General features: G+C 34.0%; 93 protein-coding genes, 2 pseudogenes and 1 riboswitch (2 of these 96 running past the window's edge). Of the genes and pseudogenes, 62 read left to right on the top strand and 33 right to left on the bottom strand.

Annotated elements, in window-relative coordinates; all coding sequences use genetic code 11:
- On the bottom strand, positions 1 to 294 hold the 5' end (the start) of the coding sequence (locus tag JN168_RS00495; RefSeq protein ID WP_279526056.1) for a hydantoinase/carbamoylase family amidase. 948 nt of this gene lie to the left of the window's left edge; the window shows 294 of its 1,242 coding nt (coding positions 1-294); the start codon lies at positions 292 to 294; its stop codon lies off the left edge, out of view.
- 249 nt (positions 295 to 543) lie between these two features.
- Here JN168_RS00495 and JN168_RS00500 point away from each other — a divergent pair, with 249 nt between their 5' ends.
- Complete coding sequence (locus tag JN168_RS00500) at positions 544 to 1,464, top strand: AraC family transcriptional regulator (RefSeq protein WP_229366687.1); 921 nt, start codon at positions 544 to 546, stop codon at positions 1,462 to 1,464.
- Positions 1,465 to 1,656: 192 nt separating this feature from the next.
- On the opposite strand, the gene JN168_RS00505 is transcribed toward JN168_RS00500, so the two are convergent.
- Positions 1,657 to 2,571: a CobW family GTP-binding protein gene (locus JN168_RS00505; RefSeq protein ID WP_279526057.1), complete on the bottom strand. Its 915-nt coding sequence runs from the start codon at positions 2,569 to 2,571 to the stop codon at positions 1,657 to 1,659.
- A 5-nt stretch (positions 2,572 to 2,576) separates the two neighbouring features.
- Positions 2,577 to 3,119 (bottom strand): dCTP deaminase, encoded by a 543-nt coding sequence (gene dcd, locus JN168_RS00510; RefSeq protein WP_042737899.1) that lies wholly within the window; start codon positions 3,117 to 3,119, stop codon positions 2,577 to 2,579.
- A gap of 582 nt (positions 3,120 to 3,701) precedes the next feature.
- On the opposite strand from dcd, the gene lip reads away from it, so the two are divergent.
- A complete protein-coding gene (lip, locus tag JN168_RS00515; protein WP_279526058.1) occupies positions 3,702 to 5,855 on the top strand; it encodes a YSIRK-targeted triacylglycerol lipase in 2,154 nt (717 codons plus the stop codon).
- 177 nt (positions 5,856 to 6,032) lie between these two features.
- Here lip and JN168_RS00520 read toward each other — a convergent pair whose 3' ends face one another.
- The 6 genes from JN168_RS00520 to JN168_RS00545 all read right to left on the bottom strand — a co-directional run bounded on the left by JN168_RS00520 (position 6,033) and on the right by JN168_RS00545 (position 13,822).
- Positions 6,033 to 7,208 (bottom strand): Gfo/Idh/MocA family protein, encoded by a 1,176-nt coding sequence (locus JN168_RS00520; RefSeq protein ID WP_042737901.1) that lies wholly within the window; start codon positions 7,206 to 7,208, stop codon positions 6,033 to 6,035.
- 37 nt (positions 7,209 to 7,245) lie between these two features.
- Positions 7,246 to 8,184, bottom strand: coding sequence for a sugar phosphate isomerase/epimerase family protein (locus tag JN168_RS00525; RefSeq protein WP_107512225.1), 939 nt, complete (start codon positions 8,182 to 8,184; stop codon positions 7,246 to 7,248).
- A 13-nt stretch (positions 8,185 to 8,197) separates the two neighbouring features.
- A complete protein-coding gene (locus JN168_RS00530) occupies positions 8,198 to 9,592 on the bottom strand; it encodes a sugar porter family MFS transporter (RefSeq protein WP_232139001.1) in 1,395 nt (464 codons plus the stop codon).
- A gap of 565 nt (positions 9,593 to 10,157) precedes the next feature.
- On the bottom strand, positions 10,158 to 10,679 hold the full coding sequence (locus JN168_RS00535) for a transcription repressor NadR (protein ID WP_042737903.1): 522 nt from the start codon (positions 10,677 to 10,679) through the stop codon (positions 10,158 to 10,160).
- A 493-nt stretch (positions 10,680 to 11,172) separates the two neighbouring features.
- Entirely contained in the window at positions 11,173 to 12,417 is a 1,245-nt protein-coding gene (locus tag JN168_RS00540) for an aminoacyltransferase (RefSeq protein WP_279526059.1), read from the bottom strand.
- A gap of 352 nt (positions 12,418 to 12,769) precedes the next feature.
- Positions 12,770 to 13,822: an efflux RND transporter periplasmic adaptor subunit gene (locus JN168_RS00545; protein WP_279526060.1), complete on the bottom strand. Its 1,053-nt coding sequence runs from the start codon at positions 13,820 to 13,822 to the stop codon at positions 12,770 to 12,772.
- 310 nt (positions 13,823 to 14,132) lie between these two features.
- Here JN168_RS00545 and JN168_RS00550 point away from each other — a divergent pair, with 310 nt between their 5' ends.
- Both JN168_RS00550 and JN168_RS00555 read left to right on the top strand, forming a co-directional pair.
- Positions 14,133 to 15,182: an ABC transporter permease gene (locus JN168_RS00550; protein WP_279526061.1), complete on the top strand. Its 1,050-nt coding sequence runs from the start codon at positions 14,133 to 14,135 to the stop codon at positions 15,180 to 15,182.
- A 13-nt stretch (positions 15,183 to 15,195) separates the two neighbouring features.
- On the top strand, positions 15,196 to 15,861 hold the full coding sequence (locus JN168_RS00555; RefSeq protein ID WP_107512219.1) for an ABC transporter ATP-binding protein: 666 nt from the start codon (positions 15,196 to 15,198) through the stop codon (positions 15,859 to 15,861).
- A 167-nt stretch (positions 15,862 to 16,028) separates the two neighbouring features.
- On the opposite strand, the gene JN168_RS00560 is transcribed toward JN168_RS00555, so the two are convergent.
- From JN168_RS00560 to JN168_RS00590, 7 genes are all read right to left on the bottom strand, one after another.
- Positions 16,029 to 17,066: a galactitol-1-phosphate 5-dehydrogenase gene (locus tag JN168_RS00560; RefSeq protein ID WP_279526062.1), complete on the bottom strand. Its 1,038-nt coding sequence runs from the start codon at positions 17,064 to 17,066 to the stop codon at positions 16,029 to 16,031.
- Positions 17,067 to 17,090: 24 nt separating this feature from the next.
- A complete protein-coding gene (locus JN168_RS00565; RefSeq protein ID WP_162846349.1) occupies positions 17,091 to 17,240 on the bottom strand; it encodes a hypothetical protein in 150 nt (49 codons plus the stop codon).
- A gap of 106 nt (positions 17,241 to 17,346) precedes the next feature.
- Positions 17,347 to 18,378, bottom strand: a complete 1,032-nt coding sequence (locus tag JN168_RS00570) for a zinc-binding dehydrogenase (protein ID WP_279526063.1) — start codon at positions 18,376 to 18,378, stop codon at positions 17,347 to 17,349.
- Positions 18,379 to 18,401: 23 nt separating this feature from the next.
- Positions 18,402 to 19,661: a galactitol-specific PTS transporter subunit IIC gene (locus JN168_RS00575; protein ID WP_042737910.1), complete on the bottom strand. Its 1,260-nt coding sequence runs from the start codon at positions 19,659 to 19,661 to the stop codon at positions 18,402 to 18,404.
- Between the two features lie 100 nt (positions 19,662 to 19,761).
- Positions 19,762 to 20,040, bottom strand: coding sequence for a PTS sugar transporter subunit IIB (locus JN168_RS00580; protein ID WP_042737911.1), 279 nt, complete (start codon positions 20,038 to 20,040; stop codon positions 19,762 to 19,764).
- Between the two features lie 54 nt (positions 20,041 to 20,094).
- Positions 20,095 to 20,559 carry a PTS sugar transporter subunit IIA gene (locus JN168_RS00585; RefSeq protein WP_042737912.1) on the bottom strand — a complete coding sequence of 155 codons (465 nt, stop codon included), beginning with the start codon at positions 20,557 to 20,559 and terminating at the stop codon, positions 20,095 to 20,097.
- Between the two features lie 19 nt (positions 20,560 to 20,578).
- Positions 20,579 to 22,648: a BglG family transcription antiterminator gene (locus JN168_RS00590; protein ID WP_279526064.1), complete on the bottom strand. Its 2,070-nt coding sequence runs from the start codon at positions 22,646 to 22,648 to the stop codon at positions 20,579 to 20,581.
- 414 nt (positions 22,649 to 23,062) lie between these two features.
- Here JN168_RS00590 and JN168_RS00595 point away from each other — a divergent pair, with 414 nt between their 5' ends.
- The 3 genes from JN168_RS00595 to JN168_RS00610 all read left to right on the top strand — a co-directional run bounded on the left by JN168_RS00595 (position 23,063) and on the right by JN168_RS00610 (position 30,544).
- Positions 23,063 to 28,477, top strand: coding sequence for an Ig-like domain-containing protein (locus JN168_RS00595; protein WP_424141393.1), 5,415 nt, complete (start codon positions 23,063 to 23,065; stop codon positions 28,475 to 28,477).
- A 155-nt stretch (positions 28,478 to 28,632) separates the two neighbouring features.
- Positions 28,633 to 30,261, top strand: a complete 1,629-nt coding sequence (locus tag JN168_RS00605; RefSeq protein ID WP_042739547.1) for a poly(glycerol-phosphate) alpha-glucosyltransferase — start codon at positions 28,633 to 28,635, stop codon at positions 30,259 to 30,261.
- A gap of 34 nt (positions 30,262 to 30,295) precedes the next feature.
- The gene (locus JN168_RS00610) at positions 30,296 to 30,544 is read left to right on the top strand and encodes a hypothetical protein (RefSeq protein ID WP_042739548.1); all 249 of its coding nucleotides are present in this window, start codon (positions 30,296 to 30,298) and stop codon (positions 30,542 to 30,544) included.
- Positions 30,545 to 30,764: 220 nt separating this feature from the next.
- On the opposite strand, the gene JN168_RS00615 is transcribed toward JN168_RS00610, so the two are convergent.
- Both JN168_RS00615 and JN168_RS00620 read right to left on the bottom strand, forming a co-directional pair.
- Complete coding sequence (locus JN168_RS00615; protein WP_042739549.1) at positions 30,765 to 31,715, bottom strand: glycosyltransferase family 2 protein; 951 nt, start codon at positions 31,713 to 31,715, stop codon at positions 30,765 to 30,767.
- Positions 31,716 to 31,727: 12 nt separating this feature from the next.
- On the bottom strand, positions 31,728 to 33,773 hold the full coding sequence (locus JN168_RS00620) for a Mur ligase family protein (RefSeq protein ID WP_042739550.1): 2,046 nt from the start codon (positions 33,771 to 33,773) through the stop codon (positions 31,728 to 31,730).
- Between the two features lie 255 nt (positions 33,774 to 34,028).
- Between JN168_RS00620 and fadH the strand changes: the two genes are divergently transcribed.
- The 3 genes from fadH (at position 34,029) to JN168_RS00635 (ending at position 36,504) form a co-directional block, all read left to right on the top strand.
- The gene (fadH, locus tag JN168_RS00625) at positions 34,029 to 34,793 is read left to right on the top strand and encodes a 2,4-dienoyl-CoA reductase (RefSeq protein WP_107590167.1); all 765 of its coding nucleotides are present in this window, start codon (positions 34,029 to 34,031) and stop codon (positions 34,791 to 34,793) included.
- A 145-nt stretch (positions 34,794 to 34,938) separates the two neighbouring features.
- Positions 34,939 to 35,445, top strand: a complete 507-nt coding sequence (locus JN168_RS00630; protein WP_229366674.1) for a YfiT family bacillithiol transferase — start codon at positions 34,939 to 34,941, stop codon at positions 35,443 to 35,445.
- A gap of 369 nt (positions 35,446 to 35,814) precedes the next feature.
- Positions 35,815 to 36,504: a transglycosylase family protein gene (locus JN168_RS00635; RefSeq protein WP_232139022.1), complete on the top strand. Its 690-nt coding sequence runs from the start codon at positions 35,815 to 35,817 to the stop codon at positions 36,502 to 36,504.
- Between the two features lie 96 nt (positions 36,505 to 36,600).
- On the opposite strand, the gene JN168_RS00640 is transcribed toward JN168_RS00635, so the two are convergent.
- On the bottom strand, positions 36,601 to 37,593 hold the full coding sequence (locus tag JN168_RS00640; RefSeq protein ID WP_042739554.1) for a YeiH family protein: 993 nt from the start codon (positions 37,591 to 37,593) through the stop codon (positions 36,601 to 36,603).
- Between the two features lie 124 nt (positions 37,594 to 37,717).
- Here JN168_RS00640 and JN168_RS00645 point away from each other — a divergent pair, with 124 nt between their 5' ends.
- Entirely contained in the window at positions 37,718 to 38,542 is an 825-nt protein-coding gene (locus JN168_RS00645; RefSeq protein WP_042739555.1) for a LysR substrate-binding domain-containing protein, read from the top strand.
- Positions 38,543 to 38,803: 261 nt separating this feature from the next.
- On the top strand, positions 38,804 to 39,214 hold the full coding sequence (locus JN168_RS00650) for a MerR family transcriptional regulator (RefSeq protein ID WP_042739556.1): 411 nt from the start codon (positions 38,804 to 38,806) through the stop codon (positions 39,212 to 39,214).
- A gap of 101 nt (positions 39,215 to 39,315) precedes the next feature.
- Here JN168_RS00650 and JN168_RS00655 read toward each other — a convergent pair whose 3' ends face one another.
- Together JN168_RS00655 and JN168_RS00660 are read right to left on the bottom strand one after the other, a co-directional pair.
- Positions 39,316 to 40,293: an alpha/beta hydrolase gene (locus JN168_RS00655; protein WP_042739557.1), complete on the bottom strand. Its 978-nt coding sequence runs from the start codon at positions 40,291 to 40,293 to the stop codon at positions 39,316 to 39,318.
- Positions 40,294 to 40,608: 315 nt separating this feature from the next.
- The gene (locus JN168_RS00660; RefSeq protein WP_229366669.1) at positions 40,609 to 41,034 is read right to left on the bottom strand and encodes a MaoC family dehydratase; all 426 of its coding nucleotides are present in this window, start codon (positions 41,032 to 41,034) and stop codon (positions 40,609 to 40,611) included.
- Between the two features lie 223 nt (positions 41,035 to 41,257).
- Between JN168_RS00660 and JN168_RS00665 the strand changes: the two genes are divergently transcribed.
- Positions 41,258 to 42,346, top strand: coding sequence for a flavin monoamine oxidase family protein (locus tag JN168_RS00665; RefSeq protein ID WP_229366668.1), 1,089 nt, complete (start codon positions 41,258 to 41,260; stop codon positions 42,344 to 42,346).
- 218 nt (positions 42,347 to 42,564) lie between these two features.
- Positions 42,565 to 43,404, top strand: coding sequence for a YitT family protein (locus JN168_RS00670; RefSeq protein ID WP_042739560.1), 840 nt, complete (start codon positions 42,565 to 42,567; stop codon positions 43,402 to 43,404).
- Positions 43,405 to 43,726: 322 nt separating this feature from the next.
- Here the strand turns inward: JN168_RS00670 and trhO are convergent, their stop codons facing one another.
- The gene (gene trhO / locus JN168_RS00675) at positions 43,727 to 44,680 is read right to left on the bottom strand and encodes an oxygen-dependent tRNA uridine(34) hydroxylase TrhO (RefSeq protein WP_229366667.1); all 954 of its coding nucleotides are present in this window, start codon (positions 44,678 to 44,680) and stop codon (positions 43,727 to 43,729) included.
- A gap of 400 nt (positions 44,681 to 45,080) precedes the next feature.
- Between trhO and JN168_RS00680 the strand changes: the two genes are divergently transcribed.
- The 3 genes from JN168_RS00680 (at position 45,081) to eutH (ending at position 48,411) form a co-directional block, all read left to right on the top strand.
- Complete coding sequence (locus tag JN168_RS00680) at positions 45,081 to 46,523, top strand: sensor histidine kinase (RefSeq protein WP_229366666.1); 1,443 nt, start codon at positions 45,081 to 45,083, stop codon at positions 46,521 to 46,523.
- On the top strand, positions 46,501 to 47,070 hold the full coding sequence (locus JN168_RS00685) for an ANTAR domain-containing response regulator (RefSeq protein WP_232139026.1): 570 nt from the start codon (positions 46,501 to 46,503) through the stop codon (positions 47,068 to 47,070). The genes JN168_RS00680 and JN168_RS00685 overlap by 23 nt, the downstream gene beginning before the upstream one ends.
- Positions 47,071 to 47,175: 105 nt before the next feature.
- On the top strand, positions 47,176 to 48,411 hold the full coding sequence (gene eutH, locus JN168_RS00690) for an ethanolamine utilization protein EutH (RefSeq protein WP_229366664.1): 1,236 nt from the start codon (positions 47,176 to 47,178) through the stop codon (positions 48,409 to 48,411).
- Between the two features lie 125 nt (positions 48,412 to 48,536).
- Here the strand turns inward: eutH and JN168_RS00695 are convergent, their stop codons facing one another.
- Genes JN168_RS00695 through JN168_RS00705 form a run of 3 tightly spaced genes read right to left on the bottom strand, consistent with a single transcriptional unit; the run spans position 48,537 to position 52,198 of the window.
- On the bottom strand, positions 48,537 to 49,304 hold the full coding sequence (locus JN168_RS00695) for an SDR family NAD(P)-dependent oxidoreductase (RefSeq protein ID WP_107511926.1): 768 nt from the start codon (positions 49,302 to 49,304) through the stop codon (positions 48,537 to 48,539).
- A 21-nt stretch (positions 49,305 to 49,325) separates the two neighbouring features.
- Positions 49,326 to 50,738, bottom strand: coding sequence for a glutamine synthetase family protein (locus JN168_RS00700; protein ID WP_107511927.1), 1,413 nt, complete (start codon positions 50,736 to 50,738; stop codon positions 49,326 to 49,328).
- Between the two features lie 20 nt (positions 50,739 to 50,758).
- Positions 50,759 to 52,198: an NAD-dependent succinate-semialdehyde dehydrogenase gene (locus JN168_RS00705; protein WP_279526065.1), complete on the bottom strand. Its 1,440-nt coding sequence runs from the start codon at positions 52,196 to 52,198 to the stop codon at positions 50,759 to 50,761.
- Between the two features lie 234 nt (positions 52,199 to 52,432).
- Here JN168_RS00705 and JN168_RS00710 point away from each other — a divergent pair, with 234 nt between their 5' ends.
- The 7 genes and pseudogenes from JN168_RS00710 (at position 52,433) to JN168_RS00740 (ending at position 58,861) form a co-directional block, all read left to right on the top strand.
- Positions 52,433 to 53,506, top strand: a complete 1,074-nt coding sequence (locus tag JN168_RS00710) for a M20 family metallopeptidase (protein ID WP_042739568.1) — start codon at positions 52,433 to 52,435, stop codon at positions 53,504 to 53,506.
- A gap of 136 nt (positions 53,507 to 53,642) precedes the next feature.
- Positions 53,643 to 54,113: a peptide-methionine (S)-S-oxide reductase gene (locus JN168_RS00715; protein ID WP_042739569.1), complete on the top strand. Its 471-nt coding sequence runs from the start codon at positions 53,643 to 53,645 to the stop codon at positions 54,111 to 54,113.
- 252 nt (positions 54,114 to 54,365) lie between these two features.
- Positions 54,366 to 55,799: a YhgE/Pip family protein gene (locus JN168_RS00720; protein WP_042739570.1), complete on the top strand. Its 1,434-nt coding sequence runs from the start codon at positions 54,366 to 54,368 to the stop codon at positions 55,797 to 55,799.
- 25 nt (positions 55,800 to 55,824) lie between these two features.
- Positions 55,825 to 56,286, top strand: a complete 462-nt coding sequence (locus tag JN168_RS00725; RefSeq protein ID WP_042739571.1) for a MarR family winged helix-turn-helix transcriptional regulator — start codon at positions 55,825 to 55,827, stop codon at positions 56,284 to 56,286.
- Between the two features lie 388 nt (positions 56,287 to 56,674).
- Positions 56,675 to 57,169 carry a DUF4064 domain-containing protein gene (locus JN168_RS00730; protein WP_052495435.1) on the top strand — a complete coding sequence of 165 codons (495 nt, stop codon included), beginning with the start codon at positions 56,675 to 56,677 and terminating at the stop codon, positions 57,167 to 57,169.
- 242 nt (positions 57,170 to 57,411) lie between these two features.
- Positions 57,412 to 57,498: pseudogene (locus tag JN168_RS00735) on the top strand (hypothetical protein); the annotation flags it as partial.
- 439 nt (positions 57,499 to 57,937) lie between these two features.
- A complete protein-coding gene (locus JN168_RS00740) occupies positions 57,938 to 58,861 on the top strand; it encodes an AEC family transporter (protein ID WP_042739572.1) in 924 nt (307 codons plus the stop codon).
- A 213-nt stretch (positions 58,862 to 59,074) separates the two neighbouring features.
- Here the strand turns inward: JN168_RS00740 and JN168_RS00745 are convergent, their stop codons facing one another.
- On the bottom strand, positions 59,075 to 59,395 hold the full coding sequence (locus JN168_RS00745) for an antibiotic biosynthesis monooxygenase family protein (protein ID WP_042739573.1): 321 nt from the start codon (positions 59,393 to 59,395) through the stop codon (positions 59,075 to 59,077).
- 178 nt (positions 59,396 to 59,573) lie between these two features.
- Between JN168_RS00745 and xylB the strand changes: the two genes are divergently transcribed.
- The 8 genes from xylB to nrdG all read left to right on the top strand — a co-directional run bounded on the left by xylB (position 59,574) and on the right by nrdG (position 67,814).
- Complete coding sequence (gene xylB / locus JN168_RS00750; protein ID WP_279526066.1) at positions 59,574 to 61,064, top strand: xylulokinase; 1,491 nt, start codon at positions 59,574 to 59,576, stop codon at positions 61,062 to 61,064.
- Positions 61,065 to 61,226: 162 nt separating this feature from the next.
- A riboswitch (TPP riboswitch) is annotated at positions 61,227 to 61,336 on the top strand.
- 74 nt (positions 61,337 to 61,410) lie between these two features.
- Positions 61,411 to 61,995, top strand: coding sequence for a thiamine phosphate synthase (locus tag JN168_RS00755; protein ID WP_232162652.1), 585 nt, complete (start codon positions 61,411 to 61,413; stop codon positions 61,993 to 61,995).
- Entirely contained in the window at positions 61,988 to 63,106 is a 1,119-nt protein-coding gene (locus JN168_RS00760) for an NAD(P)/FAD-dependent oxidoreductase (protein ID WP_279526262.1), read from the top strand. Before JN168_RS00755 ends, JN168_RS00760 begins: the two co-directional genes overlap by 8 nt.
- On the top strand, positions 63,090 to 63,290 hold the full coding sequence (thiS, locus tag JN168_RS00765) for a sulfur carrier protein ThiS (protein ID WP_042739576.1): 201 nt from the start codon (positions 63,090 to 63,092) through the stop codon (positions 63,288 to 63,290). The genes JN168_RS00760 and thiS overlap by 17 nt, the downstream gene beginning before the upstream one ends.
- A gap of 1 nt (position 63,291) precedes the next feature.
- Positions 63,292 to 64,059, top strand: a complete 768-nt coding sequence (locus tag JN168_RS00770; RefSeq protein ID WP_279526067.1) for a thiazole synthase — start codon at positions 63,292 to 63,294, stop codon at positions 64,057 to 64,059.
- Positions 64,059 to 65,057, top strand: coding sequence for a ThiF family adenylyltransferase (locus JN168_RS00775; RefSeq protein WP_279526068.1), 999 nt, complete (start codon positions 64,059 to 64,061; stop codon positions 65,055 to 65,057). The genes JN168_RS00770 and JN168_RS00775 overlap by 1 nt, the downstream gene beginning before the upstream one ends.
- Positions 65,058 to 65,430: 373 nt before the next feature.
- Positions 65,431 to 67,281: an anaerobic ribonucleoside-triphosphate reductase gene (gene nrdD, locus JN168_RS00780; protein ID WP_279526069.1), complete on the top strand. Its 1,851-nt coding sequence runs from the start codon at positions 65,431 to 65,433 to the stop codon at positions 67,279 to 67,281.
- Positions 67,278 to 67,814 carry an anaerobic ribonucleoside-triphosphate reductase activating protein gene (nrdG, locus tag JN168_RS00785; protein WP_042739580.1) on the top strand — a complete coding sequence of 179 codons (537 nt, stop codon included), beginning with the start codon at positions 67,278 to 67,280 and terminating at the stop codon, positions 67,812 to 67,814. Before nrdD ends, nrdG begins: the two co-directional genes overlap by 4 nt.
- Before the next feature lie 132 nt (positions 67,815 to 67,946).
- Here nrdG and JN168_RS00790 read toward each other — a convergent pair whose 3' ends face one another.
- From JN168_RS00790 to JN168_RS00800, 3 genes are all read right to left on the bottom strand, one after another.
- Entirely contained in the window at positions 67,947 to 69,008 is a 1,062-nt protein-coding gene (locus tag JN168_RS00790) for an LLM class flavin-dependent oxidoreductase (protein ID WP_042739581.1), read from the bottom strand.
- An 18-nt stretch (positions 69,009 to 69,026) separates the two neighbouring features.
- Complete coding sequence (locus JN168_RS00795; protein WP_042739582.1) at positions 69,027 to 69,962, bottom strand: VOC family protein; 936 nt, start codon at positions 69,960 to 69,962, stop codon at positions 69,027 to 69,029.
- Between the two features lie 198 nt (positions 69,963 to 70,160).
- Entirely contained in the window at positions 70,161 to 70,787 is a 627-nt protein-coding gene (locus JN168_RS00800) for a GntR family transcriptional regulator (protein WP_229366652.1), read from the bottom strand.
- A gap of 108 nt (positions 70,788 to 70,895) precedes the next feature.
- On the opposite strand from JN168_RS00800, the gene JN168_RS00805 reads away from it, so the two are divergent.
- The 4 genes from JN168_RS00805 to JN168_RS00820 all read left to right on the top strand — a co-directional run bounded on the left by JN168_RS00805 (position 70,896) and on the right by JN168_RS00820 (position 75,994).
- Positions 70,896 to 71,771 (top strand): NAD(P)-binding domain-containing protein, encoded by an 876-nt coding sequence (locus JN168_RS00805; RefSeq protein WP_279526070.1) that lies wholly within the window; start codon positions 70,896 to 70,898, stop codon positions 71,769 to 71,771.
- A gap of 8 nt (positions 71,772 to 71,779) precedes the next feature.
- Positions 71,780 to 73,162, top strand: coding sequence for a four-carbon acid sugar kinase family protein (locus JN168_RS00810; protein WP_279526071.1), 1,383 nt, complete (start codon positions 71,780 to 71,782; stop codon positions 73,160 to 73,162).
- A gap of 15 nt (positions 73,163 to 73,177) precedes the next feature.
- Positions 73,178 to 74,539, top strand: a complete 1,362-nt coding sequence (locus tag JN168_RS00815; RefSeq protein ID WP_107511943.1) for a gluconate:H+ symporter — start codon at positions 73,178 to 73,180, stop codon at positions 74,537 to 74,539.
- Positions 74,540 to 74,698: 159 nt separating this feature from the next.
- Complete coding sequence (locus JN168_RS00820; RefSeq protein WP_279526072.1) at positions 74,699 to 75,994, top strand: LLM class flavin-dependent oxidoreductase; 1,296 nt, start codon at positions 74,699 to 74,701, stop codon at positions 75,992 to 75,994.
- 102 nt (positions 75,995 to 76,096) lie between these two features.
- On the opposite strand, the gene JN168_RS00825 is transcribed toward JN168_RS00820, so the two are convergent.
- Positions 76,097 to 76,612: a PadR family transcriptional regulator gene (locus JN168_RS00825; protein WP_279526073.1), complete on the bottom strand. Its 516-nt coding sequence runs from the start codon at positions 76,610 to 76,612 to the stop codon at positions 76,097 to 76,099.
- A 98-nt stretch (positions 76,613 to 76,710) separates the two neighbouring features.
- On the opposite strand from JN168_RS00825, the gene JN168_RS00830 reads away from it, so the two are divergent.
- The 6 genes from JN168_RS00830 (at position 76,711) to gmpC (ending at position 81,059) form a co-directional block, all read left to right on the top strand.
- Positions 76,711 to 77,220, top strand: a complete 510-nt coding sequence (locus JN168_RS00830) for a phenolic acid decarboxylase (RefSeq protein WP_042739589.1) — start codon at positions 76,711 to 76,713, stop codon at positions 77,218 to 77,220.
- A 19-nt stretch (positions 77,221 to 77,239) separates the two neighbouring features.
- Positions 77,240 to 77,686: a DUF3237 domain-containing protein gene (locus JN168_RS00835; protein ID WP_042739590.1), complete on the top strand. Its 447-nt coding sequence runs from the start codon at positions 77,240 to 77,242 to the stop codon at positions 77,684 to 77,686.
- Positions 77,687 to 77,970: 284 nt separating this feature from the next.
- Complete coding sequence (locus JN168_RS00840) at positions 77,971 to 78,264, top strand: antibiotic biosynthesis monooxygenase family protein (RefSeq protein ID WP_107527020.1); 294 nt, start codon at positions 77,971 to 77,973, stop codon at positions 78,262 to 78,264.
- Between the two features lie 249 nt (positions 78,265 to 78,513).
- Positions 78,514 to 79,536, top strand: coding sequence for a methionine ABC transporter ATP-binding protein (locus tag JN168_RS00845; protein ID WP_279526074.1), 1,023 nt, complete (start codon positions 78,514 to 78,516; stop codon positions 79,534 to 79,536).
- Between the two features lie 4 nt (positions 79,537 to 79,540).
- On the top strand, positions 79,541 to 80,200 hold the full coding sequence (locus tag JN168_RS00850) for a methionine ABC transporter permease (RefSeq protein WP_042739599.1): 660 nt from the start codon (positions 79,541 to 79,543) through the stop codon (positions 80,198 to 80,200).
- Positions 80,201 to 80,219: 19 nt separating this feature from the next.
- Positions 80,220 to 81,059 carry a dipeptide ABC transporter glycylmethionine-binding lipoprotein gene (gmpC, locus tag JN168_RS00855; RefSeq protein ID WP_042739600.1) on the top strand — a complete coding sequence of 280 codons (840 nt, stop codon included), beginning with the start codon at positions 80,220 to 80,222 and terminating at the stop codon, positions 81,057 to 81,059.
- Positions 81,060 to 81,484: 425 nt separating this feature from the next.
- On the opposite strand, the gene JN168_RS00860 is transcribed toward gmpC, so the two are convergent.
- The gene (locus JN168_RS00860) at positions 81,485 to 83,077 is read right to left on the bottom strand and encodes a dipeptide ABC transporter ATP-binding protein (protein WP_232155151.1); all 1,593 of its coding nucleotides are present in this window, start codon (positions 83,075 to 83,077) and stop codon (positions 81,485 to 81,487) included.
- 125 nt (positions 83,078 to 83,202) lie between these two features.
- Between JN168_RS00860 and JN168_RS00865 the strand changes: the two genes are divergently transcribed.
- The 4 genes from JN168_RS00865 to ggt all read left to right on the top strand — a co-directional run bounded on the left by JN168_RS00865 (position 83,203) and on the right by ggt (position 89,621).
- A complete protein-coding gene (locus JN168_RS00865; protein WP_232139038.1) occupies positions 83,203 to 84,504 on the top strand; it encodes an ABC transporter permease in 1,302 nt (433 codons plus the stop codon).
- A gap of 4 nt (positions 84,505 to 84,508) precedes the next feature.
- Positions 84,509 to 85,672: an ABC transporter permease gene (locus JN168_RS00870; RefSeq protein WP_042739603.1), complete on the top strand. Its 1,164-nt coding sequence runs from the start codon at positions 84,509 to 84,511 to the stop codon at positions 85,670 to 85,672.
- 16 nt (positions 85,673 to 85,688) lie between these two features.
- The gene (locus JN168_RS00875; protein WP_229366645.1) at positions 85,689 to 87,470 is read left to right on the top strand and encodes an ABC transporter substrate-binding protein; all 1,782 of its coding nucleotides are present in this window, start codon (positions 85,689 to 85,691) and stop codon (positions 87,468 to 87,470) included.
- A 147-nt stretch (positions 87,471 to 87,617) separates the two neighbouring features.
- Positions 87,618 to 89,621 (top strand): gamma-glutamyltransferase, encoded by a 2,004-nt coding sequence (gene ggt, locus JN168_RS00880; protein WP_042739605.1) that lies wholly within the window; start codon positions 87,618 to 87,620, stop codon positions 89,619 to 89,621.
- A 415-nt stretch (positions 89,622 to 90,036) separates the two neighbouring features.
- On the opposite strand, the gene JN168_RS00885 is transcribed toward ggt, so the two are convergent.
- Entirely contained in the window at positions 90,037 to 90,918 is an 882-nt protein-coding gene (locus JN168_RS00885; protein ID WP_279526075.1) for a LysR substrate-binding domain-containing protein, read from the bottom strand.
- Between the two features lie 93 nt (positions 90,919 to 91,011).
- Between JN168_RS00885 and JN168_RS00890 the strand changes: the two genes are divergently transcribed.
- From JN168_RS00890 to JN168_RS00925, 8 genes and pseudogenes are all read left to right on the top strand, one after another.
- Complete coding sequence (locus tag JN168_RS00890; RefSeq protein ID WP_107512383.1) at positions 91,012 to 91,581, top strand: LysE family translocator; 570 nt, start codon at positions 91,012 to 91,014, stop codon at positions 91,579 to 91,581.
- A gap of 242 nt (positions 91,582 to 91,823) precedes the next feature.
- Positions 91,824 to 93,125 carry an LLM class flavin-dependent oxidoreductase gene (locus JN168_RS00895; RefSeq protein WP_042739608.1) on the top strand — a complete coding sequence of 434 codons (1,302 nt, stop codon included), beginning with the start codon at positions 91,824 to 91,826 and terminating at the stop codon, positions 93,123 to 93,125.
- Positions 93,126 to 93,139: 14 nt separating this feature from the next.
- Entirely contained in the window at positions 93,140 to 93,706 is a 567-nt protein-coding gene (locus JN168_RS00900; protein ID WP_042739609.1) for a GNAT family N-acetyltransferase, read from the top strand.
- On the top strand, positions 93,687 to 94,367 hold the full coding sequence (locus JN168_RS00905; RefSeq protein ID WP_042739610.1) for an amino acid ABC transporter permease: 681 nt from the start codon (positions 93,687 to 93,689) through the stop codon (positions 94,365 to 94,367). Before JN168_RS00900 ends, JN168_RS00905 begins: the two co-directional genes overlap by 20 nt.
- 10 nt (positions 94,368 to 94,377) lie before the next feature.
- Positions 94,378 to 95,118 carry an amino acid ABC transporter ATP-binding protein gene (locus JN168_RS00910; RefSeq protein WP_042739611.1) on the top strand — a complete coding sequence of 247 codons (741 nt, stop codon included), beginning with the start codon at positions 94,378 to 94,380 and terminating at the stop codon, positions 95,116 to 95,118.
- A gap of 71 nt (positions 95,119 to 95,189) precedes the next feature.
- Positions 95,190 to 96,476 carry an MmgE/PrpD family protein gene (locus tag JN168_RS00915; RefSeq protein ID WP_279526263.1) on the top strand — a complete coding sequence of 429 codons (1,287 nt, stop codon included), beginning with the start codon at positions 95,190 to 95,192 and terminating at the stop codon, positions 96,474 to 96,476.
- Between the two features lies 1 nt (position 96,477).
- Positions 96,478 to 97,239, top strand: coding sequence for a transporter substrate-binding domain-containing protein (locus tag JN168_RS00920; protein ID WP_042739613.1), 762 nt, complete (start codon positions 96,478 to 96,480; stop codon positions 97,237 to 97,239).
- Positions 97,240 to 97,523: 284 nt separating this feature from the next.
- Positions 97,524 to 97,640, top strand: a pseudogene (locus tag JN168_RS00925) (KxYKxGKxW signal peptide domain-containing protein); the annotation flags it as partial.
- Positions 97,641 to 97,858: 218 nt separating this feature from the next.
- On the opposite strand, the gene JN168_RS00930 reads toward JN168_RS00925, so the two are convergent.
- Positions 97,859 to 98,521 carry a hypothetical protein gene (locus JN168_RS00930; RefSeq protein ID WP_279526076.1) on the bottom strand — a complete coding sequence of 221 codons (663 nt, stop codon included), beginning with the start codon at positions 98,519 to 98,521 and terminating at the stop codon, positions 97,859 to 97,861.
- A gap of 823 nt (positions 98,522 to 99,344) precedes the next feature.
- Between JN168_RS00930 and JN168_RS14040 the strand changes: the two genes are divergently transcribed.
- The 8 genes from JN168_RS14040 to gtfB form a co-directional block, all read left to right on the top strand.
- A complete protein-coding gene (locus tag JN168_RS14040; protein WP_481133370.1) occupies positions 99,345 to 105,506 on the top strand; it encodes an LPXTG cell wall anchor domain-containing protein in 6,162 nt (2,053 codons plus the stop codon).
- A gap of 182 nt (positions 105,507 to 105,688) precedes the next feature.
- Positions 105,689 to 106,891: an accessory Sec system protein translocase subunit SecY2 gene (gene secY2 / locus JN168_RS00945; RefSeq protein ID WP_279526264.1), complete on the top strand. Its 1,203-nt coding sequence runs from the start codon at positions 105,689 to 105,691 to the stop codon at positions 106,889 to 106,891.
- Between the two features lie 10 nt (positions 106,892 to 106,901).
- Positions 106,902 to 108,461, top strand: a complete 1,560-nt coding sequence (gene asp1 / locus JN168_RS00950) for an accessory Sec system protein Asp1 (RefSeq protein ID WP_279526078.1) — start codon at positions 106,902 to 106,904, stop codon at positions 108,459 to 108,461.
- Positions 108,451 to 110,010: an accessory Sec system protein Asp2 gene (asp2, locus tag JN168_RS00955; RefSeq protein WP_279526079.1), complete on the top strand. Its 1,560-nt coding sequence runs from the start codon at positions 108,451 to 108,453 to the stop codon at positions 110,008 to 110,010. Before asp1 ends, asp2 begins: the two co-directional genes overlap by 11 nt.
- A complete protein-coding gene (asp3, locus tag JN168_RS00960; RefSeq protein ID WP_279526080.1) occupies positions 109,997 to 110,968 on the top strand; it encodes an accessory Sec system protein Asp3 in 972 nt (323 codons plus the stop codon). The genes asp2 and asp3 overlap by 14 nt, the downstream gene beginning before the upstream one ends.
- Entirely contained in the window at positions 110,952 to 113,345 is a 2,394-nt protein-coding gene (gene secA2, locus JN168_RS00965) for an accessory Sec system translocase SecA2 (RefSeq protein WP_229366921.1), read from the top strand. The genes asp3 and secA2 overlap by 17 nt, the downstream gene beginning before the upstream one ends.
- A gap of 17 nt (positions 113,346 to 113,362) precedes the next feature.
- Positions 113,363 to 114,871, top strand: a complete 1,509-nt coding sequence (gtfA, locus tag JN168_RS00970) for an accessory Sec system glycosyltransferase GtfA (protein WP_279526081.1) — start codon at positions 113,363 to 113,365, stop codon at positions 114,869 to 114,871.
- On the top strand, positions 114,864 to 115,343 hold the 5' end (the start) of the coding sequence (gtfB, locus tag JN168_RS00975; RefSeq protein ID WP_279526082.1) for an accessory Sec system glycosylation chaperone GtfB. The gene runs 855 nt beyond the window's last position; 480 of the gene's 1,335 nt are visible here — the first part of the coding sequence; its start codon is at positions 114,864 to 114,866; the stop codon falls past the right edge of the window. Before gtfA ends, gtfB begins: the two co-directional genes overlap by 8 nt.

The raw sequence follows: 115,343 nt of genomic DNA on the forward strand, positions 1-115,343 counted from the left end.
AATGACACCTAAAGCACCATCTAACCATCCTCCATTTGGCACACTATCTAGATGACTACCTATAATAATTGACTTGTCAGATTTACCTTGAAGTTTAAACCACATGTTACCAGCGCTATCTTTAAATATGTCAGTAGTATGAGGTTTAATTTTTTCTAAAAACCAATTTCTGGCCTCTTCCCATATGGGTGTCCATGCTACTCTTTGTGCACCATTTTCGTCAGACGTTAAAGTAGCTAATTCTTGTAAATCAGCAATAATTCGTTGACTATTCTTATTTAAATCAAAATTCATTTAAATACCCCCTTTGTTTTTATAAATGAATAATTAATGACTACTTATGTGGCTATCATAAAGCTTTAGACATGATAAAACTATAAGCATCCATTCCATTTTTATCGTTATTGATTTTATAGAAAAGCAAAATTTAAGCGTTGTGTATATATATTTAGGTGAGAATATTGTTATAATAAGCTTTAATTCAAGGTGTAAAAATACTTGTTTTGATTTTGTGTCGAAATTGATTTGAAGGGGGCGAAGGGAATGAATAGAGACTTACCCATCAATATAAATGAGAGTTTAGAAGAGCATGTTGCTTATCATTCTGTTGGTTTTTCTATAATTCCATACATTATTGAATTTGACTTTGAAAGACATGATTTTATGCCGTTGCATTGGCATAATGATTTACAAATAAGCTGGGTTTATGAAGGAGAGTTGGAATTTTTAATTGATGGACAGGTACTAACAGTTGATAGTCGAGATATTGTTTTCATAAATAGAAATAAGTTGCATAGTTCATATTCAACTAAAGAAGATGCCAAAACACTGTGTATCAATTTTGAATTGGAATTTTTAAATGCTCAAATTATCGAAGATTATATTGATCCTATATTAAATAATGAATCATTTACATATTATAAATTACCTATCACGAGCCAATTTTCACGTTATTTTAGTGCCATTTTAAATGAAATACCTACAGATAATGATTTTTTAGTTAAGGAATCGACATCGACGAATTATTTTGATGCGGTAAACTTAATTAACCAAGTAATAGAGGGTATTGTATATGAATTTGAAGGGGCAAATTATTTATCGAATGCTGAAGACTTTAATAACATGAATAGTTTATTAACCTATATACATGAACATTACGGTGAAAAAATCACAATTTCGGATTTAACTGCTCATGCACATATTAGTAAATCATTTTGTAATCAATTATTTAGAAAATACACTAAGCAATCGCCTATGAAATATTTATTATTATATCGATTACAAATCGCACAAGAATTACTTGTTCACACAGACAAATCAATTACTTCAATTAGTGATATTTGTGGATTTGGTACTATAAGTTACTTTATTGAGCGTTTTCGAATACATTATAAAATGTCTCCATTAAAGTTTCGACAAACTTACCAAAAGCAGAAAAATTTTACATTGAGAGAATATGATTAGACGATAAAAAGGTCATACAAGAATTGTCATATTCTCCCTTATCAATTAATTATTATTTCCCAAGCAATAATATAAAAACCGTACGCCATGCAAACTTCAATTAATTGATATAGCAGTGGAAGTACGGTTTTTTATTCGTGAAAGTAAGTATGGGAGAAAGCAATAATATTTGAGTTTATTCATGCGTAACAATCATGTGACATTTAATTTATGATAATGTTGCACAGAATGACTAAGCTGTACTTTATCAATATTATGGCCAATGACTACTATGTAATCATCAATGTTGAGATGGGACGATACAAGATTTAAATGGTTGTTTGTATACTGGATTAAATTTTTTACATTACTGTCATCAAAGGTTAGAAAGCCTTTGACTCTGTAAATATGATCTGGTAAGTTTTGAAGCCAATTTATAAAAGATTGTTTATGCCAGGAGTGTGAAAAATAAAATATTGAGTGACCCAGTGTACTATGGATTATTTTTCCACCGTTAAAGCGTTCGTCTTTTGTTAATTTATTGCTCTTTATATGATCAAGTGTTACCTCACCATGACTTGTAATAAAGTAAGGAATATCTGGATGACGCGTAGTTATAGTTTCAATCACTTTTAATAATTGGTCGGAAGTAATTAAATCACTTTTATTTAGCACAAAGTTTGAGCAATGTGCCATTTGGGCGATAATTAAATTTTGTATATCTTCGGGTAAGTGAGGTAATTTACTATACAACTGCACATCAATGACACTTGTTAGGCTGACTACATTGCTAAATGGTGTTAGTACAGGTGTTAAACATGCGTCTAGAACTTCAAGGGGATGCGCAATACCACTACATTCAATAAAGACAATATCTGGTTGATAATCAATATAAATATCGTGTAGTTGCTTAGTAACATTGGATTTCATTTCACAACAGATACAACCATTAATAATTTCACGCAAGCCGATTGAGTTATCAATAAGGTGACTATCTACACTTTGAGTACCAAATTCATTCATAATTACAGCTGGTGTTTGATTTTGAGATCTTGCACTTTCGATAAATTGATTCAGGGTGGTAGTCTTCCCTCCTCCTAGAAAGCCACTAATAATGACAATATCCATTTGCTTTACACCTCCTTTGCTTCGATATCTTTAAAGCTCATACTGCCTGTTGTTGTGTGTTGACCTTGGTATTTACCATTATACTGTCGGGTGCTAGGTGTTAGTGTTTGGGCGATAACAATTTGGCAGATTCTTATATTCTCTTGAATTATTAAGTCAAAATCATTGGCATTGTACAGCTCTAGAGTGATATTTCCGTGAAATCCTGGATCAACCCATCCAGCATTTTGTATAAATAATCCTGCACGTCCAATAGAACTACGCCCTTCAACAAATGCTGCTAATTCGTTGTTTAATTTTATATATTCATTGGTTGTAGCTAATATGAATGATTTTGCAGGAATTGTTATTTTATGTGCATTAATCTCTTTATAGTAAACGGGTTCCAAAATATTTTGTTTTAAATCTTGAGGTTGTTGTGGAAACAGGTAATGGTTACCTAATGTTAAATCAATAGATGCTGATTCAATATGGTGTGTTTGAAGCGGAGTGATTTCTATTTTTCCTTGTTGTAAGAACTGTTTAATGTCAGTATCTGAAAGTATCATATGTATAACTCCTTTTTATAAATAGTTTATTGCGAAATGTTATAAGAATGCGTGTTTTAGCTAACTAAATATAATGTATGACTTGTTGTTAATGACCTAATTTAGTAGATATATAAAGCAATTGCTATTGAGGCAATAAATGTTAAAGTTGTCGCATTGCTTATTTTGGTTAAACGTATGAATTGGTAATTGGCAGGAAATAAATATAAAATCGTAGACCCGCGTAAAGATCTACGATTTTATTGAACTAAATTATCCCTAGAGGGAAATGTATAAAAATGAATGTAACAACCCTAATTTATAAATAGGAATCATTCCTATTTATATTTTGATTATAGATTTTTAAATGATATAAGTCAATAAATAATTTCTGATAAATTGAAAGAGTTATAAATAAAAGTTGAGTTTTACGTAATAGAATGTACTTATAGTAAAATGATATTTTTTCTATAACTTTCAAACGTCTAAGTTAACCTAATATTTTAAAGAGATTCATTTTTACTTAATAATTATTTTGTACAATATATAGTGAAGGTAGCTTGTAAGTTTGAAAACAGTTATAGAAAGGCTTGAAGATTTCAGATGAGACAAAATAAATATAGTATCCGAAAAGGCACTATGGGTGTATCATCAGTAGTTATATCAACTATAATATTGGCTTTTAGTGGAAGTATTGCTAGTGCAAATGAGAATTTTGATAATAAAAATAGACAAAATAACAACTTGAATATTAAGAGTGCGACACAGAATAAACAACCCTTCATTAAGGACAATGGAAATAAACAGCATCTTAATGCGCAATACGCTGCTATACATAACCATACCAAGTCATTGAATCAACAGAATGAAACGACAACAAAAGACACAACTATGCACTTAAACGATTGTGTAAATAAAGAAAACATACAAAATATCTCTTTAGAACAGAATAAAAACTCAAAAAGTAACAAGGATAATGCATTTTCCAGCGATAAACAGTCTCTGACTACTAATAATAAAGATGCAAATGAATCTGTATCGAAAATTGAAAATAACCAGCAAACTGATAACACAGCGAAGGAAGACAAAGGTAATGAGGAGAGACAATCAACACGAACAACATCCACGACTCAAGATAATATTGCACTCGCGAATCGACTGAAAGCAAATGAGTATATTACAGATTATAACCCGGTGTTTACACATGTAAACAAAAGAAAATATCCCCAAAGGTATAGGCGTATTCAAGATATAGAGGCACAACAGTATAAAAATAATCAGCATAAAGCACAACAATTTATAAGTAATCAAACAAGTAGTGAATTATCAAATAATCAAAATAGAACGAAATACGCTACCGAAAGTTACCATTATATGCAACCAAGAACTCAACAAAACGATTGCAATGATAACTATGAGCAGCATCATTCATCGAGCCAGTTAGAAGATAGTTCGATGAAGATTAATGCGCATGCGACAAATACTAATCATAATAGTCATGACGAACAGGCCAATATACAAAGGGAGATTAGTAATCGACGCAATGAACAGTCACTAATGAACAATACTGCACCCATAGTTGAACAGAGTAACAGTGTAGCTAAACAAACTCGGTACAAGAATACAGATCCTATTATATTAGTACATGGATTCAATGGGTTTACAGGTGACAATAATCCGGATTCGAATGATTTATATTGGGGAGGAAAAAGGTTAGATATTCACCAAGATTTAACAAATAATGGATATGAAAACTATGTTGCAAGTATTAGTGCGTTTGGTAGTAATTATGATCGTGCTGTGGAATTGTATTATTATATTAAAGGCGGTACCGTAGATTATGGCGCTGTACATGCAGCTAAATATGGGCATGCACGATACGGTAAAACATACGAAGGTGTATATAAGGACTGGCAGCCTGGTCAAAAGATACATTTTGTCGGTCATAGTATGGGAGGGCAAACGGTTCGGCAACTAGAATCTTTATTACGAAATGGAAGTCAGGAAGAGATTGATTATCAGCGGCAGCACGGTGGTAAAATTGCGCCCCTTTATCAAGGTGATCACGACAATATGATAACTTCAATTACAACTGTAGCTTCGCCTCATAATGGTACATATGCAGCAGACTTATTAGGAAATGAAGCGCTAATTCGACAATTTGTATATGATTATAGCAAGTTTCAGGGAAATAAATATTCAGATATTGACTTTGGATTAAGTCAATGGGGGCTAAAGCAACGTGAAAATGAAACGTATATCGATTATGTTGAAAGAGTTAAAAATGAAAGTAAAATATGGCAGACAGATGATAATGGATTTTATGATTTAACACGTGCAGGGGCAACTAAGTTAAATCAACAAACGTCACTCAATCCAAATATTATTTATAAATCGTATAGTGGCGAATCAACAAGACCAACGTTTGACGGTAAGCAAAAAGCCGACATCAATATGACATTGAGACATACCGTACCTGGAAATGTAATTGGGAAGGTTGAGGATAAGGCGTGGAGAGAGAATGATGGCCTAGTTTCAGTCATTTCTGCACAATATCCATTTGGACAAAGAAGTATGATGGCAACAGATGAAGTAAAAAGGGGAATTTGGCAAGTTATGCCTGTAAAACATGACTGGGATCATGGTGATTTTGTCGGCACAGATGCTACGGAAACGCAAATAACGACAGATGAAATAAGACAAATGTGGATGGGAATCGCTAATGATTTGGTTAAGAATGAAACAGTCGTTTCTTAGAAATTTAAACGCGAAGTAGCGCTAAAATATAATAATAAATTTTAGCGTAAAATAGACATAATGCATTCATTATGAGGCTTTAGTATTATGCCACAAAGATTAAGCATTATGGGCAACTAATTGAAACAGTAAAATAAGACTCTCCTTAATTAAGGGAGGCTTATTTTTGTGTATTTTTTATTGATAGTCAACCCACTGTGACCCTTTGTCAGCTGAGGCAACACAATTTTCAATCCAGCGTACACCTTCAATCCCGGAATTAATATCTGGGTAGATAATTTGATCAAGAGCTGTTTCATCACCACGATTTTTGGCATCAATTGCTAGCGCAATATTTAAGTAAATATTACCCCAAGCTTCGGTTAAACCTTCTTGGTGTAATATGCCGAGTCTTTCATTTTGTAACGCTGAATCATCTAAGTATTCGGCACCACGATAAAGAATTTGAGTTGGAGCACCTTGTGGTTGATATTGTAATTCATTTGGAGCACTATCCCACCATTCTAGACTTCCCTTAGACCCCACGATGCGAATACGTTGCCCATCCATTTGACCAGCATCAACTGCAGAGGTCCACATACGTCCGACAGCACCATTGTCATAATGCATCATAATATAAGCATTGTCTTCTAAAGGATAACGGCTACCTACAAAGCTTTGGCGATCACACAATAATCTTTTAATATTTAAGTTTGGCATGATTAATTTAGAAATATAGTATGTGTGTATGGATAGATCGCCAATAACAAATGTTGGACCTGCAATCTTAGGGTCAACACGCCATTTTTGGGCTGCATTATCCTTATCTCCTTGTGCGTTTCCTGCATAGCCGTGGGTATATTGCATTTCGACTAAATTTATATCGCCAATTTGACCCTGTTCAATCATGGCTTTCATTTGAAGAATGATTGAATTGCCAGAATATCCATATGTGACTCCGACAATTAGTCCTTGCTTTTCAGCAAAGGCTTTAATATCTTCGGCTTCTTGTGTAGTAAATACAAGTGGTTTCTCGCAAATCACATGTAATCCTGCTTCTAAGGCAGCCATAGTTATTTCATAGTGTGTTCCATTTGGTGTTGCGATTGAGACAACTTCTACACCATCATCACGTTTGGCTTCTTCTGCTAATAAAGTTTGATAATCATCATAACATCGCTCTGGGTCTACACCTAGGTTTATACCGAATGATTTTCCGCGTTCGGTATCGATATCAAATGCACCTGCAACAAGTTCATAAGTTCGATCTCGAAGTGCACCGCTACGGTGTTTATATCCAACTTGGCTTGTTCTTCCTCCACCAATCATACCCCAACGTAAAGCGTTCTCCATTTTCTTTTCACCATTATTCATATACAAGACTCCTCTCATACTCTAATTATTAAATTTGTTATACGACAACTTGTTGTAATGCTTTAATGGAAATATCTACACCGTCTTCTGGAGACATAGTAAAGTCTTCCATTTCTAAGGAGACGAAGTCGTCATAACCACACATCCGAACAACTGAGAAAAATGACTTCCACCATTGCAAATCATGACCATGACCAACAGCAACATAGTTCCAAGCCCTATTTTTTGTATCATAAATGTCTTTAGTTTCTAATATTGTATTTAAAGCAGCAGGTCCCTCTTCAATTCTTAAATCTTTGCCATGCATGTGATGAATTGCACCTGTTAATTTACGTGCAGATTGGATGGGATCTCCGCCCATCCAAAACATATGACTTGGATCCAAATTCATGCCGATGATAGGGTCTACAGCATGTCGTAATTTAAGTAAAGTTTCGGGATTGTATACGAGCTGTGTGCCATGGTTTTCAAGTGCGATTTTCTCAATGCCATGTTGTTTAGCAATTGGAACAAGTTCTCGCCAATAAGGTATCGCGATTTCTTCCCATTGATAGGTAAGTGCTTCTTTCAATTCGGGTGGCCAACTCATCGTAGTGGTAATCCAGTTCGGCATTGTATCTCCGGGTGTAGCAGGAGGTAATCCACTCATCATTACTATTTTTTTAACGCCTAGTATTTCTGCTAACTTAAACGTATTAATAGTGATTTCACGATGTTGTTTACCTATGTCTCTAGGGTCTAACGGATTGCCAGAACAGTTTAATGCCACAATTTCTACTTGGTAAGTGGCTAACAGATTTTGTAATTTTAAGACTGCGGTCTCACTAGTTAGTAATTCAGTGAGATTGAGATGTGGCGCGGGAGACCAACCACCAGTTGCTAATTCAATATGATAGACACCTTGTTGGGTAATTCTTTGCAAGACTTCTTCTAATGAAAGGTGAGCGAGACTGTCAGTGTAATATGAAAGTTTCATTTAACTCCTCCTTTTATAATTTGGGTTCTTTTGCAATTTTTTTAGTACGCTGTGATTTTGTTGTAATCTGAGATTTAAAGTAGTCTTCAATTTCTTCGAGCGACTTGCCTTTAGTTTCTGGTAAGAATATTTTTACGAAAATAATGGACATGATATTTAATAATGCAAAGATGATAAATGTATTAGACAGTCCAAGGTGACCTAGTAATATTGGAAAAACAAGACTGACTGTGAAATTGGCCATCCATAAGAAAAAGACGCTAGCACCCATGCCAAAGCCACGAACCTTTAGTGGGAATATCTCTGATAACATGAGCCAGGTTACTGGTGCTATTGCGCCTTGCATAAAGGCTAAAAATGTTACAGTTAATGATAATACGATAAATGGAAATGCAGGACTGTTCTGTAAAAATATTGGAAATATACCAAGTAAGACTAACGTGACTATTACCCCAGCTTGACCGACGAGTAGCATTGGCTTTCTGCCTACTTTTCCTAATAGCCAAATACCGACGAAAACAGCTAATACTGAGACAATTCCATTAGCGATATTTCCAATAAGTGCTGCCTTTGTTGCTAAACCTGCATTACGTAAAATTTCAGTACCGTAATACATGATTGAATTCACTCCGGTAACTTGTTGTACAATCCCAATACCGATACCAATGTAAAGAATGCGTCGAACCCATGCTTGTTTAAATGATATGTTTGAATCTGATTTTAAGCGACGTTCATTATCGATATGATTTTTGATTTCGCGTACTTCTGATTCAGCTGTTTGCTCATCTCTTAAAGAACGTAAAATGTTATATGCGGGCCAATATTTGTGTTTACTTGCATACCATCTAGGACTTTCTGGGACAGTCAACATACCAAACCAAAGAAAAACAGCCGGTAAAGTTGCAACGAGTAACATAACACGCCAAATACCTGGATTGTCGATTGCATTACCCAAAACGGCATTAATGACATAAGCTGATAGTTGGCCTGTCACTATCATGAGTTCATTTTGAGTAACCATTCTGCCTCGTTGTTCCTTTGCTGCCATTTCTGATAGGAAAGTCGGAACAATGACCGAAGCACCACCCACTGCTAAACCAAGAATGATTCGAAACGTGACCATAGAAAAGACATTGGGAGATAAACCACAACCTAATGTGGCAAAGAAGAAAATAATGGCCAAACACATTATCATTTTCTTTCTACCAAATGTATCTGCCAGCTTTCCTCCTGATATTGCCCCAAAAGCAGCTCCAAAAATTAATGAACTTGAGACTAATCCTTCAGTAGCAGGTGATAAATTTAATTGGCTAGAGAGTGACATATAAGGTAATGCGCCATTGATGACACCTGTATCGAATCCAAATAGCAGACCACCTAATGTAGAAATCACTGTGATTTTGAGCATCTTCCTGTTTTTTCTATCAATATCTGAGTGTTTTATAATAAAAACCTCCATTCTTTATAAGAAAAATCAATAAATAACTAAAAAATAATCAACAGTTGATATTAGAGATAACTATAATTGTAAACGCTTTCTTAGTCAATCGTTTTCTTATAAAGTTAATATTTTTGGGATTATTAACAACCTAGAAATATTGTTAAATCAAGCATAATAGCTAATTAAAAAAATGCTAAAAAGAGTAATATTACTTTTTGAGAGAGACAGGATTTTCTGCAAATGGATAAGTGTTGGTTATTTCTTGATTTTTTGTATAGTTTCATCATTAAAGTCATAGCAATTATTTTTAAATATGATGTGTTATGAGGTAGTGATAAACAAAAAGACTGGACATTAATCATGTCGCAGTCTGTAAATGGTGTTCTGAATTGTGTTGGAGGTTTGCTTGTATACGTAGTTGATTAAAGTAGTTAGTTTATTGTTGTCTTGTTATTTCATTGACGTTAAACTCTATCGGCTTAGAACCTAGAATCTGTTCAGTAATTTTGAATGTTCATGTCGCTGTATATATTTAATCTTTGACGATATAATGATGCTCGTTTAAATCTCTTACAGCATTGTCCAAAATCTTTTCAGTATGGGCAGAAATGGTGTGAAGATGTAGACCATCAGTAAGGTTCGCCAACATCTTTCCCTGATATTTTTCCATTTGTTGTATAAATTGATGTAAATCTTCATGACTTTCGATCATTAAATCTTTCTTGATAGTGCCATATAAGGGATGTTCAATAGAGACGTCATCTACCATAGCACCATTATCAAGAATAATTGTTAATTCTTCTTCCATTTGTTCTTGAGTATGTTGGCACTTGATGATGCGTTTAAAATGTTTACCTTGTGTTTCATATTCTATGACATATCCTCTACTAGTTGAATGAATCGTATGGTTATGTGATTTTAATATTGAGATATCTTTGACGATGATTTGTCTGGAAACATTAAACTTATCACTTAAATGTTTACCACTGATAGGTTGTTTAGATGATTTAAGTAATTGTAGAATTTGTGACCTACGATAATCTGGAGTGTCCATATTTTAATTCCTCCTTAAATTTAAGGCATATTCCATTCCATATCAGCTGTGTATATTGGAAAGTTGATATCAGTTTCTGTAGATGGCTAATGAATTTATTTTAACCTGTAAAGTGCTTGTTAACAATAAATTTGAAAAAAATGATTTATAAATTAGGTTAATATTTCCAAACACAATTCAGTAGCATGGCGTAAATTTCCGTGCATTACATGTGTAAAAGTATAGGTGGAAATGAAATGCTATATAGTGGTGAGAAAGAAATGTAAATAATACACAGTCGATAAACGGCTTGATATAAAGGGTTTTTAATTGTTTACATATGTAAAACTAAGACTTGTAACTATTGGGATGTGTGAGGGGTTTAAAGTACGATATGAATGTTGTTGTATACAGGGGGCTATTAGAAACACATTGATGAGTAGATAAAAAACGTAAATAACTACCTATAATTTAGGAAGTATTTACGTTTTAGTATGGAATCCATATATTAATATTACTTATTTAGCAATTGGTAAATCTTATAGAAGAAAGGGCGAACAGGTTTTACAAAATCACCGATAAATTCTTCGACGTGTGCGTTAAATCCTTTTTTAAATTGCTGCACACCATAGTCTTCTGCATTATCACTGAAATCTCCTGTAATACCATAAAAATTATAACGTGGGATATTGTGTTTTTTAGCATATTCAATCATTTCCCATTGTAGTCGATATGCTCCCATAAATTGATTATATTTAGGATTTGAACCACTTGATAAGTAGTACACTTCGTCTTTTGTACAGATGTAAAGTGCGGCAGCAAGATTAAGCATCTTACCTTCGCTATCGATTAGTGATTGAGTTTCTGTTAATTTTTTCAAATTACTATCTTTTTGTTGATTAAGTTGTGTTAATTTTGATTTGTTTTTCTTAGAATTGGGAGATTCTGCTAGTTTATTTTCTAGTTCTGTCACTTGATTAGACAGTGATACATCTTTATCTGTTAGTTTCTGTAGATATTTTTCAAGGTCTATGTATGCCATTTTTAGCATTGCGTTTTGTGGATACATATTTTGCATATCTCGGAAATAGGTGTTGGGATCTTGCTTAAATGTAAATCCATGTTTTTCTTCAGCCATTTTAAATAGTTCGTAAAATGTATCTGTTTCTGAATAATCAAGAGTGCGAACTTCTACGCCCATTTCAAATGTTTTTTTAATGTTTCTACGTGTTTGGTAGTCCATAGATTTTAATAACTGTTCTGCAGTTTGCTCTTGTAAATCCAATACTGACATCCAGCGAATCTGACTTTTATCGGAATAGCCGATGGAATAGCCTTGATGTTGATAACCTAAGTTGTGTAGTTGTTTTATTAAACCTTGATTATCAAATGCTTCAATGATTTCGCCTTCAGCTGTTCGCTTATTCTCCAAAATGTAAGGGTCAACCATAACGAATAAAGTGTTTTGTTGTTTTAAGTATTTTGTTAATCCTTTGAAAAAGCAATCTACTAGCTTTGAATTGCTATAGTCTAATACAGGACCCTTGTGAGAATAAAAATATTTGAAAAATTTCAGTGCTTTAGCTTCTGTTAGTAAACAAGCAGCTAATACTTTGTTGTTGTCTTTTACTCCTACCAAATGAACATCATTTTTCTTTTGGTGTCTATATTGATATTGTTCGACTGATTGAGTGTAATGTACAAAGTTGTCTTCTATAAAGCTTTTGTACTCAGACTCAGTTAGTTTGGTAAAATTCATGAAAAATTACTCCTGTCCAATTTAAAGTATGTATTATATCCTATTACATATTCGTATTGTATTCAATTTAAAAGAATGAAGTAAAATTACATAATCTTGAATTGTGCAAATCCAAATTACTTTAATATAGGGAAATGTTTCACGAAAAACATTTAATAATTTTAACTAATTGTTAGTCGTGTAAAAGGGGTTTAAATGCTGTTATGATGGTAGATATAGAGAAGCTATATTTATAATATGACAAAATAAAATACACATAATCATATGACACTGAAGATAATCAACATCATTTGTTAACAGTATCAATTTAACTATGTGTATTTTTATTATGACTTATACAATTGCTCACTAACTAAGAATCTGATGGTTCGATTTTTTGTCCTTCTTGTAAATTAGCATTAGGCTTTTTGATGATTTTCTCTCCAACCTTTACACCTTGTTTAACGATGATATTACCTTTTGAATGACCGGTAATAATAGGTCGTTTGTGTACTCTGTTTTGTTGATCAACAATGAATACGCAATTATCCTTTGTCAGTGCACTTTCAGGTAATTGTGCCGTATTTACATGTATTTTGGTTTTAACAGTAAAGCCATCTTTAATTGATGAAGATAAATTTCCAATTGTAACTTCATATTGGGAGGGCTTGTTAGTATTGTTAATTGGAGTGGATTTATCTTTGCTAGATTGATCTACGTTCTTTTGTCCTGCTGTAGATAAATCAGCGATTTGAATTACCTTACCCTTTGTTTTGGTTCCACCATTATTGGCATCAACATCGACTAAATCGCCTTGCTTAATTTTATCAATATCATATTCAGAAACAGTTGTCTTAATCTCAGGTTTGTTAGAAACAAGTTGTAAGATATTGCCGTTTTTATCTACATCTTTGTTAATATAGTTTACCGTACCATCAAAGGTTGCATAAATATCTTTGCTAGACTGATTATCATGTAAATTTAATACATGCTGGGCCTGATTTAACTGTTGCTGATCTTTCGTTAAGCGCTGTTGTATCTTACTATCGTTTGGTTTTTTATTTAACGCAGTATAATCTTTTTCAACGTAATTTTGAAATTTTTTAACATCGCTGACCAGTTTAGGTCTAATACTACTGTTCGTATCGTAGTATATAAGTGGTGTGCCTTTTTTTACAAATTGGTTATCTTGAATTTGAGGACGTATGTATGATCCAATATCACGATTCTCTTGATACACTTTAATCGTTTGAGGAGAGGCTTTTCCTGTTTGATTTAATGCCTTTGCTTTTTTAATTGTATAAGTTTGATATGAGTCGTGCTTGTTGCTATCTATAATGTCCATTTGTCTTAATATAAAATAAGTGATTAATATAATTAAGATAATAAGTACTATAATAGATAGCCATAATTTTTTATTTTTCATTTTATAACACCTGCCAACTTGTCAGTACCCATAGAATGTTTGTCAAAACGTTGTTTGCAACTGGTTTTAGCACTTGTTTTAGCGGAAAAAGGCTTGAATAAGCTTGATGGATAATATAAATGCGGAAAAATATTTTTAAATTTATTATTATAAGTAATATTAATTTCTGGGAAATTAATGATTTAACAGTTAATATTATTAGAGATAGTAGTTATACATAGATGAAATAAATGTAGTGAAAACAAATTTACAAATTGATTTAAAAAGTAGGAGTTTTTAAAGTGAATTGCATTATTTAGGGAGTGGACGTATGTATTTAGCATGGAATGAAATGCGCAGAAATAAATTGAAGTTTGGGCTTATCATAGGTGTGCTTGTTATGATTAGTTATTTATTATTCTTTTTATCTGGGTTAGCCAGTGGCTTGATAAATATGAATAGAGAAGGCATTGATAAGTGGCATGCAGATGCTATTATCTTAAACAAAGATGCTAATAAGACAGTGGCACAATCAGTTATTGATAAGAAAGATATTGAGCATAAATATGCTAAGCAGACACCATTGAAACAGACGGGTATTATTGTATCAAATGGCAAGGAAAAGGAAAACGCATTATTGTTCGGTGTGACCCAAAAATCGTTTTTAATGCCGAAAATAATTTCCGGTCATAAATTCAAGCATGATAATGAAGTTGTAGCAGATGCCACATTAAAAGAAAAAGGGTTTAAATTAGGGGATCGCTTATCATTATCACAATCAGATGAAAAATTAAAAATAGTAGGGTTTAGTGAGAGTGCTAAATATAATGCTTCTCCTGTTGTCTTTGCGAATGAGGCAACTATCGCAAAAATTAATCCAATGTTGAGTAAAGATAAGGTCAATGCATTAGTGGTGAAAGATAGTAAATGGAAACAACAAAAGCTCAATCATAATTTAGAGGCAGTATCTATAGAAAATTTCGTTAAACAATTACCAGGGTATAAGGCGCAGAATTTAACGTTAAACTTCATGATTGTCTTTTTATTTATTATATCAGCTTCTGTAATTGGCATTTTCTTATATGTGATGACATTGCAAAAGCAAAGTTTATTTGGTGTGCTTAAGGCTCAAGGTTTTACAAATGGCTACTTGGCTAAAGTTGTGCTAGCACAAACATTTATTATTTCATTAATAGGCACAGTGTTAGGCCTTGTATTAACGTTGATAACCGGCGCTTGTTTACCATCAGCAGTACCAGTTTCCTTTAACATTATTACATTAGTAATATTTGGCATTGCTTTAATCATTGTTTCAATCGTTGGCAGTCTTTTCTCAATATTAACTGTTCGAAAAGTAGATCCATTAAAGGCTATAGGATAAGGGAGTGACATAAATGTTGGAATTTAAACAAGTAACAAAGTCCTTTAAGGATGGCAATAGGACAATTGAAGCGGTTAAAGATACGACGATAACCTTCAATAAGGGTGAAGTGATTGGCATTGTAGGCCCATCTGGTTCAGGGAAGAGTACGTTTCTAACTATGGCGGGTGCTTTACAAACACCATCATCAGGTGAAATTTCTATAAATGGTAAAAAGATTACACATATGAAGCAACCGGAGTTAGCTAAAGTGCGTATGAATGAAATTGGTTTTGTCTTACAAGCGACCAATCTTGTACCTTTTTTGACAGTGAAGCAACAATTTGCTCTGTTAAAAAAGCAAAAAATCAATGTGCTTGCTGAGCAAGACTTTCAAAATTTATTAGAAAAGCTGGGGCTTACATCGATTGCCAATAAATTACCAAATGAAATTTCTGGTGGTCAAAAGCAGCGTGTAGCAATTGCTAAAGCACTTTATACAAATCCGAGTATCATATTAGCAGATGAACCTACTGCTTCATTAGATACAGATAATGCATTAGAAGTAATGAATATTTTACAACAACAGACACAAGCATTAAATAAGGTTTGTATTGTAGTAACACATGATGAACGATTGAAAGCATATTGCGATAAAGTATATTATATGCATGACGGCATACTTAAACTTGATAAATAATACGAAAAACCACCATTTTGCTCATTTTTGTACTGAATCCCAAAGGTTGGATTAAAAATCTAACTTTTTGGGTCAGACATTATTTAGAGGGCAAGATGGTGGTTTTTGTATATAGTTAAAATTGCTTAACGGTGCATGCGTCAATATAGGTGAGTCTAAGGTTAGTCTTAAGGGGTGAAGATTACTTTGTCGAAAGCGCGTTTTTTATTTACTAAAGCATCAAATGTCTCTGGTCCTTGTTCTAAAGATAATACATCGGATATGATAGGTTCGATTTTCAGCTCACCTGTAGACATATAATGTAAAGTTGATGACCATTCTTTACCTGGGAATGGTGCGGAAAGTCCATTCCATGATCCTATGACGTTAAGTTCGTTACGTAATATTTTTTCGAATTGTTTGCGGGATAGTTGAATATCGGCGTAGGGAATACCTAGCAGTAGTACCTCTCCGCCTTTCTTAGGCAGTGTTAATACTGGTCCGATTGTAGCCAATGCGCCGGCTGATTCGACTGCTACATCAATATGATGTGGAATGGTGTCTAAGGTGGTTGCTATATCATCAGTTTGGCTATTAATACAAAAATCTGCGCCTAAGTTTTGAGCAATATCTAATTTATGATTGTCGATATCGATTGCTATGACGTGGCTTGCACCAAAGATTCGTGCCCATTGGATAGCTAACAGACCTATGCTGCCACATCCCATAATTGCCACTGTAGCACCTGGTTTCATGTTGGTCTTGTAGAAACCATGTGCAACTACTGCTGAAGGTTCGACCATTGCTGCAGTAGTGAAATCGACATTGTCTGGTAATTTTAAAACGTTACTGATTGGTAGTTTAACAAATTCTGCAAAGCAACCAGGTTCTAGTGAGCCTATGACATAAAGTGATTCACATCTAGAATAGTTGCCTTGTTCGCATTGTGCGCATTGATGACATACGATAGCAGGACAGCCGGTTACGCGGTCTCCTACTGTTAATGACGTGACTTGTGAACCGATATTTTCTACGATACCTGAAAATTCATGACCGAATGTCATACCTTTTTGATAAGGTCCTAATTTTTTATAACGAGAAGTATCTGACCCGCAAATACCTGTTGCTTTCACTTTAATAATAACGTCTGTAGGCGATGTAATCACTGGTTTGTCAATTTCTTCAAAACGTAAATCTTCGATGTCATATAAATTAAGTGATTTCAATTGTCACATCTCCATTTCATATAATTATTCGGCAGTAGCTTTGCGTTTTTTAAATAATCTAGCTATGAAATACAAGGACAGTACAATGACGTTATTTACTAATAAATGTTCCATATAAAAATCGGTGATACCTCGCATTGGTCCAAGCATGAAATCTAAGAGTGTTTCAGTCATTTTCTCAACTCCTTTATACTGGATGAGCAATATTTTAGTATGTTATCTTGTTAAAAACTTCCTTATTATATAGCTAAATTGTTGTGATAGCTTTAACTAGTAGTTACTAATCTATAGGACGTAGTAAGACTTTAATGCCGTCTCCACCTTTAATATGCTGGTAGCCTTCCTCCCATTGGCTAATATCGAGTTCTGTTGTAACTAGTGTTTCGGCATTGACTGCGCCAGAACTTAATAATTGCAATGAAGGTTCCCAGTCTGCTGGTTTTTGACTTCTGCTACCTACAACACGGATTTCTTTTTGAATAATTTTATCTAAATCGAATGGTATTTCAGGGTCTTTAAATATACCGACCTGAACATAAGCGCCTTTCTTCCGAAGTATGTCTAAACCTTGTTTTGCTGCTGGTACAGCACCTGAACATTCTAAAACGATATTTGCGCCATACCCATTTGTAATGTTGTCTACATATTGCTTTAAATCATTATGCTGGATGTTCACGACATGATCGAGGTGAAGTGCTTTGGCTTTATCTAATCTTTCTTGATCATTATCTAATCCAGTTATAACGACAGTTGCACCTTTACTTTTAACGACTTGGGCTACTAATAGTCCGATAGGGCCAGGTCCCATGACGACTGCAATATCTCCTTTAGATACTTCGATTTTTGAAACTGCATGGTAGGCACACGCCAATGGTTCAGTCATGGCAGCGGCTCGATAGCTGACATTGTCAGGTAATGTGTGAACGCTATCTGCTCTCGCAACTAGGTACTTGGTGAATCCGCCATTTTGTTGAGTACCTAATCCTTTTCTATGTTTGCAAAGGTTATAATCTTTAGTTTGACAATATTCACATTCTCCACAGATATAGAATGTCGTTTCAGATGTAACGCGGTCACCGATTTTGAAGTTTTGTACATTATCGCCAATTTCTACGATTTCACCTGAAAATTCATGGCCTAATGTGACTGGAAAGTTTACTTTATAATGGCCTTCATATGTGTGGACGTCTGTACCACAAATACCAGCATAGTGGACCTTTATTTTTACTTCATTTGAGTTAGGGCTAGGGATAGGTCGATCTAACAATTCTAAGTTACCAAATCCAGGTTTTGTTTTAACGAGTGCTTTCATAGTTATATCAACTCCGAATTTATTTAATTAAATAAGCTAAAGAACTTGAATATTATATAGTTTAGGATGTTCCCACCTTGGTCTAAACTTGAAATTTGTGAAGAGCCAGATGGCATTTTCACGTTAGTACCATCTGCCATACTTGTGAAAATAGGAGCTATGTCTGTAGCAATATAGAGTGAAATAGCAATCATGATAGCACCGACAATGACAGAGTGAATGATGTTACCTTTTGCAGCACCAACAATAAACGCAACGATAAACGGAATGGTCGCTAAGTCGCCAAATGGTAATACTTTATTGCCTGGTAATATAACAGCCAATAATACAGTGACTGGTACTAGAATTAATGCAGTAGCGATCACTGCTGGATGACCTAGTGCAACAGCAGCATCAAGACCAATGTGTATTTCTCTATCTCCAAAGCGTTTGTTTAACCAATTTCGAGCAGATTCAGATACTGGCATAAGCCCTTCCATTAGAATTTTTACCATTCTAGGCATTAACACCATAACCGCTGCCATAGACATACCTAAGTTAATAACTTTACCTGCATCATAACCGGCTAATATACCGATAAGTAATCCGAGTACTAGGCCGACAAATATTGATTCACCAAAGGCTCCGAAACGTTTTTGAATGGTATCTGGATCGGCATGTAATTTATTTAAGCCGGGAATCTTTTGTATACCTTTTACTAAAAAGATACCTGGCACATATGAGATCGTACTACCAGTTGCTATCGAAACACCTGGTAAGTCATAAAATTCACTCATCATTGGTGCTGTCCAGTCTGCTACCTTTAAGCAAACAATTTGGAATATTGCGGCTGCTACTAATGCTTGCCAAATACTACCAGAAACGGCATAAACCATCGCACCACAGAATGTATAATGCCAGAAATTCCAAATATCTACGTTCATTGTTTTCGTCGTTTTAGTAACTAACATGACTATGTTGATAATAATGCCTAAAGGAATGATAAATGCTGCAATCACTGAAGCCCATGCGATAGACGATGTTGCTGGCCAACCTACATCAATAACATGAAGACTTACTCCTAAGTTTTTCACCATAGCTTGAGCTGCAGGACCCAAATTCTTAACGAGTAGGTCGATAACTAAGAATATTCCTACAAATGCAACACCAATCGTTAAGCCGGATCTAAATGCGGCTCCAATTTTTTGTCTGAAAAATAAGCCCAATAAAAATATGACGATTGGGAGTATAACTGTCGCTCCTAAATCGAGAAATGCTTTTATAAAATCTACAAATCCACTCATCTTTACACCATCCTCTTTGGTTTGAAATGACGTGAAGATAAAGACTATAGTAATGCAGTAGATTTTATCTTCACGGATTATTTAAATCGTATTGATCTTGTTAGCTCTTTAAAGCAGCTAAAATTTCTTGCTTAGTATCTTCAACACCAATGCCAGTTAAAAAGTTTCTTGCATTGATAACTGGGAAATCGTATTCTTTTTGAGTCATTGCAGTCGTTACTAATAAATCTGCTGTGTCAACATATGCACCGACTTCAGAAATTTTAATTTGCTTTAGATCTACTTTAATGTTGTGTTCCTTTGCCATTTCCTCAATTGCGTTATTGACTACAGTTGACGTTGCAATACCTGCACCACATGCTACTAATACTTGTTTCATAATAAATTCCTCCTGATTTGCGTATATCATACGCTATTTTAATTTTTGATATATTTAGTCACTTAATTCTGATTTGATTAATGTCACAATATCTTGCTCGTTTTTTGCGTTGACTAGTGTGGTTAACGTTTGTTGATTTTGAAAAATACCCATTAATTTTTGTAATAAGGATAACTGCGCTGCCTCTTTATCCATAGCAAGCATGAAAATTAACTTTACCTCGGTTGTTTCCTCTAACTCTCCCATGATGACAAATGGCACGGTATCCTTCAGTACAGCTATGCCAATCGATTTATCATTTACATGTTGAATGTCTGTATGTGGTATTGCTACAGCATAGGGTACAGTTGGTAAACCAGTAGCAAAGGATTTTTCTCTTTCTATAATGGCGTTTGGATAAGATGACTTTACGTCACCGTTGTCATACATTAAATTAGATAACTTCTTTAATGCTTCTTCACTTTGACTGGCTTCTAAATCAATGATGATATTAGCGGCATCAATCTTTATATCTTGCATCATAGTCATCACCTCTCTATCAATCTATATTTGAAAAACTGTGTATTATTTCAGTCACAGCTTTTTTAGTACTAGAATTTAAAATTTGTTCAATACTTGTCTGATCTTGTGCCAAATCACGAAGTTGTAATAATGGACGTAAATGCTTGAATTTATCAGTTGCTGCAATCACAACAAAGATATGAACCTCATGATTCGTGCTGAGTTTGATAGGCTCTTCTAATATCAACATGCTCATACAGGTTCGATGAACATTACTTTTGTTTTCAGCATGAGGAATAGCAATGCTTTGATTAATGACCATATAAGTATCATCAAAGCTTTCTATCATCTGTTTGATATAACTTGGATCTACATAACCGTATTCAATTAATGGAGAAGCGGTTAACTGTATTGCTTCGTTAACATCGTCGACATGTGGCATAAATTGGATATGCTTATGTGTGATTAAATCTTCTAAATTTATCAAGTTATTTATTGAAACAGATGAGGCATTAATTGATGAATAGGTATTCATTTCGTTAAATTGCGCCTTCATATCATCGATAAGTGCAGATTCATCATGAATCTCAGTGTGTTTTCTAATAGTAGATAACAATCGATCGATTTGAACGTCGGTCTCAAATGAATTATTGAGTTGCCCTAAAACATGTTGCCGTAGTTCTTGCTTTTCTCGAGTTGTTAACATGGCTTTTGTAATATGCAATTTTTTATCAGTGTCGATATGCATTGGAGAAAATACAATGTCAAAATCTAATGCATAATGGTTAAATTCACGTAAAGATAAAGCATCAAGGAAAATAAATTCAGGAAATACATTACGCAACTCTTGTAACATCAATTGGGAGATTGAAGTACCTTGAGTACAAACTACAACCGCCTTTACTTTGCTATCAATATCTTCATCTTGGTTTCTAAGTGTCCCACCAATCAATATGGTCAGATAGGCAATTTCATTATCCGGAATAGGTTGCTTTAATATCGCTTCCATAGGTTTTGATGAAATTTTTACAAGATGAAACAATTCTTTATAATCCTCTTTCAGACTATTCTGTAAACTATCGATATCAGAAAGTGAATATTTGATTCTGTAAAATGCTGGCTTCATATGCAACATTAGACGATTAATGAGACCTTGTTTGTCTTCGAAAGTGATAAATGTAAGTTTTTCAAATTGAGCTATCATTTCTTGTAATGCATTTTTTAAATCTGGCAAATAGGCTGCATCATTTACATCCGACCACTGTACGCTTGTAGACAATAATTGTAAGGTGATAAATAACTTTTCTTGCCTTGGAATATCATGTTGTTCTGAAATGAGAATTTCTGTAGCTTGATATTCTTCTGTATCCGAAAGTGCCTCATATTCTATAGAGAATGGGTGAACCACTTTGTTATGTTGGATTCGATTAATGATCAAGAACAGTTTGTAACGCAATGTTGCAGTACTTTGATCGATAAATTTATTTTCCAAATATTGTTCAATCTTACTTATTTGCTCATCAATTGTTACCAAATCGTTTTCAGATAAATTAAGGCACTTTAGAATCATTTCTTTAGAAATATTTAATTGAAACACTTTGTCAATAAGTGCAGTAAGTAAATTCCTAAGTTCGAATTCCTGCCCTTTTAAGTAATAACCATCCTGCCTAGTATATTTCAGTTCAATATTATAGGAAGTGAGTAGTTGCTTTGTTCGTTTCAAATCATTGAGAACTGTGTTTTTGCTAACTTGTAAATCTATTGAAAAATGATTTAACGAAAGTAATTCATCTTCTCTAAATAGTATTAATAAAATGAGATAAGCACGTTGTTCAGAAGTGTAAAAGTGGTCCTCGTTTGTAGACTTAATTGTTGTGGGGACATTAATCCACTGTTTTACCTTTTCATCTACGATAAAAAAACCTTGGCTCGTACGTTCAATTTCAGGATAATCTTGTTCAATTAACCAATCGTTTATCTTTTGTATGCGATAACCAAGTTGTCTCCGAGAAATATTAAATTTTTGTTCTAATTCTTTGCCTTTAACATTCGGATTATTGGCCATTTCAGTTATAAGGCTTAAATTTTCGGATTGAATATTCGACACCTCCTACGTTGTGATTGGTTTAAATTTAGCACAGGTCATCCAAGAGTTGTACAAGTGTTAGGCACAAAAGAATGCGGAGTTAATGTACATTATTGTGATGAATGTAATTAGAAGTTGGTATATAAAGGTTTAGGTAATAAATATTGTAATTATAAAATATCTAATATTCGCTATAATTTTTTAAGTTTAATATTGAAATTATTTATTTCATCCAAAATATAAGATGTGGAATTGTATACAATTACAATTAATTTTAAAGAGAATGTTAAACTAATGTAAATAAATGTTAGTTACTATTTTAATTTTTTTCTATTATTCTAAATTTAGATTGCGCAAACTTTAGTTTGATGATATCTTATTCTCAAAGGGTAATTATTCTTTTTAAAACAAGTGATTAGGGAGGATTTTTGATAAGTGAGAAAGTCGAAAAGATATGATTTTTTGCCGAACATCAATAACAAATACTCAATTCGAAAATTTACAGTAGGGACAGCATCAATTTTAGTTGGTGCAACACTAATCTTTGGCGCAGCGCATGATGAAGCGAAAGCAGCTGAAGATGCTAAAACAGAAGAAGGAGCTACAAGTAGCTCAAACGAATCTGATCAGCCTTCTTCTGAAACAGCAAACACAGGGGTAGAAACTACAGAACAAGCAACAGCTGAACAACCAACAACAGAAGAGTCAAGTACTGAAGAAAGTACAAAAGAAGAAGCAACGACAGAAGCACCAAGTACTGAAGAAAGCGCAAAAGAAGAAGTAACAACAGAAACACCAAGTACTGAAGAAAGTACAAAAGAAGAAGCAACAACAGAAGCACCAAGTACTGAAGAAAGCACAAAAGAAGAAACAACAACAGAAGCACCAAGTACTGAAGAAAGCACAAAAGAAGAAACAACAACAGAAGCACCAAGTACTGAAGAAAGCACAAAAGAAGAAACAACAACAGAAGCACCAAGTACTGAAGAAAGTACAAAAGAAGAAACAACAACAGAAGCACCAAGTACTGAAGAAAGTACAAAAGAAGAAGTAACAACAGAAGCACCAAAAGCTGAAGAAAGTACAAAAGAAGAAGTAACAACAGAAGCACCAGCTTCACAAAAAACTACTGCAGACAGTGTAAATGTAACTTCAAATGATGCTGATATCACAAAGGTTACTGACGAAAAATCAGCAGTAGAATATTATGCACAAGCTGCTAATGTATCAGAAAGTGATGCAGAACAAGCAGTTAGCAATTTGAACTTAGATTCAGACAACTTAACTTCACAAGAATTACAATTTGCATTGATTAATCAATTAGCTAACGCGCAAGATGCAAATACTACATTAGCAACTGCTGCTAGAGTTGCTCCTCAAAATGAAGAAGCAATTACATTAGCTGCAAATGACCAAATGACAACATTAGCTACAACTAATAATTCACAAATTATTGAAGCAGATGCAATAGCGAATGGTTACATTAATTCAGCAACTGACGCTACAAATGCTGCAAATACTTTGTCAGGTCGTGCATGGATTGTAGATAAAGGGACACCTTCTACAATGTCTAACGGTTTAACAGCAGTGCCAGAAGGTACTAATGTTTACTTACAATGGATTGATAAAGACGGTGCAGTATCACCAACTTATGTAGCTAAAACGACTAACCAATTAAGTGATTTAGACGGTTCTCAAGTAGGCCCAGGTGCATATGCATTTGACTTAAGAGATGGATGGACAGATGCTTACGGTACACATCATTTATATACTGCTAATGATGGACAATATTACCGTTTATGGATTGAAGATTTCCAAACAGCAAATGGTAATACGGCGACTATGATTCGTCAAGCTGGTGGATTCTTCCCAGGTTCATATGTTAACTCTGTGACAAGCTCAAACTTAGGACAATTCCCATTAATTGGTGTCAACATGCAACGTACAGGTATCTATATGGGTATTGAACCTGAAGGTGGATACATGACGACTGACCGTTCAGAGTGGATTCATGATACAGAAGGTCCATTAAGCGCGCCATCAGTATCATTAAGTGCGAAAAACAGTATTTCAGGTCAAGTTTGGTTCGAGACAGGTGCTGGGGATAGAGCAAACTCAGGTACTGGACCAAATAATAATATCGATGATCCAGAAGCAGCTGGTTATACAGTTGTAATGTCATCATTAACTGCAGAAGGTGCGCAAGCATATAAAGATCAAGTTGAGAGCTTACCAGAATCAGAAAGAGCAGATGCTGCAAAAACATTATTAACTGATCATCCGGAATATATTTCAGCTACAGTTTATGGTGAAACTGATGAAGATGGTAGATATACATTACGTTTCCCATCAGGTACTTTGGATGACGATTACATCTATGGTTATGTTATGAATCCAGATGGTGAAGTAGTAAGTTCATACTCATCATATACTAGTCCTGAATTTAGAAAACCAAATAGTAATTTATCATGGACACCACAAACAGCTCCAGCGCAAAACTTAGTTCAAAATCCAATGTGGTATAACGTGAACTTTGCATTAGTACCTACAACTGATTTAGGTATTGAAATTATAGATTTCAATAATACTGATAAACCAGCAATTGCTGGCGACGAAGTTCATATTGATTTAACAGGTACAAAATTATCACCATTACCAACACACATTGAGTGGAGAGATAAAGATGGTAATGTTGTTCAACAAACTGGCGATATCACATCACTTGAAGATGGGGAACAACAAGCTACATTTGTAGTACCAGATACTGCTCAAGAAGGTGACATTTACACTGCCGTTATCGTTTCAGGTGGTAATGATGTTGCAGCAGATTCTTTCGTAGTAAAAGTATTAGAAACACGTAACTACGATCCAACAACAACAGGTGTAGAAAAACCATATGGTGAAGCAACAACTTCAGACGATGTAACAGGTGCAGTAACAGTTCCTGGATATCCAACAGATGGACAACAACCAACAATCACAGTGGATGATCCAACACAATTACCAGATGGCACAACACCAGGTACATCACAAGTAGATGTAACAGTAACATATCCAGATGGCTCAACAGATCACATCCAAGTACCAGTAACAGTGGGTGAACAAGCAGATAATGATGCTTATGAACCAACATCACCAGGTGTAGAAAAACCATACGGTGAAGCTACTACTTCAGAAGATGTGACAGGATCAGTAACAGTTCCTGGATACCCAGCGGATGAAGAACAACCAACAATCACAGTGGATGATCCAACACAATTACCAGATGGCACAACACCAGGTACATCACAAGTAGATGTAACGGTAACATATCCAGATGGCACAACAGATCATATCCAAGTACCAGTAACAGTGGGTGAACAAGCAGATAATGATGCTTATGAACCAACATCACCAGGTGTAGAAAAACCATACGGTGAAGCAACAACTTCAGACGATGTGACAGGATCAGTAACAGTTCCTGGATACCCAGCGGATGAAGAACAACCAACAATTACAGTGGATGATCCAACACAATTACCAGATGGCACAACACCAGGTACATCACAAGTAGATGTAACGGTAACATATCCAGATGGCACAACAGATCACATCCAAGTGCCAGTAACAGTGGGAGCAGATACAGTAGCACCAGATGCACCAACAGTGAATGTTCCAGAAGCAGGAGCAGATACAGTAACTGGAACAGGAGATGAACCAGGAAATACAATCACTGTAACATTCCCAGATGGCACAACAGGAACAGGAACAGTAGGTGAAGATGGAAGCTGGAGTGTAGAGGTACCAGAAGGTACAGAATTAAATAACGGTGATGAAGTCACAGCAGTTGAAACAGACGACGCAGGCAATGTATCAAACGAAGGTACAGCAACAGTTGTGGATACAACAGCACCAGATGCACCAACAGTGAATGTCCCAGAAGCAGGAGCAGATACAGTAACTGGAACAGGAGATGAACCAGGAAATACAATCACTGTAACATTCCCAGATGGCACAACAGGAACAGGAACAGTAGGTGAAGATGGAAGCTGGAGCGTAGACGTACCAGAAGGTACAGAATTAAATAATGGTGATGAAGTCACAGCAGTTGAAACAGACGACGCAGGTAATGTATCAGACGAAGGTACAGCAACGGTTGTAGACACAACAGCACCAGAAGCACCAACAGTAAACGTCCCAGAAGCAGGATCAGATACAGTAACTGGAACTGGAAGTGAACCTGGAAATACAATTACTGTAACATTCCCAGATGGCACAACAGGAACAGGTACAGTCGGTGAAGATGGAAGCTGGAGCGTAGACGTACCAGAAGGTACAGAATTAAATAATGGTGATGAAGTCACAGCAGTTGAAACAGATGACGCAGGTAATGTATCAGACGAAGGATCAGCAATAGTTGTTGATGATAGTGACGCAGATGCCGATGCTGATGCAGACTCTGACTCAGACGCAGACAGTGACTCAGATGCAGACTCTGACTCAGACGCAGACAGTGACTCAGATGCAGACTCTGACTCAGACGCAGACAGTGACTCAGATGCGGACTCTGATTCAGATGCGGACAGCGACTCAGATGCAGACTCTGACTCAGATGCAGACAGTGACTCAGATGCGGACTCAGATTCAGATGCGGACAGTGACTCAGATGCGGACGCTGATTCAGATGCGGACTCAGATTCAGATGCGGACAGTGACTCAGATGCGGACTCTGACTCAGACGCAGACAGTGACTCAGATGCAGACTCAGATTCAGATGCGGACTCTGACTCAGATGCGGACAGCGACTCAGATGCAGACTCAGATTCAGATGCAGACTCAGATTCAGACGCAGACAGTGACTCAGATGCAGACTCAGATTCAGATGCGGACGCTGATGCAGATTCAGACGCAGATAGTGACTCAGATGCGGATGCTGATGCAGATTCAGACGCAGATAGTGACTCAGACGCGGACGCTGATGCAGATTCAGACGCAGATAGTGACTCAGACGCGGATGCTGATGCAGATTCAGACGCAGATAGTGACTCAGACGCGGATGCTGATGCAGATTCAGACGCAGATAGTGACTCAGACGCGGATGCTGATGCAGATTCAGACGCAGATAGCGACTCAGATGCGGATGCTGATGCAGATTCAGACGCAGATAGTGACTCAGACGCGGATGCTGATGCAGATTCAGACGCAGACAGTGACTCAGATGCAGACTCAGATTCAGATGCGGACGCTGATGCAGATTCAGACGCAGATAGTGACTCAGATGCGGATGCGGATGCAGATTCAGACGCAGATAGTGACTCAGACGCGGACGCTGATGCAGATTCAGACGCAGATAGCGACTCAGATGCGGACGCTGATGCAGATTCAGACGCAGATAGTGACTCAGACGCGGATGCTGATGCAGATTCAGACGCAGATAGTGACTCAGATGCTGATGCAGATTCAGACGCAGATAGCGACTCAGATGCGGATGCTGATGCAGATTCAGACGCAGATAGTGACTCAGACGCGGATGCTGATGCAGATTCAGACGCAGATAGTGACTCAGACGCGGATGCTGATGCAGATTCAGACGCAGACAACGGATCAAATGCAAATACAGGTAGCGATGTAGATGCAAATAGTGGTTCAAATACAGACATGAATTCTAATAATAATTCAAATAGCGATACTACTTCTAATGACAATAGCCAAAATAATGATCAACAAGATAATGGAAAACAAGATAGCAAATCTTTACCTGATACAGGTGAAACGACTAACCAAAACGGTACTATCTTCGGTTCATTATTCGCAGCACTTGGTTCATTATTATTGTTCAGAAGACGTAATAAAAAGAATGAAGACAAATAATAATTATTATTAATGTTAGGCCGGGCCTTAAGGTCCGGCTTATTTTTTGAAATAAGCAAATAAATTTGTGTTATATTATATACATAATAAATTGTTTGAAACTTAAAAGGTTAATTCATAAATAGATTATACATTTAATTGTGGGAGGTTAATAAATGAATATTGAAAGTAGGATAAAAAAACTTGTAAATCACATTGAGAAGTCTCAAATCTCATTTCAATATGCTTTTTTAAGTTTAGGAAAGCCAAACATTAAAGCGAATGTAAAGTTGCTTAAAAATCCAAGGTATTTAGAACGAGATATCTTAAAACAATGTCAAAAATTCTATAAAAAATCTGGAGAACAAGCAAAATGGGTCAAAGTAGATTTAGTAACTGAAACTGAAAATATATTATTTGATCAAGTCGTTCATCATCTCATTGAGCGACGTAGAAATTATATTGATTATGGTATTGCGCTCGATAAATTTTGGAATCTGACATTTTTACCGGAAGAAATTAATGTTAATGCTTTTGTTCGTCCATCGAAAAAAGTAAAAGGTGAATTTATTTTGTCAGAGGATAATATCAACAATTATTTAAGAAAATATACAAATCAAAAGAAAGCATTCACAATAGACTCTTATCAAGGTAAAGAGATAACAAAGTTTTATACTCAAGGCTTTATTCTAGATGAAAATGACGTTTTTGAACTAGGTGATAGAGGACTAACTAGGGGCTTAAGAAAAGTTGATAATCTACATACAGAAATTGATAAATTGATTGATCGCAGCGTAGATTTTTTAAATGGTATGATGCAAGAAAATGGTAAGTACATCTATGGTTATTTCCCGCATTTTGACAAAAATATAAATTTCTACAATAACTTACGTCACTCTTCATCTACTTATGCATTAATTGAAGGTTTAACTTATTTAAATAAGGATGTTAAAACAGCGGAAAAGGCAATAGAGTATTTAATGCGTCATTATCTATATGAGAAGGATAATGCAGGATATATTTTTGATGATACTAATGATATGAATGAGATAAAATTAGGCCAAAATGCAGCCTTTATCTTTGCTATATGTGAATATCTAAAAGTTAACCCGGGAAATAAATCATATTTAAGTGCTGCACAAAGTGTCGCAAAAGGTATATTTAATATGATTAATCAAAATACTGGTGAAACGGTGCACGTATTAAACTATCCTGAGTTAACAGTTAAAGAAGCAAACCGTATTGTATACTATGACGGGGAAGCAGCATTGGCATTATTACGTTTGTATCAAATTGACCAAAATCCACAATGGTTAGAAACAGTGAAATTATTATTTGAACATTTTATCGCAAATGACTACTGGAAATATCATGATCACTGGTTAGGCTATTGTACAAATGAATTAGTTCAAATTGAACCTGCAGAGAAATATTACCGTTTTGGTATACAAAACGTAAGTGGTTATTTAGATTATATGCAACAGCGTGAGACGACATATCCTACATTCTTGGAAATGCTTATGGCAACATACCATTTAGTTAAAAAGGCAAAAGAAACTGGGTATAATCATATTGTAGAAGAATTACTAGATGAAGAAAAATTTATGAAAACAATTCACATTCGAGCTGATTATGAAAGAACTGGTTTCTTCTATCCAGAAATTGGCATGTACTTTAAAAATCCTGCTAGAATATTAAATAGTTTCTTCATCAAACACCATGGATATCGTGTGCGTATTGATGATATAGAGCACTATGTATCTGGTTATGTACAATATCAAAAGGCATTTAAACCTTCTAATTAAAATTAAGTAATAATTCGATTTTGAGGATGATAGTATGACTGAAAACAATAAACATACAGATGAGCTAAAACAATCAAATCATGAAAAAAGTGAAACAAATGAGCCTGAAAAAAGCGCAATAGACAAAGAGATTGAAGCAGAATTACTCCAGTATTTAGAGGATAGAAAGCAAGGCAAAGCAGAAGAAAAGCCAGAAAAAAAGAAGTATAAGACATTAATGTTTATAGCTCCGCTTGTGATTGCGGCAATTTATATTTACAAATATATTGGTCATCTTTTTTAATGAAAATGTATTATGCATTTGTTAAAGTTTAATACTTATTATGACTGAAAGTAATAAAAATAATTTTTTTTAGAATAAAGCAATATACCTTAATTATAAGATTTATTAATAAAAAGAGAGTTCATCCGTAAATATTGTGGATGAACTCTTTTTTTGAAATCGGATATAATTTTTTAAGTAATATGACTTTAGGTTATTTGGTAATGTGAAAATGGTATTGTTAATTAGCAATGTCATATTTACCTAAGAATAAGTCTTCAATAAACTCGATTGTATTATCATCTACATATTGATTTCTAAGCACTTTTAATAGTGTTGGTTTAGTGTGATTGAAAAAGCGTACGGGTGCGTGTTTCCCTCTTTTTATCATATTTGTATAGCGATTTAAAAATATTGTTAAGTAATTGATTTTTTGTTCATTTGATAATTGTGTTCGACTTTTTACGAAATCATAAACAGCAATATATATTTTGACTGCATCTCTTGGAGGCGTCTTTGTATTTGTTAATGCGACTTCGTCTTGTTGTTCATAAAAGTAATAATTTTTTTCATAACCTAATATAGAAATAGAATTAACTACACTATAAACCTGCATTAAGAACCAATTATCTTCTCTAACGCGAATGTTTTCAGGAAATCTTATACGATGTTGTTCTATAATATCGCGTTTAATTAATTTACCAATAACGTTCAAACTATTATATAATTTTGTATCTTCAAATTTAAGATTACTTATTGTAGAGGGAGAGTAGAATGCCGACCGACTTAATGGTCTGTTACTATTTTTAGCTCTAAAGTATGGTAAGCAAACCATATCATCTTGAGATTTATTTGCTGTGGCTATGGCATCGGCCAATGAATACTCTGTAATATAATCATCTGAGTCAATGAAGAGTATCCATTTACCTTTAGCAATATCAAGGGCCTTATTTCTCGGAACTGATGCGCCGCCAGAATTAACATCGCTTTCTAGAATAATTAAATTAGGAATCTGATTAACAAAGGTTTTCGCAACGTCTAATGAATTATCTGTAGATTTATCATCTGAAATGATAACCTCAACACGATTCATATCAAAAGATTGTAAAGAAAGATTATGTAACAACCGTTGTATACCATTTGCCCTATTATACAACGGTATAATAATAGAAATTTCTATAGTGCTAGTCATTGTTAAACCTCCTTAAAATTTAATTTTTGCTTTTAGTTCTTCTAAATCTGTATATGAAGTAAAGATAATTGTTTGTTCAGCACCTCTAATAAAGCCACTTTTATAATTTAAACCAAGAATGAACATATTGTTAAATTTAAACAAATCATATTTATAGGCCTTGTATAATTTAAATAAATCTAAAACAGAGTAACATTGACGTTCTTTCACTCGGAATCTACCGGTTAAATTGATCGCGATAGAATTAGAAAGGTCAAATTTTGAAATCAATGCTTCAGTATAACGTTTACGATTAGCAAAGTTTTTAAATAAGTAATCTACCAGTTCATATGTTTCAGAAGGGTGTGGTGATAAGGTCATGCTTTCTAGTAATGTAAACAAATCAGTTTGTTTGCCAGTATAATGTTTATCATTATTTGTAACCCATTCTTGCATTGTAATCGTCTCATTATCTAATTTATCGTCCATGGCCTTGAAGTAATATAATAATGGTCCCATACCTTCGATAGTTTGCGACTGTTCCACGTTGTGTGAACTTATGATGTCGTTAGTTTTATTATCTATAATCATATAGCTCTGACCAAGATGGCTCATTTCTTCAAAAATATCACCAAAATTATCGGCAAGTTCAAAATGCGTTAAACGTTGTGGCAATGCCTTAGCTATTTCTGGGAATTCAGTACCACCACTTGAAGATTTCAGTAATGCAAGTGAATCTTCATTACAAAGATGCATTAAATCATTCATTAATAAGTCTTTATTTGGATACCATGTGATATGTTTATTTCGAATTTTGTTTACAACTGGGCGTAAGTCATTATCTAAACAAAGTATGTAATCTGCATTAGAATGAGTTAAAACATCTACTAATTCTGCGTGAACTTCGGCAGATTTGTGCCCCAAGTCATTTATTTTACCTAAGGCGATAATTTTATTGCCCGTAAAAAATTGAGTTTGACTATTAAATGCATGTATTGCATTAATCATGGCAGGTAATGATGCATTGTGAGTATCATCAATTAGTGTGACATTATGAGATAATGTTTTGATTGGTTTCATAGCTAAGATTTTTGAAAATGGCTTAAATGATTCTACATATTCAGAATTAATAGGTAAATGTAATTCTTTAAGTGTTAAAAAGGCAGCTAATGCATTTGAAACCATTCCCTCACTGATCGTGTTCAATTTATATTTCTCTATACCTTGTATTTCATCTAATCCTAGTTCAATGTACCCTTTATGGTATTGAATGAATTCAGGAGAAAAATCTGAATCCGCAGTATGTTCTTTATGGTAAGTAAGTACATTTTGCGTGGATTCTAATGCTTTATCCTTTAAATAATCTGCAAACATTGTTTCACCATTAATAATAGCGATACCGTTGTGATTTAATCCTTTGAAAATACGCGCTTTTAATTCAGCAATTTGTTCTAACGATTGGAAAGTAGAGAAATGAGCAGCTCCAATACCCGTTACGATTGCAATATCTGGTCGTAAATAAATTGCAGTATTTTCTTTATTATTAATTGCATTCAAAGAAGTTTCAATAACTGCATAATCTGGGTTTTTAATTAGCTTTAACATATTAGCGTAAATTGCGGCTCTTATATTATTGTTTCCTCGATTTTCTAATACATGATAATCCTGTAGTAATGAACTAATTAACATTCTGGTTGAACTTTTGCCCATAGATCCAGTTATTGCAATGACTGGGTTATGGAATTGATTTCGAATATGAATAGCTAAAGTTTTGAGCGCTTTAACAGAATCGTCCACAATTAATTGTGGCACGTTATGTTCCATGCCTTCTACATAATTTTCAGTAATAATTAATCCAATATTTCCATTAGACTTATCGATTAAGTCATTACCTTCAGGGGCATTCTTGCTTCGTCCTAATTCCTTAGCCCATGTCACTTTATTAGGTGAAAAATAGGCTGTATTTTTACTTTTCACAAAACCATATATAGTTTCAAAATCATTGATGATATGATTTTCTTGACCAACTGCATCCATCAATCTACCTTTTACTATTTCTGCGATTTCCTTTACATACATTGAATAATTGAACCTCCATTTGTATATTACTTAGATTATACAATAAAACATTGTAGTAAGTATAAAAAATATTTAAAACAAACGCACACAATTTATTTATGTATTTCTTTACCTGATTATGAGTAAATGTTTTTATTTTTCAAACGATTTAATACCTTTAAAAAGGGTACGTGAGTACCAAAATAGTAGTAAGTCACATATTTTTGTAAGCGTTTACTTAAGTGGCGTGATTTATGAGAGATGGGGGAATATCTTATGGAAGATAAGGTAATGATTGTAACAGGTGGCAGCAGTGGTATGGGGAAAGCAATGGCGAAGAAATTTGCGGAAGAAGGAGCGAAAGTAGTTATTACCGGACGTTCGCTTGAAAAGCTAGAGCAAACTAAATTAGAAATAGAAAAATTTGATGGCCAAATATTATGTATTGATATGGATGTAAGAGATCCTGAACGTGTTCAATATACTGTTGATAAAACATTAAAACAATTTGGTCAAATAGATGGTTTGGTAAATAATGCAGCAGGAAACTTTATTTGTCCGGCAGAAGATTTATCTAAAAATGCATGGAACTCAGTAGTAGATATAGTATTAAATGGAACTTGGTATTGCACACAAGCCGTGGGAAAAGTATGGATAGAAAATAATTATCCTGGAAGAATACTGAACATGGTAGCTACATATGCATGGGGTGCAGGACCAGGTGTTGTGCATTCTGCTAGTGCAAAAGCAGGTGTATTAGCTATGACGAGAACATTAGCTGTTGAATGGGGATCAAAATATGGTATTTGTGTCAATGCAATTGCACCAGGGCCAATAGAAAATACAGGTGGTGCTGAAAGGCTAACACTTTCAGAAGATGCTAGACAACAAACGTTAGAAAGCGTACCAATTGGACGGATGGGCCAAGTAGATGAAATAGCCAATTTAGCATACTTTTTATTCTCAGAACATGCGAGTTATATTAATGGTGAGTGTATTACAATGGACGGTGGTCAATGGTTAAACAAAAATCCATTTTAAATAGTAATATGATTAAATAAAAAAATTATAATAGAGCCATTTTCTTTTTATTGAAAATGGCTTTTTTTATGTTACATAAAATGTATATAATTATGTATGTAGGGAAGACAATAATAACAGCGAATAAGTGTGAGGGGTGTTTATAATGGATGTCAGATTTCCAATAGGTGCATTAGAATTACCAGATAAAATTACATTACGCCATATAGATGAATGGTTAAATGAAATAGAACATTATATAGAAGATTTACGAGCAACCGTAATAGATTTAGATGAAGATGCTTTACAGAAAAAGTATCGTGAAGGAAGTTGGAATGTAAGAGAACTAGTGCATCACATAGCTGATTCACAATTAAATATGTATCAAAGATTAAAGCTGGCATTAACAGATGATAATCCTAAAGTAGTACCATTTAATCAAGATGAATGGATACAAACTAAAGATAATGACTTGCCGGTTCAAATATCTGTGCAGTTATTAGATGGTTTAAATAAAAGAATTGTAGCAGTTGGTAGAACGTTAAAAGAACAACAAATTAATAGAACTTTTTCATTAATTGGAGAAGGACCAATATCAGTTGGTGAAACAATTGCGAAATTATCATGGCATCAATCTCATCATTTAGCACATATCAAAATTGCATTATCATAGATAAATTAAGATACCATTTCTAAAAAGAGATGGTATTTTTAATTATTCATTTTTATATAGTGGAATATTATTTCTATTGAAAATTCCGTACCTTCATATTAGTTTTTTAAAAAAGTAAAAGAAGGATATTTTATTTACATATTACACAAATATTACAATGCACTATCCTAGAATGTAAGCAATTAGAGTTGGCATGAAAGTATTTTGAACTTTATTTGCTGTGTAGTTGAGGAAATTTTATGTAATTAGGATGTAAACTTGTGCCTGTTTTTTTCACCTCACTGTAACCTACGACCCTTTTATAGATGTTAGAGTGTAACTAGCAAATTAATCAAATAACTAATTACCTTATAGGAGGAATTTTTGAAAATGAAAAAAACATTAATCGCATCAACATTAGCAGTAGGTCTTGGAGTAACAGGAGTAGCAGCAGGAAACTCAGCGGACGCTGCTGAACAAGGAATTAATAAAGCAGAATTAGCACAATTAGCTCAATCAAATCCACAACAATTAAATGAATCTCCAATTCAAGAAGGTTCATATAACTATAACTTTACGCAAGACGGTGTAAACTATAACTTTAAATCAGACGGTGAAAACTTTACATGGAGTTACGGGGAAGGTTCAGGAGATAGCTCAAATACATCAGATCAAGCAGCACAAACTCAACAACCACAACAAGAAGCAGCTCCACAAACTGAACAAACTCAACAACCACAACAAGAAGCAACTACACAACAATCATCAACTCAACAAGAAACAACTACACAACAACAATCAACAAATAATTCAAGTAGTGAAGAATCAACTGGTTCATCAGTAAACGTAAATTCTCATTTACAACAAATTGCTCAACGTGAATCAGGTGGAGACTTAAAAGCTGTTAACCCATCAACAGGTGCAGCAGGTAAGTATCAATTCTTACAAAGTACTTGGGATTCAGTAGCACCTGCACAATATCAAGGTGTATCTCCAACAGAAGCACCTGAATCAGTACAAGATGCAGCAGCAGTTAAATTATATAACACAGCTGGTGCTTCACAATGGGTAACTGCATAATAATATAAAATATTTTAATATAAATCCCCTTGAACTCAATTAGAGTCAAGGGGAATTTTTTGGAAATTGTGATTTAAGAGGGAAGGGATAGTGCGTTTAATAAATAATGTTAACAAGTAAAAATGTAAATACTGATAAACAAATAGATGTAATAATGATAGCAATCAAAGGTTTGAATGCCCGGTGTCTTAAATCTTTTAAAGAAACATTAAGGCCTAATGCTACCATTGCCATAAGTAAACAAATAGTAGTTAGAAAGTTAACAACGTTCATGATTTCAGTTGGTATATTTATATAGGTGTTTATGATTGCCATTAGTATAAAACCGATTAAAAAATACGGTGTGTCAATACGCTGAGCATGATTAGTAGATTTATCTTTCACTTTCATTATAATAATCAAGATAATACTCACAGGAACTAGTAAGAATACGCGGCCTAATTTTCCTAATAAACCTATTTTTAAAGCAGTTTCACCAGAAAAATCAGCTGCTAAAATCACATGTGCAATTTCATGTAGACTTACACCAGACCACGCACCATAGATTTGTGGGGATATTGAAAATAGAGAATATATTAAGGTGTAACCTAATGAAAAAACAGTACCAATTAAGGCTATAATACCAATGCTGATTGCAGTGTCTTCTTCTTTGGATTTAAGAATTGGTGCAACTGCTGCGATTGCTGCTGCACCACATATTCCAGTTCCAATACCTAAAAGTAAAGTAAGACTCCGGTCACCTTTGATAAGGCGATTAATTAATAGAATAAATACAATACTAAATATAATCACACCACAATCTATGATTAATAAATGACTGCCGTTGCCAATTATGTCATTTATATTTAGCTTTAAACCATATAAAATAATCGCTAATTTTAATAATCGTTTGGAAGAAAAGGTAATGCCAGAACGGTATGTTTCTGGATAACCTTTAAAATGTCGATAGGCGATAGCGATTAAAATGGCAATTGATAAAGCACCAACATTATTCAGTAATGGTAACTGAGCACACAATAAACTAATAACTGTGATAATCAATGTGAATAGTAGTCCTAAATAAAATGATTTATTGTTAATAGATTTCATTTGAATGCGCCTCCTTAATAAAAAGTCTAGCACCATATATCTATAACGTTAAATATATATTATGTATGTTGGTTATAACAAAACTGTTATAATATATCTGGAATATAGCGATAGAGGTGAGACTATGGATCCATATAAAGTTTTAACAGAAGTAGTGAAAGCACAGAGTTTCACTAAAGCAGCAGAAAATTTATATACTTCACAACCATCAATTAGTAGAGATATCAAACGTTTAGAAAAAAGATATGATATAAAAATATTTGAGTTTAATCATAGTAAGATGAATCTGACTAATGATGGTAGAAAAATTTTTCGATATGCATTAAATCGTGAACAACTGGAAGCGGAACTTTGGCATGATTTAAAGGACCAACCGAATAAAGTGGCAGGAGAATTAACTGTTGGTAGTAGTTATACCTATGGTGAATATAAGCTGTCGCAGCATTTAACAGATTTAGCTTCACAATATCCTGATTTACATATACATGTAAGGCTAGATAATTCTGAAACGATGATTGAAAATATAAAAAATAATACAATTGATTTGGGTATAGTAGAAAAAGAGATTCAAGATCATATGATAAATAGTACTCGTATTGCCAAGGATGAAATGGTACTTATACGTAATCAATCTAAACCATCAAATCGTAATACATGCTTTATTAGAGAAAGAGGTTCAGGTACAAGAGTGTACCAAGAAATTGGTTTGTCTGAGTTGGGATTAAAACCATATTTAGTAGAAATTAATAATACGACATTGATCAAGCACATGGTTCATGCGGGGAATGGTTTTGCAATAGTTTCAAAATCCACGTTAACCCCTACAGATTATCAAGTATTAGATATAACACCGCTCAATATAGAACGTTATTTTTATTTGTTAACTCATAAAAATAAATATATCGACATGAATTTAGAAATTTTAATTGATAATTTACAGCATGGTTAGTATCTATGAAATATCATAAATGATTTTAAAAGTTACGTATAAAAGTTTGAAATAAAGAGATTATTAGTTCCTAATATAGAGATAATAACTAGTTGTTATCTTGTATAAATTCATTAGGAATCAAAAGTCATAATGATTGACTTGGAGTGTACTCTAAGGAGTATGATAACGATAAATAAAAACAATTTATAATTTGAAGCATGTATAGATGGTAAGATTGATGAAATCTTTAGGTTACATGAATAAAGAGGTAATAAAAATATGATGATATCAGAAGTTAGTAAAAGAATGAATATTAGTGTTGATACGTTACGTTATTACGAAAAAATTGGAATTATACCTAAAATTAGACGCAATGCTAATGGTATTCGGAATTATAGCCAAGATGATTTAAATTGGGTTAAATTAGCAAAATGTATGAGACAGTCCGGATTATCAATAGATGCATTATCTAAGTATATTGAATTATATCATCAAGGTGAGGAAACAAAGGATACACGGAGAGATATATTATATAAAGAAAGAGAAATTTTATTGGAAAATATAGAAGAAATGCAAGAAACTTTAACATTATTAAATACAAAAATAGCTATGTATGATAATGAAAATGTTCGTTTTATTAAAACATCTAAAAATAATAACAAGAACATAAATAAAGTGAATGGACGATAATAACATATAAGTAGTTTATAATAGAATTGACAATACTTTAGCATTCATATACAAAAAAGGTAGACGCTACATTAATTTGTGGCATCTACCTTTTCTTATATTTATAAATATTTATTGAGGAATGATTCTATACTGTTAAATGGTATTTTATCTAAATTATCATATAAATCGGTGTGAACGGCATCAGGAACAATCATCAATGATTTGTTGTCACCTGTTAAGTTACTATATGCAGTTTCACTGAAATATCTTGAGTGAGCATTATCACCGTGAACTAACAAAACAGCACTATTAATTTCATTACTATAGTCTAGTAAGTGAGAATTTAAGAATGATAAAGGCATGGTAATGTTCCAACCATTATTAGAGTTTAGTGAACGAGAATGGTAACCACGATCTGTCTTATAATAATCATGATAGCCACTTACAAATTCTGGTGCATCATTTGGTAAAAGATCTACAACACCACCATCTACGGCATATGAACTATTAACAAAATCAGTGATACGTTGTTGATTTAAAGAATGACGTTTCTTGTCTCGTTGTGCTGCACTATCTTCCTCATCAAAGTAACCATTTGCATTTACACGTGTCATATCATACATAGTTGAAGTGACAGTAGCTTTAATACGTGTATCAATAGCAGCAGCACTCAATGCCATACCGCCCCAACCACAAATGCCGATAATACCAATTCTGTTTGGATCGACTTTATCGTGAACGGATAAGAAATCTACAGCAGCTTGGAAATCTTCAGTATTGATATCTGGAGAAGCTACATTGCGTGGCGAACCAGTGCTTTCTCCAGTGTAAGAGGGATCGAAAGCTATAGAAAGAAATCCTCTTTCAGCCATAGTTTGTGCATATAGACCTGAAGCTTGTTCTTTTACAGCACCAAATGGACCACTAACTGCAAGCGCTGGTAATTTCTCCCCAGTTATATGCTGCGGTTCATATAAATCGGCAACAATCGTAATACCAAATCGATTTATAAATGTAACTTTTGTATGATTTACTTTCGTACTTTTTGGAAAAATTTTATCCCAATCCTGTGTTAATTCTGTATTTTCATTTTTCATATCTATAAACATCCTTTCTTAAATGTCCATGTAAATAGAGTTATTGAATATCCTACAATTTATACTTGTAATAATAAGGGAAGAGAATTGATATGTTAAATGCTTATATTGTAATTGCAGATATGCTTAAAAGGCATTGGCAAACGAATTATAAACGCTGTTTATAACAAATAATCAATGATAGTTTAATTATAAAAATGTATCAGTGGATTGTAATGAAATGTAGTATTATCCAGAAATAAGTTTGAAAGTAAATAAAAGACCTAACCATACATTATTTTACATGGCTAAGTCTATAATTTATTGAGTGAAATATTAATTACTTACAAGTGCTGTTAATTCAGCTTTAAAAACGATTATATCATGTTGATTAAATGTAGTTAACAGTACGGTTAACAGACCGTTTTCTTTCTTTATAGAATGTTTGTGTGTAACTTCAGCAACGACGCGTAAAGTATCATTCGGATATACTGGCTTGGAGAATTTAACATGATTCATCTGTGTCCCAGCTACTACCTCTTCGCCATATTTACCAGTTTCTACCCATAATTTAAAGGATAAGGACATCGTATGCATACCCGATGCGATAATTCCATTAAATCGTCCCTCAGATGCTTTGTTTTTATCAATATGCATATATTGTGGATCAAATTCATGTGCAAATTTTATAATTTCTTCTTCACTAAGTTGATAACTTTTAGTATTAAAGGTATCACCAATTGAAAAATCATCGAATTTCATATGTATACTCTCTTTCTAATATATTTCTGTAACCTAACGTACTATCTATAGTTATACACTTAAAATGAACGACCTTTCAATTTATACGATTGATAGTGCAAACTGATAGATTAAAAATAGATATCTTTAGTAATTATCAAAGTTTTATATTCATAAAGAAGAATAAGTAGTAGAATATAAAACAAGTAATTATTAGAATTTTCAAAAAAAGAGAGGTTTATATATGCATGTATTGATTGTAGGTAGTGGTATCAGTGGTTTGAGATTAGCGCATTTATTATCCGATACTGATGTGACATTTAATATAATTGAAGCACGAGATAGAATTGGTGGTCGGGTATTAACAGAAACACCTTCTAACGAAAATTATTTTGATTTAGGACCAACATGGTTTTGGCCTGAAAAGGAACCTAAAATTGTTGATTTGATAGAAGAATTACAATTATCGACGATAGAGCAATATAATAATGGGCAAAGTTTGTTAGAGTTGAGTGACAATAATCCTGTAAAGTTTATTAAAGCAACTGAGGTTAACAGTTATTGTAAACGAATTGAAGGTGGCGTGAATGCTTTGGTACAAGCAATTTACCAGCGCATACCAACAATCAATATTGACCTTAATACGCGTGCTACTGCTATAAAACGAAATGAGGATCAGACATTTACTGTAACAGCAGTAAACAATCGCACAGAAGACGAGCGAACTTATGATGCTGATGCGGTCGTATTTACTTTACCGCCAAGATTACTATTTGAGAATATTGACTTTACACCTGAGTTACCAGAAACAGTTAAGGTTGATTTATTAAATAAGCCAACATGGATGGGGGCTCAGGCGAAAGCGGTTGTTACATATAATCAACCATTTTGGAGAAAGGACGAACTATCTGGTAATGTTATAAGTTGGCAAGGTCCACTGCGTGAAATTTATGACGTAACCACACCTAATGGAGATAGTGCCTTATTTGGATTTTTTGGTTTAGCACCAGCTGATCGAAAGAGAGAAACATTAGCAAGCATTGAGGATAAAGTAGTCAATCAATTAGTGAGATTGTTCGGTGAAGAAGCGCGAGACTATAAAGCATTTTATTATAAAGATTGGTCGCAGGATGACTATACGGTAACGCCAGGTGACACATTAAATATTGAAAGCTTTCCTACTTATGGGCAGCCACCTGCATACATAGATAATGTATACTTTGCTGGTACAGAATATGATGCAAAAAATGGAGGTCATCTTGAAGGTGCACTCGCCTCAGCTGAACAGACATTTAACAATTTAACACATCAAAGTATGACAAAAGAAAGATAATTTTAAACGACCTATATGAAGTTATGGTGAGTTGAACTTTTACAATTGAAATGTCTACGCAATTATATTACTATGTGTATTTGTGTTGAAAAATTTAATAAGTAAATATCTATTAGAACTTTTTAGTTGTTAGCTAAGAAGTTCTTTTTATGTTAAATAACATAATCATGAATAGACATATGTAACTTTAAACTATAAAGAAAGTGAGGCTTGTGAAGATGGTGTATAGAATACATTTGAAGAATATCTGTTTCTGTATTTTGGGGACATTTCTTATAGCGATTGGCATTAATACATTTGTTATTGCATCTAATTTAGGAGAAGGCGGCACAGTTGGCATATCATTAAATTTAAAGTATACGCTTGGTTGGTCACCAGCTATTACTTCGTTTATTATCAACGTCATTTTAATTATAATAGGGTGGAAATTTTTAAGTAAAACAACGGCAGTATATACATTGATCACTGTAATTTCTAGTTCGTTGTTTATTGGCTTGACTGAGAATCTAACACTTAATATAGATTCAGACTTTATCAATACAGTGTTTTCAGGCGTGTTGATTGGTATTGGTTCTGGTTTTGTAATTTCTGCACGTAGTACGCTTGGTGGTACATCGGTTATTGCCAAAATAATTAATAAATATTCAGAGATTAAGACTTCTCAAGCCTTATTCATTTTAGATACTTTAATCGTTGTATCATTTTTATTAGTGTTACCTGTACAAAACGTACTTTATACAATCGTGATGCTATTTATTGTAGAAAAAAGTATGTCCTTTGTAATAGAAGGATTTAATCCGAAGAAGGCAATTACGATTATGTCAGCTTATAATGCTAAAATAAGTCGTCAAATCAATCAAGAAACAGGTCGTGGCTCTACATTATTAAATGGAGAAGGCGGTTATGGTCAAAAAGAAAGCAAAATTTTATACGTAGTTGTACCTCAAAATCAATTATCACAAATTAAAAAAATCGTTAATATATATGACGAGAATGCATTTTTGGTTATTCATGATGTAAGAGATGTCTTAGGCAATGGCTTTATGAAGGTTCAATAATAAATTTATTAAAATATTGTCTAAGAGATGTCTTCAATAGTAACTGTGACTAACCGTTTTTAAAATTCAGTGAAATCATCTGTAGTAATAAAAAGCTATGAAGAAAGTAAAGATGGTAGACTTTGTTCATAGCTATTTTTATAGATCAAATAATCTAGTCCATAAAATGCTATTTTCAAATACGATAATGAGATCATTTTATGCAAGTGCGTCTAAATTAAGCAATATTATAAATAAAACAGCCAGTAAATAAGTATAGAAGCTTATTTACTGGCTGTTTATTTGATTTTTTAATAGTGATACAAATTATAAAAGTTAGCGATTATTGATTAACTAACGTGTTAAAGTTTTCTAAACGTTTTGCTTTTTCTGCATCGCTAATATTGTGTTTTTTTACATAGCGATTTCTTTCATGAGCAGCACATTCATGTGAACAAGCACCTAAATAGCGTGCTTCGTTTTCTTCAGAAACTAGAATTTGTTTGTTACATTCTGGGTTACTACAGTTGATGTAGCGTTCACAAGGTGTACCGTCAAACCATTCTTTACCGACAACTGTCTTTTCAACATGGTTTACGTCTACACTGATTCTTTCGTCAAATACATACATTTTACCGTCCCATAATTCACCTTGAACCTCTGGGTCTTTACCATAAGTTGCGATGCCACCTTCAAGTTGCGCCACATCTTCAAAGCCTTCTTTTAATAAGAAACCTGAGAATTTTTCACAACGGATACCACCAGTACAGTAAGTAACGATTTTCTTATCCATAAATTGCTCTTTATTCTCTTTAATCCAGTCAGGTAAATCTCTAAAGCGAGTAATGTTTGGTCTCACCGCACCACGGAAATGACCTAAATCAAATTCATAATCATTTCTAGCATCAATAACGATAGTATCATCATCTAATAATGCTTGTTTAAATTCTTTTGGAGATAAATATTTTCCTGTTAATTCATTTGGATTAACATCATCTTCTAGGTCTAATGCAACAATTTCATTTCTTGGGCGCACATGCATTTTCTTGAATGCGTGACCTTCAGCTTCATCAACTTTAAAGGTAATACCTTCAAAACGAGGATCGGCTTTTAAAGTTTTCATATATTTGTCAGTTGCTGCTACAGTTCCTGACACTGTACCGTTAATCCCTTCACCAGATACTAAAATACGGCCTTTTAATTCTAAATCTTTACAAAAATCTAAGTGCTCAGTTGCAAATGTTTCGGGGTCTTCAATTGTTGTATATTTATAATATAACAATACTCTGTAATCCATTTTACATGCTCCTTCTATTTAATTTTTTTATCAATTTATATTAAGATCAGCGTGAATTGAAATTAATTTGATTTATGAAGTTTTATAACTACTTTTTCTATGGAAAAAGTATGCCAACGTTGCAAGTTTGTGTAAAAACACAAAATTCTCCTCAATATATTGTAACAAAAAAGGTGTATTATTCAATTCAAAAATTTTGAAATAGGTAAAGTATCCTTTATATCATATTTTTATTGAGTATTATTTTTTAATAAATAAATATATAAAGCGCTTTAAATATATTGTGGGGTAGTTATTTTCACTTTGGTTTCTCGTTGACATTTTTTTGGCAAAATTACATAATAGATAAAGAATATAATTATCCGAATATTCAAAACATTATAGTTTGGGATGATGTATTGTGCAGAGTACAAGAGAAATATGCAATACGTATACAAATTTAACAGAAATTGAAATTTACAAAGTTGAACAGTTAGCTAAACATTTACCAGAAATAGCGAGCTTAAATAATGCATTTGTATTTATAGATTGTCCGGCTATCGAACCTGATCATTTTATTGTGGTTGCGGAAGCATGGCCTAATAGTAACAATTTGTTATATCAAACATCAGTGTTAGCTCAGAATGTATATAAAAAATTTGAACCAGCCGTTTTTAAGACGTTAGATACTGGAGAATCAGTTTATCAGCATCGAGCGGTATCACAAGAAGGCAGAGTTGTTGAACAAAATGTAACGCCGATTGCTGTGAATGAGCGAATTATTGGTGCACTTATAATGGAGAAAGATGTTAGTAATAAAGTATTAGAAGAAGACAAGTTAAAGGCACTCACAGAAGCAACGGATACATTAAGTAAAATAGTGTCCCAATCAAGTGAAAGTCGAATAGGCTTTCCTGATATGATTGAAGAAAGCATATTTAATATTGATCAAGATTTATATATACGTTATTACAATTTAACAGCAGATGAACTTGTGAAAAAGATATTACGTGTAAATTGTGAAACAGACATGTCATTTATAGAATTATTTCCAAGTATTGAAGATATGCTTACCGATGGTCAAATTATTACTATAGAAGAAAGAGAATTTGAAGGGTGCTATTTTCGTGTGAAGTGTATTAGATTATTTGAACATAATGAAGTAACTGGGCATTTAATTTTGATGCAAGATATTACCGATTTAAAGGAAAAGGAAAAAGAACTAATTTCTAAGTCTGTGGCAATTAGAGAAGTACATCATCGAGTTAAGAATAATCTACAGACAGTAGCTAGTTTGCTAAGATTGCAAATGAGGAGAGGCTTGCCTGACGACAGTAAAATATATTTTCAAGAAAGTTTAAATCGAATATTAAGTATTGCATCAGTGTATGAAGTAATTCTTGATGAATCCCATACAGATAAAGTGAATATAGGAAAATTAATTAAAAAAATAGGCAATATGCTAGTATATAACGATAATTCAGAAGCATGTAGAATACATATCTCGTATCATATTAATCAAACGATTCTTTTACCGTCAAATACAGCTGTTTCTTTAGCATTAATTGCAAATGAATTAATATCTAATTGTATTAAACATGCATTTGATAATAAAGATGTTGGTAACATAGATGTAAAGTTAATTTATACAGATAGTGACAATGAAATGATATTGGTGGTACAAGATGATGGCGGGGATAGTTTGGACTTTGAAGAATCGTTTGGTCTCAATATTATTAATACGATAACTGAAAATGATTTGGGGGGATCATTTAAATTGACGAAAAATCGTATTGGCACAATGGGGAAAGTTAATTTTCAACACAAGGGGAGCAATGGTTATGAAGAAAATTATGGTGGTTGAAGACGAATCAATCGTGAGACTCGACATTGTAGAAATGTTGAAAACAGCAAAATACCATGTGGTTTCAGCAGTGAGCAATGGTGAAAAAGCCATTGAAGCTACAGCAGAGACACAGCCAGATTTAATCATTATGGATATTAAAATGCCAAAATTAAATGGTTTAAAAGCAAGTAAGATTATTAGCAAGAAATACGATATTCCTATATTGATATTGACGGCTTATAGTCAAAATGAATTTGTTAATGAAGCAAAACAGTCCAACATAGTTGGTTACATCGTTAAACCTATATCTGAATCACAATTACTACCAGCAGTAGAAATAGCTTTAACTCAGTCATTTCGCTTAAGTAATTTAAAGCAAGAGGTCGCACAATCATATAAACAAATTGAAAATAGAAAACGTATTGAACGTGCTAAAGGACTTATAATGAGACGATTGAATATCACAGAAGATGACGCATATCAAAAATTGAGGAAATTGAGTATGGATCATCAAGTTGAAATTGAAAAAGTTGCGGCTAAAGTAATCAAACAATTAGATTCGTAAATAATAATACTTAGAAGTGAATATATTAGAGCAAAGGTGCTTATTTGTGTGACAAATAGGCATCTTTTTGTGTTTTTATAGTATGAAAACAATGGGGTGGAGTAAATGGAACATATTGGTACAGTGATTATTTATATCATTATGATTTGTGCGGTGCTTGGTGCTATTGGAGCGATTAAGGATGCCCAAAGGGGCATTGGTAAAGAGTTTATGGAAGGTATTTACACAATTGGTCCTATATTTGCAAATTCAGCAGGTATAATGGCATCTATACCGTTTATTTCCAAATTTATTGAACATGTATTTGGACCAATGTTCGACAAAATAGGTGCGGATCCAGCAATTGCAGCGACATCAATATTGGCTACAGATATGGGTGGATATCAATTAGCAGATGTTTTAAAAGAGAGCTATGAGGGTTGGATAATGGCAATGATTGTCGGTTTTATGGCAGGGGCAACAATTGTTTTTACAATTCCTTTAGGCTTACCAATGCTTGAAAAGCGTGATCATAAGTATATGGCACTAGGAATACTGTCTGGTTTATTAGCAATACCTTTTGGGGCATTTGTTTCTACTACTATTATGCTGTTCAGTCATATGAAAGTGCGTACTTTCATTGGTACAACAGGTGCAGCGACACACGTATTCTCTATTAGCTTTACGTCAGTATTGTTAAATTTGTTACCGTTAATTATCTTTGTAGTTATAACTGCAATAGGTTTATATTTCTTCTCAGATTTGATGATTAAATTGTTTATTATTTTTGGTAAGATATTGGATACTTGTATCAAACTTGTCTTTGTTTGTTCTGTAGTAGAGATTTTTACAGGATTTTTCACACACGTTTTTGGAGTGTGGGGATTTGATCCAATCATGGCGGATAAAGAGGATAATTTTAGAGCTTTAGAAAATGCTGGTAACATTGCAATTATGTTATCTGGTGCCTTTCCAATGGTTTACTTGATTAGAAAGTACTTTTCAAATGGATTAACACGTGTGGGAGGGAAAATTGGTTTGAGTGAAGCTGGTAGTGCAGGTATAATTGCGACAATTGCTAATATATTAGCAATGTTTAAATTGGTAAAGGATATGCCACCAAAAGATAAGGTGATTAATATATCCTTTGGTGTGAGTTCAGCATTTTTATTAGGAGATCATTTATCGTATACAGCCAACTTCCAACCGACATTGATTCCAGCTGTTCTTATAGGAAAATTAAGTGCAGGTATCCTATCAATAATATTTGCCTACATTTTATGTTTACCAAAAGCGAGAAAATTAGAGAGGATTGATCGACAAGCAGGTATTATTGGATTAGATGAATATAAAAATGAATAATAAATGGCTGCACATCATTGTAATTGATAAATATTATAAAAAACGAATGTTAAAATATAAAAACCTGTCCAACAAACGTTGAACAGGTTAACTTTTGTGTTGTGCTATACTATAGTACATCTCAATTAGAAATAGTTTGCAGTTATACCGCCGTCTACATTGATGTTAGCTCCGTTTGTCCAATCAGATTCATCTGAAGCTAAATATAAGGCACAGTTAACAATATCTTCAGGTTTGCCAAAGCGTCCAGAAGGTTGTCTACCTAAACGCACATTCTTAGCATCTTCATCTGAAACGAGCCACTCCATGAGTAAAGGTGTTTCTATAGGACCAGGGCTTATCGCATTTGTGCGAATACCTTTAGGTCTGAATTGAATTGCTAATGATTTTGTCAGAGAGACTACTGCACCTTTAGACGCTGTGTAAGCATCTTGAGGCACTGAACAACCCATTTCTGCGACAAATGATGCAATGTTAATAATTGACCCAGTATTATGCTTCTCCATTTCTGGAATGACGTATTTAGTCATAAAGAAAATGCCTTTTACATTAATATTCATTACTAAATCCCAAACATCTTCACTTGTGTTAACTACTGAATTGTCTGCCTCTGGCATCACACCTGCATTATTGTACAATACATCTATTTTGCCATATGTTTCGACGGTATCTTGAACGGCTTGTTTTACATCATTTTCATTGGCAATATCTACTTTAAAGAACGAAGCCTGGCCACCGTCTTGAATAATTTCATCAACGGTTTCTTTGCCTGCTGTGCTATCTCTTTCAAAGACTGCGACCTTTGCACCTTCTTTAGCAAATCGTTTTGCAGCTTCTTTACCCATGCCACCACCGGCACCTGTGATGATACAAACTTTATTTTCTAGTCTCATTGTTATTCCTCCATTCATGTTTTAGCTTTGTTCGAAATATCTTGAACGTTCCCAAGTTGTGACATAAGAGTCAAAGTCATTTTGTTCAGATTGAGCAGCGTGTAAATAGTGTTTAGCTACATCTTCGCCCAATACTTCTTTAACTACATCGCTTTCTTTCCAAGTTAAGATTGCTTCATGTAATGATGACGGTATACGTTCGATAGCGTCTTGATTATAAGCATTACCTTTTAGTTCATCAGGTAAAGGGATTTTATGTTCAATACCATATAGTCCAGCACCAATCAACGCAGAATATGCTAAATATGGATTCATATCTGCTCCGGAAATTCGAGATTCGAAACGTAATGAGTTACCACAACCGACCATACGATATCCTGCAGAACGGTTATCTCTACTCCATGCAATACTTACCGGTGCCCATGAGTTTGGAGCAAATCGTTTATATGAATTTATATATGGAGCAAACATAAGTGCGAAATCACGTGTATATTTGATAATTCCGGCTAAGAAATGCTTTAATGTATCAGAAATAGGATTTTCAGCATTGTCACCTGCATAAAAGGCGTTATTGTGTGTTCCTTTTTCCATCATACTAAGATGAATATGACCACTAGAACCGGTCCACTCAGCATAAGGTTTAGCCATAAATGTGACCGATTTATCATTTTGGATACATATTTCTTTCATTCCGTGTTTAAACATGAGATGTTGATCTGCAGCCTTGAGGGCATCTGCGTACTTTAAGTTAATTTCGTGTTGTCCTTTGTATGCTTCACCCTTAGATGATTCAATCGTAATCCCCATTAAATGCATTTGTTTACGTATTTCTTGGTAAATAGGCTCGTTTTTAGTGCCTTGTAATAAGTTATAATCTTCATTTAAGTGACCAGCAGGTTCTAATTTACTATAGCCTTTTTTATTTATATCTGAAAATGAATCATTAAACAGGTAAAATTCTAATTCACTTGCCATATGTGGTGACAATCCATAGCTTTCGGCTTTTTTAATCTGTTCTTTTAGTATGTTCCTTGGAGCAATCTTAATTTGTTCTTCTCCATCAACAGTATACACATCACAGAACACAAGAGCTGTTTTTTCTAACCAAGGTACTACTTTTAAAGTATCCCAATCTGGTTTGGCTAGATAATCGCCGTATCCTTTATCCCAATTCATGTATTCATAACCATCATCGGTATCCATTTCAAAGTTAGTACCTAAGAGATAGTTACAAAAATGAGTTCCTTCTGAAATGTCATTTTCTAAGATGAAATCACCAGTAATACGCTTGCCCATTAAACGTCCTTGCATATCGCAAAAACCAAGCACAACTGTATCTATTGATTCGTTTTTTACAAGTTCTAATAATTTTTCTTTCGAAATACTGCCAGTTACATTATTATCATCATGTGTATCGTGAATTTCATTAATCATAATATCTACCCCTTTAGCATTTATTCTTGTAACGATAGTGAGATATATTTTAACTCTAAGAAACCATCTAATCCGTGGTGACCACCTTCGCGACCCATACCACTTTCTTTGATACCTCCAAATGGTGCTTGAGGTACACTAAGTTGTGTACCATTTACACCAATCATTCCAAATTCTAATTGCTCAGATATTTTGTAAATTGTATTAATATTATTTGAGAAGAAGTATGCTGCAAGACCAAACTGTGAGGCATTCGCAATTTCTATTGCTTCATCAATACTCTTAAATGTAATGATAGGTGCAACTGGCCCGAAAATTTCATCTTGAGCAATAGCCATCGAAGGATTGACGTTTGTTATAACTGTTGGTTGATAGAATAATCCATTACTTGAAATTGGAAGTTTGTGGCCACCTACTTTGATATTGGCACCATTTTGAGTAGCATCTGCAACGAGATGTTCAACTTTATCAACAGCAGCTTTATTTATCAAAGGCCCCACCTGTACGCCGTCGTCTGTACCAATACCAACTTTTAATTGTTGAACTCGAGTTGCTATTTTTTCTGTGATTTCATCTTGTATATCTTCATGAACAAGCACTGTATTTATGCCGTTACACATTTGACCTGTGTTTTCGAATTTATTTTCTACGATGGCGTCAGCTGCAATGTCTAAATTGGCATCTGGTAAGACAATAGTTGGCGCATTGCCACCTAATTCAAGTGAAATTCGTTTAACTTGATCAGCAGCTTGCTTCATTAACTGCTTACCTATTGTAGTTGAACCGGTAAATGAAATCTTTCGAATTTTAGGGTTACTAAATAGTGCATTAGAAATCATTGAAGAGCTACCTGTTACAATATTTGCTACACCATTATCGATATCAGTACGCATTAACTCATCAAAAATGGCAATCGCAATTCGTGGCGTTTCACTTGAAGGCTTAACAATAACTGTACAGCCAGCAGCTAAAGCAGGCGCTACTTTACGTGCAATCATCGCACCTGGGAAATTCCAAGGTGTAATGAGTCCACATACACCCACAGGTTGTTTAATTACTGAAATACGTTGTTGTGGTGAAGAAGGTGGAATGATTTCTCCGTAGATTCTTTTTCCTTCTTCAGCATTCCATCGAATAAATTTAGCACAAACACCAATCTCCCCATAAGCTTCTGCATATGGTTTACCTTGTTCTTCACTCATAATATGTGCTAGTTCATCTTGTTTAGAAATTAAATTCTGAGCCCATTGCTCTAAGATGTCAGCCCGATATTCGGCAGTATAGTTTGACCATGATTTAAATGCAGTGTGTGCTGCGACAATTGCATCATTGACTTCATGTTCAGAAATTTTCGGGACTTCTCCTATTACATCACCTGTAGCAGGATTGATGACTTTAATACCATCACTAGTTGTAATTTTATTTCCATTAATCCAGTTGTGATTGTAGTTATAACTCATTTAAACTTCCCCCTTTGAATATAAAAAAAGAGCTCACACAATACGACACGAAATGTCTATTGTATAAGCTCCATTGCTTTATATATATATATTTACTTTTAAAGAACAATAATTAATTTATGGGTGAAATATCTCCCAAGTTGATTAAATGTTACTAAATTTTCAAAACCTTGTCAATTTTCAGACAATCAATTATACTGTGAGAAAATTTTAACCTTGGAGGAGGTTCGTTTTATGTCAAAGACGATAGACTTATTAACGGATTTAATTTCTTATAATAGTTCGGATAAAGAAACTGCGAATGAAACAATTCAATACTGTTATGATTGGTTGGAAAAAGAACAATTACAGCCAGAAATTTTAACTAATGATGGATATAAAATGTTGTTATGCGAAGTCGGGGAAGGAAAACACAAACTTGTGCTAAATGGTCATGTTGATGTCGTTAGTGGAAGGCCTGAACAATTCACTCCCAAAATTAAAAATGGCAAGATTTATGGACGTGGTTCTGCAGATATGAAATCTGGAGTAAGTGCTATGATGGTAGCAATGAGCGAGTTACAACACATTGATTTAGGAGATACAACTGTTCAATTACAATTAGTTTCTGATGAAGAAATAGGCGGTAAACATTGTGCAGCATATTTAACAGAAGAGGGATTTTTAGGAGATTTTGTTATTTGTGGTGAAGCGACTCAATTAGGTATAGGATTTCAAGCAAAAGGAATTCTTCAGTTTGATATTACATTAAAGGGTGAATCTGCTCATAGTAGTAGACCATGGGAAGGAGAAAATGCTATTGCTAAGGCGCTTAAACTACATGATGATATTCTAACATTACCATTTGCTCAAGAAGCTACAGACATTTATAAAGAGCCTTCAATTAATTTGGCTAAAATAAATGGAGGGGATGTATATAATAAAGTTCCAGATAAATGTAAAGTATCATATGATATTCGATATTTGCCTTCACAAGATTATGAGGAAATACTCTCACAAATTAAAGGTATAACTAATGGAGATATTCAATTACATCTAGTAGGTCCAGCAGTACAGAATGATGTTAATCATAAGTATATAAAGCGTTTGGAAAATACTATAAAAGAATCAATGGATAGTGACAATGTAGCTGTTTTTGGACAGCATGGTTTTGCAGATACAAGGTATTTCTCAAGATTTGATGTACCTGCAATTGAATTCGGTCCGACAGGGGCTGAATGGCATGGTGATGGTGAATATGTAGAGATAGCTTCAGTAAAATCTTACAAAGATATTTTAGTAAACTTTGCTGAACATTTTGATAAGTAATACTAATATAGATTTGAATAACAATACTAATTCGAGTAAGTTGGACTTGAATTTATATTGTTATTTGAAGATGTAGTTAGAAATTATTTTAAGTTATAGAGGTTAAAGTAGTAATTGTGTATGGGAGGCATAAGTTATGGAAACTATTTATTTAGCAGGTGGTTGTTTATGGGGAGTACAAGCTTTTCTTAAGACATTGCCGGGTGTTGTGGAGACTGAAGCGGGAAGAGTGAACGGTTCGACCAATACCGTAGATGGAGCATATGATGGTTATGCGGAGTGTGTAAAGACAGTCTTCCAGCCGGAGGTTAGTGATGTTGAGCAGTTAATGTCATATTTTTTTGAGATTATAGATCCATACAGTATCAATCAACAAGGAGATGATGTTGGACCTAAGTACCGAACCGGAGTATATAGTGAAAATAAACAACATCTTGAAGCTGCGCAAGCATTTATAAATAATAGGACAGACCATGCAGAAATTGCAGTGGAAGTCTTACCTTTGTCTAATTATGTAAGAAGTGCAGAAATTCACCAAGATCGATTAGATAAATTTCAGGATGACTATTGTCATATCCCACGAAAATTAATGGATAAATATAAATAGGACAGGATATTACAATGGATTTGTTATCAATATAAAATTATATTAAGAAAATATATTTGATGTCTTGACATATAAAAAAGATGAGCGTAATATTTTAGAATGTACATGGGGTGTACTAATTTAAAAGTTGCCCTTTTCGTAAAAAATAATAAAAGACTTTGTATATCCAATATAGACTACCCTCGATATTGGGTATCATTTTGCCCTTATGGTACATGGGGTGTACATTTTTAGAAAAGGAAGGTTCAAAATATGTTCAATGAGTTCAAATTTATATTTAGAAATAAGATGTTGATCGTCTCTCTTGTTTCAATTGCATTGGTATCATTATTATATGTTGCCTTTTTTGTTGGTTCAATTTGGGACCCATACGATAAGACTGACCAGTTGAAAATATCTGTAGTCAATCATGATGAATCAGCAAAGATGAATGGTAAAAAGATTACAGTGGGCGATGATTTAGTCGACAAACTTAAAGATAATGATAAGTTTAAGTTCCAAGAAGTTTCTGAAGAAAAAGCACAGAATGAATTAAATAAAGGTAAAAGTGCTGGGACAATCATTATTCCTAAAAATGCTTCTCATAATACAACAACATTATTAGATAAGCATCCTAAGAAAATTAAATTAGAGACACAAGTTAACCCTGGTTCAAGTTATACTGAGAGTCAAACTGCACAAAAAGCACTTGATAAAGTTACAACAACATTGAAAGATGATATTCGTTCAAAATATCTAAATCAATTATTTGCAGGTACTAAAAAATCACAGTCTGGTTATCAAGATACTTCTGATGCATTAGGCAAAATGTCAAATGCAGAATCACAATTAATTAGTGGTAATCAACAAGTAACAGATGGCTTAAAACAATTAGAACCAGCTGTAGGTCAACCAGCACAACAGTTAGAATCTGGTAACCAACAAGTAACAGATGGTTTAAATCAATTAAAATCAAACAATGATCAATTAAAACAACAAATTGACAATTCAATTTCACAACAAGAAGATAAATCATTCGAAAGTAAAAATGAAAAAGCTTTAAATAAAGTGACAAAAATTGATGAAAACAACCCTACAGAAGCGGATAAATACGGTGAAACAATCGTGCCATATATGGCGAGCGTAAGTTTATTCGTTGTGGCAGTTTCGTTTAGTGCAATTTATCCATTACGCAAAACTTTAAGTCGTGATATATCATCATTTAAACAAGCAATAGGTAAATTGTTATTGTATATCGTACAAGGTTCATTAGCAGCGCTATTTATGAGCTGTTGGGTTATCTTCGTTTTCGATATGTCTATAGATAATATCGGCCAATTCTTGATAACAGGAATTTTATGGGCGATTGCAGCAATAACAATTACGACATTCCTAGGCTTGTTCTTAGACAGAATTGGTCTGTTCTTATCAATGATACTGTTGATATTACAATTGAGTGCGAGTGAAGGTATGTTCCCAATTGAAATGTCAGCTAAATTCTTTAGATGGATTCATCCATTCTCACCTATGACTTATGCTATCCAAGGATATAGAGAAGCAATCTTTACAAATGCTGGTCACTTCAACTTTAGCTTTGTAATTGGTGTATTAGTTGGTATTATCGTAGTAATGATGATATTGCAATATTTAATTCTATTATGGTTTAATAAACGAGATAGACTACCATTTTCAATGCAATTTAAATAAGCATTGGATTTAAGGGGAGAAATAAATGGAACATGTTGATAGCAAGATTGAAGAAGCTATAACAAAATTTCAAATAGTGATGTTGAGACTGAATAAAGAGATTATTGAGGTAGTGAAGGAAACGGGTGTAAGTAACTTGCTTTCTAGGGAACAAATTGAAGCGATGAGAATTATTCAAACAGAAGGTAAAGTTACAATTAACGAACTTGCGACGTTGCAGAATATATTTAAGACGGCGGCTTCAAAACGTATTGGGAAATTAGAAGAAATGGGCTATGTTCAACGTGCATATTCTGACAATAAGCGAATCAAATTAATTCAATTAAGTGATGAAGGTGCGGAATTTTTACAAGAGGCAACTACACAGATGACTAAAGCTGTAAAGGAACGTATCGGTGACAAATTCACATTAGAAGAGGTAGAACACTTTGTCGATCAATTATATATGATCGAGAATGCATTCAGTGAGCGTAAGCGTAAAGCATAGTAAATCAAACATTTTTAAGACAAGCTATGGAGCAATTTATGATGATAGATTGCTCCATAGCTATTTTTATAATCATAATTATAGATGTTGAGTATGATGAGCGTGACGTTATAAGGAGTAAAATGCGTGTCGAGACCAAGAAGCTATCCATCACCTAGATGAGCGAGTAAAGCAATACGCAACTTAAATATACAAAAAATAGATGCAATGATGTCTTTAATTACTTAATAAATAGTAAGTAATTACGTATTATCGGAGATGTGAAATAGACTTCTAGTTTAGAGATTAGTATACTTGAATTAAAGCGTTTTGAATTTTAAATAGCTTATAATTTTGCATTATGTCTTTTTTTGAAATAATTAAATATGGATGTAGGAGGTACTTTATAATGAAACGAACTGCAGAAAAAATACTCGCTTGGATTGGAGTTGCTTTACAAATTATTGGCGTTATATTTATCGGATTTATGTTCCCTTTAATCGGTACTGATGACTTTAAACAATCTGCAATTAACGCAATGCAACAAGAAGATCCAACGATTACAACGACAAATGCCAATGATGGTATGAATATGTTAGTAGGCATGTTAGGAATCGGTTTAATTTATGCCATTGTAGTGTTAATCATTGCTTTGATTGGTGCAATCTTAATTGGTAAGAAACCTAAAGCAGCAGCAATTTTATTAATTATTGCGGGGGTTCTATCGCTATTAGGAAATTGGATAAACGCAATTTTATGGATTGTTGCCGCAATTATGCTATTAGTTAAAAAGCCTAAACAACCGAATCACTATAATCACACAGCAACAACAGAAGATAATAGTGATTTGTCATCTTTTGAGTCTCTTAATAAAAAAGATTCAGATAATGACTACAAATATTAAAGTGTTTATTTAGCAGAATAGTATTATCAAACGTTAAACAGAATCAGTCGCGTTTAACGACTCATATCAAGTGACTTAAAGTTATTAAATGGGCTATGATTAACTTATTCATTGTGGTATTACTCAATGAAACCGTGGGGGAGCAAAATGAAAAAGATGACATTTCGGTCGTGTATTGTAACTGACTGTAGCGTCACTTTTATATTGATCATTACACAGTTTTAAATGAGGTGAGACAAATGATGGTATTAGTAATGCTATCACCCCTTCTAGTAGTTGGTTTTATAGTGATGGCAATTTTAGAAGAGAAAAAAAGAAACCGTAAGAAATAATTTATGGTAAATATATAAATGAAATGCTGCATTTAGAAACTGATATCAGTTTTTTAGATGCAGTTTTTTTATTGATTATACTGTTACTTAGTATATCTATTACTTTGACAGTAATCACCAAGCTTATAATAAATTAAAGGTTAACTAGTGGAGCTTGATGGTTATCATGAGGAGGTAACACTGAGGGTTGTCTAACGTGAGACATGCGAGATGCTAAATAAATGTTGCTATATCAATGTTTTAGAGTTATGAGAAATGAATGATAATGTCGATACATTATTTAGTAAATGTTTTACATGAAACATTTTTCAAATTATTGAGAAGTAGTATGTATATATTAATTGGTTTTGTCCGGTCAAATTTATGGTTATTAGGTTCCCTTTTTATTACAAACGTAACTATCTCATGTATAATTTTAAGCAAAGGGGGTTATGTTGTGAGTGAAATGTTATATATTTTAGAAACGGTATTATTGCCTATTTTTATTATGATAATTTTAGGATTTATACTGCAGCATAAATTTGATTTAGATTTAAACACTTTAGCAAAGTTAAATATTTATGTCTTTGTACCTGGATTTATTTTTGTTAAATTCTATAAGACCCACTTTGCTTTGAGTTTATTATTTTACATAGTTGTATTTTTTGTATTATACATAATTGTTTTATATATCATTGGGCGATTACTTGCTAAATTTTCAAAAGGTGACAAAGGGGAAGTAACTACTTTGACTAACAGTGTGCTCTTTTTTAATTCTGGAAATTATGGTGTCCCGGTAAATGATCTTGTATTTAAAGGGGATCCATTAGCAATGTCTGTTCAGGTATTGGTGTTATCCATGCAAAATATCTTTACCTTTTCATACGGTGTGTTCGCAATTCAATCATTGCGTATCGGAAAGTTAAAGGCACTATTGGGTTACTTTAAAATGCCTGTACTTTATGCCTTATTATTGGCAATCATCTTGAATTATACGCATGTTCCCATCCCTAAATTTATCTGGACACCTGCAAATTACGTGGCAGACGCTATGATCGCGATTGCTTTGTTGATGTTAGGTGCACAAATTGCGAGAATTAAATTTAGCTTTAAATGGTCTGCAGCATATGCCTTTATTTTTGTAAGACTAGTAATTGGACCAATTATTGCCTGGGGAATTATTGAATTGATGGGACTTGAGGGTGTGATTGCTCAAGCGTTATTCATCACTTCTGCGATGCCAACGTCTGTCAATAGTTCTGTGATTGCCCAAGAATATGATAATCACCCAGAGTTAGCAGCTGAAATTGTCTTTTTATCCACGTTATTAAGTTCTGTGACAGTTGTTGTGGTCATCTACTGCTCAAAGTTATTATTTTAAACCGAATTAATAAACTCATATGTAGTGAATTTATGCTGAATATGCAGTGTTCAAGAAATACTTAAGCATAATCTAACATAGGAATATGTACGAAAAAATGGAGTAGTATCAGTAAATCGATTTGTCCAATCGACATCTGTACTGCTCCATTTCTTTATATCTAAAGCATATGTTTAAGTACAACTTTAGATATTATATTAAAAAGCTATAAATTTAAAATTCTACAACAGAATATTGCTTTAATACTTTTTTGAATGGACTTGGTTCACTTTCGCCGCTTTTAATTTTTTTATTCATTTCTTTATGTTCTTCGACGTGTTCAGGTCTTGCTACCCAAGTTTGGAAATCTTTTTTCTCTTGCCACTTACTAACAATGACATATTCAACTTCATCAGCCTTTGATTTCGTCCACACTTCAGCATCAATGAGCCCTTTAACGTTGTCGTTTAATTCAGCTAAATTCTTTTTGGCTTTATTGTATAATCTATCTTCATTTTCTTTATTTGTAGAAAATGCGACTTCTGTAATAAACATGTATTTCCTCCTAAAGTTAAATATTTATTAATGCTAGCACTTTTAAATTTTTTTCTCTAGTAATTTTAATTGAATTTGATTTTTTATTTAAACGTGTTATAAATATGTCGTATAAAAAATTAAAACGTATAACATGCTATTTTTTATCAAAAAAATACTTTGAAAAGGGACGATGCGCATGATTGATGCAGTATTAGGAATTGATATAGGCACTGGTTCTGTAAAGGTTATAGCTGTAAGTAGGCAAGGAAAGGTCATACAAACTGTGAGCGAACATTTAAAAATGATTCAACCTCAAGCAGGATATAATGAACAACGACCTGATGATTGGGTAAGTGCGACGATTCAGTGTATTAAAAAAATACTACAAGATCCGGAAATGGCGAATGTTAAGGTACATGGCATATCATTATCTGGTCAAATGCACAGTCTTGTAATACTTGATCAACACAATCAACCTATTCGTAATGCAATCTTATGGAACGATACTAGAACGACTGAACAATGCGTAGAAATAAGGCAGAAATTGGGGGACTATGTGTTAGAAAATCCTGTTTTAGAAGGGTTTACGTTAACGAAATTATTATGGATTAAAGCAAATGAACCTGAAAACTGGGCGCAAATTGCTACATTTTTATTACCCAAAGACTATGTTAGATATAAATTGACGGGCAATCTTCATATGGAGTATTCGGATGCATCGAGCACTCTGCTCTTAGATCCTGTGCTAGAAACGTGGTCGGAAGAATTGGCCACGCACTTTACTGTAGATCACATACTTCCGAACCTGGTGGCATCAGAGGATTTTGTTGGCTATGTAACTCCAGAATTAGCTCGGAAATTAGGGTTGAAAGAGGATGTAGCTGTCTTTGCTGGTGGAGGAGATAATGCTTGTGGTGCCTTAGGGGCAGGTGTTATCAAAGACGAACAAACATTATGTAGTATTGGAACTTCTGGTGTTGTATTAAGTTGTGATAGTAATGCAAAGACTCATTATCGACATAATTTGCATTTTTTCAAACATGTTATCCCTAATCAATCCTATGTGATGGGTGTCACACTTGCTGCGGGTGATAGTCTCAATTGGTTGCGTAGTAATATCTTGTATGATGTATCATATGAGCAAATTTTTAAAGAGGCAAATGCATCGGATATAGGGAGTAATGGTTTGTTATTTGCGCCTTATTTATCAGGCGAACGGACACCCCATGGAGATTCGAGTATACGTGGTAGCTTTATCGGGCTCAGTGCATTGCACACTAGGGGTGATATGGCACGTGCAGTAATAGAGGGTATCACCTATTCCTTGTATGAGTCCATTTGTCTATTAAGAGCAAAGGGTAAGGCAATATCAGAGGTGGTGGCCATTGGTGGAGGCGCTAAAAATGATTTCTGGTTACAACTGCAAGCAGATATGTTTAATGCTAAGGTAAAGCGATTGAAGTATGAGGAAGGGCCATGTATGGGAGCGGCTATACTCGCGATTAAAGGTCTAAATTGGTATAACAATTTAGATGCTATCATGGAGTCATTTATCTGTTTTGAGCAAGTATTCTATCCGAATCAGAACAGCCACGAACAATATCAACAATACTTTGAGGTGTATAAAAAAATATATACACAAACGCGTGAATTGACTTCAAGTTTGTTGTCATTATCAAAAAAATAAAAATTTGTTGCTTGAAAATTAAATTTGAAAACTATAGCATAGAGTTAACTTATAATTTATCAAGTGAATTAAGTTGAACTTGAAAATAAATACATAATGAGTTAAGTTTAAATTAATTATATATGTCATTTACATGTGACGTATGCAAGTTTAAAATTTCATAGAAACCACTGGAAGTGCCTTTATTAAAGGCTGAGACCGATGTAGTGACATAGGGATTCCTTGAACCTGATCCAGTTTGTACTGGCGTAGGAAAGTGGCGTTATAAACAATTAGTATTCGTTCATTCAACGTTATTTTTCTACACAGAAAAATAACGTTTTTTTATTTATTAGAGGTGAAAGGCATGTTTGTAGCGATAACAGCAGATAAATATTTAGCAAGAAAGGATATAATGCATTATTTAGCTATTGAAGCACATATTGATTATTTGATTGTTAGAACTCCAATGTCATCAGACGAATTGGTTGATTGGATTAATATGTTGCTACAGTATCAATTTCCTAAAGAAAAAGTAATTATTCATGAAAATATAGATGTTTTAAATCGTTGTGCTTTAACCGCGATTCATTTTAAAGAATATAATAATCAAGATTTATTTTTTAAGCAGCGCTTTCCACATATTCAGGTGAGCAAGTCAACGCACCATAGTAGAATGGTTGCTGAGGCAGCGCAACGTGGTTTAGATTTTGTCTTGTTTAGTCATATCTTTGAAACGAAATCCAAGCCAGGCATAGCACCACGGACAACTGACGAAATTAATGCGGCATTGCAATATGATATTCCAGTGGTCGCGTTAGGTGGCATTAATCATCGAACAATTGCTCAGTTGCCAAATGGCTTTGATGGTATTGCAGGCATCTCACTTTTTGAAAAAGATAATGTTGCACATTTAGAGCAATTGAAGGAGGTGTGGCATGCATATGTATGATGTCATCATTATTGGTTCGGGTGTTATGGGCATGTCGATAGCGAGAGCATTGAGTGAACATTCGGTCCATGTAGCTATAATTGATCGAGATATACCTGGCATGCATGCCTCGTATAAGGCTGGTGGGATGTTAGGTGCACAAAATGAATTTACTCAAGAATCAGCGCTCTATCATATCGCGCGTAAATCACAACAAATGTTTCCAACACTAGCAAGTGAATTATTGGATGAAGTCGCTTTAGATATTGAATATTTAAACAGTGGCTTAATTAAAATAAACGCCTCGAAAGCTGATGCGCATGACATTCAATTGCAGTATCAATTTTTAAAGCAATATAATGACCAGATTGAGTTGCTAACGGATTCAAGATTATGTGAATTGACCAACGCTAAGGTTATGAACAATGGCAAACAAGCGATGTATATACCGGACGATCATCAAGTCAATGCTAATCGATATACGAAAGCACTGCTTGAGTCTATAAAAAGGCGGAACGTGGAACGTTGTTATCATACGGAAGTGCATCATATTGAATCACTTAAACAAGGTTACAAAGTGAAGACACAGAATGGTTCGTTTTATGGTAAAAAGGTTATCGTCGCTGGTGGTGCATGGAGTGGTAGGTTAGTGTCACCCCACTTACAATCGCATAATGTTACAGGTGTCAAAGGTGAAGCGTTACTCGTAGAACACCCAACATTGAATTTGAATACAACGTTATTTATGACGAATGGTTGCTATATCATTCCAAAGTTACAACACCGTTACATGATTGGTGCTACAAGTTACTTTGATGATTACTCTGTCGGAGTGTCGTCGGTAGGAAGAGATTGGCTCTTACATCAAGCATCGACTATTGTACCTCAATTAAAAGATAGTCAGATGCTACATGAATGGTCCGGAATACGACCTTATAGTAAAGAAGAACGTCCAGTTATGGATGAGGTGGCGCAAGATTTGTTTGTTATCACAGGGCATTATCGCAATGGAATCTTATTATCGCCATATATTGGTGCTTTGATGTGTGAATGGTTATTAACTGGGCAACGTCCAGAAGATTTACAAGATTTTAGAATTGAGAGGAGTGTTGACAATGCAATGCATTATTAACGGTGACAGCTTTAAATTTAGCAAAGAGTTAAATATTCAAGAATTGATTCAAGAAATGGGATTAGATGAAAATCGAATCATCGTTGAACACAATGAAGAATTGATTCAACGACAACAGTTTCCTGTTCAAGTGGTAAGAGATCAAGATTGTTTAGAATTATTAGAGTTTGTAGGAGGCGGATAGGATGATTGAAATTGGTAAATTCAAATTAAATTCGAGACTATTATTAGGTACTGGCAAATTTGAGAATGAGGATATACAACAACAATCGATACAAGCATCAGAAACTGAGGTGTTAACATTTGCAGTACGTCGAATGAACCTTTATGACAAAGATTTACCTAACCCACTTGCTCAAGTAGATTTATCAAATTTTGTGACCTTCCCTAATACTGCAGGAGCAAAAACTGCACAAGAAGCGGTACGTATTGCTGAAATTGCGAATCATGCTGGTGTATGTGACATGATTAAAGTTGAGGTGATTGGAGATGATGAAACACTGTTACCTGATCCAATTGAGACTTATGAAGCTTGTAAAATATTATTGGAAAAAGGTTATACAGTATGCCCATATATTTCTAATGATGTCGTGTTAGCTAAACGATTAGAGGAATTAGGTGTCCATGCGATTATGCCGTTAGCTTCTCCAATAGGAACGGGTAGAGGCATTAACAACCCATTGAATTTAAGATATATAATAGAACGTACAAATGTACCGGTGATTGTAGATGCTGGGATTGGTTCTCCAAAAGATGCTTGTCATGCAATGGAACTAGGCGCTGATGCAATCTTATTAAATACGGCGATATCAAGTGCAGAAGATCCAGTTAAAATGGCAGAAGCGATGAAGTTAGGTATCAATGCGGGTAGATTGAGCTTTGAAGCTGGAAGAATTCCAGTGAAATATACAGCACAAGCGTCTAGTCCGACTGAAGGAATTGGATTTTTATAATGAAAAGATACCAACGTCAAGCGATTTATGCACCATTTGGTAAACATGGGCAAAGTCGACTTGAAAACACTCATATCATGATACTTGGTGCAGGTGCGTTGGGGAGTCACTGTGCGGAAATATTAACTCGGATGGGTGCAGGCAGTCTAACCATCATTGATATGGATGTCGTTGAAACATCCAACCTACATCGTCAAGCGATATTTGATGAAATGGATGCTGAACAATTGCAACCAAAAGTAATTGCCCTTGAAAATAAATTAAAGTTGATTAATAGTAATGTGAAAATCACTGCGCTATATCAAGAGCTCACTAATAACAATATTGAAAATTTATTAAAGACGTATCAACCGGATATCGTAATTGATGGAATGGATAACTTTACAATGCGCTTTCTTATTAATGAAGCATGTCATAAATGCCAAATACCTTGGATATATGGAGCGGCAGTGGGAAGTAAAGGTTCAGTGTATGCCATTGACTATACGGGACCTTGCTTTAAATGTTTATTAGAGACCGTTCCTCAAACAGGAGAGAGTTGTGCAATCAATGGTGTATTGCCACCAGTTATTTATCAGGTTGCTAGTATGGAGGTTTCTGAACTATTGAGGTGGCTATCTGGTCATGGCTTTTCTAAAAAGTTAATCACGATGGATAGCTTTACTATTGATGTGAAGACATTAAATATTAGTGGGTTAAAGCAGCATCAGTGCCCAGTCTGTGAACGACAACACTATGAATATTTAAATCAGCCAAGGACCAAACACGTTGAAAAGCAATGTGGGAATACCTATCTATTGCGTTTCAACCCTTCAGTGTTTAATTATGCAACGCTCTTACCTACTACAATTGTTAAGCAAAATGACTTTGCTAAGTTGATGACCTATCAAGGTTATCAAATGACATTATTTAAAGATGGTAGAATGAACGTTTACGGTTTAGACGAAGAAGCGGATGCACAACAACTTTTCCTTACTTTGAATAAAAGCGTTAAATAATCTATTAAATGATCGTAATCATAAAATCGAATAGGCATTAAACACTAAAAAGACTAAACTCTACTGCTAATTTCCTATTTTCTAACTGTATGTTATATAACATAGAGATTAAAGTATGGGAGATTGATAGTACTCAAGTATTTATTTAAATATTGACCGTGAATAATAATTGAGTGCAATCGTAGTGACTTTGTAGATAACTTAGTCTTTTTTTATTATGTAAATAAAAGAAAGTTGTCATTGCAACTAAAGTTCAATAATCCTTCATAAAGTTTTGGCAAATTTGTTAACAGCCCTAATCCTGTTTGAAAACACTATATATTGTGTTTTATATTAAACTAAGACACAACATATAGGAATGAGAGGGGATCAAATGAACAAACTTGAGCAAGATTTAAAACGATTAATAACAAAGGACCCAACGGTCGTTAACGAAAATGCTAATAAAGATAGTGCAACATTTTCAACAATGAGAGATTTGACGGCAGGTGTAGTCTCTAAATCCTATGCCTTAAATTATTTATTACCTGAAAATGTGGCAACTGCACATAAAAAAGGGGAAATACATTTTCACGATTTAGATTATCATCCGTTTCAGCCATTAACAAACTGTTGTTTAATTGATGCTGAAAAAATGCTGTCAGAAGGTTTTCAAATCGGTAATGCTACTGTGACATCACCTAAATCTATACAGACTGCTTCGGCACAATTAGTGCAAATTATAGCAAATGTTTCGAGCAGTCAATATGGTGGATGTACGATTGATCGTGTAGATGAATTGTTAAGTCATTATGTTATTTTTAATGAGCAAAAGCACCGCGAAACAGCAGAAAAATTTGTTACAAAGGACAATATAGATACATATATCGACGAACAGATTACACGTGACATTAAAGACGCAATTGAAAGTTTAGAATATGAAATCAATACGCTATATACTTCAAATGGTCAGACACCATTTGTAACCTTAGGCTTTGGATTAGGAACAGATTGTTATAGCCGTAAGATTCAACAAGCGATCTTAAATACACGTATTAAAGGATTAGGGAAAAATAGAATTACTGCAATCTTCCCTAAATTAGTATTTTCTATTAAAAGAGGTGTCAATTTAGAGCAACAGGACCCAAATTATGATATTAAACAATTGGCATTAGAATGTTCGACAAAGCGTATGTACCCTGATATTTTAAATTATGATAAAACTGTGGAACTATTAGGTGATTTTAAAGCACCAATGGGTTGTCGTTCATTTTTACCATCTTGGAAAGATGAAAATGATAACTTTGAAAATAACGGACGTTGTAATTTAGGGGTCGTAACATTGAATGTACCGCGTATTGCTATTGAGTCTAATGGTGATATCGAGACATTTTGGAAGATTTTCCATAAGCGTATGGAAATTATGCATGATGCATTAGTATATCGCATTGAAAGAATTAAACAAGCAACACCAGATAATGCACCAATTTTATATAAAAACGGTGCATTTAAATACAAATTAAATGATGAGGACACGGTATTTTCGATATTTAATAATAAGCGTGCAACTTTATCTATGGGCTATATTGGTCTTTACGAGGCGGCTACAGTATTTTCTGGACCGAATTGGGAAACACAATCTAAAGCAAAGGCATTTACCTTAGATATATTAAAAGCAATGAAGTCATATCAATTAAAATGGACTGAAACTTACGATATATGGTTTAGTATCTATAGTACACCGAGTGAATCGCTTACAGATAGATTCTGTCGTTTAGATCAAGAAATATTTGGTGACATCCCAGATATTACAGATAAAGGTTATTATACAAATTCATTCCACTATGACGTGCGTAAAGATGTGAGTCCATTTGAGAAAATTGATTTTGAACAAGACTATCCAGTTTATGCAAGCGGTGGTTATATCCATTACTGTGAATATCCAAAATTAAATCACAATTTAAAGGCATTAGAATCTGTATGGGATTATGCATACGATAAAGTAAGTTATCTGGGTACTAATATACCGATTGACCATTGTCATGAATGTGATTTTAAAGGTGACTTTAAAACAACAGAAAAAGGATATCAGTGTCCAGAATGTGGTAACGATAATCCAAAAACTGTAGATGTCGTAAAACGTACTTGTGGTTATTTGGGCAATCCAGTGCAACGACCAACAATTGAAGGACGTCATAAGGAAATTTGTGCACGTGTTAAACATTTGAAAGATAAGACAGTATGACAATCTTAGATTTGATCAACGGACAAGGTTATATTGCAAGAATAGAATCACAAAGTTTCGTTGACGGTGAGGGTGTGCGATGTAGTATTTATGTTTCAGGTTGTCCATTTGCCTGTAAAGGATGTTACAACAAGGCGGCTCAAAATTTTAGATACGGTGAAAGGTTTAATGAGGAAGTCCTAGAGGAAATATTAGAAAATTGTGCTCCAGATTATATAGATGGTTTGAGTATATTAGGTGGTGAGCCATTTTGTAATTTGGATACAACATTGCGTTGTGTGCGTGCATTTCGCCAACGTTTTGGTAACAGTAAGACAATTTGGGTTTGGAGTGGTTTCTTATTTGAGTATTTAGCAAGTGGAAATTCCGAGAGACGTGCATTTTTAGAATTAATAGATGTATTGGTAGATGGCCCATTTATGGCGCATCTTTATCGTTCAAACCTACCTTATAAAGGGTCACTTAATCAACGGATCATTGATGTACAAGCATCATTAACTAATCAACACCTGTGTGAATATATAACAACCTAATAACAATGTAATTATAATGAATTGAATCGCTAATATAACGCGTTAATGAAGTGTTTAGCTTTAACATGAATACAAAAAACTGTCGTCAAATCATTGACGACAGTTTTTTTATGCTGCTTAATCGAGCGTTGTTTATTTGCTTAAATGCTTTTTAACTTCTGGTATAATTTTATCTCCGATGAGTTCGATATTTTTCATGATTTTATCGAATGGGACACCACCAAAATCAATCTGTGCCATAAAGCGTTGATGTTGATAAAGTTCATGTTGATAAAGTATCTTTTCGATAATTTGCTGTGGGCTACCAACCATTAATGCATCTCTATAATCTGGTGCCTGTTCAAACTGTTGTCTTGGATAACCTTGACCACGAATAAATGAAATACCGACATTTAAATGTGGATAATATTCATTTAATGCTGCTTGAGTTGTTTCGGCAGTGTAGAATAAACTCGCAGTAGCCACTGGTAACTTTGTTGGCGCAATATCATGACCGCTTTCTTCAGCAGCTGTACGGTAAGCATCTATTGAATCTTTAAATACTTCTGCAGGACCGCCTAATGTTGTAATCATCATTGGAATACCTTGGTGACCGGCTTTAATTGCGCTTGCTTGACCACCACCGACAGCACGCCAAATTGGTAAAGTATTATCGATTGGACGTGGGAATATCTTCATATTATTTAAATTAGGTCTGAATTTTCCTGACCAAGTTATACGTTCAGATTCATTTAATTGACGCAATAATGCGAGTTTCTCTTCATATAATTCATCATAATCATTAATATCAAGGCCAAACAATTCGAATAATCCAGTACGTGATGCACGACCTGCTACTATTTCTGCACGGCCATGTGAAATTAAATCAAGCGTTGCGAAATCTTCAAAGACTCTGACAGGGTCTGCTGCACTAATAATGGATGATGAGCTTGAAATTTTAATATTTTCAGTAGCTTGGGCAATAGCACCTAAGACAACACTGTGCGCTTGTGTTGTGAAATGTTCTTGGTGACTTTCGCCTACTGCAAACACATCCAATCCAGCTTGATCTGCTAACTTACTGGCTTCGATTAATTCTTTAATACGCTGTTCGTAACTTACTTTTGTGCCGTTATGTGGATTTAATAAGTGATCTCCCAAAGAATAAAGTCCAAATTCAAGTGGTGTGTGTTTATTCATTTCTAATTGTGCCATTATAGGTGCCTCCTTATTTTATAATTCGTGCAAATTTGCTTCTATTTCACTGCGTTGATCTTCCATAAAATCAGGTAAATTTAAATGTTTACCTAAATCTTCAGGTTTAGTATCTACTGTGAACCCAGGATCTTCTGTAGCAAATTCAAATAGAATACGATTATGTCTATAATATAATGATTTAAAGAAATAGCGGTCAATAATACCTGAATTAGGTTTTGAATGTTGATTGATTGTCTCTAATACTGCATTTAAGTCGTCATCTTGCGGCGTAGTTACTGCAATATGGTGTACATATCCTTGACCAGGACGCGCACGTTCACCTTGTTGTTCTATAATAACGAAATCTGTGTACAGTCCTGCGTCATCTAAAGTCATAACAGTCATATGTGCATCATTACCAATTGTGCGGTGATGATAATTTAAGTCTTGCGCTAAAAATTCAATCGTCGGTTTACTATCTCTAACCCTTAATTCGACTGGACCCATTCCAAGTATTTGATGGTGTGATGGCACATCTGTGTAAGGATTTCTACGCCACATTGTTGGGAGGGCATAGTCGTCATTTACTAACAAAATTAAATTTAAACCATCAGGATCCTTGAAATTAATTGCAGGTTGAGATAAATAAGTGATTGCTTCCCAGTGGACGTCATTATCATCTAAGCGAGCTTTGTAATAATCTAAAGCAGCTTGATCAGGTATAAGTAGGGACAAACGATAGATTGAGTCAGTACCAGGACGATTTTGTCCAATATTAGGAATTTCAAAGAAACTTAGTAATGTTCCCGGCGCTCCTAATTCATCGCCGAAGAATAAATGATACATCGTTGGATTATCTTGGTTAACGGATTTTTCTACTAATCGTAATCCGAGTATTTGAGTATAAAAGTCTTTATTGATTTGTGCATTTTTTGTATACATTGAAATATGATGATGACCTGTTACATGCATTTGAAAGCCCCCTAAAATTCAACTAATTAAAATGATTTAATTGCCAATTACCTTATTGAAGAAAAACAAAACATTTTTGGTATAAAAAGTATACTCGATACATATAATATACTACTGATTTGTATAAAATGCAACACCTGTTGTTTATTGCTATAAAAATAGCACCACATCATCGATATATGGGTGCTACTGTTATAATTATTCTGATTGTTTGAAATCTAAATAGTATAAACTAAACTCTAAATCTTTCTTCAAATGATCCTCCAATAAAGAAACTGCTAGTTCAATGTCTCTGTTGAAAAGGGCATCTACAATTGCACGGTGTTCTTCTATTAGTCCTGGTCGTCGTTTGTTAATTACAGTTTGACTAAAGAGGTAAATAAAACTTTTATATTTTTGATAGGTATCTAATATAAATTGGTTATGTGTAGCATGCATAATTTTTTGATGAAACTTATCATTAATGTCGATAATTTTACTTTCTGCTTCATGCTCTATATCAATATCAGTATAACTCCGCAATTCAGCTAAATCGCTAGCAGTATAGACAATAGCTGCTTTTCTTAATGCATGACTTTCCAACAAGATGCGCATTTCAAATATTTGTCTGTATTCTTCTGTTGTAGGAATAAAAATATATGAGTTTTTAATAAAATATTCCAACTCTAATTGTTTTAACGCTTCTCTAACCGGAGTACGACTCACATTATACTTTTTTGCAAGTTTGGCTTCCGTTATTTTTTCATTTTTACTTAATTCACCTGAAATAATGTCATTTCTAATCTTTTCATAAATAGATAATTCATTTGTATTCAATTGATTCACCTCATCATTCATAGTGTACTATAAAAAATTATGGATTAAAATGTATACATTTTATTACTTTTGGTATACACTAACAACTGTAAGCGATTTCAGAAAGGGTGTTCAATCATGAAAGTAGGCTTTATAGGATTAGGAATTATGGGGAAACCCATGGTTAAAAATTTACTAAAATCAAATGTCACAGTATTTGTGAATGATGTAAATAAAGAAGCAGAACAAGAAGTAGCAAAGCTCGGTGCCAAACCAGTATCTTTAGCAAGCATGGCCAGTGAAGTGGAGCATATCATAACCTCACTACCTAATGGTACTATCGTAAAGGCTGTGTTATATAGTGGAGAATCAGCATTGTTGAACTATGATGTTACTCATGTGCAATCAATTATTGATACGAGTTCATTAACACCGAATGAATCTTTAGAAATTAGTAAAGTACTTGAGCATAAACAAATTAAATATATTGACGCTCCTGTTAGTGGAGGTGAACCTTTAGCGATAAGTGGTGAACTATCCGTGATGATTGGATGTGATCCTGATGATGTAGCAAATACTCAGCAAGTTTTAGCGCCTATTGCTGCATCCGTAATACGTGTTGGAGATGTCGGTTCTGGTAGTGTCGTAAAATTGGCAAATCAAATCATCGTAAATACAAATATAGCGGCATTGTCAGAAGCAGTAGTGTTAGCTAAACGTTTCGATATTGATTTAGAGCGTATGCACGAAGCAATCAAAGGTGGACTAGCAGGTTCAAGTGTCATGGAAGCAAAGTTTCCTAAGATGATTGCAGAGGATTATCAACCAGGTGGTACATTGAATATTAATCTAAAAGATATGAAAAACGTGACATCGACAGCAGACACAGTTGGTCTTACCCTACCATTAACAAATCAAGTTAAAGAAATCTATAAATCCGAAGTTGCACATGGTAATGGTCTTAACGATCATTCAGGCATCATAAAATATTTTGAAAAAATAAATCATATGTAGGTGAAATGATGTTAACTAATGAACAAATAAACACAACTTTAAATGACCCTATAGACAAAGGATTAATCAATTTCAAATATAAGATTATTGTACTAGATGATGACCCTACAGGAACACAAACGGTTAAAGATTTACCCGTCTATACAGAGTGGTCACAAGAATTGATAGAAGATGGATTCAAACAAGATAATGCAATGTTCTATATATTAACAAATTCAAGAGCTTTAAATGAAGCACAGACAATTGAATTACATCAACAAATTAGCAAAAATATCGAAGCTGTTTCGCAAAAGCTAGACCATCCCTATATCGTGGTGAGTAGAGGTGACTCTACTTTACGTGGTCACTTTTATCTAGAACCTAAGGTGTTAAGTGAAGCGACGGATCAACAATTTGATGCAGTGTTTTACTTACCTGAATTCTTTGAGGGCAATCGCTTTACATATCATGGTACCCATTACCTAAAGGAAGGAGAGCAATACATCCCTGTTGCGCAAAGTGAGTTTGCAACTGATACTACATTCGGTTATACAGCAACAACAATGGCGGACTTCATTGAAGAGCAGAGTTTAGGTGAAATAGCAGCAAAGGACGTATACCATATTGATTTGGATACGATACGACAACGTGATCAAGCTACGATATGGAATGTATTTGACTCAGTTGCTCATTTCGATGCAGTCGTCGTAGATGCTTTGAATGATGAAGATATGGATTACTTTGTCAGTTGTTTAACGGCTTATCTAACTGAACATAATAAGCAATTTATGTTTAGAACTGCGGCATCATTTGTTAAATCAATGTGCCAAACACCAGGTGAAATCATTAATCTCAATGAACATAGTACGAATGATCATGGTGGTATTATTATCGTTGGCTCCCATGTGAAGAAGACTTCTGCACAATTAAGTCATTTAATAGAACATGTAGCGATTAGCAGTATTGAATTTGATGTAACACAAGTAACGAACGATAAATTGTCAGAGTATATTCAGAAACAAGTAAATCAAGTGGAAAATTTGATAAAGCAAGGACATGATGTAGTCATCTACACCTCGAGAGATGTCATCAAAACAGAAGATCTTAACAATAATTTGAGTATATCGACAAATATTTCTAATGCACTCGTGGCAATTATTCAAGGATTGACTTTACAGCCTCGCTTTATCATTGCTAAAGGCGGTATTACTTCTAGTGATGTGGCGACAAAAGGTTTAAACATTAAGAAGGCTAAAGTAATAGGGCAAATTACACAAGGTGTACCAGTTTGGTTGACTGGTGACGAAGCGAAATACAGTCATATGCCGTATGTTATTTTCCCGGGAAATATTGGCGAGGAAAGTACTTTGACAGAAGTTTATCAGATTAATTCAAAAGATAGAGAGAAATAGAAAGTAGGGGTTCATATGATGGGAGAAATTTGGCCACTCGTTGCAGTCGTTATAGGTGTAATCGTATTGTTGATATTGATTATGGGATTGAAACTTAATACATTTATCGCTTTAATTATTACATCTATGGTGACAGGTATATTACTTGGTATGAGGCTAGATACAATTGTCACAACAATTGAAAAGGGTATGGGTGACACCTTAGGACACATCGCTATTATATTCGGTTTGGGTTCAATATTAGGGAAATTATTATCCGATGGTGGTGGTGCAACAAGAATTGCAGATACATTGATTAATGTATTCGGTAAAAAGTATGTTACATGGGCAATGATTATTGCTTCATTTATCATAGGTATTTCATTATTTTTAGAAGTTGCATTTGTACTATTGGTACCATTGGTATTTACACTTGCGAAACGCATGAAAATATCGAATCTTAAAGTAGGTTTACCTATGGGAACATCGATAGCAGTAACGCATGGATTTTTACCACCGCATCCCGGTCCTGTTGCAATTTCTGAAGCGGTACATGCAAATATTGGTCATGTATTAATGTATGGAATCATTATTGGTATACCATTAGCTGCCATCGTTGGTGGAATCTTTCCAAGAATTGCTCTGAAAATTGCACCGTCTGCTTTCGAACGTTTAGGTAATCAAGCTGCAGTAGGTGAAGTAAAGGTGCTGAAACATGATCAATTACCAAGTTTTGGTATCAGCTTATTGACTGCATTGTCTCCAGTTATATTAATGTTACTCGCAACAGTTGTGCAATTAGTCACTGGTAATGAGGATGGACATGCTAAAGGCCTAGAAGGGTTTATTTACTTTATTGGAACCTCAGTAACTGCAATGTTGATCGCAGTATTATTTGCCATTTATACGATGGGTATACGCAGAAAACAAAGTATGAAAGAAATTATGGATACAGTAACTAATGCCATTACACCTATTGCAATGTTAATCTTAATTATCGGTGGTGGCGGCACTTTCAAACAAATACTAATTGATGGTGGCGTTGGTGATACGATTTCAGAAATATTTAAAGGCAGTGAGATGTCACCTCTGATACTAGCTTGGTTGGCTGCAGCATTATTACGTACTGCTTTAGGTTCTACTACCGTAGCAGCAATATCTTCAGTAGGCATAGTCTTACCTTTATTACAAACAACAGACGTAAATCTGTCATTGGTCGTATTAGCGATTGGAGCGGGAAGTATATTTTGCTCGCATGTTAATGATGCTGGATTTTGGATGTTTAAAGAATACTTTGGTTTAACAATCAAGGAAACTTTTTTAACATGGACATTATTAGAATCAATACTATCCGTTGTTGGTTTGGGCTTTATTTTAATATTAAATTTAGTAATTTAATCATACGCTTTATATTAGTGAAAATCTTTGTACACACATCATTTGAGGTACGAAGATTTTTTTAGTTACCTAGCCGATTACATTGACTTAATCTTCAGAAAATGGTAATTTATTACCTATTAAATCAATCGGAATAATAAACGATTTGGAGGAGTCAAAATGGGGAGAATGAAATTAGGTCTTTTTTTAGCAGGTTACGGGCATCATTTAGCGAGCTGGCGCCATCCAAAGTCAGTAGAACAAGGTCCAGTTGATATTGACCATATTGTAAATATCAGTAAAATTGCAGAACGTGGTAAATTCGATTTAGTCTTTTTATCAGATGCTTTATATATAGATGAAACGGCACATCCAGATTTGATGAGTCGCTTAGATCCATTCACATTAATGACGATTATAGCGAGAGAAACATCAGATATTGGCTTAGCAGCAACGGTTTCGACAACGTATTCACAACCGTTTCACTTGGCGCGTGCATTTAGTTCATTAGATCATGTCAGTGGGGGACGTGCAGCATGGAATGTTGTGACTTCAGCAGTCAATAGTACAGCGCAAAACTTTAATGGTACTGTCAATGTAGAACATGGATTGAGATATGAACAAGCAGGTGAATTCGTGGATGTTGCCAATAAGTTATGGCATTCATGGGAACAGGATGCATTTGTTAAAGACAAGGAACGCGGCGTTTTTGTCGATCAATCCAAATTACAACCAATCAATCATGAAGGCAAATACTATAAAGTGAAAGGTCCACTTAATTTAGAACGTTCACCTCAAGGTAGCCCGTTATTGATTCAAGCTGGTTCTTCATCAGCAGGTACGGATTTAGCATCACGAGTCGCTGATGTAGTATTTACTGCACAAACGAGTGCCGATGAAGCAAAGCACTTTAATGATGGCTTAAGAGATAAAATTGAACAACGCGGTCGTAAACAGACAGACGTATCTATTATGCCAGGTCTATTTCCAGTAATCGGTGATACAGAAGAGGAAGCACAAGCGAACTATGAAGAATTACAAGATTTAATCTTACCTGAAGAAGGGTTAAAGTTATTATCTCCATATGTAGGAGATGTAGATTTATCCAAATATGATTTGAAAATCCCATTTGAGCAAGTGGAGTCTTCCGATGGTAACGGTATTAAAAGTAGATACGAATTGATTAAAAAAGAAGCAATGGAACAAAATTTAACATTAGAAGATGTAATGAAGAAAATTGCTGGAGCAAGAGGTCACTTTATGGTAGTCGGGACACCAGAACAAATCGCTGATACTATGCAATATTGGTACGAACAAGGTGCAGCAGATGGTTTTAATATTATGCCACCACTATTACCGACACAATTGGAATTATTTGTTGATAAAGTAGTACCAATCTTACAACAACGCGGGTTAGCACAGACAGAATACGTTGCAGGGACTTTGAAAGAAAAGTTTGGCCTGGAAAACGATTAGCGACCAGATGAAATGACGTATTTGAAATGACGTATTTGAAAAACGATATCTAATGAATAACGCTCTCACTGCGTATGGCAGTGAGAGCGTTATTTTGTATGATTAAATTTCAGCTAAACAAAAATCTAGCCAATCAATATAAGATTGTTCACGTAAAAGGGCCTTCTTTAATATCAAAATGTGTTGCAAATCTGATTTAGCATCCAATTGATTGTAAATTGCTTTCAAATGCATTAACTTTTCTTCTTTCTCAATTTTCTTTTGGGTGAGCAATTGATGCTTGCTTTCGTCTTCAAGACTATCAAAAAAGTAAACCTTTATTGCAAAAGGGTCTTTATTACTTTCATCTTCTTCAGCATTTTCAATCCAATGAAATAGTGTTGTTCTTCCTAAATCGGTAATGCTATAAATCTTTTTAGTCACTTTACTTGTCTCATCAATATTTGAAATATAAATATGTTCACTCTGCAGTAATTTTTTAAGCTCATTATAAATTTGACTATGTTTAGCATTCCAAATTTCACCAATGACTTCACTAAATGATTTATAAATTTCATACCCAGTAAGAGAGTGATTATTGAGTAATCCTAAAATTGTATATTGAAGCACATTTTTCATAAAGTTCCTCCTGTGTTCTTTGACAGAATCAGTGTATAGGATTATCATGTAAATGTAAACATGTAATTAATTACATGTTTTAGAAGGAGGAAATGTTTATGAATACACTAAAAGACTTTATTGGAGCACATATGATTTACACATACGACAATGGTTGGGAGTATGAAATGTATGTGAAAAATGAAAACACAATTGATTATCGAATCCATTCAGGTATGGTTGCCGGTCGTTGGGTAAAAGATCAACAGGCGGACATTGTTCAAATTATTGCAGGTGTCTATAAAATTTCTTGGACAGAGCCAACAGGCACAGACGTCTCACTCAATTTCGTTCCAGACCAAAATATTATGCACGGCGTGATCTTTTTCCCGAAATGGGTACATGAACGTCCAGATATCACAGTATGTTACCAAAATGATTATATTGATTTGATGGAAACATCTAGAGAAAAATATGACACATATCCAAAATATGTTGTTCCTGAATTCGCTACAATTACTTATGTTGGACAACCCGGTACCAACAATGAGCAAGTTATTGCTGAGGCGCCATATAATGGAATGACTCAAGATATCAGAGATGGCAAATTTGCTATGTTAAATAACTAGAAAGTAGAGTTGTCTACTAATGATGGAAAAAATATTTGAAATTTCAATGTATGTTGAAGAACCAATCGTGGTTGGACAAGATGCACAAGTTGGCAGACGTCAATTGATACCGATAGTCTCAGGTACAGTGAAGAGTAACCAACATTCTGGTCACGTATTGCCAGGTGGTGTTGATAGCCAATGTATTGATCCAACAGGAAAATGTACGTTGTCCGCAAGATATGCTATTCAGTTAAATGATGGTGCGACAATTTATATTGAAAACAATGGTATTAGAACAGTACCTGAAAGTTATAAAGAAAGTGTAATAAATGGTGGGTTTGTAGATTCTGAAGTGTATTATTTTCGTACTACGCCCACCTTTGAAACCTATAATACGTCATATAAATGGCTAATGGAAAAGATATTTGTCGGTTATGCGACTAGAACAACAGACCGAGTTCTATTAACGATTTATATGGTTTAATACGACAGGTTGAAATTTTATGATACAATTTCAACTTTAAAACTACATCATAATGTGTTCTATGGATTACTATATTTAAGGATGATTACAGTGAATGCATAATGTATACGTAGTTAATCAATGAAAAAATGGCAATTTCTACTAAAAATATGGTAGAGATTGCCATTTTTTATGTTGAATATTTATGGCGTACATATGAATTTGATAATGATTTATATAATAGGGTATGTGAGAAGAATATTTCTGAATAACAAGTGACAATCAAATTAAAGGTGGCTATTATAATGATTCTAGAAGCGGCAATATTAAATGTAAAAGAGGATAAAATTGGTGGTTTTGAAGAAACTTTTAGAGAAGCATCAAAAATTATCGCGACAATACCGGGTTATATTCAACATACGTTAAATAAATGTATAGAACAAGAAGGGAAATATTTATTACTCGTCGAATGGCAAAGTCTAGAAGACCATACTATTGGTTTTCGAGAATCCGAAGCATACACAACTTGGAAATCATTATTGCATCATTATTATGAACCGTTTCCTAATGTAGAACACTTTGAAAAAGTAGATTTATAAAAGCAATAACTTAATAGATGTACTAGTAACAGATGAAATAACAGGCGAAAGTTTACTAGCGCACAAATATTGACGTTCCGATAAGCATATCGGGACGTTTTTTTGATGTTGTAAATAAGTTTGTGATACTATGCTAAATATTTTTAAAAATTCAATAAATTCAGAAATTATATTGACGCTTAAAAGATAATGACCTATAATTTCATTATTCTTATTAGAATGGTAAGGATTGATGGAGGAGGATACAGATTGATTGAATTTGAGAAGGTAAATAAAGTATTTCATAAGAAAAAAGAACGTATCCACGCTTTGAAAGATATATCATTTACTGTTAATAAGAATGATATATTTGGCGTAATTGGATATAGCGGTGCCGGGAAAAGCACCTTAGTTCGATTGGTAAATCAATTGGAACGCGTGAGTGAAGGTAAGGTTATCGTCGATGGACATGAGTTAGATACATATAAAGAAAAAGAATTAAGAAATGTAAAAAAGGAAATAGGCATGATATTTCAACATTTTAATTTGTTGAATTCCAGTACAGTATATAAAAATATTGCAATGCCATTGATACTAAGCGGAGTAGATAAAGCTGAAATCAAACAAAAGGTCGAAGAAATGCTCGCTTTTGTTAATTTGTCAGATAAGATGTATCAATACCCCGATGAACTGTCAGGTGGACAAAAGCAAAGAGTTGCAATTGCCCGTGCTTTGGTTACAAATCCTAAGATATTACTGTGTGACGAAGCAACAAGTGCGCTTGATCCAGCAACGACGAGTTCAATATTAGATTTGTTAAAGCGTGTTAATGAAACATTTGGCGTAACTATTCTAATTATTACGCATGAAATGGGCGTAATTCAAAAGATTTGTAACAGAGTAGCTGTTATGGAGAAAGGGGAAGTCGTTGAGATTGGCAATGTTAAAGAGGTGTTTAGCCGCCCACAAACGACTACAGCACAAAACTTTGTCTCGACGGTTATTAATACAGAACCGTCAGAGTCTTTAAAGCATACCTTTAATCAACGTACAGATAATAATTATATTGATTATCGATTATTTTTAGAAACTGAACAGATAGAACAACCAATTATTAATGAATTAACACAACGTTATCAGGTAGAAGTAAACGTATTATTCTCATCCATGTCTACCATACAAGACGATACAGTTTGTTATCTATGGTTGCGTTTTGAAACAGATCAACATTTCAACCAGGAAACGATTGAGTTTTACTTTAAAAATAAAGCAATAACATTTGAGGAGGTGTAGTCATATGCTTGGTTCGAGTATTGATAGTGCGCAGTTATTTGAATCTTTATATCAAACCTTATATATGGTTACTGTCTCATTAATTATAGGTTCGATTATAGGTATACCATTAGGCATTTTATTAGTTGCGACGCGAAAAAAAGGTATATGGCCGAATGCAATAGTGCATCAAATTTTAAATCCAATTATTAATATTTTAAGGTCGATACCATTTATCATTTTATTGATTTCTATTGTACCTTTTACCAAATTATTAGTTGGAACTTCTATAGGAACAACAGCTGCAATAGTACCATTAACGGTTTATGTAGCTCCGTATATCGCACGACTTGTAGAAAATTCATTACTAGAAGTAGATGAAGGTATCGTCGAAGCGGCGAAAGCAATGGGTGCATCACCTGTTCAAATTATTTGGCACTTCTTATTACCAGAAGCATTAGGCTCATTAGTATTAGCGATTACAACTGCCATTATTGGATTAGTTGGAGCTACCGCTATGGCCGGTGCTGTTGGTGGCGGTGGTATAGGTGACTTAGCGCTTGTATATGGTTATCAACGCTTTGATACATTAGTCATTATCATTACAGTCGTTGTATTAGTGATTATTGTACAAATTATACAAACACTTGGAAATTACTTATCTAAAAAAATTAGACGAAATTAATGAGGGGGATTTATTAGTAATGAAAAAGTTATTAGTCTTAATTGTTTCAGTATTATTTATATTAGCAGCGTGTTCTGGTGGAAAAGAAAAGGTTACCGTCGGAGTAGCATCAAATGACACTAAAGCATGGGAAAAAGTAAAAGAATTAGCGAAAGACGAAGACATTGACTTAGAAATTAAACAATTTTCAGATTATAACGTACCAAACAAGGCATTAAGTGATGGGGATATTGATATGAATGCCTTTCAACACTTTGCCTTTTTAAATGAATATAAAAAGGCTCACAAAGATGCAGATATTTCAGCAGTTAGTACAACAGTATTGGCCCCATTAGGTATTTACTCAGATGATATTAAAGATATTAAAAAAGTAAAAAATGGAGCCAAAGTCATCGTGCCAAATGATGTCTCTAACCAAGCACGTTCATTGAAATTATTAGAAGCTGCAGGATTAATTAAATTAGATAAAAACTTCGGATTAAGTGGATCAATTAAAGATATTAAATCAAATCCTAAAAATCTAAAAATTAAAGCAGTAGATGCACAACAAACAGCTAGAGCTTTGTCAGATGTTGATTTATCAGTTATTAATAATGGGGTAGCGACTAAAGCAGGTTTAGATCCGAAAAAGGACCCTATATATACTGAAGACTCAAAAAATGATGCAGTAAAACCATATATCAATGTCATTGCCACAAAAGATGACAAGCAAAATGATAAAACATACAAAAAAATCATTAAACTATATCATTCAAAAGAAGCACAACAAGCACTTAAAAAAGATACAAAGGATGGAGAATATCCTGTAGATTTATCTAAAAAAGAAATCAAGAAAATTGAAGATAGTTTAGAGAAATAAGTGTAAATTAACGACTTAGAAAATAGTGTGATTAATTTTTTAAACTATAGAATAAGGTCATAAATATATTAAAAAAAGAGCTCATCCATTTGGATGAGCTCTCTTTTGATTATTGTCATTAAAAATGATTGATTAATAATATCTAAAACCAAAGAAATTCATGATGAAATCCATCCACAGTCCTCCTCTCTCTACGTTTTGTGAGTTTTATTATATCATTATATTAAAATATATCAATAAAATTGTATAATAAAATTATAGAAAATGAAGGTGGATATATCGTGTGATATGAAATTGCCTTTGTGGAATGAATGTGTTTTTTATATAGGTTTATTTTGCCAATAATATTAGTAAGTGAAGACACTAATTCCAAATAAACATCATAATTTCATAAAGTATGCGTCTTGTAAGTAGCATTATTTAAATTAATTAGGAATGGTTGGAACTTCAGATATTAATTTTTGAGTGTATGGGGCTTGTGGATGTTCAATGATACTTTCTGCATCATTAAGTTCTACAATATTACCATTTTGCATTACTGCAATACGATCACACATTTCCTTTATCACACCCATATCATGTGTAATAAATATATAAGTAATTTCCATTTCATCTTGAATACTTTTAAGTAACTGAATAATTTCTTTTTGAACGGAAACATCTAATGCTGATACAGCTTCATCACAGACGATTATTTTCGGATTAATAGCAATTGCACGAGCAATACTCACTCTCTGTCGTTGCCCACCTGATAGTTCATGAGGGAAACGATATAGAAATGCTTCGTCTAAACCAACCTTTAGCAGAAGTTCTTTTACGCGTTCTTTTAAATGGTGTTCATTTGTCACTAAATTATGAATTTTCAAAGGACGTCCGATTATATCGATTACTTTAAATCTAGGATTTATCGAAGCAAATGGATCCTGGAAAATCATTTGTATATCTTTTCGTAATGGTTGCATTTCTTTAGAATTGAATAAACTCAATGGAATATCCTTATACCAAACATAGCCGTCTGAAACAGAATTAAGTCCTACTACAGTCTTTGCCAATGACGACTTTCCTGATCCAGATTCACCAACGATACCTAATGATTCACCTTTTTTAATTTCTAAGTCAATGTGCTTAACAGCTTTAAAGGTATCATTAATTCCTATTGGATATTCTACACTGACATCTTCAAATTTTAGAATAATTTCATCGCTAATTTGTCTTGGAGTTTTGGGAGCAAGTAAATTTGGTACTGAATTTATAAGTTTCTGTGTATATGCTGATGTTGGATTATTAAAAACACTGCTTACAGAACCTGATTCTACTACTTCACCTTGCTTCATAACGATCATTTCATCGCAAAATTGATAAACGACACCTAAATCGTGTGTAATAAAAATTATAGAAGTATCGATATAATCATATAAATCTTTCATTAATTCTAATAATTGATTTTGAGTGCTAACATCTAAGGCTGTCGTTGGCTCATCTGCAATTAAAATTTGTGGTTCTAGAACAAGTGCCATAGCAATCATTACACGTTGACGCATACCACCAGAAAATTCATAAGGATACGCGTTAAAATTACGTTCTATGTCCTGTATACCAACTTTTTGTAAAATATCTAACGCCATTGCTTTTGCTTGTCGCTTATTTATTTTTTTATGTTGAAGTATGACCTCGGTAATTTGTTTTCCGATTGTAGTTCTAGGATTGAGTGATGATATAGGATCTTGGAAAATCATCGCAATATCTTTACCCCGAATTTTTTGAAAGGCTTTACTATTAAATTGAGTTAGGTTTTGGCTATTAAACGAAATCTCTCCAGATATGACAGGAGCGGGAGAATCTGGCAGTAGACCCATGATTGATTTAGCAGTAATACTTTTACCAGAACCAGATTCCCCAACTATTCCCAATATTTTTTTCTTATCTAATTTGAAACTTACATTTTTGACTGCGTTAATTGAATTATTGCCTTGATTGAACGTCACACCTAAGTTTTTAACTTCTAATAATGGTGGCATGTGGCAGTCCTCCCTATTCACAAATATATGTTTTTAATCTATACTTTATATATCATACTAATCTACTCGAGTATAACTTACAAGGAGGGATATTTATCTATCGATATAGTCAGGCATTCAACTCATTGTATAATCAACTGTTTTATCGTATTTTATTTTCAATATTGAGCTTACCCATTTTTATATATGCTATTATAAAATATTTGATTTCTGGTAATAACAGTGAAGACTTACAACAGAATTTGGCGGTTGAAAAAATTGCCCACGCATTGCAACAAAAGTATTTATATCTAAAAGAACACAAGACAAAGCAACAACTATTTAAAGAAGCTCAGCATATTTATAATAGAAGGAATCGTTACGATGATGAACAGGTAACGAATGACTTTACTTCATTTTATAAACAACTACTGTTTAATAATCATCTCATATTTAAAGTTATTTTAGCATTCCCACTTTTTATTGTTCTCAGCTTTTATTTGAATCCTATGGTTAGATATATATTTGAGAGAATAATTATGGCAATTGTGGTTATCATAGGAGTCATAACGGTCGTATTTACAATTTTGTATTTATCACCTATGGACGCTGCATATAGCATATTAGGACCGGATGCGACTAAAGATCAAATTAAACAATTTAACGAGGCACATAATTTAAATAGTCCATATTTACTTCAATTATGGGATGCGATTAAAGGTGTGTTTACTTTTGACCTAGGAACTACTTATAAAGGTAATGAAGTAGTTACGCATGCAGTAGCACAAAGAATTCCAATTACATTATTGTTAACATTAATTGCCTTACTAATTGCAATAATGATTGCTATACCAATAGGTGTGGTGAGCGCACTAAAACGTAATAGCTGGATTGATGTTATCTTAATGACAATTGCATTAATTGGTTTATCTATTCCGAATTTTTGGCAGGGTTTATTATTTATATTAGCTTTCTCGTTAAAACTTAATATACTACCACCATCGTATATGCCAGATAACCCTTTTTCATTAATCTTACCAACACTAGTTATTGGTACGGCGATAGCTGCTTCCATTACCAGAATGACGCGTTCCTCTGTGTTAGAAGTTATGAGAAACGATTATGTTATGACAGCCTATGCCAAAGGTTTATCGACAAACCAAGTCGTAGTCAGACATATTTTGAAAAATGCACTTATACCCATTATTACATTGATCGGTTTGCTTGTTGCTGAATTACTTGGTGGATCAGCTGTTACTGAACAGGTTTTTAATATTAATGGTATAGGTAGATATATCGTTCAAAAACAACTGGTACCAGATATTCCTGCTGTTATGGGTGGCGTGGTTTATATTTCAATAGTTATCTCACTAGTAAACCTTATTATTGATATTTTCTATGCTGTGATTGACCCAAAATTACGTAGTGAAATTAAAGAAAAGGAGTAACTGTATGACTCAACAGAGATATATGATCCCATCATTATTGATTTTTTCAGTATGTGCTATATTGACATACATTTTGGTGATATTTACTGCATGTATCAATTTGTTTAAAGGTTATGTAGTAGATTCATTTTATATAACTCAGTTTATATTAATTTTATTAACGATAGTGGTTGCGTTTTTAGGTTTTGGAGTAGATTTGTGGTATAAACAAAAGGCATTAAGATACATAGGATATAGCATTTTAATTATCTTAACTGCTACTGGTAATTTATTTACTTTGTTAATGTTTATTAGTATTTTACGTTATAAAAAAACTTCGGAATTAGGCATTTATAATGGTTGGGAATCTTTCATAATTAAAATAAAATCAAATAAAATTGCTAGCATAAGTGTAGTAATATTAGTGTTTTTACTTACTATTTCAGTGATGTCGAAATACTTATTTGATACTACTTTGGCGACACAAAATCAATTTGATGACTTATTAAAAAATCCTAGTCTTGTGCATCCATTTGGGACTGATGATTTTGGTAGAGATTTATTTACAAGAATAGTTGTAGGCACAAAATTAACTTTCTTCATTTCTATTATTTCAGTTGTAATTTCAGTCATACTCGGTATGATTTTAGGAATGCTAGCGGGATACTTTGTGAAAATAGACAATCTTGTCATGAGAATATTAGATGTAGTGTTTGCGATTCCATCTTTACTTTTAGCAGTGGCTATTATCGCTTCATTTGGTGCAAGTACAACCAATTTAATCATTGCACTTAGTATAGGTAATATTCCTTCCTTTGCTAGAACAATGAGGGCAAATGTATTAGAAGTGAAACGAATGGAATATGTTGATGCTGCTAGGATTACAGGTGAAACTACACCGCGTATATTATGGAGTTATATATTACCGAATTCATTATCACCAATGATTGTTAGGTTTTCATTGAATATAGGTGTAGTTGTTTTGACGACAAGTAGTTTAAGTTTCTTAGGTCTAGGTGTTTCGCCAGAAGTACCAGAGTGGGGAAATATCTTAAGGACCGGAAGTAACTATCTTGAAACACATAGTAACTTAGCAATATTTCCTGGGTTATGTATTATGTTGCTTGTGCTTGCCTTTAACTTTATTGGCGACGCGGTACGCGATGCACTTGATCCAAAAATTCAATAGAATAGGAGGGCTGAATGTGAAAAAAATCATTGGTATTTCCATGGTTGCTTTAATGATGATATTAAGTGGTTGTAGTATACCTACTAAATCAGAATTAAAGGATTCTAAACAACATGTAAATGTTAAGGGAGAAAAACCTACTATAAAATTTTTAGGTCAGGCTAGTTATGAAAATGATATGAATATAGTTAAAGATCAACTTGAAACAGCTGGATTTAACGTAAAGATGAATATTCAACCTGATTATGGTAGTTATAGAACGCAACGTGAAGCGGGAAACTATGATATTGAAATTGATGATTGGACTACAGTATTTGGTGATCCAAATTACTCAATGAGTTCGTTATTTAGTTCAGAAGGATCAAATAGTTTAATTAAAGATGCTAATGTAGATAAGATGATAAATGATGCTAGCAAAGAGGATAAAAATAAAGCAAAAGAGACATATAAAAAACTAGAGAATGAAGTCATTTTTAAACAAGGATATATGGCACCTTTATATGGTGCTAAGAAAAATCTAGTTTACGATAATAAAGTATTATCTCCAAAAAGCGTAGGTTTACCAAACTCTCGTGCATTAATTTGGCAACAATTTGATTATAATAACAAAAATAATAGAGATACACGACCTCTTGTAATGACACAAGAAGATGGTGAGCTTCAGTCCTTAGACCCAATACGGTCAATTGCACCTTCTGTCTATGGTATAGATATGAATATGTATACTCGACTGCTAACATTAAATGACAATGATCAAATTACAACGGATGGTTCCTTAAGTAAAGATTATGCAGTTGCTAAATCCAATGATGAATTTTATTTCTTGTTAAGAGATGATGATTATTTTGCAAAGGTTGAAAAAGGTATAGCGAAGAAAACAACTGAAAGAGTTACTGCAGACGATGTGAAATTTTCTTTAGATAGGGCAAGAGACAAGCATTCAGTACCAGATAATAACACTTATAATATGCATCAACATATTAAAAATGTTGAAAAATTATCAACTGCAGATATGAATCAATTGAAAAATGTTAATAGTAAAGATGGTAAGTCAATCTATGATAAATTGATTAAAAAACATGGAGTTAAATCGTTGGTTACAAATGGTAATAAAGTAAATAACAAAAAAGGTGACTATCAGATTGTTAAGATATCTACAGATCAACCTATGCCTAAAGAAGTGAACTATCTAACACATTCTTCAGCAGGTATTTTGTCTAAAAAATATGTTACCCAAATAAATAATGATAAAAATTCACCTGATTATGGTGACGCAAGTGCGATTCCATCAAAAGATCATTTGGATAATCAGTTATATGCTAGTGGACCCTATATCATGACTAAGAAGAACAGCTATCAAGCTTCATTAATGCGTAATCCAGGGTTTAATGAAACTGAAAAAAGTGAATACGGACCTGCAAAAATTAAGCATATTACGATGAAGTTTAATGATGACCCTGATAACACGGTATCAGAAGTTAGAAATCACTCTATAGATATGGTTACTGATGTAGATCAAAAAAACTTTGATTTAATTAAATCTGATAAAGATTTAAGTATCGTTAGAAAAAATGGTCGTAAATCAGTATTTTTAATGATAAATAGTAAGAATGGCATATTTAAAGATAATGCCTCATTAAGACGAGCGGTAGTCTATGCGATTAATCAAAATCAATTTATTAAGTTTTATAGAGGGGATAAATTTAGAATTGCTTCACCAGTAACCCCATTACTAGATACAGGGAATAAGCAACATCAAGATTTAAACATAGTAGAGCAAGAAATGAATAAAAAATAGCATTAAGTATGTTATAGGTCGAACTTATAAGCATATTAACATTAGGAGATAATATGGAATAATAATTTTATTTCATTTGATAATTTGAAAATATCTCATGTTAGCTTTGGAGTTCGACCTTTTCTGCTAATATAGGAGGAACTTTAATTGAATGTAAATAATAAAGTGATAGATGAAGGTGTAACAAGTGATGAAGGTTTGATATCAATTTCTCACCCATTAGCTGCAGATGTAGGAAGACAAATTCTGGATAAAGGTGGCAATGCAATAGATGCTGTTATTGCAATGCAACTCTCATTAAATGTCGTAGAACCATTTACTTCTGGAATTGGTGGAGGCGGTTATTTACTTTATTTTGATAATAAAACTAAAAAAGTAAAAGCGTTTGATGCTAGAGAAACTGCACCTCAAAATATTGATCGACATTTCTATTTAGATGACAAGGGTAACCATAAAAGTTTTTTTGATTTAAGTACACATGGAAAAACTGTAGCTATACCAGCAATCCCTAGATTATTTGAACATCTACAGAAAAACTATAGTAATTTAACACTTTCAGAACTAATAAATCCTGCAATAGAACAAGCAGAAAAAGGACATAAGGCGAATTGGGCAACTGAAAAGTATTCCAAACATCAGATTGAGCGTATAAATAAATTCAAGGAAACACATCGTGTTTATACTAATAATGAAGGAGATTATTTTCATAAAGATGATTGGATAACATTTCCTGATATAGCTAAAACATTTCGAATTATTAGAGATCAAGGTTTTGAGGCTTTTTATACCAGTGAAATTGCTGATAAATTAGTAGATATCGTACATGAAAATGGTGGAACGATTACTAAGAAAGATTTATTGGAATATCAAATTCAAATTAAAGAACCAGTCACATCTAACTATCGTGGATATGATATATATGGAATGGGTCCTTCTAGTTCTGGTGGAATTACAGTTATTCAAATATTAAAGTTGTTGGAGCAATTTGATATAAGCGCTATGGGACCACGTTCAACAGATTATTTACATCATTTGATTGAAAGTATGCATATTGCATATAGTGATAGAGCATCATTTTTAGCAGATGAAAGCTTTTACGATATTCCAGTTGAAGCATTAATTGATGAAACATACTTGAAAGAACGCAGTAAACTCATTCACACGAATCATGCTAATTTTGAAATTGGACCGGGTAGTGCAATTCCTTCTGTTGAATCACATACTGATATAGACGAAAAACATACTGAAACTACACATTTTTCAGTTACAGATAAAGATGGAAATATTGCGTCATTTACTACTTCAATAGGAATGATCTATGGTTCAGGTATGACGATACCTGGATACGGTATTCTATTAAACACAACAATAGATGGCTTTGATGTAGTTGAAGGTGGAATTAATGAAATTGAAGCAAATAAACGTTCTTTAAGTAATATGTCTCCTACAATTGTTACTAAAGATGGGCACCCGGTATTAGAAGTCGGTGCACCAGGTGCAATCAGTATAATTGCTAGTGTTGTCCAAACATTAGTTAATGTGATTGACTTTGATATGACAATCCAACAAGCAATTGAAGAGCCGCGTATCTATACAAGTAACCCATCCAGAATAGAATGGGAACGCCAGTTTAAACAAAGTACAATACTTAAATTAATTGCCAAAGGTCATGCTTTTGAATTAACACCTGAAGATTATATTGGTGATGTACATGGGTTGCAATTTGATCTTGAAAAAGGATTAGTTAGAGGTGGAACCGATGATACGCGAGAAGGTGTAGTGATTGGGAAAAATGATAAATACGTTAGTTCACAAGAAACTCCAATAGAGCGATTAGAAGTCTCACCGTTTCAAGTATATTTAAATAAAGTCGAACTACCTTTATTTAAATCCCAGACTAAGATTATTGATAATGAATTTTTCCTTTTAACTGAAATTACTCAATATATATTTAATATTGAAGTAAACAATAAATACTCAAGAATAATAGAAGGACAAGAATTTGTAAATATCGCAGCATTTGCTAAAAGTTTGGAGTATAAAGTTATAAAAAATGAAAAAAATATTTTCTTATATAAGGATTTTGAGCAAAGAATTGATGAAAATGAAGCAGAATATTATCGATATGATAAAGAGAGTATTACACGATAATATTCTAATGGAATGCCGTTAAATCAACGATTGAATGTATAATTATAATAAAAATATTAATTAATTGTAAGGTTATATTACTCAGTGTGTAATAACTATTTACACAAATTTTTAATTTTCTGAAAACTATAATAGAATTACATTATGCTTCAAACAAGAGGAGTGATTATATGTTATCTGGATTATTAAAACCAATCGTTGATTTAGTAGCTGCATTAGGTCTGTAAGGTGTAACAGGTGTGTAAGATAGCTTTCAATAAAACAACGCCAAGTTTTATTGATCATATTGTAATCCCAAAAAATGTCTAGTTTGAACGTTGTCGGTATACAATCTTCAGTAAATTTATGTACTGGTAATACTTCCTACATAAAGCCCATTCTATTTTAATGATAGAGTGGGCTTTTGTATTGCTAGTTAGTATTTTGTAAATAAGTTCATTTCTTGTAGAAACAATTTGATTAGCGGGTTATCCCATCCCATTTTCTTAGTTAATGCAAAGGTATAAAAACTTGGTAATTCGCTATAAACTGGGGAGATTATTTTAAGTTGCTGATTTTGTAATTCTGTGGCAACTGTTCTGTAGGGTAATACACTAAAGCCAATTTTATCTAATAGGAATGTTTTAATTGTATGAATACTCCACAACTCAGTCGTCTTCTTTATTTCAATATTATGTGAATCAATAAATGACTCAAACGCTACTCGATAGGTGCTATCCCTTTCATTTATTACAAAATGATTGTATATAGTATGATGCAATAATTCTGGTAAAGTGTCAGGTGCTTCAGGATGCGCAACGAGAACCAACTGCTCAGTAGATAATTTGCGTGTATGAATATATTTATTACTAATTTTTTCATTTACTACAAACGCAATATCCACTTCACTATTCATTAATAAATTTTGATTATGGCTACAAGAGTTATTAAATATGTCGAGTTCTATTTCTGGATATTTTGCAATGAATGATTTAATCACATCGCTCAGTCCAGTTGTCATAATAGATTCAGGAGCAGCAATTTTTAAAGTTCCTTTATTAACATTTTGATTAGAGATATTTAATATTTCCTCATGTGTTGCTATATAATTATTGATTAAAGGTAATAATTGTATTAAAAAATCAGTAGGGACAAGCTGTTTGTTTTTATGCGTAAATAAATTATTTTGTAATTCTGTTTCTAGCTGTTGGATTTGCTGAGAAATGTTAGACTGCGTGTAATTTAGAGTACGAGCAGTATCGGTGTAACTTCGAGTGGCTAATAAAGTTTTTAAAATCGTTAGTTGTTTAATGTTCATTATTTCACCTATAAATTTTATTTATGACATAATGATAACATTAATTTTACTTATTAATATAGCAGTCATAAAATTTCATTAGAGGTGATGAATATGACTGCATTTTTAATATATGTATTTGTAACATCTATTACACCAGGGCCGAGCAATTTATATATATTAGACTCAGCTAAAGCATATGGTATAAAAGGGGCTAAGCAATTTATTTGGGGAATTTTAACAGGATTTTTATTTTTAGCAGTACTTGCTTTATGCCTATTATTTGTATTTGAAAATATGATAATGAAAATTGAAGTTATCCTACAATATCTAGGATTTATCTATTTAATTTACCTAGCATACAAAACCTATCAATCTAGCAAAGAAAATATGAATAAACATACCTACCAATCATTTAAATCAGGATTCCTTCTACAAGTTTTAAATATGAAGTCGCTATTATTTTTTACTACATTAATAGGAGCATTTATTTTACCGATAGCAAATGATTCCACAATATTATATTTATATATGATCATTACCGTGTTTATAGGCTGGATTTGCTTATTAGCATGGGGCTTTTTAGGAAGCTATTTAAAAAATTATATAGAGCAATTCGACCGTCCCTTTAAAATTGTGATGTCCTTACTACTACTATATTCTGCAATCAGTATTTTTCTATAATAAACATGACTACATCTACTGTACCTTTTATGCAAAGGTGCAGTTTTTTTATGCTTAAAAAATTAACGCTATATAACACCGTTGTAATTAAAAATTATAATAAATTTAGTTGAACAATTTTTAAAATGAATGTAAAAGATATAAATTTATATTGATAAAAATTAAAATTGACAATTAAAATGTGCAGTGATATCTTTAACTCTTAGTAGTCCAATCGGGATTTAATAAAAGTAGGTGTAATAATGGAAAATAGATATATGAAATTGGGATTATTTTTAGCAGGATATGGACATCATGTTGCTAGTTGGAGACATCCACAAGCCTCAGAAACTGGTCCAATGGATTTAGAACATTTAATAAAGGTCGCCAAAACAGCGGAAAAAGGAAAGTTTGACTTACTATTTTTAGCTGATAGTTTATTCGTTTCAGAAACCTCACATCCAAATATTTTGAGTAGATTTGAGCCATTAACTTTATTGAGTGTATTAGCAAGAGAAACGCAACAAATAGGATTAGCTAGCACGGCATCTACTACATATGAAGAGCCATTTCATTTAGCACGTAGCTTCAGCTCTTTAGATCATATTAGTGGTGGTCGAGCAGCATGGAATATTGTGACTTCATCAATTAATAGCACTGCCGAAAATTTTAATGGAACAAAGCATATGGAGCATGAGTTGCGATACGAACGCGCAGAGGAATTTGTTGATGTAACAAATCAGTTATGGCGTTCATGGGAATCAGATACATTTAAACGCAACAAAGAAGATGGTGTATTTATTGATCCTTCCAAGTTACATACCATTAATTATGTCGGAAAGCATTTTAAAGTTAGGGGCCCGCTAAATATTGAACGCTCTCCACAAGTTAGACCACTATTGATTCAGGCAGGTTCTTCAGCAACAGGAACAGAATTAGCAGCCAAAGTTGCTGACGTTGTCTTTACTGCGCAAAGTAATTTAAAAGATTCACAGCAATTTTATGAAAATATTAAAGCCAAAGCGCTTCGTTACGATAAAACAGAAAATCAAATATCAATTATGCCAGGATTGTTTCCAGTAATAGGTGACACAGAATCAGAAGCTCACCAAAATTATCAACAGTTACAGGATCTAATCTTACCAGAAATTGGGTTGAAAATTCTGTCGCCTTATCTAGGTGAAATCGATTTGGCACAATACGATTTATCTACGCCATTTGCTGATATTGACTTTGAAATAGGGAATGGGGTTCAAAGTAGATTCGAAGTAATATTAAAAGAAGCCAAAGCTAATGATTTAACCTTAGAACAAGTGATGAAACAAGTTGCTGGATCAAGAGGACATCACATTGTCATAGGAACAGCAGAGCAAATTGCAGATAAAATGGAAGACTGGTTCGTAAATAAAGCGGCAGATGGGTTTAATATTATGCCACCGTTGTTACCCACACAATTTGAAAAGTTTGTTGAACAAGTTATACCTATTTTACAGGATAGAAATTTAGTTCAAAAAACATATAAAACGGGGACGCTGAGAGAAAAATTTGGACTGAAAAATAATTAAGGAGGCTCAAATTTATGTCGATTATACGTAGAGCAACTACTGAAGATATAAATTCGATTGTTACGTTGATGTATGCTGCGTATAAGCCTATCAGAGATTTAGGTATTCATTTTGAATCAGCACATCCAACGATTGAAAAAGTTAGCAATAATATTAAACAAAATATTTGTTATGTATATGAAGTTGATAACAAATTAATAGGAACAATATCTTTAAGAATGCCCTGGAGTCATAATCCAGGTCCATATAACTTTCCTCATATTTGGTGGCTTGCTACAAGTCCAGATTATAAAGGTCAAGGAATCAGTAAAACTTTGCTCGAATATATAGAAAAACAAGTCATCAAACAAAATTTTCATTCTTCCGCTGTCACTTTAGGAACGGCAAGCAATCATCCATGGCTTGTTGAAATGTATGAACGAAGAGGTTATCAAAAATTTGGTAGCACAAATCTAGGTAAAGGTCACATTACCCAATACTTAATCAAAGTATTAGACGAATCGTTATTTGTAGGTGAAGCAATTTTAAAACAGCAATTTACTGAAATTACATATAAGGAGGATGAATCAATTGGATTTTGATCCGATATATTTTTTAGAAAGCTTTCCTAAAATACTTCCATTTTTACCAATCACATTATATTTAGCATTAATATCATTAGTCATATCAATTGTTGGAGGACTAGTATTAGCACTGATTCTAAAAGCCAATATTCCAGTTATAAAGCAATTGGCTTTATTATATATATCATTCTTCCGGTCGATTCCAAGTTTGGTACAACTCTTTCTAATCTATTATGGCTTGCCACAATTGATACCAGATATGAAAGTTATTGATGCACTAACTGCTGCCATTATAGGCTTAAGCGTTAAAAATTCAGCCTACTTAGCTGAAATATTTAGAGCGGCAATATCCTCTGTAGATAAAGGACAATTTGAGGCAGCACATTCAATAGGCATGAGTAAAGCACGCACATATTTCTCGATTGTTTTACCTCAAGCTACAAAAAATGCGATACCTGCCACAGGAAATATTTTTGTCGGTTTAATTAAAGAAACCTCATTAGTATTCACATTAGGTGTTACAGAAATATTTGCCAAAAGTAAACTCTTAGCTTCAGCTTCATATAAATTCTTAGAAACCTTTTTAGCAGTAGCCATTGTTTACTGGTTAATAACAATAATATTTAGTTATCTGCAAAATCTATTAGAAAAACGTGTGAATAAACCATATGAAAAGTGAGGTGTCACAAATGATTAAAGTAGATCATTTGAGGAAGTCTTTTGGACAAACTGATGTATTGAAAGATATTAATTTTGAATTGAATCAAGGTGAAGTATTAACAATTATTGGCCCTTCTGGTTCTGGTAAATCTACATTATTAAGATGTTTGAATTGGTTAGAACAACCAGATGGCGGCTCAATTTCTATTAATCATATTGATGTACAAGTAGAGCAAGTAAAAAACAAACAAAAACAACAACTCATTAAACAATCAGCAATGGTTTTTCAACATTATAATTTATTTAAAAATAAAACTGTACTTCAAAATGTCACGATTGGTTTAAAGACAAATAAGCATTTAGATAACAACTCAATTCAACAGCGTGCGAATGATTATCTAGAACAAGTAGGATTATCGGAATTTAAACATAAGTATCCAGCAACATTATCAGGAGGACAGCAACAACGTGTTGGAATTGCTAGAGCATTAGCCCTTGATACACCACTGTTATTATTTGATGAACCCACATCAGCACTCGATCCTGAATTAGTAACAGGCGTATTAAACGTCATCAAATCTGTAGCTAAATTAAATAAAACATTAATTATAGTTACACATGAAATGTCCTTTGCAGAGGATATCGCAGACAAAGTTATATTTATGGAAGACGGATTTATTGTAGAAAGTGGTAGCCCTGAACAAATTTTTAATAATCCAAGACAGGAGAGAACTGCCGAATTTATTAATAAAGAATATACCGTTAAATAGAATTGAGGTGAGCGTATATCGTAAATGATACGTATCGTTTTATCCAGAGTATCATTGGGTCTGTAGATAAAATAGGTGAAACAGAATATTATGCCGCCCAAAAAGGATTGATAGACTGTATTGCTACAGCATATGCCACGAAAAATAATGAGGCAATTAATCAGTTAATACAATTGCTAAGCAAAGAACAAGGCGATGGACAAAGTCCTATCATGGCCTATGAGCAAATGTTAAAACCAAGAGACGCTGCCTTAGTCAATGGCTATTTATTACATTATTTAGATTACGACGATGTACATTCTGATGTTAGAGGACATGCAACATCAGTTATTATTCCGACACTTATAGCAGTTTCAAATCAAAATAATCAGAGTTATAGACACTTTCTTGACAGTTATATTATAGGTGTTGAAGTGACTGCACGTATTGGGCGCACGATTGGAAAGAAGCATTATGAAAGTGGTTGGCATAGTTCATCGACAATTGGGATAATCGGTGCAACCGTTGCAAGTGCTCATTATCTGAATTTAGATATTGAAACGATTGCTAATGCAATTGGTATTGCTATCTCAGAAATGAGTGGGCTACGTGCTCAATTTGGCACTGATGTTAAACCTTTACATATTGGGTTGGCAGCACAAAAAGCATATATGGCAGTAAAATATAGTGAATCAAAAATAATAACTGGTCACAAAGATATGTTACCGGCTTTGTTCGAAACCTATAGTGAATTATTTTATATGCCTGACAATATAATGAGAACTGATACAGAACCTTGGGCAATTGTTAATCCAGGATTATGGTTTAAAAAATACCCATGTTGTTCAGCCAATTATCATGCTATTGATGCTGTTATGGCACTACAAAGTAAATTCAATATTGAAATAGATAATATAGAACAAATTAACGTTACATTTCCTAGTCAAGGTGATGCAGCATTGAAATACACCAGACCGATTAACGGACTAGAAGGCCGATTTAGCGTCGAATATGTTATTGCTACATTGCTTATTAATAATCGACTTACAATGGAAGATTTTTTTGAAAATAATATAGACTCAAACATTCAAAAACTAATGACTAAAGTACATCGAAATTATAATGATGAAATTATCCCAAAAACAAATGCATTGCCAAAAGGTAGATATACAATTGTAGAAATTAGAACTAAATCAGGTGAGACTTTACGAGAACGCGTGGATGCACCTAAAGGTAGCCCGAATAATCCATTATCAACAGAAGAATTAGTAGGAAAATTATCAACATTTTCGACAAAACATGCACGTAACATACAAAACTTATTCAACGTAACTGATACAGATGAATTAATCACATATATTGTGACAGGAGGATATTAATATGAAAAAACTTATAGTACTCACGTTGGTGGGACTATTTATATTAGCAGGTTGTTCTTCAGATAACAAAAAAGGGACAATCGTAGTTGGAACAACTGGACAAAGTTACCCGAATTCTTATGAAAAAGATGGAAAGCTAGTAGGCTATGATATAGAAGTTTTCGAAAAAGCAGCTAAAAAAGAAGGCTATAAAGTAAAATGGGTGAAAGCAGACTTTTCAGGAATTATGGGGCAGTTAGATTCAGGTCGAGTCGATTCCGTAGCTAACGCAGTTGCTGTAACAGATGAACGAAAAGAAAAATATCAATTTTCTAATCCTTATTCATATATTGGAAGCCAAATTGTCACTTCTCTCAATAATAAAGAAATTAACGATTTTTCAGATTTAAAAGGTAAAAAGGTAGCAGGTGTCATGGGATCTAATCACACAGAAGCACTTGAAGCGTTTAATAAGAAAAATAATTACGGAATATCAACAAAAACATACGAAAATCGTGAGAGTGCCATGTTGGATCTAGATAATCAACGTATCGATGGCTACATCAATTCAAGCTCAGTATTATCAGCTGAAAAGAATAAAAAAGATAAAAAAATAAAATTTGTAGGTAAGCCAATTAATGTAGAAGCAACAAGTTTCCCATTTAAAAAAGATAATAAGGACAAAAAGAAAGATATAGATAAAGGAATTAAAGCATTAAAAGATAATGGAGAATTAAAAAAACTGTCTAACAAATATTTCGGGGAAGACACAACAAAAAAATAATATACATTGAGACACACTTTTTATTAATAAGTGTGTCTTTTTTTGAGTTTAAAATTACAATATTGTGTCATATATTTCACTAGTGTATGTTTTTTATAACATTAACCTAAATAAATATAAATTTATACAATCTTAATGTATTTCATAGTTGAAAAAAATAATTCAATAGTGCATAATCTTTTTATAGTTAATACATCTTGAGTACTATCATAGAGCTTTTTTAAACAGTTAGAGAAATTTAAAAAGTTAGAGTTTTTGGGAGAAAAAATGAAAAGAGGAAGATCATGTCAAAGAGAGAAAGAGAGTTTAAGCGGAGTTTTAATGAAGAAAAAGCGCGTGTAAAACTTTACAAATCAGGTAAAAATTGGGTTAAAGCCGGCATAAAAGAGATTAAACTACTAGGGATACTTGGATTACCAATTTTTAGCAAGAGCACTGAAAAAGCGCAAGAAGAAACAAAACGCACATTTGGGGACTCAGTAAAAAGAAATACATTAAAAACCACAGGCATATTAGGTGGAGCATTTGCAGCTAACATGTTACATAATCAACAAGCATTAGCTGCTTCAGAATTACCAGTCACTTCAGAACTATCATCACAAAGTGAAACAGTAGGTAATCAAACATCAACAGCAATTAGCAAATCAGAAACAAGTGAAAGCGAAGCATCAACGTCAGAAACATCTGAAAGCGAAGCATCTACATCAGAAAAAGTAGATAGCGAAAGTGAAACATCAACATCAGAAGAATCAGATAGCGAAAGCGAAACATCAACATCAGAAGAATCAGATAGTAAGAGCGAGACATCAACATCAGACAAATCAGATAGTGATAGTGAGACATCAACATCAGAAAAGTCAGATAGTAAGAGCGAGACATCAACATCAGACAAATCAGAGAGTGAAAACGAGACATCAACATCAGAAAAGTCAGATAGTAAAAGTGAAACATCAACATCAGACAAATCAGATAGTGATAGCGAAACATCAACATCAGAAAAGTCAGATAGTGATAGCGAAACATCAACATCTGATAAAGATGGAAGTACAAGTTCAGAGAAATCAACAACAAGCGATGACAGTAAGACAAGCAATCTAAGTACATCAGAAGATTTAGGATCAAATGCGATTACTTTATCAACATCAACATCCGAATCGACAAGCACAGCACCAACACAACTAAGAACATTAAGTAGATTAGCTACTACAAGTGTATCTACATTTGCTGCAGCAGCTGCAACAACATCACAAACACAAACGTATACAGGTGCGGGAACAGACACAAGATATAACATACCTATTTATTACAAATTGGTTGTAACAAGTGATGGTCAAAACATGACATTCACTTATACAGTATCTTACGATAATCCGAATACATCAACTGTTGAAACACCGCCTACTGCTATGAGTAATAGTTATTCAATAAAAAATACTACTACAAGTAATTCACCAATGTTCACATTAGGTAATGGTTACGGCACGCCGACAACTTCTTACAACTATGTTGCAGATAAATATGGTAAGACTGTAACAGCAGTGCCGAATGGAAATTTACCAATAACACCAACTGGTAGTGGATATTCATGGTCAAATGACTATGCGATGAATGGTTTTTATGCGAAACAAGGTGCAGGATTAGTTACAACTTGGACAGTACCAATCACTGGTTCTGGAAGTAACTATACTTGGACATTTACACCATTCGCATCATCAACAACAACAGATAACAACTATTTCACTGGTACAATAACAGGTACAGATCCGGTATCATCAGCAAGTGCGAGCACAAGTACATCAACATCAACAAGTACATCATTGAGTGCTTCGACGTCTAAAAGTACATCAACAAGCACATCAACTAGTACATCATTGAGTACATCAACATCAAGAAGTACATCATTAAGTACATCAACAAGTAACTCATTAAGTGCATCAACAAGCACATCGACAAGTAATTCATTGAGTGCATCAACAAGTACATCGACAAGTAACTCATTAAGTGCATCAACAAGCACATCGACAAGTAATTCATTGAGTACATCAACAAGTACATCGACAAGTAACTCATTAAGTGCATCAACAAGCACATCGACAAGTAATTCATTGAGTGCATCAACAAGTACATCGACAAGTAATTCATTAAGTGCATCAACAAGCACATCGACAAGTAACTCTTTAAGTGAATCAGCAAGTACATCAACATCAACAAGTGATTCGTTAAGTGAGTCAGAAAGTACATCGACATCAATAAGCGATTCGTTAAGTGAATCAGCATCTGAATCGGCAAGTGCAAGCACGTCAGTAAGTGACTCAGAGTCAGCAAGTACATCATTGAGTACATCAGTGAGCGATTCAGAATCAGCAAGCACGTCATTAAGTACTTCAGTAAGTGATTCAGAAAGTGCGTCAACATCATTAAGCACATCAGTAAGTGATTCAGAATCAGCAAGTACATCACTAAGTACTTCAGTATCTGACTCAGAAAGCGCAAGCACATCATTGAGTACTTCAGTAAGTGACTCAGAGTCAGCAAGTACATCATTGAGTACATCAGTGAGCGATTCAGAATCAGCAAGTACGTCATTAAGTACTTCAGTATCAGAATCAGCAAGTGCGTCAACATCATTAAGTACTTCAGTATCAGGATCAGAAAGTGCATCAACGTCGTTGAGCACGTCAGTAAGTGATTCAGAAAGTGCAAGCACGTCATTGAGTACATCAGTATCTGACTCGGAAAGTGCGTCAACATCATTAAGTACATCAGTGAGTGATTCAGAAAGTGCAAGCACGTCATTAAGTACATCAGTATCTGATTCGGAAAGTGCATCAACATCATTGAGCACATCAGTATCAGATTCAGAAAGCGCGTCAACATCATTGAGTACTTCAGTAAGTGATTCAGAAAGTGCATCAACATCATTGAGTACATCAGTGTCTGATTCAGAAAGTGCATCAACGTCGTTGAGCACATCAGTGAGCGATTCAGAAAGTGCGTCAACATCATTAAGTACTTCAGTATCAGATTCAGAAAGTGCATCAACATCATTGAGTACATCAGTGTCTGATTCAGAAAGTGCATCAACGTCGTTGAGCACATCAGTGAGCGATTCAGAAAGTGCAAGTACATCACTAAGTACATCAGTATCTGACTCAGAAAGTACGTCAACATCATTGAGCACGTCAGTAAGTGACTCAGAGTCAGCAAGCACATCATTGAGTACATCAGTATCAGGATCAGAAAGTGCGTCAACATCATTAAGTACTTCAGTGAGCGATTCAGAATCAGCAAGTACATCACTAAGTACATCAGTGTCTGACTCAGAAAGCGCAAGCACATCATTGAGTACTTCAGTAAGTGATTCAGAAAGTGCGTCAACATCATTAAGTACATCAGTATCAGGATCAGAAAGTGCGTCAACATCATTAAGTACTTCAGTATCTGACTCAGAATCAGAAAGTACGTCACTAAGTACATCAGTATCAGATTCAGAAAGTGCATCAACATCATTGAGCACATCAGTATCTGATTCAGAGTCAGCAAGTACATCACTAAGTACTTCAGTGTCTGACTCAGAGTCAGCAAGCACATCATTAAGTACTTCAGTATCAGATTCAGAAAGTGCATCAACATCATTGAGTACATCAGTGTCTGATTCAGAAAGTGAATCAACGTCGTTGAGTACATCAGTGTCTGATTCAGAAAGCGCAAGCACATCATTGAGCACATCAGTATCAGATTCAGAAAGTGCGTCAACATCATTAAGTACTTCAGTATCAGATTCAGAAAGTGCATCAACATCATTGAGCACATCAGTAAGTGATTCAGAAAGTGCATCAACGTCGTTGAGCACATCAGTATCAGATTCAGAAAGTGCGTCAACATCATTAAGTACTTCAGTATCAGATTCAGAAAGTGCATCAACATCATTGAGCACATCAGTAAGTGATTCAGAAAGTGCATCAACGTCGTTGAGCACATCAGTGAGCGATTCAGAAAGTGCGTCAACATCATTGAGTACATCAGTGTCTGACTCAGAAAGTGCGTCAACATCATTAAGCACTTCAGTAAGTGATTCAGAAAGTGCAAGCACGTCATTAAGTACTTCAGTGAGCGATTCAGAATCAGCAAGTACCTCACTAAGTACATCAGTGTCTGACTCAGAAAGCGCAAGCACATCATTGAGTACTTCAGTAAGTGATTCAGAAAGTGCGTCAACATCATTAAGTACATCAGTATCAGATTCAGCAAGTACATCATTGAGCACATCAGTAAGTGATTCAGAGTCAGCAAGCACATCATTAAGTACTTCAGTGTCTGACTCAGAAAGCGCAAGCACATCATTGAGTACATCAGTGTCTGACTCAGCAAGTGCAAGCACATCATTGAGTACATCAGTAAGTGATTCAGAATCAGCAAGTACGTCACTAAGTACTTCAGTATCAGATTCAGAAAGTGCAAGCACATCATTGAGCACGTCAGTAAGTGATTCAGAAAGTGCATCAACATCATTGAGCACATCAGTATCTGACTCAGCAAGTGCATCAACATCATTGAGCACGTCAGTAAGTGATTCAGAAAGTGCAAGCACGTCATTAAGTACTTCAGTCTCAGGATCAGAAAGTGCATCAACGTCGTTGAGCACGTCAGTAAGTGACTCAGCAAGTGCAAGTACATCATTAAGTACATCAGTGTCTGATTCAGAAAGCGCGTCAACATCATTGAGTACATCAGTGTCTGATTCAGAAAGTGCATCAACATCATTGAGCACATCAGTATCAGATTCAGAATCAGCAAGTACGTCATTAAGTACATCAGTATCTGATTCGGAAAGTGCATCAACATCATTGAGCACATCAGTATCTGATTCAGAAAGCGCGTCAACATCATTGAGTACTTCAGTAAGTGATTCAGAAAGTGCATCAACATCATTGAGCACATCAGTGAGCGATTCAGAATCAGCAAGTACATCACTAAGTACTTCAGTGTCTGACTCAGAGTCAGCAAGCACATCATTAAGTACTTCAGTATCAGATTCAGAAAGTGCATCAACATCATTGAGTACATCAGTGTCTGATTCAGAAAGTGAATCAACGTCGTTGAGTACATCAGTGTCTGATTCAGAAAGCGCAAGCACATCATTGAGCACATCAGTATCAGATTCAGAAAGTGCGTCAACATCATTAAGTACTTCAGTATCAGATTCAGAAAGTGCATCAACATCATTGAGCACATCAGTAAGTGATTCAGAAAGTGCAAGTACATCATTAAGTACTTCAGTGTCTGACTCAGAAAGCGCAAGCACATCATTGAGCACATCAGTGAGTGACTCAGAGTCAGCAAGCACATCATTGAGTACATCAGTGTCTGACTCAGAAAGTGCAAGCACATCATTGAGCACATCAGTGAGTGACTCAGAAAGCGCAAGCACATCATTAAGTACTTCAGTATCAGATTCAGAAAGTGCGTCAACATCATTGAGTACATCAGTGTCTGATTCAGAAAGTGCATCAACATCATTGAGCACATCAGTATCTGACTCAGCAAGTGCATCAACATCATTGAGCACGTCAATATCTGATTCAGAAAGTGCAAGTACATCACTAAGTACTTCAGTGTCTGACTCAGAAAGTGCATCAACGTCGTTGAGCACGTCAGTAAGTGACTCAGAAAGTGCAAGCACATCATTGAGTACATCAGTATCTGACTCAGAAAGTGCGTCAACATCATTAAGCACATCAGTAAGTGACTCAGAAAGTGCATCAACGTCGTTGAGCACGTCAGTAAGTGATTCAGAAAGTGCGTCAACATCATTAAGTACTTCAGTATCTGACTCAGAAAGTGCATCAACATCATTGAGCACATCAGTATCTGATTCAGAGTCAGCAAGCACGTCATTGAGTACATCAGTATCTGACTCGGAAAGTGCATCAACATCACTAAGTACATCAGTGAGCGATTCAGAATCAGCAAGTACATCATTGAGTACATCAGTATCTGACTCAGAAAGTGCATCAACATCATTGAGTACATCAGTGTCTGATTCAGAAAGTGCATCAACATCATTGAGCACGTCAGTAAGTGACTCAGAAAGTGCAAGTACGTCATTAAGTACTTCAGTATCTGACTCAGAAAGTGCATCAACATCATTGAGTACATCAGTATCTGACTCAGAAAGTGCAAGCACATCATTAAGCACTTCAGTATCAGATTCAGAAAGTGCATCAACGTCGTTGAGCACGTCAGTAAGTGACTCAGAAAGTGCAAGCACGTCATTAAGTACTTCAGTATCAGATTCAGAAAGTGCATCAACGTCGTTGAGCACGTCAGTAAGTGATTCAGAATCAGCAAGTACGTCATTGAGTACATCAGTATCAGGATCAGAAAGTGCAAGTACATCATTAAGTACTTCAGTATCTGACTCAGAATCAGCAAGTACGTCACTAAGTACATCAGTATCAGATTCAGAAAGTGCATCAACATCATTGAGCACATCAGTAAGTGATTCAGAGTCAGCAAGCACGTCATTAAGTACATCAGTATCAGGATCAGAAAGTACATCAACATCATTAAGTACATCAGTGAGTGACTCAGAATCAGCAAGTACGTCATTAAGTACATCAGTATCTGATTCGGAAAGTACATCAACATCATTGAGCACATCAGTATCTGATTCAGAAAGCGCGTCAACATCATTGAGTACTTCAGTAAGTGATTCAGAAAGTGCATCAACATCATTGAGTACATCAGTGTCTGATTCAGAAAGTGCATCAACGTCGTTGAGCACATCAGTGAGCGATTCAGAAAGTGCGTCAACATCATTAAGTACATCAGTATCAGATTCAGAAAGTGCATCAACATCATTGAGTACATCAGTGTCTGATTCAGAAAGTGAATCAACGTCATTGAGCACATCAGTAAGTGATTCAGAAAGTGCAAGTACATCATTAAGTACTTCAGTGTCTGACTCAGAAAGCGCAAGCACATCATTGAGTACTTCAGTAAGTGATTCAGAAAGTGCAAGCACATCATTGAGCACATCAGTGAGTGACTCAGAAAGCGCAAGCACATCATTAAGTACATCAGTATCAGATTCAGAAAGTGCATCAACATCATTGAGCACATCAGTATCTGACTCAGCAAGTACATCACTAAGTACTTCAGTATCTGACTCAGAATCAGCAAGCACATCATTGAGTACATCAGTATCAGGATCAGAAAGTGCGTCAACATCATTAAGCACATCAGTAAGTGATTCAGAGTCAGCAAGCACATCATTGAGTACATCAGTATCTGATTCAGAAAGTGCATCAACGTCGTTGAGCACATCAGTGAGCGATTCAGAATCAGCAAGTACATCATTGAGTACATCAGTATCAGGATCAGAAAGTGCATCAACATCATTGAGCACATCAGTGAGCGATTCAGAAAGTGCAAGTACATCACTAAGTACTTCAGTGTCTGACTCAGAGTCAGCAAGTACATCATTGAGTACATCAGTAAGTGACTCAGAGTCAGCAAGCACATCACTAAGTACTTCAGTATCTGATTCAGAAAGCGCGTCAACATCATTGAGCGATTCAGAATCAGCAAGTACGTCATTAAGTACATCAGTATCTGACTCAGAAAGTGCGTCAACATCATTGAGCACATCAGTGTCTGATTCAGAAAGTGCATCAACGTCATTAAGCACGTCAGTAAGTGACTCAGAAAGTGCAAGCACATCATTGAGCACATCAGTGAGCGATTCAGAATCAGCAAGTACATCACTAAGTACTTCAGTGTCTGACTCAGAAAGCGCAAGTACGTCATTAAGCACGTCAGTAAGTGACTCAGAATCAGCAAGTACGTCACTAAGCACATCAGAATCAGAATCAACAAGCGCATCAACATCATTAAGTGCTTCTGAAAGTGAAATTGTGACTGTACCAAGAAGTGGATCGATGGATGACATCGACTTAGACAGTATGTCAACATCAATGAGTACTTCTGAATTAAATTCAACAAGTGCAAGCACATCATTAAGCACTTCAGTATCTGATTCAGCATCAACAAGTGCATCAACATCAGTGAATACGTCAGAATCAGTAACATCTAATAATGGTTCTGAATCAGCAGTGAATAGTCATAAAGAAAAAGTAGAATTACCTGATACAGGTAAAGATACAGATAATAGAAATGGCTTAGTTGGTGCAACATTAGCTATGCTTGCAGGGCTTGGTTTGATTAGAAAATCAAGAAAGAATAAAAAAGAAAGCAAAAAATAAAGTATAGTTAAAACAAATAAATATTAATATCAAACAAAGAGGCTAAAACATCGTACATTAGAAAAATTAATTTTAAAAAATAAATTAATTTTTCAGGGTTAAAAATGATACATGTTTTTAGCCTCTTTGGTATAATATTTCTAAAAAAGAGGTATATTGTGGAAAATAATGTGGTAAAACGTATTTTTAAGCAAAATGAATATAGGGTCTTATATAAAAGGATATTGTTTACTTGCCTAATACTTATCATTTATATACTGGGAAGTAATATATCTATAGTTGCTCAAGAAAATACACATCAAGACGTTAGTTCATTTTACAAATTAGCCGTTTCCAATACTGGTGGAGATTTAAGCACGTTAAATATATTCTCGCTAGGATTAGGACCGTGGTTAACGGCAATGATTATTTTTACATTATTGTCTTATCGAGATATGGAGAAAGCAGCAAAGCAGACTAAGTTAGAGAAGCATTATAAAGAGAAAATATTAACGTTATTAATTTGTTTAGCACAGGGTTATTTTGTCATCAATGAATATGTAATTAAAGATAAAATACATTCAGAAAATGTCTTTTTATTACTATTAGTATTAGTAACTGGAACGATGTTCTTGGTGTGGTTAGCAGATCAGAATACGCGTTATGGTATTGCTGGTCCAATGCCAATCGTTATGATGAGTATTGTTAAGGCACTATTTCAACAAAGATTAGCACATCTACATGCGAGTACAACTGTACTCGTATTGATTTGTGTTGTTATCGTAATTGCGTTATTAACATTACTAATTATGGAATTAATCGAATATAGAACAAATTATAAAGACATCATGAATGCTTCAAATCAAGATATAAAAACGTATTTGGCTTGGAAAATTAATCCATCAGGAAGTATATCAATTATGATTAGTATTTCAGTATTTGTCTTACTGAATAATCTTTTAAATCTATTTGTAAATAGTTTTGTATCTGAAAAGCATGTGAATCTACAAACGCTCAGTTTCAATAATTGGATAGGTATAACGTTATATATTATTCTGCAAATGATATTAGGTTATTTCTTATCTAGATTTTTATTAAATACACGAAATAAGTCTAAAGATTTCTTGAAAAGTGGGAATTATTTTGTAGGTGTGAAGCCAGGTAAAGAAACGAGAAAATATTTAAATCGCATGGCACGACGTGTGTGTTGGTTTGGTTCAATTGTTGTGACGCTGATCATTGGTTTGCCACTGTATAGCACGTTGTTAGTGCCTGAATTGTCGCAACAGATTTATTTTGCAATTCAACTCATCGTATTAGTGTATATCGGTATTAATATAACGGAAACTATTAGAGCGTATTTATACTTTGATAAATATAAACAATTTTTAACTAAGTATTGGTAAGGAGTTTATGATGAAATATTTTGTTCCAGCTTGGTATAACCAAGGTAGTTGGTGGGAAGATAAAACGACACCTTATTATAGTAAAAGTTTAGTCAAAGAATTTGATGACATGATTAGTTTAATGAATATGCATGTCAAAAATGACGAAACATTTGAGATGTTGATACTCAACTATTCACCAGATTTGCGTACATTTTTGCATAGATTTGATTTGTTTGAAGCACGTTATTGGTCTTTATTTGATGATATTCAGGGTTTTGAGTCACGGACACCATTTCCGCTTGATTTCAAATCTTTGAATTGGCCTGAAGGTACAGAGTTTGTTTATACACCGTATCTTGTTCGTTGTGTTACAGGAGCAACGACGTATTCTAATGTTTACTTTAACCAAGATGGTTATATGGTTTGGATAGAAGCATTTGAACATGGTCAAAGGGTGCAACGTTCTATCTTTGATGACCGAGGATATTTATCTTCTATATTATATTTTGATGGTCAGGGCGTGCCGTTTAGACAGAAGTATATGACGATTGATGGAGATTGTATTCTTACATCAGAATTAGTTGATGGCACGGTACATGTAAGTGAACAGTATCAACATCGTTTTAATCAAACTGTATACAATAGTATGGAGGATTTATTACAAGAACGTGTTGCATTATATATGAAACAAGAGGTCAGTGTAGACTACCCAATTATTATTGCTGCGGATGAGCGACATAATTATTTTTTAAGTGAAATATTAAGCGACTATCAATTGTGTTATTCAATCTTCAAGCAACGAAATAGTGAATTAACATCTTCATTACTTCAATCTATAAGTAATAGCCAATATTGGTTAGTTGATATGTTGGATAATGAGGAAACATTACAACAATATAAAATTGAACAACAATTAGACGTTGAAATTATGCGTATTACACCATTTGATGCACAGGTGTTGCCAAACAAAAGTAGTCAATATTATGAAACGTATATTGGTTTGTGGATTGATGGTATCGCTCATGATACTTTACAACAAAGTTTGCAGCAGGTGATTTCGTATATGGAGCGAGTTGAAAATACAAGGGTCATATTATTGACGGAACAAGACAAGAAATTATTGCCACAATGGCTGACAGAGCAAGTCCAAGCAGTAAACGATAAATATAACACGATTAATGAGGATGAAGATGGCATTAATTTGTTATTGGCTGAGGAAGAAGAATATGTCGAAGTGATTGAAATTAAGCATGTGCCTTTTGAACAGGATTTAAGAGCGGCATTGATGAATTTAAGAGTAGTCATTGATTTAAACCGCGAGCCAGATTTATTTTTACAAATTAGTTGTATTAGTGCGGGTATTCCGCAAATTAATTTGAGAAAAACAGATTATGTCGTCGATGAAATTAATGGGCGCGTTATTGAACGTGTTGATCAACTTGTCGAAGCATTGCAATACTTTTTAAATCACTTAAAGAATTGGAACTATTCTTTCGCATATGCAATTAAGTTAGTAGAAACGTTTGCCTCTAAGGAAATAGTCGGACGATTGAATCGATGGATTGAAGGTGAAGTAAGTGAAGCGTAAATTTAAGGCATTGCAAATAGGTGGTAATGATTTAGAGACGCTATTTGATAGTAATAAGAAAGTGGAATGGGATTACTTTGATCCAGCTATAATGCAGTATGAAGAGAACTATTTGGATGCTGTACGAAATATTATTGATGAGCATGGACAATTTGACTTTGTCTTTGTGCAAGCGAGGTACAGTGAGCAATTAATAGAAATGTTGGCATTGGTTGGTACACCTTATAACACTTATATAGATGATACCTATTGGGATACACAGTATGAGCAAGACAATACGATTAGTGAGTTATTAGCACGTCCGTTAAGTTATCAAAGTGAAGCAGATTTACATGAAAAGTTAAAAGCAGTTACATTTTCAGGGCAATATGGGGATAAATTGTATCCGAAACATTGTATTGTCAGTCAAACATTTGATGGCGACGTTGGATTTATGGGGAACAAGTATCTCGTATTGTCTGGTGATTTCGGAGCCGAGTTAAAGCAAGTTGTATCTTGGAAGAATAACATTGTATGTGATAAGCATAAGGCTACACAAATATGGCCTGAATTTGTAGTCAGTGAAGGTGTAGAGTTAGAGTTTACATTACGTATTATTCAAAGTGGTACAGTAGATACAATTATTGACGAAATTAAATTAGATCAAACACAGCTTGATGAGCCTATTATTATCGAGAGTAGACCGTATGATGTATATGCAAGTGTGAGTTTGAAGCTACGTGGTGAAGGACAGGTTAAGATTGGTGCGATTCATAAGCGCTGGTCACGATATGATATGGGGGAATTCTTGTTTGGCGGTCAAAGATATGTTGATAACAATAGAGAAGAGTTCTTCTATTACTTTAATCCAGGTGATTTGAAACCACCATTGAACGTTTACTTTAGTGGTTATCGTTCACTTGAAGGCTTTGAAGCGTATTTTATGATGAATAAATTAAATGCGCCATTTATTCTGATTAGTGATCCACGGGTGGAAGGTGGCTCGTTCTATATTGGTTCTGATTCGTATGAAACAGCTATTAAAGATGTGATTCAAGATAAGTTGTCCTACCTTGGATTTGAAAGTGATGAACTCATCCTATCTGGTTTGTCTATGGGTTCGTTCGGTGCGCTGTATTACGGTGCTCAGTTGAATCCTTCAGGTATTATTATTGGGAAACCCTTAGTGAATATAGGAACAATTGCTGATAATATGCGCTTATTAAGACCGGAAGACTTCGGGACTGCTTTAGATGTATTAATGACTCATGAACAAGATGTAACACCACAAGATATTGATCGTCTAAATAATAAATTTTGGAATGTCATGTCTCAAAGTAATATAGCAAACACCACATTTGCAATTGCTTATATGCAACATGATGATTATGATGCACACGCCTATGCAGAGTTGTTTCCGTTGTTGAGTAGGCAGCATGCAAGAGTGATTAGTAGAGGGGTTCCTGGTAGACATAATGATGATTCGCCGACAATTACCAATTGGTTTATAAACTTTTATCATATTTTACTGGAAACTAAATTTGGGAGAGTTAAACATGAAGGAAAATAATTATTTTGAAGTGTTTTGGAAGCAAGTTAATCCTTCAACATTCATGTATGGTTCGAAGCTAGCATTTAAAGACGGTGTTACAGTATTTGAGAATCCTTTAATGCCTTCAGGTATTATTATTCAAGATTGGGTTATGAAGACAAATTATGCTTTGGATAAAGAATTGCCGACTTTACCTATTTTGAAAAGGGGTTCTGATTATACATTCCAATTTAATTATGAAGTTGAGCCACAGGGTGCGCTGTACTTTAAGATCATATTCTATAGCAAAGACGACACGGTACTCTCTTCGCAGATTATTAAAGACAAAGAGGTTCATGTCAATTATCCTGAAACGGCACATACGTATAAGGTTCAAATGATTAATGCGGCTGCACAAATCATTCGATTCGAAAAGTTTACTATCACTGAGCAACGATTAATCGATTCAAAGCAACGTAATTTAACAATAAGTGGTGTAACGAATGTTGATACGAATGAAGCTGTACGTAATGTGGTCTTTGTAGAGCCTTCTCAATGGTTGGACTATCCATTGTCGCAATCTGCAGTGTCACATTTAAAGAATGTAATCACTGTTGAATATTGGTCTGAAGCTGTCACGGATAATTGGAATGAAATCAAAGGCTATATCGAGAGACTTGGTGAAGATTCTGAAGTGCATTTAATCAGTTATGGTGAAAAAGGAAATGTATTTGTGTCACATTTAAGTAATTTGCTACAAGTACCATCATTTATAACAGCAGACAAGGATAAGCGATTTGATCAACAAATTAGCGAGATAATAAATGAAGAAATAACATCTGCAACAGGACCTACTGAAATATACTTTGATCCTAAAAGTGAAACGTATGATGTGGCTGATCAAGCTATTTTCACTGTGCTAAATCCTTCGCGCTACTTAAAATATCTCGATGTAGTGCGTGTGAATTATGGAGGGTCCAATGAAACAGAAAATTAATTCAACAATTAACCAAATGCGCTTAAATCGTTTGCAGAAAACCTTACGTAAAATTAATAACTATAGTGAAATGATGAAATCATATTCGGATGAACAATTACAGGACAAAACAAAAACGTTTCAGCAACAATTAGCAAATCATCAAGCTACGTTAGATGATTTATTACCAGAAGCGTACGCAGTTGTTCGTGAAGCAAGTTGGCGTGTCTTAGGTATGTATCCTAAAGATGTCCAAGTCTTAGGTGCGATAACATTACATGAAGGTGATATCGCTGAAATGCAAACTGGTGAAGGAAAGACGCTCACGGCAACGATGCCACTGTATTTAAATGCACTGACTAAAAAGGGTGCATATTTAATTACGACTAATGATTACTTAGCTAAAAGGGACTATCTAGAAATGAAACCATTGTATGAATGGTTAGGCTTAACGGCGTCTCTTGGCTTTGTTGATATACCTGATTATGAGTATCAAAGAGATGAAAAGAAACAGTTGTTCCAACACGATATTGTATATACCACAAATGGCAGAATTGGCTTTGACTATTTGATTGATAATTTAGCTGATAGTTTGGGTGGAAAGTTTTTACCAGAATTAAATTATGCAATTATTGATGAAGTCGATTCTATTATCTTAGACGCTGCGCAAACACCTCTTGTCATTTCGGGTGCACCACGTGTGCAATCTAATTTGTTTCATATTGTAAAGACATTTGTTGAAACATTAGAGGAAGATGAACATATAGAAATAAATAAATCTCAAAAGGAAATTTGGTTAACAGAGCAAGGTATACAAGCTGCGAATCATTATTTCGATGTTGAGAATATTTATGAGGAAGGTTACTTCGATTTGGTGCGCAATATTAACTTAGCTTTACGAGCTAAATTCCTATTTGATAGTAATCTGGATTACTTTATTCAAAATGGAGAAATCGTCCTAATCGACCGTATTACAGGACGTATGCTACCGGGGACGAAATTACAATCTGGCCTTCATCAAGCGATAGAAGCTAAAGAAGATGTGGAAATTTCAGATGATTTGAGTGTTATGGCTACGATCACTTTCCAAAATTTATTTAAGCAATTTGAACGTTTTTCAGGTATGACTGCAACAGGAAAATTAGGTGAATCAGAATTTTTTGATTTGTATTCAAAGGTCGTGATTCAAATTCCTACGGATAAACCAATTCAAAGGAAAGATTACGGTGATAAAGTATTTTTGAATGCAGAGGAGAAGAACCGAGCTATTCTAGAGGATGTGGTTGCCATACATGAAACAAAGCGGCCTGTATTATTGATTACACGCACAGCAGAAGTGGCGGAGCAATTTTCAACAGAATTATTCCAAATGAACATTCCGAATAACTTACTGATTGCGCAAAATGTTGCGAAAGAAGCGCAAATGATTGCAGAAGCAGGGCAATTATCAGCTGTAACGGTTGCTACTAGTATGGCAGGTCGCGGTACTGATATTAAACTTGCGAATGGTGTACACGAATTGGGTGGTTTGGCAGTAATTATAAGTGAACATATGGAAAATAGCAGAGTCGATAAACAATTACGTGGACGTTCTGGACGTCAGGGTGATCCAGGGACTTCGCAAATTTATATTTCACTCGATGATTATTTAGTACAACGCTGGGGAGAAGATAAATTAAGTGATAATAAACGGTTACAATCTATGGACACATCACGCTTATCTGATAGTCGTGTGTTTCAACATAGAGTACAAAGAATCGTAACGAAGGCGCAACGTGTATCTGAAGAGCAAGGTATGACGATGCGTGAAATGTCGAATGAATATGAAAAGAGTATTAGTGTTCAAAGGGATTTGATTTATCAAGAACGTGATAAAGTGCTGAACATGCAACGCGTAGAGGACTTTAATCTTGAGCAACTAGCAAAGGATGTTTTTCGACATGACGTATCGAAGCGGCAAGATAATTTAACACAAGAACAACTAGCAGAGTATATTTATAGCAATATTAGCTTTAAATTTGAAGGTGATACATCACAATTAAACTTAAAGCAACACGATAACGTAATCGATTTTTTATTAACAGAATTTCAAAACCAGTTAGCAGAGAATAAAGTCCAATTAAAAAATGATTATTTCTACATTAGATTTGTACAGAAGTCAATTTTAAAAGCGATAGATAGTGCTTGGATTAACCAAGTAGATAATTTACAACAACTTAAAGCAAGCGTAAATAATAGACAAAATGGCCAACGTAATGCCATTTTCGAATATCATAAAGTTGCATTAGAATCGTTTGAGCAAATGAATTATAAAATAAAGGGAAATATAATTAAAAATCTTTGTCAAAGTATTATCACTTATGATGAAGATGGCGATTTGGTCATACATTTTCCATAATTATGAGGTGTAGTGAAATGACAATTTATAATATAAACTTTGGAATTGGTTGGGCGAGTAGCGGTGTCGAATATGCACAAGCTTATCGTGCTAAATTGCTCAGAAATTCTAAGCATCAGATGAAATTTGTATTTTTAGATTTTATTCAATCTGAGAATATTCAAACATTAACACATAATATGGGGTTTTTAGATAGTGAAATTATTTGGTTATACCAATATTTTTCAGATATTAAAATAGCACCGACGACGTATACGATAGATGATATTCAGCGCCATTTAGATAACGATGTCACGCATATTGAAACAACAGGGAAGGTTAAGCGATTAATATTAAATAACAAACAAACCTTTGTGACTTGTTATTTGAAAGATAAGGATAGCGACATTGTTGATCGCGCTGAATTCGTTGTCAATGGTATGCTCATTCGTAAAGACTTTTATAGTTATGTGCGTACATTCTCCGAGTACTATGCGCCTTTTGACAATAAAGCTAAGCTGTATATGCGTCAATTTTATAATGAAAATGGCAGCGTAGCATATCGTGAGTACATCGATGGTGACTCAAGTGTCTATGTATTTAATGATGCAATTTTATATAGTAAGGAACAATTTGTTGCTTATTTTATTCAAAAACTACAACTAACAAGTAACGATATCGTTATCTTGGATAGAGCGACTCAAATTGGTCAATCTGTCTTGCAAAATAAAGGAGATAGTAAAGTTGGTGTCGTAGTTCATGCAGAACACTTTAGTAAAAGTATAATGAATGATACACACATTCTATGGAATAATTATTATGAATATCAATTTTCAAATGCACGAAATATAGATTTCTTTATAACTGCTACAGATATTCAAAATGACTTGTTAACACAACAATTTAAAAAATATACAAGTTATGTACCGAGAGTTAGAACGATTCCTGTAGGTAGTTTGGACACATTAAAGAGACCGAAAAGGAAACGTAAACCTTATACGATGATTACTGCATCTAGACTAGCTAGTGAGAAGCATGTTGATTGGATTGTACGTGCTGCGATTAAGGCGAAACAAGAAATTCCTGACTTAATATTTGATATTTATGGTGAAGGTGGAGAAAAAGGAAATATACAACAAATTATTGAAACATCTAAAGCAGAGGATTATATCCGTTTACGTGGTCATGTGAACTTAGATGATATATATAAACAATATGATTTATTTGTGTCTGCCTCAACGAGTGAAGGATTTGGATTGACATTGATGGAAGCTGTTGGCTCTGGTTTAGGAATGTTAGGATTTGATGTAAATTATGGTAATCCTACCTTTATCAATGACAAAAAGAATGGTTATTTGATTCCTATTGCATTAAATGAAGATAGTATAGATACGATTGTTTCACGTCTGGCAGACCACATGGTGTTTTATTTCAACAAAGATTTGCGTAAAGCACACGAAGAATCATATAAAATCGCCAAACCATTCAAGACAAAACATATAGAACAACAATGGAATAATCTATTGGAAGAGGTGCTCCATGATTAATTTATTTGAACATTTTGACCTGAAAACAGAGAGATTATATGAAACACTACAGTTAGCTGGACATGATAATCAGACTATAGTATTAAATGATAGTGGTTTTTTACCTGATCAAATGACATCACCATATCAATACTTTGCTAACAATAACATTACTGCAGCAGATAAGCCCAAGTTTTTTAATGAAATCAATGTACCTCCCTATTGGGTTATTGAGGGCACCAATGACAATGCAGAGATTAAAGATATGGGGAAGGTGAGAGGGCGCATACTTTACCAACCTAATTATCAAGCGAGAATCGTCAACCGTGTAGAATGGTTGGATGAAGATGGTCAAATTCGATTTGTAGACCACTATACCAAACATGGCCTTAAATTTGCGCAAACAGCCTATGATAAAAGAGGCGTAGCAATATTTAAAAAATACATGGATCGAGCAGGTAAGGATGTCATCTATGAAAATTACGTAACGAAG

It is taken from the genome of Staphylococcus gallinarum (assembly GCF_029774255.1).
GTDB classification, from domain to species: domain Bacteria; phylum Bacillota; class Bacilli; order Staphylococcales; family Staphylococcaceae; genus Staphylococcus; species Staphylococcus gallinarum.

Excerpts from the sequence above, each read along its gene's own strand:
- JN168_RS00500 (WP_229366687.1), top strand. The coding sequence starts at position 544 with ATGAATAGAGACTTACCCATCAATATAAATGAGAGTTTAGAAGAGCAT.
- JN168_RS00505 (WP_279526057.1), bottom strand. The coding sequence starts at position 2,571 with ATGGATATTGTCATTATTAGTGGCTTTCTAGGAGGAGGGAAGACTACC.
- dcd (WP_042737899.1), bottom strand. The coding sequence starts at position 3,119 with ATGATACTTTCAGATACTGACATTAAACAGTTCTTACAACAAGGAAAA.
- lip (WP_279526058.1), top strand. The coding sequence starts at position 3,702 with ATGAGACAAAATAAATATAGTATCCGAAAAGGCACTATGGGTGTATCA.
- JN168_RS00520 (WP_042737901.1), bottom strand. The coding sequence starts at position 7,208 with ATGAATAATGGTGAAAAGAAAATGGAGAACGCTTTACGTTGGGGTATG.
- JN168_RS00525 (WP_107512225.1), bottom strand. The coding sequence starts at position 8,184 with ATGAAACTTTCATATTACACTGACAGTCTCGCTCACCTTTCATTAGAA.
- JN168_RS00530 (WP_232139001.1), bottom strand. The coding sequence starts at position 9,592 with ATGCTCAAAATCACAGTGATTTCTACATTAGGTGGTCTGCTATTTGGA.
- JN168_RS00535 (WP_042737903.1), bottom strand. The coding sequence starts at position 10,679 with ATGGACACTCCAGATTATCGTAGGTCACAAATTCTACAATTACTTAAA.
- JN168_RS00540 (WP_279526059.1), bottom strand. The coding sequence starts at position 12,417 with ATGAATTTTACCAAACTAACTGAGTCTGAGTACAAAAGCTTTATAGAA.
- JN168_RS00545 (WP_279526060.1), bottom strand. The coding sequence starts at position 13,822 with ATGAAAAATAAAAAATTATGGCTATCTATTATAGTACTTATTATCTTA.
- JN168_RS00550 (WP_279526061.1), top strand. The coding sequence starts at position 14,133 with ATGTATTTAGCATGGAATGAAATGCGCAGAAATAAATTGAAGTTTGGG.
- JN168_RS00555 (WP_107512219.1), top strand. The coding sequence starts at position 15,196 with ATGTTGGAATTTAAACAAGTAACAAAGTCCTTTAAGGATGGCAATAGG.
- JN168_RS00565 (WP_162846349.1), bottom strand. The coding sequence starts at position 17,240 with ATGACTGAAACACTCTTAGATTTCATGCTTGGACCAATGCGAGGTATC.
- JN168_RS00570 (WP_279526063.1), bottom strand. The coding sequence starts at position 18,378 with ATGAAAGCACTCGTTAAAACAAAACCTGGATTTGGTAACTTAGAATTG.
- JN168_RS00575 (WP_042737910.1), bottom strand. The coding sequence starts at position 19,661 with ATGAGTGGATTTGTAGATTTTATAAAAGCATTTCTCGATTTAGGAGCG.
- JN168_RS00580 (WP_042737911.1), bottom strand. The coding sequence starts at position 20,040 with ATGAAACAAGTATTAGTAGCATGTGGTGCAGGTATTGCAACGTCAACT.
- JN168_RS00585 (WP_042737912.1), bottom strand. The coding sequence starts at position 20,559 with ATGCAAGATATAAAGATTGATGCCGCTAATATCATCATTGATTTAGAA.
- JN168_RS00605 (WP_042739547.1), top strand. The coding sequence starts at position 28,633 with ATGAATATTGAAAGTAGGATAAAAAAACTTGTAAATCACATTGAGAAG.
- JN168_RS00610 (WP_042739548.1), top strand. The coding sequence starts at position 30,296 with ATGACTGAAAACAATAAACATACAGATGAGCTAAAACAATCAAATCAT.
- JN168_RS00615 (WP_042739549.1), bottom strand. The coding sequence starts at position 31,715 with ATGACTAGCACTATAGAAATTTCTATTATTATACCGTTGTATAATAGG.
- JN168_RS00620 (WP_042739550.1), bottom strand. The coding sequence starts at position 33,773 with ATGTATGTAAAGGAAATCGCAGAAATAGTAAAAGGTAGATTGATGGAT.
- fadH (WP_107590167.1), top strand. The coding sequence starts at position 34,029 with ATGGAAGATAAGGTAATGATTGTAACAGGTGGCAGCAGTGGTATGGGG.
- JN168_RS00630 (WP_229366674.1), top strand. The coding sequence starts at position 34,939 with ATGGATGTCAGATTTCCAATAGGTGCATTAGAATTACCAGATAAAATT.
- JN168_RS00635 (WP_232139022.1), top strand. The coding sequence starts at position 35,815 with ATGAAAAAAACATTAATCGCATCAACATTAGCAGTAGGTCTTGGAGTA.
- JN168_RS00640 (WP_042739554.1), bottom strand. The coding sequence starts at position 37,593 with ATGAAATCTATTAACAATAAATCATTTTATTTAGGACTACTATTCACA.
- JN168_RS00645 (WP_042739555.1), top strand. The coding sequence starts at position 37,718 with ATGGATCCATATAAAGTTTTAACAGAAGTAGTGAAAGCACAGAGTTTC.
- JN168_RS00650 (WP_042739556.1), top strand. The coding sequence starts at position 38,804 with ATGATGATATCAGAAGTTAGTAAAAGAATGAATATTAGTGTTGATACG.
- JN168_RS00655 (WP_042739557.1), bottom strand. The coding sequence starts at position 40,293 with ATGAAAAATGAAAATACAGAATTAACACAGGATTGGGATAAAATTTTT.
- JN168_RS00660 (WP_229366669.1), bottom strand. The coding sequence starts at position 41,034 with ATGAAATTCGATGATTTTTCAATTGGTGATACCTTTAATACTAAAAGT.
- JN168_RS00665 (WP_229366668.1), top strand. The coding sequence starts at position 41,258 with ATGCATGTATTGATTGTAGGTAGTGGTATCAGTGGTTTGAGATTAGCG.
- JN168_RS00670 (WP_042739560.1), top strand. The coding sequence starts at position 42,565 with ATGGTGTATAGAATACATTTGAAGAATATCTGTTTCTGTATTTTGGGG.
- trhO (WP_229366667.1), bottom strand. The coding sequence starts at position 44,680 with ATGGATTACAGAGTATTGTTATATTATAAATATACAACAATTGAAGAC.
- JN168_RS00685 (WP_232139026.1), top strand. The coding sequence starts at position 46,501 with ATGAAGAAAATTATGGTGGTTGAAGACGAATCAATCGTGAGACTCGAC.
- eutH (WP_229366664.1), top strand. The coding sequence starts at position 47,176 with ATGGAACATATTGGTACAGTGATTATTTATATCATTATGATTTGTGCG.
- JN168_RS00695 (WP_107511926.1), bottom strand. The coding sequence starts at position 49,304 with ATGAGACTAGAAAATAAAGTTTGTATCATCACAGGTGCCGGTGGTGGC.
- JN168_RS00700 (WP_107511927.1), bottom strand. The coding sequence starts at position 50,738 with ATGATTAATGAAATTCACGATACACATGATGATAATAATGTAACTGGC.
- JN168_RS00705 (WP_279526065.1), bottom strand. The coding sequence starts at position 52,198 with ATGAGTTATAACTACAATCACAACTGGATTAATGGAAATAAAATTACA.
- JN168_RS00710 (WP_042739568.1), top strand. The coding sequence starts at position 52,433 with ATGTCAAAGACGATAGACTTATTAACGGATTTAATTTCTTATAATAGT.
- JN168_RS00715 (WP_042739569.1), top strand. The coding sequence starts at position 53,643 with ATGGAAACTATTTATTTAGCAGGTGGTTGTTTATGGGGAGTACAAGCT.
- JN168_RS00720 (WP_042739570.1), top strand. The coding sequence starts at position 54,366 with ATGTTCAATGAGTTCAAATTTATATTTAGAAATAAGATGTTGATCGTC.
- JN168_RS00725 (WP_042739571.1), top strand. The coding sequence starts at position 55,825 with ATGGAACATGTTGATAGCAAGATTGAAGAAGCTATAACAAAATTTCAA.
- JN168_RS00730 (WP_052495435.1), top strand. The coding sequence starts at position 56,675 with ATGAAACGAACTGCAGAAAAAATACTCGCTTGGATTGGAGTTGCTTTA.
- JN168_RS00745 (WP_042739573.1), bottom strand. The coding sequence starts at position 59,395 with ATGTTTATTACAGAAGTCGCATTTTCTACAAATAAAGAAAATGAAGAT.
- xylB (WP_279526066.1), top strand. The coding sequence starts at position 59,574 with ATGATTGATGCAGTATTAGGAATTGATATAGGCACTGGTTCTGTAAAG.
- JN168_RS00755 (WP_232162652.1), top strand. The coding sequence starts at position 61,411 with ATGTTTGTAGCGATAACAGCAGATAAATATTTAGCAAGAAAGGATATA.
- JN168_RS00760 (WP_279526262.1), top strand. The coding sequence starts at position 61,988 with ATGTATGATGTCATCATTATTGGTTCGGGTGTTATGGGCATGTCGATA.
- thiS (WP_042739576.1), top strand. The coding sequence starts at position 63,090 with ATGCAATGCATTATTAACGGTGACAGCTTTAAATTTAGCAAAGAGTTA.
- JN168_RS00770 (WP_279526067.1), top strand. The coding sequence starts at position 63,292 with ATGATTGAAATTGGTAAATTCAAATTAAATTCGAGACTATTATTAGGT.
- JN168_RS00775 (WP_279526068.1), top strand. The coding sequence starts at position 64,059 with ATGAAAAGATACCAACGTCAAGCGATTTATGCACCATTTGGTAAACAT.
- nrdD (WP_279526069.1), top strand. The coding sequence starts at position 65,431 with ATGAACAAACTTGAGCAAGATTTAAAACGATTAATAACAAAGGACCCA.
- nrdG (WP_042739580.1), top strand. The coding sequence starts at position 67,278 with ATGACAATCTTAGATTTGATCAACGGACAAGGTTATATTGCAAGAATA.
- JN168_RS00790 (WP_042739581.1), bottom strand. The coding sequence starts at position 69,008 with ATGGCACAATTAGAAATGAATAAACACACACCACTTGAATTTGGACTT.
- JN168_RS00795 (WP_042739582.1), bottom strand. The coding sequence starts at position 69,962 with ATGCATGTAACAGGTCATCATCATATTTCAATGTATACAAAAAATGCA.
- JN168_RS00805 (WP_279526070.1), top strand. The coding sequence starts at position 70,896 with ATGAAAGTAGGCTTTATAGGATTAGGAATTATGGGGAAACCCATGGTT.
- JN168_RS00810 (WP_279526071.1), top strand. The coding sequence starts at position 71,780 with ATGTTAACTAATGAACAAATAAACACAACTTTAAATGACCCTATAGAC.
- JN168_RS00815 (WP_107511943.1), top strand. The coding sequence starts at position 73,178 with ATGATGGGAGAAATTTGGCCACTCGTTGCAGTCGTTATAGGTGTAATC.
- JN168_RS00820 (WP_279526072.1), top strand. The coding sequence starts at position 74,699 with ATGGGGAGAATGAAATTAGGTCTTTTTTTAGCAGGTTACGGGCATCAT.
- JN168_RS00825 (WP_279526073.1), bottom strand. The coding sequence starts at position 76,612 with ATGAAAAATGTGCTTCAATATACAATTTTAGGATTACTCAATAATCAC.
- JN168_RS00830 (WP_042739589.1), top strand. The coding sequence starts at position 76,711 with ATGAATACACTAAAAGACTTTATTGGAGCACATATGATTTACACATAC.
- JN168_RS00835 (WP_042739590.1), top strand. The coding sequence starts at position 77,240 with ATGATGGAAAAAATATTTGAAATTTCAATGTATGTTGAAGAACCAATC.
- JN168_RS00840 (WP_107527020.1), top strand. The coding sequence starts at position 77,971 with ATGATTCTAGAAGCGGCAATATTAAATGTAAAAGAGGATAAAATTGGT.
- JN168_RS00850 (WP_042739599.1), top strand. The coding sequence starts at position 79,541 with ATGCTTGGTTCGAGTATTGATAGTGCGCAGTTATTTGAATCTTTATAT.
- gmpC (WP_042739600.1), top strand. The coding sequence starts at position 80,220 with ATGAAAAAGTTATTAGTCTTAATTGTTTCAGTATTATTTATATTAGCA.
- JN168_RS00860 (WP_232155151.1), bottom strand. The coding sequence starts at position 83,077 with ATGCCACCATTATTAGAAGTTAAAAACTTAGGTGTGACGTTCAATCAA.
- JN168_RS00870 (WP_042739603.1), top strand. The coding sequence starts at position 84,509 with ATGACTCAACAGAGATATATGATCCCATCATTATTGATTTTTTCAGTA.
- JN168_RS00885 (WP_279526075.1), bottom strand. The coding sequence starts at position 90,918 with ATGAACATTAAACAACTAACGATTTTAAAAACTTTATTAGCCACTCGA.
- JN168_RS00890 (WP_107512383.1), top strand. The coding sequence starts at position 91,012 with ATGACTGCATTTTTAATATATGTATTTGTAACATCTATTACACCAGGG.
- JN168_RS00895 (WP_042739608.1), top strand. The coding sequence starts at position 91,824 with ATGGAAAATAGATATATGAAATTGGGATTATTTTTAGCAGGATATGGA.
- JN168_RS00900 (WP_042739609.1), top strand. The coding sequence starts at position 93,140 with ATGTCGATTATACGTAGAGCAACTACTGAAGATATAAATTCGATTGTT.
- JN168_RS00905 (WP_042739610.1), top strand. The coding sequence starts at position 93,687 with ATGAATCAATTGGATTTTGATCCGATATATTTTTTAGAAAGCTTTCCT.
- JN168_RS00910 (WP_042739611.1), top strand. The coding sequence starts at position 94,378 with ATGATTAAAGTAGATCATTTGAGGAAGTCTTTTGGACAAACTGATGTA.
- JN168_RS00920 (WP_042739613.1), top strand. The coding sequence starts at position 96,478 with ATGAAAAAACTTATAGTACTCACGTTGGTGGGACTATTTATATTAGCA.
- asp1 (WP_279526078.1), top strand. The coding sequence starts at position 106,902 with ATGAAATATTTTGTTCCAGCTTGGTATAACCAAGGTAGTTGGTGGGAA.
- asp3 (WP_279526080.1), top strand. The coding sequence starts at position 109,997 with ATGAAGGAAAATAATTATTTTGAAGTGTTTTGGAAGCAAGTTAATCCT.
- secA2 (WP_229366921.1), top strand. The coding sequence starts at position 110,952 with ATGAAACAGAAAATTAATTCAACAATTAACCAAATGCGCTTAAATCGT.
- gtfA (WP_279526081.1), top strand. The coding sequence starts at position 113,363 with ATGACAATTTATAATATAAACTTTGGAATTGGTTGGGCGAGTAGCGGT.